98 protein-coding genes, 2 tRNA genes, 1 other RNA gene and 2 pseudogenes (1 of these 103 running past the window's edge) are annotated in these 115,343 nt (G+C 68.8%); 90 read left to right on the forward strand and 13 right to left on the reverse strand.

Going from position 1 to position 115,343, the window contains the following annotated elements; translation table 11 throughout:
* Positions 1-426 (reverse strand): hypothetical protein (locus tag VFE28_02725; GenBank protein HZM14894.1); only part of this gene is annotated, 426 nt, incomplete at its 3' end.
* A 288-nt stretch (positions 427-714) separates the two neighbouring features.
* On the opposite strand from VFE28_02725, the gene ligA reads away from it, so the two are divergent.
* The 37 genes and pseudogenes from ligA (at position 715) to VFE28_02910 (ending at position 45,946) form a co-directional block, all read left to right on the forward strand.
* Positions 715-2,715 carry an NAD-dependent DNA ligase LigA gene (ligA, locus tag VFE28_02730; protein HZM14895.1) on the forward strand — a complete coding sequence of 667 codons (2,001 nt, stop codon included), beginning with the start codon at positions 715-717 and terminating at the stop codon, positions 2,713-2,715.
* A complete protein-coding gene (locus VFE28_02735; GenBank protein HZM14896.1) occupies positions 2,712-5,006 on the forward strand; it encodes a helicase C-terminal domain-containing protein in 2,295 nt (764 codons plus the stop codon). Before ligA ends, VFE28_02735 begins: the two co-directional genes overlap by 4 nt.
* A gap of 1,092 nt (positions 5,007-6,098) precedes the next feature.
* Positions 6,099-6,710, forward strand: a complete 612-nt coding sequence (locus VFE28_02740; protein ID HZM14897.1) for a helicase C-terminal domain-containing protein — start codon at positions 6,099-6,101, stop codon at positions 6,708-6,710.
* An 80-nt stretch (positions 6,711-6,790) separates the two neighbouring features.
* Positions 6,791-8,215 (forward strand): FlgD immunoglobulin-like domain containing protein, encoded by a 1,425-nt coding sequence (locus VFE28_02745; protein ID HZM14898.1) that lies wholly within the window; start codon positions 6,791-6,793, stop codon positions 8,213-8,215.
* A gap of 336 nt (positions 8,216-8,551) precedes the next feature.
* Positions 8,552-10,780, forward strand: coding sequence for a hypothetical protein (locus VFE28_02750; protein HZM14899.1), 2,229 nt, complete (start codon positions 8,552-8,554; stop codon positions 10,778-10,780).
* A gap of 107 nt (positions 10,781-10,887) precedes the next feature.
* Positions 10,888-11,736 (forward strand): Sir2 family NAD-dependent protein deacetylase, encoded by an 849-nt coding sequence (locus tag VFE28_02755; GenBank protein HZM14900.1) that lies wholly within the window; start codon positions 10,888-10,890, stop codon positions 11,734-11,736.
* A 159-nt stretch (positions 11,737-11,895) separates the two neighbouring features.
* A complete protein-coding gene (gene hutH, locus VFE28_02760) occupies positions 11,896-13,449 on the forward strand; it encodes a histidine ammonia-lyase (protein ID HZM14901.1) in 1,554 nt (517 codons plus the stop codon).
* A gap of 176 nt (positions 13,450-13,625) precedes the next feature.
* Positions 13,626-15,281 (forward strand): urocanate hydratase, encoded by a 1,656-nt coding sequence (gene hutU / locus VFE28_02765; protein ID HZM14902.1) that lies wholly within the window; start codon positions 13,626-13,628, stop codon positions 15,279-15,281.
* A 76-nt stretch (positions 15,282-15,357) separates the two neighbouring features.
* Positions 15,358-16,623 (forward strand): imidazolonepropionase, encoded by a 1,266-nt coding sequence (hutI, locus tag VFE28_02770; GenBank protein HZM14903.1) that lies wholly within the window; start codon positions 15,358-15,360, stop codon positions 16,621-16,623.
* 16 nt (positions 16,624-16,639) lie between these two features.
* Positions 16,640-18,604, forward strand: a complete 1,965-nt coding sequence (locus VFE28_02775) for a hypothetical protein (protein ID HZM14904.1) — start codon at positions 16,640-16,642, stop codon at positions 18,602-18,604.
* A 100-nt stretch (positions 18,605-18,704) separates the two neighbouring features.
* Entirely contained in the window at positions 18,705-19,235 is a 531-nt protein-coding gene (locus tag VFE28_02780; GenBank protein ID HZM14905.1) for a hypothetical protein, read from the forward strand.
* Complete coding sequence (locus VFE28_02785; protein HZM14906.1) at positions 19,232-20,998, forward strand: TonB-dependent receptor; 1,767 nt, start codon at positions 19,232-19,234, stop codon at positions 20,996-20,998. The genes VFE28_02780 and VFE28_02785 overlap by 4 nt, the downstream gene beginning before the upstream one ends.
* 87 nt (positions 20,999-21,085) lie before the next feature.
* Positions 21,086-21,520: a helix-hairpin-helix domain-containing protein gene (locus tag VFE28_02790; protein HZM14907.1), complete on the forward strand. Its 435-nt coding sequence runs from the start codon at positions 21,086-21,088 to the stop codon at positions 21,518-21,520.
* Between the two features lie 297 nt (positions 21,521-21,817).
* On the forward strand, positions 21,818-23,524 hold the full coding sequence (gene pilB / locus VFE28_02795; protein ID HZM14908.1) for a type IV-A pilus assembly ATPase PilB: 1,707 nt from the start codon (positions 21,818-21,820) through the stop codon (positions 23,522-23,524).
* A gap of 22 nt (positions 23,525-23,546) precedes the next feature.
* Positions 23,547-24,632 carry a type IV pilus twitching motility protein PilT gene (locus VFE28_02800; protein HZM14909.1) on the forward strand — a complete coding sequence of 362 codons (1,086 nt, stop codon included), beginning with the start codon at positions 23,547-23,549 and terminating at the stop codon, positions 24,630-24,632.
* A gap of 22 nt (positions 24,633-24,654) precedes the next feature.
* Positions 24,655-25,869, forward strand: a complete 1,215-nt coding sequence (locus tag VFE28_02805) for a type II secretion system F family protein (GenBank protein ID HZM14910.1) — start codon at positions 24,655-24,657, stop codon at positions 25,867-25,869.
* A gap of 14 nt (positions 25,870-25,883) precedes the next feature.
* A complete protein-coding gene (locus VFE28_02810) occupies positions 25,884-27,233 on the forward strand; it encodes an ATP-binding protein (GenBank protein HZM14911.1) in 1,350 nt (449 codons plus the stop codon).
* Positions 27,223-28,632 carry a sigma-54 dependent transcriptional regulator gene (locus tag VFE28_02815; GenBank protein HZM14912.1) on the forward strand — a complete coding sequence of 470 codons (1,410 nt, stop codon included), beginning with the start codon at positions 27,223-27,225 and terminating at the stop codon, positions 28,630-28,632. The genes VFE28_02810 and VFE28_02815 overlap by 11 nt, the downstream gene beginning before the upstream one ends.
* Positions 28,633-28,916: 284 nt before the next feature.
* Positions 28,917-29,051, forward strand: a pseudogene (locus VFE28_02820) (prepilin-type N-terminal cleavage/methylation domain-containing protein).
* Positions 29,052-29,499: 448 nt separating this feature from the next.
* The gene (locus VFE28_02825; protein ID HZM14913.1) at positions 29,500-29,925 is read left to right on the forward strand and encodes a type II secretion system protein; all 426 of its coding nucleotides are present in this window, start codon (positions 29,500-29,502) and stop codon (positions 29,923-29,925) included.
* Between the two features lie 78 nt (positions 29,926-30,003).
* Complete coding sequence (locus VFE28_02830; GenBank protein ID HZM14914.1) at positions 30,004-30,981, forward strand: ABC transporter ATP-binding protein; 978 nt, start codon at positions 30,004-30,006, stop codon at positions 30,979-30,981.
* Positions 30,981-31,742, forward strand: coding sequence for an ABC transporter permease (locus VFE28_02835; GenBank protein HZM14915.1), 762 nt, complete (start codon positions 30,981-30,983; stop codon positions 31,740-31,742). Before VFE28_02830 ends, VFE28_02835 begins: the two co-directional genes overlap by 1 nt.
* Positions 31,739-32,413 carry a hypothetical protein gene (locus VFE28_02840; GenBank protein ID HZM14916.1) on the forward strand — a complete coding sequence of 225 codons (675 nt, stop codon included), beginning with the start codon at positions 31,739-31,741 and terminating at the stop codon, positions 32,411-32,413. The genes VFE28_02835 and VFE28_02840 overlap by 4 nt, the downstream gene beginning before the upstream one ends.
* Positions 32,410-33,180, forward strand: coding sequence for a prepilin peptidase (locus VFE28_02845; GenBank protein ID HZM14917.1), 771 nt, complete (start codon positions 32,410-32,412; stop codon positions 33,178-33,180). Before VFE28_02840 ends, VFE28_02845 begins: the two co-directional genes overlap by 4 nt.
* A 510-nt stretch (positions 33,181-33,690) precedes the next feature.
* Positions 33,691-34,749: a type IV pilus assembly protein PilM gene (gene pilM / locus VFE28_02850; GenBank protein HZM14918.1), complete on the forward strand. Its 1,059-nt coding sequence runs from the start codon at positions 33,691-33,693 to the stop codon at positions 34,747-34,749.
* Between the two features lie 4 nt (positions 34,750-34,753).
* Positions 34,754-35,374 (forward strand): PilN domain-containing protein, encoded by a 621-nt coding sequence (locus tag VFE28_02855; protein ID HZM14919.1) that lies wholly within the window; start codon positions 34,754-34,756, stop codon positions 35,372-35,374.
* An 18-nt stretch (positions 35,375-35,392) separates the two neighbouring features.
* Complete coding sequence (gene pilO, locus VFE28_02860) at positions 35,393-36,148, forward strand: type 4a pilus biogenesis protein PilO (protein ID HZM14920.1); 756 nt, start codon at positions 35,393-35,395, stop codon at positions 36,146-36,148.
* Positions 36,149-36,150: 2 nt separating this feature from the next.
* On the forward strand, positions 36,151-36,747 hold the full coding sequence (locus VFE28_02865; GenBank protein HZM14921.1) for a hypothetical protein: 597 nt from the start codon (positions 36,151-36,153) through the stop codon (positions 36,745-36,747).
* Positions 36,748-36,752: 5 nt separating this feature from the next.
* Complete coding sequence (locus VFE28_02870; protein ID HZM14922.1) at positions 36,753-38,720, forward strand: AMIN domain-containing protein; 1,968 nt, start codon at positions 36,753-36,755, stop codon at positions 38,718-38,720.
* Between the two features lie 212 nt (positions 38,721-38,932).
* Complete coding sequence (gene aroC, locus VFE28_02875) at positions 38,933-40,114, forward strand: chorismate synthase (GenBank protein ID HZM14923.1); 1,182 nt, start codon at positions 38,933-38,935, stop codon at positions 40,112-40,114.
* The gene (locus tag VFE28_02880; protein HZM14924.1) at positions 40,096-40,617 is read left to right on the forward strand and encodes a shikimate kinase; all 522 of its coding nucleotides are present in this window, start codon (positions 40,096-40,098) and stop codon (positions 40,615-40,617) included. The genes aroC and VFE28_02880 overlap by 19 nt, the downstream gene beginning before the upstream one ends.
* 3 nt (positions 40,618-40,620) lie before the next feature.
* A pseudogene (rsmD, locus tag VFE28_02885) lies at positions 40,621-41,091 on the forward strand (16S rRNA (guanine(966)-N(2))-methyltransferase RsmD).
* A 73-nt stretch (positions 41,092-41,164) separates the two neighbouring features.
* The gene (coaD, locus tag VFE28_02890; protein ID HZM14925.1) at positions 41,165-41,695 is read left to right on the forward strand and encodes a pantetheine-phosphate adenylyltransferase; all 531 of its coding nucleotides are present in this window, start codon (positions 41,165-41,167) and stop codon (positions 41,693-41,695) included.
* Positions 41,692-42,900, forward strand: coding sequence for a pyridoxal phosphate-dependent aminotransferase (locus tag VFE28_02895; GenBank protein HZM14926.1), 1,209 nt, complete (start codon positions 41,692-41,694; stop codon positions 42,898-42,900). The genes coaD and VFE28_02895 overlap by 4 nt, the downstream gene beginning before the upstream one ends.
* Before the next feature lie 55 nt (positions 42,901-42,955).
* On the forward strand, positions 42,956-43,981 hold the full coding sequence (gene obgE, locus VFE28_02900; protein ID HZM14927.1) for a GTPase ObgE: 1,026 nt from the start codon (positions 42,956-42,958) through the stop codon (positions 43,979-43,981).
* Complete coding sequence (gene dprA, locus VFE28_02905; protein HZM14928.1) at positions 43,978-45,033, forward strand: DNA-processing protein DprA; 1,056 nt, start codon at positions 43,978-43,980, stop codon at positions 45,031-45,033. Before obgE ends, dprA begins: the two co-directional genes overlap by 4 nt.
* Positions 45,034-45,055: 22 nt before the next feature.
* Entirely contained in the window at positions 45,056-45,946 is an 891-nt protein-coding gene (locus VFE28_02910) for a lysophospholipid acyltransferase family protein (protein ID HZM14929.1), read from the forward strand.
* 54 nt (positions 45,947-46,000) lie between these two features.
* Here VFE28_02910 and VFE28_02915 read toward each other — a convergent pair whose 3' ends face one another.
* Positions 46,001-46,693 (reverse strand): hypothetical protein, encoded by a 693-nt coding sequence (locus VFE28_02915; GenBank protein ID HZM14930.1) that lies wholly within the window; start codon positions 46,691-46,693, stop codon positions 46,001-46,003.
* 88 nt (positions 46,694-46,781) lie between these two features.
* Between VFE28_02915 and VFE28_02920 the strand changes: the two genes are divergently transcribed.
* From VFE28_02920 to VFE28_02950, 7 genes are all read left to right on the forward strand, one after another.
* Positions 46,782-48,170 carry a hypothetical protein gene (locus tag VFE28_02920; GenBank protein ID HZM14931.1) on the forward strand — a complete coding sequence of 463 codons (1,389 nt, stop codon included), beginning with the start codon at positions 46,782-46,784 and terminating at the stop codon, positions 48,168-48,170.
* Between the two features lie 175 nt (positions 48,171-48,345).
* Complete coding sequence (locus tag VFE28_02925; protein HZM14932.1) at positions 48,346-48,984, forward strand: NlpC/P60 family protein; 639 nt, start codon at positions 48,346-48,348, stop codon at positions 48,982-48,984.
* Between the two features lie 72 nt (positions 48,985-49,056).
* The gene (locus VFE28_02930) at positions 49,057-50,151 is read left to right on the forward strand and encodes an AAA family ATPase (GenBank protein ID HZM14933.1); all 1,095 of its coding nucleotides are present in this window, start codon (positions 49,057-49,059) and stop codon (positions 50,149-50,151) included.
* A 64-nt stretch (positions 50,152-50,215) separates the two neighbouring features.
* Positions 50,216-51,118: a hypothetical protein gene (locus VFE28_02935; GenBank protein ID HZM14934.1), complete on the forward strand. Its 903-nt coding sequence runs from the start codon at positions 50,216-50,218 to the stop codon at positions 51,116-51,118.
* Positions 51,111-51,476, forward strand: coding sequence for a hypothetical protein (locus tag VFE28_02940; protein ID HZM14935.1), 366 nt, complete (start codon positions 51,111-51,113; stop codon positions 51,474-51,476). The genes VFE28_02935 and VFE28_02940 overlap by 8 nt, the downstream gene beginning before the upstream one ends.
* 535 nt (positions 51,477-52,011) lie before the next feature.
* Positions 52,012-56,634 (forward strand): C25 family cysteine peptidase, encoded by a 4,623-nt coding sequence (locus tag VFE28_02945; GenBank protein HZM14936.1) that lies wholly within the window; start codon positions 52,012-52,014, stop codon positions 56,632-56,634.
* 261 nt (positions 56,635-56,895) lie between these two features.
* Positions 56,896-57,978, forward strand: a complete 1,083-nt coding sequence (locus VFE28_02950) for a right-handed parallel beta-helix repeat-containing protein (protein ID HZM14937.1) — start codon at positions 56,896-56,898, stop codon at positions 57,976-57,978.
* 93 nt (positions 57,979-58,071) lie between these two features.
* On the opposite strand, the gene VFE28_02955 is transcribed toward VFE28_02950, so the two are convergent.
* The gene (locus VFE28_02955) at positions 58,072-58,350 is read right to left on the reverse strand and encodes an HU family DNA-binding protein (protein ID HZM14938.1); all 279 of its coding nucleotides are present in this window, start codon (positions 58,348-58,350) and stop codon (positions 58,072-58,074) included.
* Between the two features lie 514 nt (positions 58,351-58,864).
* Between VFE28_02955 and VFE28_02960 the strand changes: the two genes are divergently transcribed.
* From VFE28_02960 to VFE28_03050, 19 genes are all read left to right on the forward strand, one after another.
* The gene (locus tag VFE28_02960; protein ID HZM14939.1) at positions 58,865-60,526 is read left to right on the forward strand and encodes a glycosyltransferase family 39 protein; all 1,662 of its coding nucleotides are present in this window, start codon (positions 58,865-58,867) and stop codon (positions 60,524-60,526) included.
* A gap of 88 nt (positions 60,527-60,614) precedes the next feature.
* Complete coding sequence (locus VFE28_02965; GenBank protein HZM14940.1) at positions 60,615-62,444, forward strand: hypothetical protein; 1,830 nt, start codon at positions 60,615-60,617, stop codon at positions 62,442-62,444.
* Positions 62,445-62,535: 91 nt separating this feature from the next.
* Positions 62,536-63,753 (forward strand): zf-HC2 domain-containing protein, encoded by a 1,218-nt coding sequence (locus tag VFE28_02970; protein ID HZM14941.1) that lies wholly within the window; start codon positions 62,536-62,538, stop codon positions 63,751-63,753.
* Positions 63,754-64,041: 288 nt separating this feature from the next.
* Complete coding sequence (locus VFE28_02975) at positions 64,042-64,356, forward strand: SpoVG family protein (protein HZM14942.1); 315 nt, start codon at positions 64,042-64,044, stop codon at positions 64,354-64,356.
* Positions 64,357-64,480: 124 nt separating this feature from the next.
* The gene (locus VFE28_02980) at positions 64,481-65,299 is read left to right on the forward strand and encodes a rhomboid family intramembrane serine protease (protein HZM14943.1); all 819 of its coding nucleotides are present in this window, start codon (positions 64,481-64,483) and stop codon (positions 65,297-65,299) included.
* A 172-nt stretch (positions 65,300-65,471) separates the two neighbouring features.
* Positions 65,472-65,645, forward strand: coding sequence for an AtpZ/AtpI family protein (locus VFE28_02985; GenBank protein ID HZM14944.1), 174 nt, complete (start codon positions 65,472-65,474; stop codon positions 65,643-65,645).
* A gap of 100 nt (positions 65,646-65,745) precedes the next feature.
* On the forward strand, positions 65,746-66,027 hold the full coding sequence (locus tag VFE28_02990) for a hypothetical protein (protein HZM14945.1): 282 nt from the start codon (positions 65,746-65,748) through the stop codon (positions 66,025-66,027).
* A gap of 3 nt (positions 66,028-66,030) precedes the next feature.
* A complete protein-coding gene (atpB, locus tag VFE28_02995) occupies positions 66,031-66,780 on the forward strand; it encodes a F0F1 ATP synthase subunit A (protein ID HZM14946.1) in 750 nt (249 codons plus the stop codon).
* Between the two features lie 30 nt (positions 66,781-66,810).
* Positions 66,811-67,032, forward strand: a complete 222-nt coding sequence (gene atpE, locus VFE28_03000) for an ATP synthase F0 subunit C (GenBank protein HZM14947.1) — start codon at positions 66,811-66,813, stop codon at positions 67,030-67,032.
* A 65-nt stretch (positions 67,033-67,097) separates the two neighbouring features.
* Positions 67,098-67,778 carry a F0F1 ATP synthase subunit B gene (gene atpF, locus VFE28_03005; GenBank protein HZM14948.1) on the forward strand — a complete coding sequence of 227 codons (681 nt, stop codon included), beginning with the start codon at positions 67,098-67,100 and terminating at the stop codon, positions 67,776-67,778.
* Between the two features lie 16 nt (positions 67,779-67,794).
* Positions 67,795-68,349, forward strand: coding sequence for an ATP synthase F1 subunit delta (gene atpH, locus VFE28_03010; protein ID HZM14949.1), 555 nt, complete (start codon positions 67,795-67,797; stop codon positions 68,347-68,349).
* On the forward strand, positions 68,339-69,871 hold the full coding sequence (atpA, locus tag VFE28_03015; protein HZM14950.1) for a F0F1 ATP synthase subunit alpha: 1,533 nt from the start codon (positions 68,339-68,341) through the stop codon (positions 69,869-69,871). Before atpH ends, atpA begins: the two co-directional genes overlap by 11 nt.
* Positions 69,872-69,886: 15 nt before the next feature.
* A complete protein-coding gene (gene atpG, locus VFE28_03020; GenBank protein HZM14951.1) occupies positions 69,887-70,759 on the forward strand; it encodes an ATP synthase F1 subunit gamma in 873 nt (290 codons plus the stop codon).
* A 40-nt stretch (positions 70,760-70,799) separates the two neighbouring features.
* A complete protein-coding gene (gene atpD / locus VFE28_03025) occupies positions 70,800-72,209 on the forward strand; it encodes a F0F1 ATP synthase subunit beta (protein HZM14952.1) in 1,410 nt (469 codons plus the stop codon).
* A gap of 75 nt (positions 72,210-72,284) precedes the next feature.
* Positions 72,285-72,671, forward strand: coding sequence for an ATP synthase F1 subunit epsilon (gene atpC, locus VFE28_03030; GenBank protein ID HZM14953.1), 387 nt, complete (start codon positions 72,285-72,287; stop codon positions 72,669-72,671).
* Between the two features lie 78 nt (positions 72,672-72,749).
* Positions 72,750-73,406 (forward strand): hypothetical protein, encoded by a 657-nt coding sequence (locus tag VFE28_03035; protein HZM14954.1) that lies wholly within the window; start codon positions 72,750-72,752, stop codon positions 73,404-73,406.
* Positions 73,407-73,550: 144 nt separating this feature from the next.
* The gene (locus VFE28_03040) at positions 73,551-75,128 is read left to right on the forward strand and encodes a magnesium chelatase (protein ID HZM14955.1); all 1,578 of its coding nucleotides are present in this window, start codon (positions 73,551-73,553) and stop codon (positions 75,126-75,128) included.
* Positions 75,129-75,227: 99 nt separating this feature from the next.
* A complete protein-coding gene (locus tag VFE28_03045) occupies positions 75,228-76,328 on the forward strand; it encodes a VWA domain-containing protein (protein ID HZM14956.1) in 1,101 nt (366 codons plus the stop codon).
* Complete coding sequence (locus tag VFE28_03050) at positions 76,325-78,484, forward strand: protein kinase (GenBank protein ID HZM14957.1); 2,160 nt, start codon at positions 76,325-76,327, stop codon at positions 78,482-78,484. The genes VFE28_03045 and VFE28_03050 overlap by 4 nt, the downstream gene beginning before the upstream one ends.
* A 103-nt stretch (positions 78,485-78,587) precedes the next feature.
* On the opposite strand, the gene VFE28_03055 is transcribed toward VFE28_03050, so the two are convergent.
* The 3 genes from VFE28_03055 to VFE28_03065 form a co-directional block, all read right to left on the reverse strand.
* The gene (locus VFE28_03055; GenBank protein ID HZM14958.1) at positions 78,588-79,784 is read right to left on the reverse strand and encodes an MFS transporter; all 1,197 of its coding nucleotides are present in this window, start codon (positions 79,782-79,784) and stop codon (positions 78,588-78,590) included.
* Between the two features lie 95 nt (positions 79,785-79,879).
* The gene (locus VFE28_03060) at positions 79,880-80,407 is read right to left on the reverse strand and encodes a molybdenum cofactor biosynthesis protein B (GenBank protein ID HZM14959.1); all 528 of its coding nucleotides are present in this window, start codon (positions 80,405-80,407) and stop codon (positions 79,880-79,882) included.
* 226 nt (positions 80,408-80,633) lie between these two features.
* Positions 80,634-81,155: a DUF4446 family protein gene (locus tag VFE28_03065; protein HZM14960.1), complete on the reverse strand. Its 522-nt coding sequence runs from the start codon at positions 81,153-81,155 to the stop codon at positions 80,634-80,636.
* Positions 81,156-81,754: 599 nt separating this feature from the next.
* Here VFE28_03065 and VFE28_03070 point away from each other — a divergent pair.
* Positions 81,755-83,083, forward strand: coding sequence for a CCA tRNA nucleotidyltransferase (locus VFE28_03070; GenBank protein HZM14961.1), 1,329 nt, complete (start codon positions 81,755-81,757; stop codon positions 83,081-83,083).
* A gap of 101 nt (positions 83,084-83,184) precedes the next feature.
* Positions 83,185-83,261, forward strand: a tRNA-Val gene (locus tag VFE28_03075).
* A 265-nt stretch (positions 83,262-83,526) separates the two neighbouring features.
* Here VFE28_03075 and VFE28_03080 read toward each other — a convergent pair.
* Both VFE28_03080 and thrS read right to left on the reverse strand, forming a co-directional pair.
* Positions 83,527-84,588, reverse strand: coding sequence for an isoaspartyl peptidase/L-asparaginase (locus VFE28_03080; GenBank protein HZM14962.1), 1,062 nt, complete (start codon positions 84,586-84,588; stop codon positions 83,527-83,529).
* Positions 84,585-86,429 carry a threonine--tRNA ligase gene (gene thrS / locus VFE28_03085; protein ID HZM14963.1) on the reverse strand — a complete coding sequence of 615 codons (1,845 nt, stop codon included), beginning with the start codon at positions 86,427-86,429 and terminating at the stop codon, positions 84,585-84,587. The genes VFE28_03080 and thrS overlap by 4 nt, the downstream gene beginning before the upstream one ends.
* Positions 86,430-86,771: 342 nt before the next feature.
* On the opposite strand from thrS, the gene infC reads away from it, so the two are divergent.
* The 22 genes from infC (at position 86,772) to cutA (ending at position 104,882) form a co-directional block, all read left to right on the forward strand.
* Entirely contained in the window at positions 86,772-87,332 is a 561-nt protein-coding gene (gene infC / locus VFE28_03090) for a translation initiation factor IF-3 (protein ID HZM14964.1), read from the forward strand.
* Positions 87,333-87,344: 12 nt separating this feature from the next.
* Positions 87,345-87,539, forward strand: coding sequence for a 50S ribosomal protein L35 (rpmI, locus tag VFE28_03095; protein HZM14965.1), 195 nt, complete (start codon positions 87,345-87,347; stop codon positions 87,537-87,539).
* Positions 87,540-87,567: 28 nt separating this feature from the next.
* Positions 87,568-87,924, forward strand: a complete 357-nt coding sequence (gene rplT, locus VFE28_03100) for a 50S ribosomal protein L20 (protein ID HZM14966.1) — start codon at positions 87,568-87,570, stop codon at positions 87,922-87,924.
* Between the two features lie 37 nt (positions 87,925-87,961).
* Positions 87,962-88,954 (forward strand): phenylalanine--tRNA ligase subunit alpha, encoded by a 993-nt coding sequence (gene pheS, locus VFE28_03105; GenBank protein HZM14967.1) that lies wholly within the window; start codon positions 87,962-87,964, stop codon positions 88,952-88,954.
* 8 nt (positions 88,955-88,962) lie between these two features.
* Entirely contained in the window at positions 88,963-91,365 is a 2,403-nt protein-coding gene (pheT, locus tag VFE28_03110) for a phenylalanine--tRNA ligase subunit beta (GenBank protein ID HZM14968.1), read from the forward strand.
* A gap of 30 nt (positions 91,366-91,395) precedes the next feature.
* On the forward strand, positions 91,396-91,695 hold the full coding sequence (zapB, locus tag VFE28_03115) for a cell division protein ZapB (GenBank protein ID HZM14969.1): 300 nt from the start codon (positions 91,396-91,398) through the stop codon (positions 91,693-91,695).
* A 26-nt stretch (positions 91,696-91,721) separates the two neighbouring features.
* The gene (locus VFE28_03120) at positions 91,722-92,006 is read left to right on the forward strand and encodes a cell division protein ZapA (protein HZM14970.1); all 285 of its coding nucleotides are present in this window, start codon (positions 91,722-91,724) and stop codon (positions 92,004-92,006) included.
* Positions 92,007-92,090: 84 nt separating this feature from the next.
* Positions 92,091-92,267: non-coding RNA, 6S RNA (ssrS, locus tag VFE28_03125), on the forward strand.
* Positions 92,268-92,327: 60 nt separating this feature from the next.
* Positions 92,328-93,194: a bifunctional methylenetetrahydrofolate dehydrogenase/methenyltetrahydrofolate cyclohydrolase FolD gene (gene folD, locus VFE28_03130; GenBank protein ID HZM14971.1), complete on the forward strand. Its 867-nt coding sequence runs from the start codon at positions 92,328-92,330 to the stop codon at positions 93,192-93,194.
* Positions 93,195-93,196: 2 nt separating this feature from the next.
* Positions 93,197-94,426, forward strand: coding sequence for an exodeoxyribonuclease VII large subunit (xseA, locus tag VFE28_03135; GenBank protein ID HZM14972.1), 1,230 nt, complete (start codon positions 93,197-93,199; stop codon positions 94,424-94,426).
* A 4-nt stretch (positions 94,427-94,430) separates the two neighbouring features.
* Positions 94,431-94,673: an exodeoxyribonuclease VII small subunit gene (gene xseB / locus VFE28_03140; protein HZM14973.1), complete on the forward strand. Its 243-nt coding sequence runs from the start codon at positions 94,431-94,433 to the stop codon at positions 94,671-94,673.
* Positions 94,670-95,545, forward strand: coding sequence for a farnesyl diphosphate synthase (locus VFE28_03145; protein ID HZM14974.1), 876 nt, complete (start codon positions 94,670-94,672; stop codon positions 95,543-95,545). The genes xseB and VFE28_03145 overlap by 4 nt, the downstream gene beginning before the upstream one ends.
* 110 nt (positions 95,546-95,655) lie before the next feature.
* Complete coding sequence (gene dxs / locus VFE28_03150) at positions 95,656-97,575, forward strand: 1-deoxy-D-xylulose-5-phosphate synthase (protein ID HZM14975.1); 1,920 nt, start codon at positions 95,656-95,658, stop codon at positions 97,573-97,575.
* 9 nt (positions 97,576-97,584) lie between these two features.
* On the forward strand, positions 97,585-98,472 hold the full coding sequence (locus VFE28_03155) for an NAD(+)/NADH kinase (protein HZM14976.1): 888 nt from the start codon (positions 97,585-97,587) through the stop codon (positions 98,470-98,472).
* Positions 98,473-98,569: 97 nt separating this feature from the next.
* Positions 98,570-100,051 carry an anthranilate synthase component I gene (trpE, locus tag VFE28_03160; protein HZM14977.1) on the forward strand — a complete coding sequence of 494 codons (1,482 nt, stop codon included), beginning with the start codon at positions 98,570-98,572 and terminating at the stop codon, positions 100,049-100,051.
* Positions 100,048-100,689 carry an aminodeoxychorismate/anthranilate synthase component II gene (locus VFE28_03165; GenBank protein HZM14978.1) on the forward strand — a complete coding sequence of 214 codons (642 nt, stop codon included), beginning with the start codon at positions 100,048-100,050 and terminating at the stop codon, positions 100,687-100,689. The genes trpE and VFE28_03165 overlap by 4 nt, the downstream gene beginning before the upstream one ends.
* Position 100,690: 1 nt before the next feature.
* Positions 100,691-101,707 (forward strand): anthranilate phosphoribosyltransferase, encoded by a 1,017-nt coding sequence (gene trpD, locus VFE28_03170; GenBank protein ID HZM14979.1) that lies wholly within the window; start codon positions 100,691-100,693, stop codon positions 101,705-101,707.
* 9 nt (positions 101,708-101,716) lie between these two features.
* Positions 101,717-102,520: an indole-3-glycerol phosphate synthase TrpC gene (locus tag VFE28_03175; protein ID HZM14980.1), complete on the forward strand. Its 804-nt coding sequence runs from the start codon at positions 101,717-101,719 to the stop codon at positions 102,518-102,520.
* Positions 102,517-103,152 carry a phosphoribosylanthranilate isomerase gene (locus VFE28_03180; GenBank protein HZM14981.1) on the forward strand — a complete coding sequence of 212 codons (636 nt, stop codon included), beginning with the start codon at positions 102,517-102,519 and terminating at the stop codon, positions 103,150-103,152. The genes VFE28_03175 and VFE28_03180 overlap by 4 nt, the downstream gene beginning before the upstream one ends.
* Complete coding sequence (gene trpB, locus VFE28_03185; protein ID HZM14982.1) at positions 103,149-104,351, forward strand: tryptophan synthase subunit beta; 1,203 nt, start codon at positions 103,149-103,151, stop codon at positions 104,349-104,351. The genes VFE28_03180 and trpB overlap by 4 nt, the downstream gene beginning before the upstream one ends.
* A gap of 55 nt (positions 104,352-104,406) precedes the next feature.
* Positions 104,407-104,483, forward strand: a tRNA-Arg gene (locus VFE28_03190).
* Positions 104,484-104,537: 54 nt separating this feature from the next.
* Positions 104,538-104,882: a divalent-cation tolerance protein CutA gene (cutA, locus tag VFE28_03195; protein ID HZM14983.1), complete on the forward strand. Its 345-nt coding sequence runs from the start codon at positions 104,538-104,540 to the stop codon at positions 104,880-104,882.
* Here the strand turns inward: cutA and VFE28_03200 are convergent.
* From VFE28_03200 to VFE28_03210, 3 genes are read right to left on the reverse strand one after another with little or no spacing between them, the layout of a single operon-like run.
* On the reverse strand, positions 104,863-106,407 hold the full coding sequence (locus tag VFE28_03200) for a right-handed parallel beta-helix repeat-containing protein (protein ID HZM14984.1): 1,545 nt from the start codon (positions 106,405-106,407) through the stop codon (positions 104,863-104,865). The two genes, cutA and VFE28_03200, sit on opposite strands and share 20 nt — an antisense overlap.
* A 34-nt stretch (positions 106,408-106,441) precedes the next feature.
* Complete coding sequence (locus VFE28_03205; protein ID HZM14985.1) at positions 106,442-107,281, reverse strand: ferritin-like domain-containing protein; 840 nt, start codon at positions 107,279-107,281, stop codon at positions 106,442-106,444.
* Between the two features lie 6 nt (positions 107,282-107,287).
* Positions 107,288-109,354, reverse strand: coding sequence for a GreA/GreB family elongation factor (locus tag VFE28_03210; GenBank protein HZM14986.1), 2,067 nt, complete (start codon positions 109,352-109,354; stop codon positions 107,288-107,290).
* Positions 109,355-109,417: 63 nt separating this feature from the next.
* Here VFE28_03210 and VFE28_03215 point away from each other — a divergent pair, with 63 nt between their 5' ends.
* Positions 109,418-111,382, forward strand: a complete 1,965-nt coding sequence (locus VFE28_03215; protein ID HZM14987.1) for a tetratricopeptide repeat protein — start codon at positions 109,418-109,420, stop codon at positions 111,380-111,382.
* On the opposite strand, the gene VFE28_03220 is transcribed toward VFE28_03215, so the two are convergent.
* Together VFE28_03220 and VFE28_03225 are read right to left on the reverse strand one after the other, a co-directional pair.
* A complete protein-coding gene (locus VFE28_03220; GenBank protein ID HZM14988.1) occupies positions 111,366-112,601 on the reverse strand; it encodes a citrate synthase in 1,236 nt (411 codons plus the stop codon). The two genes, VFE28_03215 and VFE28_03220, sit on opposite strands and share 17 nt — an antisense overlap.
* Positions 112,523-113,848: a M20/M25/M40 family metallo-hydrolase gene (locus tag VFE28_03225; protein HZM14989.1), complete on the reverse strand. Its 1,326-nt coding sequence runs from the start codon at positions 113,846-113,848 to the stop codon at positions 112,523-112,525. The genes VFE28_03220 and VFE28_03225 overlap by 79 nt, the downstream gene beginning before the upstream one ends.
* Positions 113,849-113,980: 132 nt before the next feature.
* Here VFE28_03225 and VFE28_03230 point away from each other — a divergent pair, with 132 nt between their 5' ends.
* Complete coding sequence (locus tag VFE28_03230; GenBank protein HZM14990.1) at positions 113,981-114,565, forward strand: GNAT family N-acetyltransferase; 585 nt, start codon at positions 113,981-113,983, stop codon at positions 114,563-114,565.
* 25 nt (positions 114,566-114,590) lie between these two features.
* Positions 114,591-115,343, forward strand: partial view of a sigma 54-interacting transcriptional regulator gene (locus VFE28_03235; GenBank protein HZM14991.1) — the 5' end (the start) only. Its footprint extends 1,218 nt past the window's final position; 753 of the gene's 1,971 nt are visible here — the first part of the coding sequence; it begins with the start codon at positions 114,591-114,593; its stop codon lies off the right edge, out of view.

The following is a 115,343-nucleotide window of genomic DNA, read 5'->3' on the forward strand; positions in this document are numbered from 1 at the left end:
GACGAGCGGGCAGCCGACGCTGGGAGGGAAGTCGCTGGCGCCGGTGACCTGCAATAGCGGATCGCTGGCGTTCAGCAGCGCGAGCAACTGGAAGGAGAGCACCACGACCGGGCCGAAGACACCGCTCGCGGTGCAATCCGGGAAGGAAATCGTACACCCCGAGCCAGTGAATGGATTCCCCGACAACGTCGCTCCCGCAGGGAACGGGGTGAGGTTGGCTGCGAGCACGTCCACCGGCAGTCCGGCGATCGCGAACTGCAGCTCCGTGAAGCCGTGGTTCGATGGATCGTAGGCCATGACGTACGCGAAGGCCGGCTGGAACGGCGCCATCGGAAAGCACGACTGCCGATCGACATAGAGAATGACTTCGGCGCGTGCTGCCGGTACGAGCAGGCCCATGACGAGAAGGATCCGTAGCGAGAACATGAAGAGCACCTCCTGCAGTCAGGAGAGGGCGAGGGAAAGCGTAGTCCTCCAAGCTGCCGAGAGGCAAGCCTGCCCGGTCCTACCGGAACTCGCCGCGCAGCGCTACTCTCCGGGGAGCCCCACCGGGCGAGGGGAGCGCAGGGTCGCGCCTCGATGCGCCGGCGCAGAGGCCGGATCCCGTGTCCTCATGGGCCTTGGTGGAACGGCCAGCGATCCACGAACAGGGATGGGCCGTCGGCGCACGGCGTGGCTTCCGATCCACACCACACCGATCACGGCGGAGTGAGCATGAGCGCTTCGGTGGCCAAGCGTATCGAGGAGCTACGGCGCCAGATCGAGCGCCACGACCAGCTTTACTACGAGGAGGCGGCGCCGGAGATCGGGGACGCGGAGTACGACGCGCTGGTGCAGGAGCTGGCGGCGCTGGAAGCACAGCATCCGCAGTACCGCCGCTCGGATTCGCCGACGGCCCGCGTCGGCGGCGCCACGGATCGGAACTTCCCGACCGTGGCGCATCAGGTGCCCATGCTCTCCCTGGACAATACCTACGACGACAGTGAGCTCGCCGCCTTCCACACCCGGGTCGTGGAGCTCTTGGGTGGTGCCGAACCCGCTTACGTCGTCGAGCCCAAGCTGGACGGCGTCGCCGTGAGCTTGCACTACAAGGGCGGACGCTATGTCCGCGCCGTCACCCGCGGTGACGGCCGGAGTGGCGATGAGGTGACGCGCAACGTGGCCACGCTGAAGACCTTGCCGCAACGCGTGCAGGCCCCCTGGCCGGAGTTCGAGGTGCGCGGCGAGATCTTCATGCCCACGGAGGCGTTCCGACGCTTCAACGCCGAGCGCGAAAAGGCCGGAGAGAAGACCTTGGCCAACCCGAGGAACACCACGGCGGGCTCGCTCAAGCTCCTCGATCCCGAGCAGGTGGCGGCGCGGCCGCTCACCCTCTGTGTCTACCAGTTGGTGGAAGCGGAGCGGCTCGGGTTGGCCACGCACTGGAAGACGCTGCAGGCGCTGCGGCGCGCGCGCTTCCCGGTGAACGAGCACAACCGCCACTGTCGAGACTTCGCGGCGGTGAACGAAGCCATCGCCTCCTTGCGGGCGCAGCGGGAGGACCTTCCTTATGAGATCGACGGCGCCGTGATCAAGGTCGATTCCCTGGCGCAGCAGCGCGAGCTCGGGGTGACGGCGAAAGCGCCGCGCTGGGGCATCGCCTTCAAGTTCGGCTCGGCGCAGGTACGGACGAAGCTGCGGGACATCACGGTGCAGGTGGGGAGAACGGGCAGCGTCACACCGGTGGCGGAGCTCGAACCGGTCTGGCTCGGAGGCATCACCATCGGCCGGGCGACGCTGCACAATCGGGATGAGCTCGAGCGTCTCGACGTCCGCATCGGCGATACCGTGCTGGTGGAGCGCGGGGGCGACGTGATCCCCAAGGTCGTAGGCGTGCTGCGCGAGCTGCGGACGGGGAAGGAGAAGCGCTACCGCTTCCCGAAGAAGTGCCCTTCCTGCGGGGCCGATTTGGTGGAGAACCCCGACGAGGTGGCGGTGCGCTGCGAGAACCCGAGCTGTCCGCAGCAGCTCGAGCGCCGCCTGCAGCACTTCGCTTCCCGCAATGCCATGGACATTGCCGGCCTGGGCGAGCAGAACGTGAAGCTCCTGGTGGAGAAGGGCCTCGTCCGGAGCTTCGGCGATCTCTACCGGCTGCGCCTCGAGGACCTGCTCCCTCTGGAGCGCTTCGCGGAGAAGTCGGCGCAGCAGCTCCTGGACGCCATCGCGGCGAGCAAGAAGCGCCCCTGGCGCACCAAGCTCCACGCTCTCGGCATCCGGCACGTCGGCATCGCCGGAGCGGCGGTGCTGGCGGCGCGCTATCCCGACGTGGAGTCGCTGCGCCGGGCGAGCCTCGAGGAGTTGCAGGAGCTGGAGGACGTGGGACCGCGGGTGGCGGCGAGCATCGCTGCCTTCCTGCACGGGGAGACGACTCGGGCGCTGATCGATGATCTCGTCGATCTCGGCGTGCTCCGGCCCGAACCAGCGAAGCGAAGCGGGCCACAACCCTTCGCCGGCCTCACCTTCGTCCTCACCGGGACGCTCGAAAAGATGACGCGACCGCAGGCGCAGGCGGCGATCGAAGCGCGCGGCGGGCGCGTCAGCGGCTCGGTGAGCAAGAAGACACAGTACGTGGTGGTCGGCGCCGATCCGGGCAGCAAGGCCGACAAAGCGCAAGAGCTCGGCATCCCGCAGCTCGACGAGGCGCAGTTCCTCGCCTACCTCGAAGGGACACCGTGATCGCCGAGGTGCTGCCGGAGATCGAGGCCGCATGTCGGCCCGGCGCGGATCCACGTCTGCTCCGGCTCGCCATGGAGATTCTGCCGGCGGAAGCCGTCGAGGCCAGGCGCCGTCTCGGAACGGCACTCACCGCGGTGGTTTTGCAGCGTCTGCAGCGCCGCCCGGCGCCGCCGCCGGCTCGGGGACCGTTGCGCCAAGCCGCGCTGCAAGCGCCACACCCTCTCCTCGACCGTTGCTACGAGCACCTGTCTTCGGCGCCTCGGCAGGGCGTCTTCGAAGCGCGCGCGGGACAGCTCGAGATGGCGCATGCGGTCCTCGAGGCGCTGGAGAAGCAGGAGGTGCTCGTCGTCGAGGCGGGCACGGGCAGTGGCAAATCGCTGGCCTACGCCTTGGCGGCGATCGTGCACACCGTGCGCTCCGGACGCCGGGTCGTCATCGCCACGCACACACGGACGCTCCAGGAGCAGCTCGTCCAGCGCGAGCTCCCTTGGTTGTGGGCGAGTCTCGATTTGGACGCAGTGCCACGCTCCGACGGCGGGCACGGCTTGGGATTCGCGAAGTTGCTCGGACGGGGGAATTACGTTTGTGTCACCGCTCTCGATCGCTGGGTGCAAGCCTGGCGAGAGCGCGGCGGTAGCCTGGAATTGTTGCGCCTACTTCTCGCGCTCCTCCGCCGTGACGACGGCAGCCTGGACGAGATCCTGCCGGGCTGCGCGCCGGAGCACCTGGAGGCGGTGCGCAGCCGGCGTGAGACCTGCGCCGGACGCGCTTGCCGGGGTGACCCACCGTGCCCGGTATACGCGGCGCGTGAGCGAGCGCGAGCCGCCGATCTCGTCGTCGTCAACCACGCCTTGCTCTGCGAGGACGGGCGGCTCGAGGGCACGCTCCTCGGAGACTGCGGTGGTTTGGTCGTGGACGAGGCCCACGCCTTGGAAGGCGTGGCGACCGAGGCGCTCGCCGTTCGCTTGCACGCCGGTCGCGGCGAGACTCTTGTCGTCGCCGCACGCCGGCTGGAGGCGGAACGTCGGGCCACACCAGGGACCTCGGCGGCCCTCGAAGAGCTCGTCGTGCGTCTCGGCGAGCGTTGCCAGACGGTGCGGCGGCAGCTCCTCCTGCTCTTGGAAACGCTCGATGCGGCGCTGCCTCGCGCCGCCCGGGTGCGCCCGCGCCAGCGCTACCGCGATGCCGACGAAGTCTTCGGCCGGGTGCAGACCGAGGTCACGGCGCTGCGCGAGGCCTTGGATGTAGGGCTCGATGTAGCAGCCCAAGCCGAGAGCGAGTGCCTCGCGGCAGCGGTGACGGCGCCGGGGGCGGGCCTGGCCGAGCTCGCCGGCGTCGTGCTCTCCTTGCTGCAGGAAGCATCGCAGGCGTTGGAATGCGTCCTTCGAGCTGCCGACGACGACTGGGTCTACCATCTCGACTTCAGCGGCACCGACTCCGCGCTCACCGCCATCGTCGCCACGCCGCTCGAGGTGGGAGCGGCGCTGCAGCAGCTTCTCTCGGCGCCAGAGCGCGCCGTCATCTACACCTCGGCCACTCTCTTCGTGGAAGGGGATGCGGCGTTCGTGCGACGCCGCCTGGGACTCGCCTCGACGGTGCGGCAGCTCACCGTCGAATCTCCCTTCGAGTACGCGGCGCAATGCACGGTGGTGCACACGGCGAGCCTCGGAGATTATCGGGATCCGGAATTCGTGCCGACCATGGCGGCGTTGGTGGAGAACCTGCACCGCGAGACCCAGCGGCGCATGCTCGTCCTCCTCACCTCGCACTCTATGTTGCGGGCACTGCACGCCGAGCTCGTCCAGCGCCTCGGCGGCAAAGCACCGCTCCTCGCCCAGGGGATCACGGCCGAGCGCGCCACCCTCGCCGACCGTCTCACGGCCACGCCTGCGGCGATTCTCCTGGGCACCGCGAGCTTCTGGGAGGGCGTCGATTTCCCCGGCGAAGCGCTGGAGGTTCTGGTGCTCGCCAAGCTTCCCTTCGCCCCACCGGACGAGCCGCTGGTGGAGGCCCGCTGCGAACGCCTGCGGGCGCGAGGCGAGGACCCCTTCGCCGATTTCCTCCTGCCCGAAGCGGTCCTGCGCTTCCGTCAAGGCTTCGGGCGCCTCATCCGCACGCGGCAGGACCGGGGCGCCGTGCTCCTCCTCGACGGCCGCCTCGAGAGCCGGGCCTACGGCGAGACCTTTGTGGCGTCGCTCCCGGTCCGCACCCAGAGCTTCGACACGCCGGAGACGATGCTCGCGCACGTGCGCACCTGGCTCGATCGTGGAATGGAAAACCAAATCGGATAGGTTCACTGCGCACGGCGGCAACGCCCTCGTGGCGCCGCTCGCGCTCCACGATTTGAACGGCGAAACAATCCTCTTTAACGGCGCGGACTACGGGACCAATGCGTCGCGTGCGGAGCGTCTCATCCGTCGTCTTCGCCTAGTAGGGCAGCCTCCCCCACGGCCGAGAGGGGAGGGAGGCTGCGCTTGACGACGGGTCACACTAGAATCAGCGATACATGGCTTTCACGTCACCCCATTTCACCGGCAACGTCGGCGTGGCGCAGTGGGCAGGGAGGATACGCGTACCATGAACGTGCTCGACTGTGCACCCGCCGCCAAAGCAAGCTGCACCAGCCGACTCCGCCTCGGTAACACAAACGTAATAGAAGGAATCTCCATCTCGCGTAGCGTCCAACGTCAGGGTGAAGGAATCCGTGCAAAGCCAATCCCCAACACTCCAGGCGCATTCGAGATGGAGAGTCGTCGCCGTCGCTGTCCCTCTGCAGACCTCTGGATACGGCGCCTCGGGCGTGGGAATCAATTCCTCGCCGGCACATATCGTGTCTTGCCAGGACGCAACGGTGTAGACAGTATGTTCATAGCAGTCGTAGCTCGAGTCTTCTGTGGCCCAGATGCCTTCCCATTCAGGTGGCACGGGAACGATTGCGCGCAGCGTCTCGAGGATTGCTCGAGTGTCGTTGGCTTGCCCTGCCTGCGCCCAGGCAGAAAGAAGCAGTACGACAAGGGTCGATGGTCGTAGCCAGGATTTCATAGCGTTCCTCCAATCCCGTGGAGGGCTCCAAACGCCTTTGGGAATGGTCCCCACACCAAGTACAAGCGACGCATCCCGAAGTTGCTTTCAACGCTCTTTTTCGCCCCGTCGGTCTGCCAGGCCGCAACGGTCTCAAGCTGGATGGACTCTGGCGCATCGCCCGATGGTGCCAAGGGCCCCCATGAAGGGAGCAACGGGTTTCCCCGCAGTGACTTATCAGGAGATTTTAGAGCGGATCCTCAGCGATGACTTCGACACGGTTCCACCTGCTACACGGCAGCGTCGAAGCTCGATGGCCCAGGTCAAAGTACATTTACCTCGGGGTCAGTGGGGAGGAAGCCTTGGACGCGCTGCCCGACACACTGGAGGCTCTTGTCTCGAGCGCCAAGTCAGGCCTGGTAGTCGTCCTGAGCGGGGCCGGGATCTCGGCAGAGAGTGGCATCCCCACCTTCCGGGGGCCCGAGGGATTTTGGACCGTGGGTTCTTCCACCTACGCGCCACAGGAAATGGCAACGCAGGCGTTTTTCCACCGTCATCCCGACGTCTGGGCCTGGTACGTCTACCGGCGGAGTTTGTGCGCGGCAGTCGATTTCCCCGGCGAAGCGCTGGAAATCCTGGTGCTCGCCAAGCTTCCCTTCGCCCCACCGGACGAGCCGCTGGTCGAGGCCCGCTGCGAACGCCTACGTGCTCGCGGCGAGGATCCCTTCGGCGATTTCCTCTTGCCCGAAGCGGTCCTGCGCTTCCGTCAAGGCTTCGGGCGCCTCATCCGCACGCGGCAGGACCGGGGAGCCGTGCTCCTCCTCGACGGCCGCCTCGAGAGCCGGGCCTACGGCGAGACTTTCGTGGCCTCGCTTCCCGTCCGCACCCGGAGCTTCGAGACGCCGGAATCCATGCTGGCCCACGTCCGCCAGTGGTTTGCAAGCAGCCTGAAACACGGAAGCCAGTCGTTTTGATTTCTTGACGATTGGGCCCGCATACGGCTACACTGCCGGCCCTGAGAGCGCGAACAACAGTGCTTACATCGGAGGGACGTATGTCTTGCGTCTCCAGGGGTACAGCGTTCGCGGTCGTAGCCGTCTCGGTTCTGACGAGCGCCCTCGCCTCCGCCCAAACCTGCATCGACACCTGCAACTGCGCCCGTAGCGCCAGCATCGCCGCCTGCGATGCGGACTATCAGACCTGCGTCGCCAACGCTGGTGGGGATCCGGACCAGCTGGCCTTGTGTGCCGCCCAGAATGCCGACTGCCTCGCCGCGGCCGACGCCGACTTCATTGCTTGCGCCCGCCCTTGCCCTGTGGGCAACGACCCTTGCGGCAACTGCCACCTCAACTTTGGCTTCGAGACGACTCGCTGCAACGACCAATATGTGGCCTGCCTGCAGTCGGGCGGCGCCCCCGCTACCTGCAGCGCCCTATTCGAGGCGTGCCAGGCCGCCGCCGGGCAGAGATTCCACGACTGCCTCCTGAGCGTGTGCGTGCACGAGCCGACCTGTAGCTGTGAATCCGCTCCGTGCGTGAGCATCGCAGCGGCTCCCGTCCTGCGCGGCTGTCCGGCAGCGACTCTGAACGTCACCGGCACCGTGACGAACTGTTCGCCCGTGTCCGCGGACATCGACATCTTCGTCGGTGGCGTACACGTGGCCTCGCACTCGGGTGTCGCTCCGGGTGCCGTGGTTTCCGGTAGCCGCGAGGTCACCAACGACTGCCAGGTGACCTCGTACAGCATCCGTGCGGAGGCGCGGACGGCGGGATGCTCTGAGGCGTTCGTGGCCACGTCGACCCTGTCCATCCAGTGCCAATGTTCCGACGACTGCCTGACCGGACGCGCCGACATCACCTCGCTCTGGCCGCCGAGCAGTCAGTTCGTGAACGTGCACGTCGACGCCCTCGATGCCGGCGGCAATCCAGTGGCGGTGAATCTCACTGGCGTCAGCAGCGATGAGCCGAGCTCCGTCCACTGTCCCGACGCCCTCCTCAGCTTTGCGGACGCGTCGCTCCGCGCGGCACGCGACCCGCAACGCAACGGGCGCGTCTATCGGCTCTCCTTCGTCGCTCGAGAACCGCAATCCGCCCAGTGCAGCGGCGTCGTGTCCGTGTGCGTGCCGGTGACTCGAAAGGGCACTTGTATCGACGATGGCCAGCTCTACGATCCGCAGGGATGCGCGAGCAAGCCATTGCCTGTCGCCACAGCGGAACCAGTGCTCGTGCGCAGCGGAACCGACGGCGGCGTCGAGATCCTGGTGGCGGAATCCAAGGGCGAGGGTGTCCGGGTCGACATCTACGACGTCGGGGGGCGCCGGGTGGCGCAGCTCGACGATCTCGTCCCCCAGAGCGGCGCACGACGGATCCTCTGGGACGGGCGCGATCTCCGGGGCCGTCAGGTTGCGAGTGGCGTCTATCTCGTCCGCGTCCATCTGGACGGCACGGTGTATTCCGCGAAGACCGTTCTCCTGCGCTAACCTGGCGCGGTGCGATGGTCGGGTGCGCACTACGCGACTGCGTCGGGCGCGATGGCTCAGGACATCCTCCGGGATCGACGAAGGAGGTGCCTTCGACGAGAATTGCTAACGAACTCTGACCCCAAGCAAAACGAATAGTGCCGGTTTGGCCGATGGCTCTGTTGGGGCTTGTCCTCGTGGCCACGGGCCCCAGGGCATTCCCTGACTTGGTCTCGACTGCAACCCAAAGCATGGCATTGCCGGATTCGATGTGGGTCCGTGGCCGTGCTGCCATCGTTTGCAGTGTCAGTGGTCCAGAATGATCACCTCACCCGACATCCCCTCCAAGGAGTGGCCATGTCTTCACGCACCGTGATTCTCACCGTCGCTCTGCTGGCGTCCGTCGCGTGTGCCCGGGCCGCGGCGTCCGGGTTCTTCGTACCCACGGCAGGTCCGCTCGGACGGAATGCCGTGGACATTGCCTTGTCGCCCAACGGTGACCTATTCGCCACGACTGACGATCGGTCCGTGAGCCGTCTCATCTCCGCGTCGTCGCGCTGGACCAATCTGCCCGCTCTTCCAGCACCGGTGTCGGCGGTCGAGGTCGCGCCCGACGGCCAGGTCTGGGCCTTCGGCGCCGGCGACCAGTTCGTATCGAGCGACCATGGCCAAACATGGACGCGCCCTGGATCGCTGCCGGCGATCCTGCAAGTCGCGTTCGATGCGACCGGACGAGTATTCGCGGCCACGGGATCGGGATTGTATCGGTCGGCGGATGGTGGCAGGACGTGGACACTCCTCGGGCTCCCTCAGGCCACGATCGAAGCCGTCGAGGTGGCGGCGAACGGTACGGTTTGGGCGGCCGTCGCCTCTGGCCTCTACCACTCCGGCGACGCGGGGGCGACGTGGGCGCAGATGGCGGCGCTGCCGCTACCGGCGACGGCGCTCGCGGCGCACCCGGAGGGTGGAGCCTATGTCGGTCTGGCAAGCCTCGGGTATCCAACCTGCCAATGGGGTGGCCTGTACCGGGCACACGAGAACGGCGAACTGAGTTTGTTGGGATTTGCCACACAGCGCGTCAACGACATCCTGGTTGGCGACGATGCAAGCACCACGGTTTCTGTGGACACCAGTTGCCATTACGCCATGTCGTGCCCCGGATGCGGCTTCCCGGGAGTGCCGAGCTGCGTCGCCCAGGGGATCTACCAGAGCGCCGACGGTGGGGTCACGTGGTCGCAGCGCCAGCTCTCGACCGAGTCCATCCCGCGCGAGCTCGTGTTGCGTCACGACGGCACTCTGTTCACCGTCACCGTAGGCTTCGGCTGCGACATCTGCGGAACCATTTCCCGGGGCATCTTGATCTCCGCGGATGGGGGAACAGGCTGGTCGGCGCTCCCGGTCGGGCCCGGGAAGAGCACTGCCTCTGCCATCTGGGTCGACACCCCGCCGGGCACGCCGACCATCTTCGCCGCTGGCCCTCATTCGGTGTACGCTTCCACCAACCACGGGATGGATTGGCTGCTTCTGGCGGACGTGACACCGACCATCTGTGCTCAGATTCTCGGAGCCAGCGTGTTCGCCCGCGACGCTTCCGGCATCGTCTTCGCCTTCGACGGTTGGAATAGGGCGTTCGCCGTCGGGCCAGGAGGCGTGCGGAGCGGCAGCGCGCCCTCCTGCGGATATGATGCTCTCCACGCCGCCACGGTGGTCACCGCAAACGGCTCCCTTCTCGTGGCGTGTCTCGATGGGGTTCATGCTGCACCGGCTGCGGCGGCAGGTGTCTTCGATTGGTCAGCCGGCGTCGGGCCGCGGGACCTGCACTTTCTCGAGGCCGGTCCGTCGCTGCGCGTGGTTGGTTCCGGTTCACCATACGACTCCGGGACCTACCTCTCCGACGATGGCGGCTTCGGATGGACGCAGATCGCTACGGTCGGCGACGGGCCGCTCGTTTTCGCGCCGGATGGACACATGCTCTACGTCGCAACCCAAGCGGCTGGATCGGAGGTGCGGGTCGTTCGCCTGGTGGATGCGGGCGGAACATGGATCGAGTCGCCGATGCCGGCCTTCGGACCGGGCGTCTGGTGGGTTCAGGACCTTCTTCTCGACCCGACGGGAACCCTCTATGCGCTGTCGGACACCGGCGTGGGCGGCCACGTGCTTCGGCTGCAGGCCGACCGGTGGGAAGACCTGGGGGAGATCCCGGACGCCCGTTCGTTCAGCATCGCCGACGACGGGTACCTTTACATCGGAACGTACAACGGCGTCTGGCGCAGCTCCGGCTCGCTCGGACAGGTGACCGCGATCTGGCCTGGCACGGAAGGCCTGACCTCGGTGCGCGCGTTCCCGAACCCCTTCGGTGCGCGGGCCTCGATCACGTTCGCTCTGGGGCGGCCGGATCGCGTGCACCTCACCGTCTACGATGTCCGCGGCCGGCTCGTGAGCGTGCTCCTGCGCGGGTCCAGCCTGGAGCGAGGTCCACAAGAAGCCATCTGGGACCCACCCGCCGGTCTTCCGAATGGCGTGTACAGCTACTGCCTGCGCACGTCGCTGGGGGAGCACTCGGGCCGGCTCTTGCTGTTGCGGTGAGCGGTTCCTGAGCGGAGCAACCGGCCGACCCGTTCCGAATCCCAGCGGATCGTCGTGCGCCGAAGGCGATTTCGCGGTGCTCTCGATCGGTCGATACGGAGGATGCCTTGGATTCGGCGCCCCGCAGCTTGGAGACCCTGGTCGCTAAGGCGCCGGCGGGTCCGGTGGTGGTGCTGACGGGCGCTGGCATTTCCGCCGAGAGCGGCATCCCCACGTTCCGTGGTCCCGAGGGTTTCTGGACCGTCGGCTCTCGGGAATACGCGCCACAGGAGATCGCGACGCGCCTGTTCTTCCAGGACCACCCCGAGGAGGTCTGGGCCTGGTACCTGTACCGGCGAAACCTCTGCGCGGCGGCAGAGCCGAATGCGGCGCACCACGCCTTGGTGGAGCTGGAGGAATCCTTGCAGGATCGTTTCGCGCTCGTGACGCAGAACGTCGACGGGTTGCACCGACGCGCCGGAAGCAGCCCGGAACGCACGCTCGAAATCCACGGCAACTTGCACTGGATGCGCTGCGCCTCCTCCTGCGGCCCCGACCTCTGGCCCGTGCCGTTGTCCTTCCAACCCTGCGGACGCTCCGACAGACTCGGTGCCCGCGAGCGGGAGGCGCTGCGCTGCCAGCGCTGCGGCGGTTGGGCGCGGCCGCACGTGCTCTGGTTCGACGAGATCTACGACGAAACTCTCTATCGCCGTGCCCTCGAGACGGCGCGTCGGGCGGCATTCCTTCTCGTCATCGGCACCTCGGGGGCGACGTCGCTGCCGCTCCGGATGGGCGAGATCGCCGCCGACCGGCGAATCCCGATCCTGGACTTGAATCTGGAGCCGAATCCCTTCGCGGCTTGGGCCGCCGAACACGGCCTGCATCTGCCCGCCGCGGCGGCCGCCTCGCTCCCGGGCCTGGTGCAGCGATTGCTGGCAACGCTCCCTCCCGGCCCGCCGCGGCAGCCGCTGACATAGCGGCGCGGGGGCCAGCCTGGCACTGACCGTTCGCGCCGGCCCCTCAACTGCTCCCTGGGGAAACGGCGGCGTTGACGGCGGCGACGCCGTGGACGGAAGCGGCGCCGTTGACGGCGGTGGCGCCAAAGGGCACGATGCGCGCCGGAGGGCGGAGCAACGATGCCAGAGGCGCGGGCGACGCGAATGGTGAAGGTGGACGGCGAGCACCTGGAGCTCGCCGATGTGCGCGCCGTGGCCGCAGGGGCGACGGCGGTGCTCGCGCCGGCGGCGCGGGAACGCTGTGAACGAGCCGCCGAGACGCTGCAACGTGCCGTCGCCGGCGGCGAGGCGCTCTATGGCATCAACACCGGCTTCGGCCCCTTCGCTCGTACCCGCGTCCCCGATGGTGACATCGAGGCCCTGCAGGTCAACCTGATCCGCAGTCATGCGGCCGGCTTCGGCGAACCACTGCCAGTGCCGGTGGTGCGCGCCATGCTGGTGCTGCGCGCCCATTCCCTCACCCGGGGCTATTCCGGCGTCGGGCCGGCGCTGCCCGAAGCGTTGCTCGCTCTCCTCGCGCACAACCTCATCCCCGTCGTCCCGTCCCAGGGTTCCGTGGGAGCGAGCGGCGATCTCATGCCCCTCGCCCACATCGGTCTCGCACTCCTCGGCGAGGGCGAAGTCTTCCACGCCGGCACTCGCAAGCAGGCAGCGGCGGCATTGCAGCAGGAGGGCCTGCGGCCCCATCGCTTCGCCATGAAGGAAGGCCTGGCGCTTGTCAACGGCACGCAGATGATGACGGCTGGCGGGATCCTCGCGAGCAGTGAAGCCCAGCTCGTGCTGCACGCGGCGCAAGTGGGGGCAGCCATGTCGGTGGAGGCCATGCTCGGCAGCGTCGCCGCCTTCGACGCCGGCGTGCAGGCGCTGCGCGGTCACGCCGGACAGATCGCCGTCGGCGCCAACTTGCGCGCCTTGCTGCAGGGGAGCGCCATCGTCGCCAGTCACGCCGACTGCGCCCGGGTGCAGGATGCCTACTCGCTGCGCTGCACGCCGCAGGTTCTCGGCGCCTCCCAGGACGTCCTGCGCTGGGTGGAAGGGGTGTTGCAGATCGAGGCCGATGCGGTGACCGACAACCCTCTCGTCTTCCCCGAGGATGGGCGCGTGATCTCGGGCGGCAACTTCCACGGCCAGCCGCTCGCGCTCGCTCTCGACGCCCTCGGCGTCGCCGTGGCCGAGGTCGCCAGCCTCTCCGAACGCCGGTTGCACCGTCTGCTCCACGATCACGACGTGGAAGCCCTGCCACGCTGCTTGACCCCGCGCCCGGGACTGCAGTCGGGCCTGATGATGCTGCAGTATTTGGCGGCGGCTCTCGTGTCCGAGAACCGGACGGCGTTGCACCCGGCAGCGGCGGACAACGTGGTCACGGGCGGCGGTGTGGAGGACCACAACAGCATGGGGAGCATCGCCGCGGTGCGCTTGCCGCGTCTGTTGCACAACGCCCGCGGCGCCATCGCGGCAGAGCTCATCGCCGCGGCCCAGGCGCTCGAGTTCCATGCGCCGCTCGCTCCGGGTCCGGCGACTGCCGCGGCGTTGCAGGCCGTGCGCCGCTTTGTGCCGCGCCTCGAAGAGGACCGCAGTCTCGCCCCGGACATCGCGGCGCTGGCGGCGACCTCGGCGCTCGAGAACGTCGTCGCAGCGGCCGTGTCGGCCATGAAGGAGCCGCTGGCGCCTTGAGTTTGCCTGGGAACGGTGCGCGGGTTGGATGCGACAGGCTCCACTGGGCGAGGGACGCGACGGGCTGGATGTGACGGATTGACTGGTAGATGCGCTCGTGGTCGAAGGTGCAGCATGAAGTGGGAGGTGGCAAGGTGACCGACGTCCGCAGCGTGCCCTTCGACCTCGATCGCGCTCTGGCGGAGAAGCGGCTGCGGGCGCCGCGGGGGACGACGCTGGTCTGCAAGGGCTGGCTGCAGGAAGCGGCGCTCCGGATGTTCTGCAACAACCTCGATCCCGAGGTGGCCGAGCGCCCGCAAGACCTCGTCGTCTACGGCGGCATCGGCAAGGCGGCGCGCAACTGGGATTGCGCCCAGGCCATCGTGCGGGAGCTGCGCCGGCTGGAAGCGGACGAGACCTTGATCGTGCAGTCGGGCAAACCCGTCGCCGTCTTCCGCACCCATCCCGATGCGCCGCGCGTGCTGCTCGCCAACTCGAACCTGGTGCCGCGCTGGGCCACCTGGGAGCACTTCCACGAGCTCGATCGCCGCGGCCTCTTCATGTACGGCCAGATGACCGCGGGGAGCTGGATCTACATCGGCACGCAAGGCATTCTGCAGGGAACCTACGAGACCTTCGCGGCCTGCGCGCGGCAGCACTTCGACGGCAGTCTTCAAGGACGCATCGTCCTCACCGGCGGCCTGGGCGGCATGGGGGGGGCGCAGCCGCTCGCGGTGACGATGAACGGCGGCGTCTGCCTGGCGGTGGAGGTCGATCCGGCACGGATCGCCCGGCGTCTCGAGACCCGCTACTGTCAGGTGCAGGAAACGACGGTGGAAGGGGCCTTGGCCCGGGCCGAGCACGCCCGCGCCAGCGGCGAAGCGCTCTCCATCGCGCTCCAGGGCAATTGCGCCGAGGTCTTGCCCGCTCTCGTGCAGCGCGGCTTCCGCCCCGACATCGTCACCGATCAGACCTCGGCACACGACGAGCTGCACGGTTACGTGCCGCAGGGCCTCGAGGTGCAGGCAGCAGCGTCCTTGCGCCAGCGCGATGCGGCCGAATACATTCGCCGCAGCCTCGCCTCCATGGCGACGCACTGCCGCGCGCTGCTCGACTTCCAGGCCGCCGGCAGCGTCGTCTTCGACTACGGCAACAACTTGCGCGGTCAAGCGCAGAAGGCCGGCGTCGCCGAAGCTTTCGCTTATCCCGGCTTCGTCCCAGCTTACGTGCGCCCGCTCTTCTGCTCGGGCAAGGGTCCATTCCGCTGGGTGGCACTTTCGGGCGATCCTGCCGACATCGCCCGCACCGATCAGCTGGTGCTGGAGCTCTTCCCGGAGGACGAATCCCTCTGCCGGTGGATTCGCCTGGCCTCGGCGCAAGTGGCGGGACAAGGCTTGCCGGCGCGCATCGCCTGGCTCGGCTACGGCCAGCGCGCGCGCTTCGGTCTGGCGCTCAACGATCTCGTCGCCCGCGGCGAGCTGCGCGCTCCCATCGTCATCGGGCGCGATCACCTGGATTCGGGCTCGGTGGCGAGCCCCTACCGTGAGACCGAAGCAATGCGCGACGGCAGCGACGCCGTCGCCGATTGGCCGCTGCTCAACGCCTTGCTCAACGCGGTGAGCGGCGCCACTTGGGTCTCGGTGCATCAAGGCGGCGGCGTCGGCATGGGACTCTCTGTGCACGCCGGAATGGTCATCGTCGCCGACGGCACTCCGCAAGCGGGAGAGCGATTGCGCCGAGTGCTCGATTGTGACCCGGGCATGGGAATTGCTCGACACGCCGACGCCGGTTACCCCGAGGCCTTGAGCGCGGCACACCGGCACGGTTTGCGTCTGCCCATGCTCGGAGACTGAAGCACGGCATGCACACGCGCCCGCCACCGCGTCGACAGCGGCTGTCCACGGCGGGGCCGTGCTCTCGGAGGGCGGCGTGACAGCGGTCGATTTCCTCCTCTTCAACTGCAGCGAGATCGTCTCGCCCATCGGCGAGGGCATGCCGCTGCGTCGCGGCGACCTCGGGCGGCTGCGCCGGGTGGAGAACGCGGCGCTGGTCGCCCGTTCCGGGGCCATCGTGCACTGGGGGCCGGAGCACGAGGTGCTGCACCGCATCGAGAAGCTGCCCGGCTGCGTCGAAGTGGATGCGCAGCAGCGCAGCGTCATCCCGGCCTTCGTGGACCCCCACACCCACGCCGTCTTCGGCTGCGCCCGCGCCGCCGAGTACGCCGCACGCATCGCCGGCACGAGCTACCAGGAGATCGCCGCCGCCGGTGGCGGCATCCATTCGAGCGTCCGCGACGTGCGCGCCCGCAGTGAGGACGAGCTGCTGGCGCTGCTCGTGGAGCGCTTGCGCCGCATGCTGGCCCACGGCACCACGACGGTGGAGATCAAGAGCGGCTATGGCTTGACCCTGGAGGACGAGCTCAAGCTGCTGCGAGTGATCCGCCGCGCCGGGGAGCAAGTTCCCGTACGCGTCGTTCCCACCTTTCTCGGTGCGCACGAGGTGCCCGAGGAGTTCCGGGCCCGGCGCGTGGAGTACGTACGCCTCCTCGTCCACGAGATGCTGCCTCAGGCGGCGCGCCTCGCCGAGTTCAACGACGTCTTCTGCGAACCCTCGGTGTTCACGCTCGAGGAGAGCGCCACGATCCTGGAAGCAGGAGCGCGACTGGGGTTGGCCCCCAAGCTGCACGCGGACGAGTTGGAGCCGTATGGCGGCACCGAGTTGGCCTGCCGTCTGGGCGCGGTGTCGGCGGATCACCTGCTGCGGGTGTCGCCGCCGGGAATCCAAGCGCTCGGGAGCAGCGCCACTGTGGCCGTGCTCCTACCCGGGACGAGCTTCGGGTTGGCGCTCGGAGCCTACGCCCCGGCCCGTGCCTTGGTGGAAGCCGGCGCCGTGGTGGCCTTGGCCACGGACTTCAATCCCGGCTCCAGCCACTGTCCGAGCATGCAAGCGATCTGGTCGCTCGCGTGCTCGCTGTTGCGTTTGACGCCGGCGGAGGCCCTCGTGGCCTGCACTTTGAATGCAGCTGTGGCGATCCGTCGGGGCGGCCAACTGGGGAGCCTGGAGCCGGGGCGGCGTTGCGATTTGGTGGTGACCCACGGCAAAGACTACCGCGAGGTGCCCTATCAGTTCGGGGTCAACAACGCCGCCCTCGTAGTCAGTGAGGGTCGCGTGGTCTGGAGCGACGGCTCGGTCTAAAGAGCGGGGGTCAAGTGTGAAAAAGGCCACCGGTTTCCAGCGGCGCGCCCGCGACTTCGCGCAGCGCGAGAACTGGGATGCCGCCCTCGCCGAGCTGCGCCAGGCGATCGCCGCCGACGCCTCGAACCCGATGCTCCACAATCAGATGGGGGACTTGTGCCTGCGCAAGGAGGAAGTGCCGCAGGCATGTGAGCATTTCGAGAAGGCCATCGATCTCTACGCCGCGCTCGGCCTGTACGCCAATGCCGTGGCTCTGTGCCGCAAGGTGATGCGGCTGGCGCCATCGCGCCTGGAGGTGCGCTACCGTCTGGCGCGCCTGCGGCACGAGCAGGGGTTGCAGACCGAAACGACCGCGGCGCTCGCCGACTACCTGGAGCTCCTGCAGGGGCGACGGGAAGGCGACACCCGCATCCTGGAGGAGCGCTGCCGCGAGATCGCCGAGCAGTTCCCGGAAGCAGCCCCCATCGGCAAAATCCTGGAGAAGCTCGAAGAAGCCCGAGCCTTCGCCTGCGCCTTCGAGATCGTGCAGCGCTTCGCCCAACGAGCCGCTGACGCGGGCGATGACGAGGCGGCCCGTCGCTACACGACCAAGATGCGTTCGCTCCGGGTGCTGGTGGAGAAGCGCGGTGGGGTGCTGCCAGGGAAACCCGAGGCACCGGCGGCGCCGGAGCGCCGCGGGGAAACCGCCGCCGCGCCGCGAGCCGCGGCGGAGAGCGGGGCACTCCAGATCGAGGACATCCGCGGCACCATCGCGCGCACCGTCTTCGGCGCCGAGCTGCCGCCCGTGCCCCCGCCGGAAACCGAAGCACCTTCGGCTTCGCGTGTCGAGCCCGGCGACGACCTGCCCGAGATCGCCGCCTCCGGGAAGGGGAGCGAGGCGCAGACGCCGGAGCCGGATCCGGATGCGGTGGCAAGCCGGGCCTACGCGGCGATGGAAGAGGACGAGGCGGAGAGCGCCGTCTTTGCACCGGAAATCGATGCTGATTCCGGGGACGAGGACCAGAGGAGCGTGATCGATCGCGGCGAGGCGGCCTTCGCTCTGGGCGCACCGGTTTCGCCTCCCGATCTGGAGGCGATCGGCAGAGAAGCGGGAGAAGGAATCGGCCCCGAGGCTGCGAGCGGCGGTGCGGCGGAAGAAACCGGCGGGATCGAGTACGAGCTGCCGGAAACCTCGTTCGCTGAGCTCGCCGGTCTCTTCGGCGGAGGCGACGAGCCCACACGCGCCGCGAAGACGGAGTTCACCGACGCACCCGCGGCAGCCGACTTCGCGCCGTCTCCCGCGACTCCGGAATGGACCCAAGACGAGCACCCGGCGGCTTCGGTTCCACCTCCTTCCTTCGGCGCCACCACCTTCGCTCTCGGCTCGGCATCGGCAACGCCGGAGCCCGACGCATCGGACTGGCTGCCCGAACCTCCTGCCGCGACCACCGAGCCGACCCCCTTCGAGCTCCCCGAGCCCGAGCTCGGACCGCCGTCATCCCACACGCCGCAGGAGCTGCGCGAGACCGTCTGGGTTCCCGACGACACCTCCGGTTTCGCGGCGCAGCATCCCCATGAAGGAGGATCGACCCACGAGCTGTCCGAGGTCATCGACACCTTCCGCAAGCAGATGGCTCTCGCGCTCGGCGACGACGCGGCGGCGCGCTACGACCTCGGCGTGGCCTACTACGAGATGGGCCTGTACGACGAGGCCCTGGCCGAATTCGAGGCGGCGCAGGGAAGTGCGGCGTTGCGCGAGCGCAGCCTCGAGATGATGGCGGCATGCATGGCGATGCAGGGCCGTCACGGCGAGATCCTCGAGCTCCTGGCCCCGGTGCTGCACACGCAGGACGATCCGCGGCTCGGCTTGGGTCTTCGCTTCAGCATGGGTGTCGCTTGCGAAGCCCTCGGCCGTCGCGGCGAAGCACGCCGGTACTTCGAAGCGGTGGCGCAGGTCGACAGCTCCTACCGCGATGTGCGCGCCCGCCTGCAGCGCATCTGAGGCATTCGCACCTCCCCGGCTCCTCACGCATCTTCCCACCCTCCCTGGTCGGCGCTATCCTGCCTGGTGCGACGATCTTCGTCCTCGACCCGGGAGTGCGATGGACACACGCGAGCTGATCCACACGGCGCTCCTGGTCTCGGTCTGCGTCGCTCTCGGCTATCTGGTGGCGGTGGTGCCGAACGTGGAGTTGATCAGCGTCGCCATCTTCACCGCGGGTACCTTGAAGGGAGTGCGACGGGGCGCCTTGATCGGAGCTCTCGCCGAAGGGATCTATGCCGGCGTCAACCCCTACGGCGTTTCTCCGTTGCCGCTCCTTCTCTCCCAGATCCTTGGCATGTCGGTGCTCGGGGCGGCGGGGGGCGTCTTCGCCCGCCATCCCGCGCAGGTGCCGGCGGCGCTGCAGGCCGTTCTCGCTGGCGCTTGTGGCTTGGTGCTCACGCTCTTCTACGATGTCCTCACCAACTCGGCGGGCTATCTCCTGGTGCGCGAGACGACGCCCTATCTCGCCTACATGATCGCCGGTCTCAGCTTCCCGTTTCCCCTGGCCCACGCGTTGGGTAACACCATCAGCTTCGCTCTCGTCGTCCCCGGGGTGCGGCGCGCCACCCGGCGCTGGAGCCCGGCATGAGGGGAAGTGGCCCGGGCGTCCTCCTCCTGCGCTGCATCGGCGTCGGTCTCCTGCTCGTGCTGGGCGCCGTGCCGCTTCGAGCGCAGGTGGCACCGCTCTCCACGCCCGACGCCGGAGCAGACGAAACCCTGGAGCGCGAGACGCTCCTCGCCTTCGAACCACTCTCCCTGGAGGACGTGCTGCGTCACCTGGTGGGTGTCGCCATGTCGCGCCGTGGGGCCGTGGGCTCGCTCGAATACACCCACGTCCTCGGGGCGTTGCCCGGGCGCGTCCAGCTCAGCCTGGATGGTATCGATCTGGCGGAACCCGAGCTGGCTTTCCCGCGTCTCTACGCCATCCCGCTCGCGGCGATCGAGCGCATCCAGGTGTTCCGTAGCACCGATCCGGTGCGGATCGAAGTGTGGACGCGGCGCCACACCACCGAGACCGCGGCCACCGAGATCGACCTCGGCCGCGGCGACTTCGAAACGCGCGTTCGACGGCTGCAGCTGCTGCTACCGCCGCGCTGGTGGTGGGTGGGCATGCGCTACGACGAGCTGCTACGGGGCCGGCAGGACTTCCGGCCCACGCCGACCACAGCGGCGCCGGCCTCGATCGGCGATTACGACGGCCGTGGCCGCTCGCTCATCTTCGGCTTCGAGCGCCAGGGCGGCGAGCGCTTGCGGGTGCTGCTGGCCGACGACTTCGACAACGCCCACGGCAGCTACGAAAGCGTCGACGAAATCACCGGAGCCAGTCGCGTTCTGGGCTCGCTGCGCTGGTGGCGGCCGCTGCGCGGTTGGCAGCTGGTGGCGGACGTGACGCAGCAAGCCTGGGAGCGGTCGCGTGGTTTCAGCACCGGTGTGCAGCAGATCACCGAGACCTACGGGCGCGTGGCGGTGGACCTGGAGCACGACGCGCCGGCGGGCCTCGGTGGGGCGCTCCGCCTGCGCGCTGCGGATGTGGACGGCGACCGCGAAGGCGTGGCGCCAGGCCCGGAGAGACGACGTTTCCAGCGCTACGATGGGGAGCTGCACCTCCACTGGCGAGGGACGTTCGCCTGGAACGGCTGGGTGAGCGTGCACCATCGCACCGACCTCAGCACGGAGTGGAGCGCCCGTCTGCACGGCGAGTGGAGCCGCGGTCCCTGGGCGCTCCACGCGCAAGGAGGCCGGGGGGTGAGCTTCGCCGGCTGGGGTGAATCCCTTGCCCCCGGAGACGACGGGGCGCGGCCCGGCATCTTCGCCGCCGGCGGCGTGCGCCGCCAGGGTGAACGCCTCACCCTCTCCCTCACGGGAGCGGCGAAGAGATTCGACCGCAACGGCACCGCGACGGCGCTCCTCTTTCCGCTCCTTGGTTCCGGCCCTACCCATCTGGCCGGAGGTTGCGCCGCCTTGGAGCTCCGGCTGGGCTCGAGCGCCTATCCTGGGGCCTTGCAGGGCCAACTCGCCTGGACGCCGGAAGTGGAAGGCGAGCGCGGCGGCCTGCCGGAGCTGCAAGCAGAAGTCGGCGGACGCGTCGCCGCGGTGCAGCTCTTCCACGGGGATCTGCAGGTGGCGCTTCGGGCTCGCTGGCGCCTCGAGGCGCGCCGCGACTTCACCAGCAGCGTCTCGCTGGCGCCCTACGCCGCCGGGGACGTGCGCCTCGATTTCCGCTTGCTCCAGCGCATGCTGGTCTACTGGGACGTGCAGAACGTCGCCGACACCGCGGTGGAAACCCATCCCGGTGTTCTCCTCCCCGGTCGTACTTCCCTCATCGGCGTGCGCGTGGATCTGTTCGACTGACCGCGTCGACGTGCGCGTGGATCGTTGCGCATCGTTTCGCATCGTTTCTCTTCCCCCGCCGCATCCTCCTGGATCGGAGTTTCAGCGATGTCGTCGCGACAGCGCGGGGCGCTGTGGTTCGTGGCGCTCTGCCTCGGCGGGCGCCTCCTCGATCTCTTCGACCTCCCCTTCGAAGCCCGGCCGCCGTCGGCTCCTCCTCCGGACACGCTGGCGGTCACGGCCACAATGGGCGATACGGTGGCGGCGCCTTCAGGCGCCGGTGAACCCGGCGCGGTAGCCGACACCGGGACGACACCCGCAACCAACACCGCGGCCGCCCGAACGCCGGAGCCCATCGCCATCAACCGGGCCAGCGCCGAGGAGCTGCAACGTTTGCCGCGCGTCGGCCCGGTGCTGGCGGCCCGCATCGTCGCCTACCGGCGCGAGCACGGTTCCTTCCGTGCAGCAGCGGACCTGCAGGGTGTTCCTGGCATCGGCCCGCGCACGGCAGCACGACTGGCACCGCTCCTGCGCTTCGATTGACGCTCTCGCATGCAGGTCGTGTGTCTTTGCCGGCCCCGCGATGCCGCGTCATGCCGCGTCATGCCGCGTCGTGCCAAGGGGCGGCAGGCGCTGCCGGGGCGAGCGGCAGGGAAACGGACCGTCCGCCTCGCCGTTTGCATGCTTCGCCCGGAAAGACACGCCTCGAGAGTCCCGCAGGGCCGTGGAAGCGCGCGCGGCGCAATCACATGCCGCCGCGGGTCGCGGGCATGTCGATTGCAGCGCGCCGGCGGCGAAACTGCAACGCCACGGCCCTCCAGATTCCGAGCGGGGAGACGCATGCAACTCGACGCGAAGATTGCGACCCAGCTCCTCGAGTCCTCCCGCATCAGCCGCGCGCAACTCTCCGAGGCAGAGAAGGCGAGCGCCCGTGAAAAGGCTTCCCTCGGCGCCACGCTGGTGCGGATGGGGGTCCTGACGGAGCCGGAGTACGAGCAGTTCCTCTCGCGCCACTACGGCGTCCCCTCGGTCCGCCTCGAGGAGGTCAAGATCCCTGCCGACGTGGTCTCCCTCGTCCCCTCCGAGGTGGCCAGCAAGTTCCAGGTGATTCCCATCGCCCGCATCGGGCGGCAGTTGACCCTGGCGATGGCGAACCCGCAGAACATCTTCATCATCGACGATGTCAAGTTCATCACCGGCCTCGACGTCAAGGCCGTGGTCTGCGCCGAGGGGTCGATCAAGAAAGCCATCGATCGCTACTACGACCAGGCAGACGCCCTGGCTTCGGTGATCAAGGAAATGGACGGCGAAGTGGAGGTCCTGGAGGAGGAGCAGGACCAGGACCTGGGGCTCGCTGCCGCCATGGACGAGAACGCCCCGGTGGTCAAGCTGGTGAACTCGCTGCTCACCGAGGCCCTGCGCCGCGGCGCCTCGGATATCCACGTCGAGCCCTACGAGGCCAAGCTACGCGTGCGCTTCCGCGTCGACGGCGTCCTCCACGACGTCATGACCCCGCCGATGCGCCTCCGATCGGCCATCGTCTCGCGCCTGAAGATCATGTCCGAGCTCGACATCGCCGAACGCCGGGTGCCGCAAGACGGCCGCATCAAGATCAAGATCAAGGGCAAGAAGGTGGACGTCCGCGTCTCCACGGCGCCGACGGTGCACGGCGAAAAAGTCGTGATGCGCATCCTGGATGCCTCGAATCTGCAGCTCGACTTGAAGAAGCTGGGCTTCGACCCTCTGGGGTTGCAGAACCTGCTGCGGGCCATCTCCCTTCCCTACGGCATGGTGCTGGTCACCGGGCCCACCGGGAGCGGCAAGACCACGACACTGTACTCGGCGCTGTCGCGTCTCAACACCGACGACACCAACATCATGACCGCCGAGGACCCGGTGGAATACAACATCGAGGGCATCAACCAGGTGCAGGTGAACGAAGAAATCGGGCTCAACTTCTCCACCGCTCTCAAGGCCTTCCTGCGCCAGGATCCGAACATCATCATGGTGGGCGAGGTCCGCGACCTCGACACCGCCTCCATCGCGGTGAAGGCGGCGCTCACCGGCCACCTGGTGCTCTCCACCGTGCACACCAACGACAGCGCCAGCACGGTGAACCGTCTGGTGGACATGGGTATCGAACCCTTTCTCGTCGCCAGCTCGCTCAACCTCATCCTGGCGCAGCGCCTGGCGCGGCGTATCTGCAAGCACTGCAAGAGCGAAGTGGGCATGGCCTCGGAAGAAGTACTGCACGAGCTGGGGTGGGACCCGAAGCGCGGCAGTTTCAAGATGTACAAGGGCAAGGGCTGTCCGGAGTGCAACATGACTGGCTACGCCGGCCGTCTCGGTCTCTACGAGGTGCTGCACTGCTCGCCGGGGATGCGCGAGAAGATCCTGGAACGGGCCTCGTCCGCCGAACTCAAGCGCAAGGCCATCCAGGAAGGCATGGTGACCCTGCGTCTCCATGCCATCAGCAAGGTCCAGGACGGGATCACCACCGTCGAGGAGGTCTTGAAAGAGACCGCCCGCGACGACTTGGAGAGCTAGGCGTGAACGCGAGGGGAATGCCGTGATCAATCTCCGAGAGCTGCTCGAGAAAATGATCCAGTTGAAGGCGAGTGACCTGCACCTCACCGCCGGTCTGTCGCCACAGTTCCGCGTCGACGGCGCTATCGGCGGCAGCGATTACGCCGTGCTCACGCCGGACGAGTGCACCCGTCTCGCCTACAGCGTCCTCAACGAAGAGCAAAAACGCCGCTTCGAGAACGACCGGGAGCTGGATCTCTCCTTCGGCGTCTCCGGCCTGTCGCGCTTCCGTTGCAACATCTTCCTCCAGCGCGGTGTGGTCACCATGGCGGTGCGCCAGATCCCCTACCAGATCCTGGGCTACAAGCAGCTCGGCGTGCCCCAGGTGGTCGCCGATCTGGCGATGCGGCCGAAGGGCATGGTCCTGGTCACGGGTCCCACGGGCAGCGGCAAGTCCACCACCCTGGCCAGCCTCATCGACCGGATCAATAGCGAGAGGCGCGCTCACATCGTCACCATCGAGGATCCCATCGAATACGTGCACGAGCACAAGCGCTGCATCGTCAACCAGCGGGAAGTGCGCGCCGACACCCACAGCTTCGAGGCGGCCCTGAAGCACGTGCTGCGGCAGGATCCCGACGTCATCCTCATCGGCGAAATGCGCGACCGGGAAACCATGGGGGCGGCGCTCACCATCGCCGAGACCGGTCACCTGGCCCTGGCGACGCTGCACACCAACAGCACCTTCGAATCGGTCAACCGCATCGTCGATTCCTTCCCGGCAGAACAGCAGCCCCAGGTGCGGGCGCAGTTGGCTTTCGTCCTCGAAGGCGTCGTCACCCAGCAGTTGGTGCCGCGGGCCACCGGCCGCGGCCGGGTGCTGGTGGCGGAGGTGATGATCTGCACCCCCGCCATCAAGGCCGTGATCCGGGAGGGCAAGATCCACCAGATCTACGGACTCATGCAGGCGGGTATGAAGTACGGCATGCAGACCATGAACCAGGCGCTGCAGCAGGCGGTCATCAACCGCTTGATCAGCGCAGCGGAGGCGCTGGCGTGCAGCCCGGAGCAGCAGGAGCTCCGCCAGATGCTGAGCGCGACCACGGGACTGCCCGTTGGTTCCAAGTAGTCGTTAGAACGAGGAGTGCGCGATGTCGACGACGTTTGTGTGGAAAGGCCGCACCCCAGCCGGGGAGATCCTCAGCGGGGAGCTGGCGGCGGAGAACAAGCAGGAACTCATCAACCAGCTGCGTCGGCGGCGCATCCTCATCACCTCGGTGGCGCCGAAGACGGCAGCGAACAAAGAGATCCGCCTGCGCAAGCCGCGGGTCACCACCAAGGAGCTCAGCGTCTTCACCCGCCAGTTCGCCACCATGATCAACGCCGGACTGCCGCTGGTGCAGTGCCTGAACATCCTGGCGCAGCAGGCGGACAATCCGTTCTTCAAGAGGAAGATCACGGAGGTCATGACCGACGTGGAGACCGGCATGACCCTGGCGGAAGCGATGGCTAAGCATCCCAATATCTTTTCCCGCCTGTACGCGAACATGGTGGAGGCCGGCGAGTCCGGCGGCGTGCTGGACAACATCTTCGCGCGCCTGGCGGTGTACCTGGAGAAGGCCGAGGCCCTGAAGCGCAAGGTGAAGGGTGCCATGACCTATCCGGCCATCGTCTGCTTCGTCGCCGTGGGGGCCACGACCTTCATGCTCCTCTTCATCATCCCCACCTTCGCGAAGATGTTCTCGGACTTCGGCGGCGAGCTGCCGACGCCCACGAAGATCGTGCTCGGTCTCTCGCACTTCATGCGCAGCTGGTGGTGGCTGATGGCGGGAGCGGTGGTCGGCGCCGTCCTGGGGGTCAAGTCCTACTACAAGAAGCCACAGGGCCGGCGCACCTTGGACCGGCTGATGCTTCGCTCTCCGGTGCTGGGCAACGTCATCCGCAAGGCCTCCGTGGCCCGCTTCACCCGCACTCTGGGGACGTTGATCAGCTCCGGCGTACCCATCCTGGAGGGTCTGGAGATCACGGCGCGCACCGCGGGCAACGCCGTGGTGGAAGAGGCCATCCTCAAGACGCGGGGCAGCATCAGCGAGGGCAACACCATCTCGGAGCCCTTGAAGAGCTGCGATGTATTCCCGCCCATGGTGACCCAGATGGTGGCGGTGGGCGAGGAGACCGGGGCCCTGGACGAGATGCTGAGCAAGATCGCCGACTTCTACGAGGCCGAGGTGGACGCCGCTGTCGAAGCCATGACCGCGGTGATCGAGCCGGCCATGATCATCATCATGGGCGTCCTCGTGGGCGGCATGCTCGTGGCCATGTATCTGCCGATGTTCAAGCTGGTGTCGGTGATTTCCGGGTCCTAGCAGGGAGACCTCGGGTGGTGTGGTTGGGTGGAGCGACGGTGCTGGCCTGCGGCGCGGCCTTGCTGGCGGCGTTGCAGGGCCACGCTCTGGCGGCGGCGCTGGCGACCTGCGTCAGCCTGTGCGGCGCGGCGCTGGTGATCGTGCGCTACGAGGCGGCGCGACGGGCGTTGTTGCAGCACCAGAACGACACAGAATCCGTACTGCGCTGTCTTTCCAGCGGCCTCCTCACCGTGGACTTGCAGGAACGCCTGCTGCACTGGAACCCGGCCGCCGAGCGCATCCTGGGACTGCAGTCCGGCGAGCTTCGCGGCGGCACCTTGAGTCAGGTTTTCGCCGAGCGCGCCCCGCTGCTCTACGAGCGGCTGCGCCGCACGTTGCAGGATGGCTCCGAGATCCATCGCTACGAGTTCCAGCTCACGCAGCCGGACGGACCGCCACGCCCCATCGGCCTGTCGACCTCGGCGCTGCACACGCCGGTAGGAGAGCGCAGCGGCATCCTCGCCAACTTCCAGGACCTCTCGGAAGTGCGGCGCATGCAGGAGCGCGTGCGCCGCGCCGATCGGCTGGCGGCGGTGGGGCAGCTGGCGGCGAGCATCGCCCACGAGGTGCGCAACCCGCTGGCAGCCATCGCCAACAGCGTCGACATGCTGCGCGACGAGCTGCCGGTGCAGGGACAGCAGCGCAAGCTCATGGATCTGGTGGTGAAGGAGAGCGAGCGTCTCAACCGCATCCTCGACGACTTCCTGGAGTACGCCAGCTCCCGGCCCCTGGACGTGCAGGTGGTGCCTGCCACCACCGCTTTGGAGGATGTGGTGACGCTGCTGCGGCACCATCCGGACATCGGCGCGGAGATCCGCATCGAGCTGCAGGACCGCACCGAGGGCGCGACGCTGCTCTGCATCGACGCGGAGCAGATGAAGCAGGTGTACGTGAACCTGGCGCTCAATGCCTTCGAGGCCATGCAACACCAGGGCACCCTCACCATCCTGGTGGAGTCCGCCGGTGGCGACGACGATGACGCTCCCAGCGTGCGCCTGCGCTTCCTGGACACCGGGCCCGGCATCGACCCACAGCAGGCGGACTTCATCTTCGAGCCCTTCCACACCACCAAGCCCGAAGGCACCGGTCTCGGGCTGTCCATCGCCAGCAAGATCGTCGAGAGCCACGGGGGCCGGCTGGAAGGAGCCAATCGCGCCGGCGGCGGCGCCGAGTTCACCATCGAGCTCCCGGCGGTAACGGGAGCGCGAGCGCCGGCGCCGGGGACGCCGGCGGCATTGCCGGGCCGCGAGCCCCGGCAGAAACCCAAGTCGTCCGAGGCGAGTGCATGGAGTCAGGTCACGGAGGAGAGCAGGAATGTCCGGTGAGAAGATCCTGATCGTCGATGACGAGCAGAGCATGTGCCAGTACCTGACGATCATGCTCCAGAAGGAGGGCTACGAAGTCGTCGGGGTCCTGCGCGGCGTGGACGCATTGCGCGAGGCCAAGGCCCGCAAGTTCGACCTGGTGATCACGGACATCAAGATGCGCGAGATGGACGGCATCCAGGTCCTCGCCGGTCTGAAGGCCATCGACCCGGAGCTCCCGGTCATCATCATGACGGCGTACGCCTCGCAGAAGAGCGCCATCGACGCGGTCAACAAGGGAGCCTTCCACTACCTGATCAAGCACGCCAAGAACGACGAGATCAAGATGGTGGTGCGCAACGCCATCGAGATGCGGCGGGTGCGCCGCGAGGTACCTGCTTCGGGGCGTCCTGGAGTGCGCAAGGAGAGCATGAGCGATCCGCGCATGATCATCGGCAAGGGGCCAGCCATGCAGCGCGTCTTTCAGCTGGTGGAGAAGGTGGCGATCACGGACAGCACCATCCTCATCCACGGCGAGAGCGGCACCGGCAAGGAGCTGATCGCCCGGGCCATCCACTTCCGCTCCACCCGGGCCTCCGGTCCCTTCGTGAGCATCAACTGCGGTGCCCTGCCGGAGAGCCTGCTCGAGTCCGAGCTCTTCGGCCACGTGAAGGGCAGCTTCACCGGCGCCATCAAGGACAAGGAAGGCCTGTTCAAGGTGGCCACCGCCGGCACCTTCCTCCTCGACGAGATCGGCGAGACCACCCCGGCCATCCAGGTGAAGTTGCTACGCGTGCTGCAGGAGAAGGAGATCATCCCGGTGGGTGGTACCAGCCCGATCAAGATCGACGTGCGCGTGATCGCCGCCACCAACCGCGAGCTGGATGAGGAGGTGGAGCACGGCCGCTTCCGCGCCGACCTCTACTACCGGCTCAACGTCATTCCAGTGAAGCTGCCGTCCCTGCGCGAGCGCCGCGAGGACATCCCGCTCCTGGTCTACCACTTCCTGCGCAAGAGCCGGCCGAACTACGCCGACGTCACCCAGGCCATCAGCAAAGAGGCGCTGCAATTCCTGGTGGACTACGACTGGCCGGGCAACGTCCGGGAGCTGGAAAACATCATCGAGCGCTCCGTGATCCTCCAGGCGGGGGAGGTGCTGCAGGTGGATGACCTGCCGGAGGTGGTGCGCATCAACCGCCGTCCGGGGGCCTCCCGACGGCTCTTCGAGGGGACCAACGTCACCCTGGAAGAGCTGGAGAGGGAATACCTGGTCACCGTGCTCAACGAGACCGGCTGGCAGAAGAAGAAGGCCAGCTCGATCCTGGGGATCAACGCTTCCACGCTCTACCGCAAGATCCAGCGCTACGGCCTGGACAAGGAAAGGGCGCGAGAAGACAAGGAAAAGGAACATGAGGAGTGAGAGCGGCATTGCTTTCGCAAGCTGCAGCCTGTGTCGGTCTGGTTCGGAAGTGCGGGGGATACGAACGGTCGCGATGCGTTGCGTCTGGACGGTCCGCACCCCTGGCATGGGCCATGCTGACGCGAGCGGCAGGCGAGGGCCGCTCCGGTTCCAGCCGGCCGCGGTGCGCACCGACATGGAGTTCGGTGGCAGTCGTGGACGTGACTGGGTTCGTCAGGGGAAGGGCACTTCCCCGCGTCTGGTGCGGACGATCTAAATCCGCGTTCTCCTGGAGGAAACTCGACATGCGTTCCAACAAGGGTTTCACCCTCATCGAACTCATGATCGTCGTCGTGATCATCGGGATCCTGGCGGCAATCGCGATTCCCAACTTCATTTCGATGCAGGCGCGCGCCAAGGAAGCGAGCGTGAAATCCAACGCGCACACGGTGCAGCTGGCCGCTGAAGACTTCGCGGTCCAGAACAACGGTGTGTACGCGACGGACGACACGACCGCCCTTCCGAGCGGCGACGTCATCAGCGACCTGCTGCCCGATCCGGATGGCGACGGCACGCCGAACCTGGTGAATCCGTTCGACTCGGCGGACAACTCGGTCCTGTGGACCGGCGCCGCCACGCTCGACGGCGAGGTCGGCTACGACACCACCGCCGATCCTGGTGTGCAGTACACGATCGACGCGATGGGCCGCAACGCCACCGTCGTCATCACCCTGTCCAACGGAATCTGATCCGGAACGCATCGTACGCGGTGCACGTGGGGCGGGGCGGCGAGGCACCGCCCCACGTTTTGCTTCTGGCAACGCTGTGCCCGGGGCGGACCGGGCCGAAGCTCCAGTACTCGGGTGTCCGTACGGGGAGGCAGCATCCATGCGCGGGCGAGCCGGCTTCACGCTCATCGAACTCATGTTCGTGGTCGTGATCATTTCCACTCTCATGGCCATCGCCTACCCAGCGTTTTACCGCATGCGGGAGCGCGCCAAGGAAGCCGGGGTCAAGTCAAACGCCCACACCGTGCAGCTGGCGGCCGAGGATTTCGCGGCGCAGAACTCCGGCATCTACGCCGTCGACGATACCTCCGCGCTGCCCACCGGCGACACCCTCGCCGACCTCGTGGTGCCGTCCGTCTCCAACCCCTTCGACAACACCGACGCGACACCGGTAACCTGGACCGGACCGGCCGATGCGGAGGGGCGCGTAGGTTACGACAGCTCCCTCGATCCTGGGGTGGGCTACGTCATCGACGGGCAGGGCGAAGGGGGCATCGTGATCTTCACCCTCACCAACGGACTCTGAGCGGCCGGTTTTCCTGACTTCCGCGCGCCCAGCGGCGCTGCATTCTCCAGGGCACACTGCTTGCGTGTTCTCCCCCGTATGCTGCTGCGCCTCGAGAACATCCACAAGTCCTTCGCCACGGGCTTCCTCATGCAGCGCCGCCAGGTGCTGCGGGGCCTCGAGCTGGCCGTCCAGGCGGGGGAAGCGTATGCACTCCTGGGGGCCAACGGCGCCGGGAAATCGACCACGCTGCGCGTCCTCCTCGGATTGGCGCGGCCCGATCTCGGCAACGGCACGCTGTTCGGCAAGCCCCTCGGGGAGCGCGCCGCGCGCCGCCAGCTGGGCTACTTGCCCGAGAACCCGAGCTTCCACGAGCAATTGACCGCGGTGGAGTTCCTGCGTTGTTGTGGCGGCCTCCTCGGGCTGCGCGGAACAGCGCTCGTGCAGCGCATCGACGCCCTCCTCGAGCGGGTCGAGCTGCAAGGGGCGCGTGGGACGCGGCTGCGCAAGCTGTCCAAGGGCATGCTGCAGCGCCTCGGTCTCGCGCAAGCGCTCCTCGGCGATCCGGAGCTCCTCGTGCTCGACGAGCCCATGTCCGGACTCGACCCACCGGGGCGGAAACTGGTGCGCGACCTCATCCTGGAACAGCGGCAGGCAGGAAAGACGGTGCTCTTTTCCACCCACATCCTGGCAGACGTCGAGACGGTGTGCACCCGTGCCGGCATCCTGCGCGACGGGCGCTTGGAGACCGAGCTCCGCCTCGAGGATCTGAGCCGACTGCGGGCGGAGAGCGTCGAGCTCACCCTTTCCGGCCTGGAGGAGCGCGACGTGCGCCGGCTGGGTCTGCTGGCGCGGAGTGCGCTGCGGGCCGGGAGCCACGTGATCTTCACGGTCGGACCGGGGGAGGTGCAGGAGCTCGTGCATGCCGCCCTGGAAGCGGGAGGCAGGGTCGAATCCCTGGTGCCGCGGCGCGTCTCGCTGGAAGACATCTATCTGGAGGTTTCGCGCCGGGCCGAAGCGCCGGCGGCGGCTCCGCTGCCATCGCCCCAGTCGGTGCGATCGGGAGGCGAGCCCTGATGCTGGAGAGGGTGGGCACGGTCGCGCGCTGGACCCTGATCGAGCTGCTGCGGGAACGGGTGCTCTATGTGGTGCTCCTCTTCACTGCTGTCCTCGTCGGCAGCTCCACGGTGCTGACGCCGCTGGCGCCGGGGGCGCAGAAGAAAGTCGTCGTCGATCTCGGGCTCGCCGCCATCGACACCCTGGGGATCCTGGTCATCCTGCTCTCCGGGACCTCGCTGGTACGGCGCGAGATGGACCGCCGCAGCTTGGACGTCCTCCTCACCAAGCCGCTCACGCGCCTCGAGTACCTGGCGGGCAAGTGGCTGGGCCTGGTGGGCACGCTCGGGGTGCTCACCGTGGCGATGACTGCGATTTTGGCGCTCGGCCTCGAGGTCTGCGGTTTCGGCTGGCACGCGCGCTACTTCACCGCCATCCTGGGTTCCGCTCTGTCCATGCTGGTCATGGCGAGCATCGCCGTGCTCTTCTCCACCTTCACCTCCCCGACGCTGGGATCGATCTTCACCCTCGCTCTCTTCGTGGGCGGGAACCTGAGCACCGGGATGCTGCGCGCCGTCCAGGCCGCCGGCGGCAACCGGCTCCTCGAATGGATCAGCCTGGGGCTCCCCAGTCTGGGTCTGTTCAACTTGCGCGGCGCCGCCGTGCACGGCACCGGCGTGCCCAGGGATCAATTCGTCGTCGCCGGTTGCTACGCCGCGCTCTACGTGATGACGGCGCTGGTGCTTGCAGCCCACATCTTCCGGCGACGGGACTTCCGATGAAGGCCGCGCTGCCGTACCTCTTCCTGGCGCTCCTCGTCATCGCCACCGTGCTGGCTGGGCGCACTGGCCAGGACTTCCTGCGCCGCCAACCGCGGCCCGTGGTGGCGGCGCTGCCTGCCATTCCCTTCCTCGAGGTCGTCTCCCTGGGTTACCGGGAAGCGGCGGCGGATCTGGCCTGGATGCAGGCGGTGCAGTACTACGGCCAGCACCGCCAGGGGGGGAACGATCTCTCCGAGTTCGGACACTACTTGCAGGCGGTGAACACGCTCGACCCGCATTACGAGCATGCCTATGTCCTCGGCTCGGTGGTGCTGGCCACCGACGGCAACAATCTCCCCGCCGCTCTCGAAGTGTTACGGCGTGGGGCCCAGCAGAACCCAGACTCCGGGGCGCTGCCCTTCGAGATGGGATTCCTGAGCTACGTGGTCGGCGACGACTCCGATGCGGCGTTGCGTTACTTCCGGCTGGCGAGCCAGGACCCGCGGCAGCAGGAGCGGGCACAGCGCTTCCAGGCTTTCCTCTCCCGCAAGCTGGGACGCCTGGAGACGGCCTACCTGCTGTGGAAGGATTTGTCCGAGCACACGGACAATGCTTCGCTCCGCATCGTCGCGCAGGAAAGCGTGCGCAGGCTGGAAGCGGAGATGCGCCAGCGCGGGCAGGTGCCGCCGTGAATCCCGTGATCGTCGCTGCCGCGGTCCTGGGTCTCGTGTGCGGCAGCTTCCTCAACGTCCTCATCCACCGCCTGCCGCGTGACGAGTCGCCCTGGCGCGGCCGCTCACGCTGCCCGCAGTGCCGGCGCACGGTGCGCTGGTTCGAGAACGTGCCGGTGCTGTCCTTTCTCTTCCTGCGTGGCCGCTGCGCCGGTTGCCACCAGCGCATCTCTTGGCGCTACCCGCTGGTGGAGATCGCCTCGGCGGCACTGGCGTGGGGCTGCGCCGCCCACTTCGACGGCCTCGGTGCAGCCGGCGCGTACTATCTCTTCCTCGCCGCCTTGCTCGCCATCGCGTGCATCGACTGGCAGCACATGATCATTCCTGACGAGCTCTCCCTTGGGGTGTTGCTCGTCGGCTTGGTGCTGGCGCCCACGGTGCTGCCTCTCGGTCTGCTGCAGGCGTTGCTCGGCGTCGGCGCCGGGGCCGGCTTCATCTGGCTGGTGGCGGCGGCGTACAAGGCGACCCGGGGCGTGGAAGGCATGGGCTTCGGCGACGTCAAGCTGGCCGGCATGATCGGCGCCTTCCTCGGACCGTTCCATGTGCTCTTCACCATTTTCCTGGCGGCGCTCCTCGGCTCGCTCTATGGCGCCGTTCTCCTCTCCCGGGGCGGCACACGTAAGAGCATGCTCGCCTTCGGCACCTTCCTCGCGGCCAGCGCCGCGCTCTCGCTCTTCGTCGGGGACCACCTCGCCGGCTGGTACCTCGCTCTCGGCCGCCGCCACTAGAACGTTTCAACCCCTTCTCCAGGCCTCGTCGTCGCCCGTCGTCGCGGCGGACGCTCCTCGGCGCGCCTCCAGGCGCGCCGCGTCGCTCGACACGACGGCCTGTTCGGGCCTCCATGCCCTCACGACGGGCACGTGTCGAGAGAGGAGCGCGCAGGAGAGCGCGCGACGAGCGTCCGCTGCAACGGACCTGGCGGGGCCGTCCGCAGCGAACGAGCTCGCGTGGAGCCCGGGCCGCGTCGCGTTCTGCCGTCACGACGAGGCACGACGAGGCCCGTTCGGCGCGAAGTCTGCGAGGACGACGCGGTGCAAGGAGGCGTGTGGAAGGTGGTGCGATGCACGAGGAGGAAGGCGTAACCCTCACGCCCCCCTGGCACAACGCTTGCGGTGCGCACCGCAGCGAATCCGAACTTCCGGCATGCCCATGGGGCCAACGGCCCGGCGCCGTCGGGAATCGGAAGAATGCACGATGCACGTGGTGTCGCTGCAATGCGGCGACGCGCGGAGGCCAGCATGCGAATCTCGTTTGCACGCGCGCGTAAGAGCTCCATCGGTCTCGACATCGGCTCGAGCCTGGTGAAGATCGTGGAACTCGACTTCAGCCGTTCGCAGCCGGGGCTGAGCAAGCTCGGCGTGGTGCCCCTGCCCCCGGAGGCGATCGTCGACGGCGAGGTCATGGACCGCCTGCTGGTGGTCGACGCCATCCGCGAGTGTGCCGCGCAAGCGGGCGTCCGCGGCGGTGAAGTGGTCACCGCGGTGAGCGGGCGGGCCCTCATCGTCAAGAAAGTCCTCATGGACAAGATGGACCAGGCGGATGCACGCGAAGCCATCTTCTGGGAAGCCGAGCAGCACGTCCCCTTCGACATCGAAGACGTCAGCCTGGACTTTCAAATCCTCGACGAGGGTGGTGCGGGCAACCAGATGCAAGTGCTCCTCGTGGCGGCAAAGAAGGAGCTCATCCACCAACACGCCGATCTGGTGCGCGAGGCCGGTCTGGAGCCGCGCATCATCGATCTCGACGCGTTCGCGGTGCAGAACTGCTACGAGAGCAACTATGGACCCGAGCCGCGCAAGGTCGTCGGGCTGGTGAACATCGGCGCCGAGGTGACCAACCTCAACATCGTGCAAGGCGGCGCGCCGCAGTTCACCCGCGACCTCTCGGTGGGGCGCTCGCGCTTCGTCGAGGAGGTGCAGCGCGAGTTCAACATCGGCCAGGACGAGGCCTCGCGCCTGCTCACGCAGGCGCGTCCCGACGGCGTGTCGGAAGACACCATGCGCACGGTCGTCGCCCGGGCGGCGGAAGAGCTCTCCGGTGGTCTGGAGCGCTCCTTCTCCTACCTGAAGAGCGCCGAGGGCGGCGCCCAACTGGACACGGTGTTCCTCTCCGGCGGCGGCTCCCAGATGCCCTTGCTCCGCCAGCACCTGGCCGAGCGCCACCAAGTGCCGGTGGAGGTCCTCGACCCGTTGCGGAGCGTCGCCTTCGAGCCGGAATTGTTCTCCGAACAGCCCCCGGAGGAGCTCGCTCCGCTCCTGGCCGTGGGCGTCGGATTGGCCCTGCGCAGGGTGGAGTAGAGCCGTGATCCGGATCAACTTGCTTCCCCGGGAAGAACGTCCGAAGCGTCGGACGCTGCCGACCATCCAGATCCCGCGCCTGGGCACCGTCGCCCCCTTCGCGGCGCTGGGTGTGATCGCACTTGCCGTCGTCACCGCGGCGACGGTGCAGAGCCGCCAGCTTGCCAAGCTGCAGGGTGACGTCGCCGCGGCCCGCGCCGAGACAGAGCGCTACAAGCCGCAGCTGGAAAAGATCCGCGACATCACCCAGAAGCGCGAAGAGGTGCGTACCCGCCTGGACATCATCGCCCGGCTGGACCGCGATCGCTACTACCGCGTGCAGCTGCTGGACGAGGTCAGCCAGGCGCTACCGGACAACATGTGGCTGTCGGAGCTCTCGGAGCTCGGCGACCGGCGCTTCAAGCTCGATGGTGTCACCTTCTCCAACTTCATCGTGGCGCGATTCATGGAGGATCTGGAGAGCGCGGAGCACTGGCAGGAAGTGGATCTGGACGTGACCCAGAAGGGCGAAATGGAGGACCTCGAGGTCGTGAAGTTCAGCCTCGTCTCCAACGCCCAGCCCACGCCGGTGCTGCCCACGGCCCTCGAGGCCCCGAGCCCGCAGCTCTCCAGCGCGCAACCCTAAACCGGGGATGGAGTAACGATGTCGCTACGGGATCCACGCACCCAGAAGATCGCGATCTGCTCGGCCGTCAGCGTCGCCGTCCTTTGGGGCTTCTTCGTCGCCGACTTCCTGCCCTTCGGGTATCGACGTCGCGCCGCCGAGGTGACCCGGTTGCGCGGCGAGTACGAGAGCGTGGCGGCGGAGCTGGAGAAGGCGCGGCGCACCGTCGCCACCTTGCCGCAGCTGGAGCGCGAACACGCCGAGCTGCAACGGCGCTGGGAAGAGGCGCAGCAGTTGCTGCCCACGGACAAGGAGATGGCGCGGCTGCTCATGCAGATCACCCAGGCCGGCGAGGAAGTGGGGGTCGAGTTCGAGTTGTTCAAGCCCGGGTCGCCGCGGCCGCAGGAGTTCTTCAACGAGAACCCGGTGGAAATGCAAGTGGCCTGCGGCTACCACCAGCTCGGCGTGTTTCTGTCGCGGCTGGCGAACCTGTCGCGCTTGGTCAATGTGTCTGAGCTCCACCTCAAGGGCCACGATTCGAAGACGCGCGAGCAGCTGAAGAGCACGGGGCGCGAGGACGAGACCCTGATCGCCACTTTCATGGCGACGGCGTACTCGCTCCGCGACATGAGCGCCGAACCGGTGGCGGCGGCGCCGGCGACGGGCGGACGCAACGGCAAGGCCGTGACGCCCACGGAAGACGCGGCGCCGAAGGCGGCGCGCAAGGGACGCCCTACTCGCGCCGTGGGTCCGGCGAAGAACGCCGCGGCCGCCGCCTCGAAGAGGGGGAAGTAGCCATGCTGCGCACTCGCTCGTCTCGACTGATTTGGCCCCTCGTGGCGTGGCTCTGCGTCGCTCCCGCGGGCGCCGCGAGCGCGAAAAAGAAGGCAGCGGCTCCGGAGAAGGCACCGGCCCCCGAGGCCGTGACCCCGGCGGCTTCGGCCCCCGTGGCCACGGGCTCGGCGTCCACGGGCTCGCCGGCAGAGGCCACGCCGGCAGCGGCCCTGGCGGCAGCGGCGAAGTCGCCGGCAGACCTCCTGCTTCCTGCCGAGGACACGGCGCCGCAGGCACTGCGGGAGAAACAGTTCTTCTATGGCTCTTTCGGCATGCGCGATCCCTTCCGCTCCCTCGTGGGCGGGGACTTCGAGCCGGCGGAGCAGGAGCTCGTGGATCTGCACACGGTGCAGCTGGTCGGGATGTTGTGGGAAGACGAGGAATACGTCGCCATCGTCCAGGACGCCCAGGGTTTCGGCTACGCCCTGAGCCCGGGCGACCCCGTGCGTAACGGTGTCGTGGTCTCGGTCACTCGGCACGAACTTGTCGGACGACTCAACGTCTTCGGCATGGTGGATCGAGTGAACCTTCGTTTACAGCGTGAACGTGACGAGGAGTGAGGAACATGATGACGCGTGAGCACGCAATGCGGGTCGGGCTCGCGGCTGCCCTGTCACTGCTGGTGACCATGGCCGGGGCCGCACAGACCCTCAAGGAGGTCGAGGTCCGCGGCGTGGGAGACGGAACCCGCATCGTCCTGGACGTGGACGGCGAGGTCACTCACAAGTCCTTCATGCTGACGAACCCGGAGCGCATCGTCCTGGATCTGCTGGGCGCATCGAACAGCGTCCGCGTGGGCTCCCGCAGCCTGCCGGCAGGCCCGGTGAAGGACGTGCGCATCTCGCAGTACGCCCGCGATCCCCAGGCAGTGACGCGCCTAGTCTGCGACCTGCGGCAGCCGTCGCAGTTCGAGGTCACCCGGGTGGGCAACAAACTGGTGCTGGCGGTGAGCCCCACCGGAGCTCCGGCGCCCGTGGGTGCCGTGGCAGCTCGCCAGGTGCCGGCCTCGGAGCCGGCCCCGGCAGAGAAGGCCGTAGCGGAGAAGTCCCCGTCGACCGCGCCTGCACCGGCGGCCCGCTCGGCGCCGGCGCCGGCAGCGGAAATCACCGTGGCCGCGCCGTCGAGCCCGGCCCCGGTGGAGGACGCAGCGCCGAGTCCGGGCGCCACCGCTCCAACCCAGAACGCCGCGGCTCCGGAGGCGGCGCCGGCACCCGGCACCGCCACCCACGGCGAGGTGACGCCGCGCCTGGCGGCGGCCTACCGCCGCGCGGGCGTGCAGGTACCGGAAGACCGGCAAGCGCCGGAGCTGATTCAGGCGCCGGTGACGGTGCACGAGAGCAGCGGCCGCCGCATCAACCTGGACCTGCAGGGCGCTGACATCCGCACCGTGCTGCGCACCCTCTCCGATTACGCCGGCAAGAACATCATCGCCGGCAAGGACGTGGAGGGCCAGGTCAACGCGCGCATCAAGGACGCCCCCTGGCAGGACGCCCTGGCGGCCATCCTCAAGGCGCATGGTTACGGCTACGTCGAGGAAAACGGCATCATCCGCGTCGGCGAGATGGCGAAGATCCGCAACGAGGAGCTGGAAGAGGTGGCGGCGGCCCGCAAGCGCGAGGAACTGCTGCCCATCGTCACCGAGGTGTTCAAGCTCGAGTTCGCCAATGCCGCCGAGCTCAAGGCGTCGCTGGCGGAAATGTTGACCAACCGCGGCAAGCTGCAGACCGACAGCCGCACCAACTCGCTCATCGTCAGCGACATCCGCTTGAACGTGGAGAAGATCGGCTCCATGGCGCGGGAGCTGGACGATCGCACCCAGCAGGTGGAGATCGTCTCCAAGCTGGTGGACGTCTCCGCCGATGACAGCAAGAACCTGGGGATCTCCTGGTCCCTCACCAACGTCAGCCTCGGCGACGTCACCGGCGGCGCCGCGGTCACGGCGCCCACGCCGGGTGCGGTGGGGGCGCTGCGCATCGGCACGGTGCAGTCCTGGGGACAGCTGGACATGTTGCTGGACGCCCTGGCCCGTTCCAAGCGCGCCAACATCGTCTCCAACCCCAACATCACCACGGTGAACAACCGGGAAGCCAAGATCCTGGTGGGTTCGAAGATCCCGCTCATCGTGGCCGACGAGGCCGGGAACGCCATCACCCAGCTCACCACGGTGGGCATCCAGATGCGCGTCACCCCGCACGTGAACTCGGACAAGACCATCACCCTGGACTTGCATCCCGAAGTGAGCGAACTGTCCTCCCAAGCGACGGTGCAGGGGGGCGTGATCATCAACACCAGCGAGGCCGACACGCGGGTCGTGGTGAACGACAGCGAGACCGCCATCATCGGCGGCCTCATGCGCGACGTCTCGTCGGAGGTGAAGACCGGGATCCCGGTGTTGCAGGACATCCCCGGTCTGGGGTGGCTCTTCCGCACCTCGAACAAGTCGACCGACAAGCGGGAGCTCATCATCTTCGTGACCCCCAGGCTGCTGGAATCGGCCTCCCTGGGCGGGCAGCAGTACCAGCAGAAACCCTGAGCGCACCACTTGCCGACTCTGCGCGTCGCGGCGCCCTGCGGGGCGCCGCGCGCGCTTTCCGCCCCGACGTTGGGGGCGCTGTGCGGCGCGCCGCCGGGGCGCGCTTGCGCCTGCGGCCCCCCCTTCTCTAGGCTGGAGCGGACGGCGCGCCGCGCCGTCGCGCACGTCGACCCCGTGCGCCGCTCTGGACGTGGTGGAGGCCCACGGTGGCGCTGCGTTTCCTGACTGCCGGCGAATCCCATGGCCCCGGGCTCACCGCCATCGTCGAGGGCTTGCCCTCTGGTCTGGCTCTCGATCCCGCGGCGGTGGAAGCCGAGCTGCGCCGGCGGCAGGGTGGTTACGGCCGCGGCGCGCGCATGCAGATCGAAGCGGATCGCGCCACCTTCACCGCCGGCGTGCGGCACGGCAAGACCCTCGGCAGCCCCTTGGCGCTGCACATCCCCAATCTGGATCACAAGCACTGGGAGAAGATCATGGCGCCCTTCGGTGTGGCGCCGGTACCACCACAGCGCGAGGTCACCGCGCCACGCCCGGGGCATGCGGATCTCGCCGGCGGCACCAAGCACCGGGCCCGCGATCTGCGCGACGTGCTCGAACGCGCCAGCGCCCGGGAAACGGCGGCCCGCGTCGCCGTCGGCGCCGTCGCTCGGCAATTCCTCGCCGTCTTCGGTGTGCGCATCGTCGGGCACACCCGCTCTCTCGGCGGGATCACGGTGGAAGCACGGGTGCCGGAGGAGGTGCCCTACGACGCGGTGCAGCCACGGGCGGCGGCCAACGATCTCGCCGTGCTCGATCCGGAGATGCACGCCCGCATGGTCGCGGCCATCGACGCCGCCAAGGCGGACGGCGACACCTTGGGCGGCGTGGTCGAAGTGCTGGCGCTGGGAGTGCCCGCTGGGCTCGGCAGCCACGTGCACTGGGACCGGCGGCTCGACGCGCGACTCGGACAAGCGTTGCTCTCCATCCCGGCGGTGAAAGGAGTGGAGATCGGTCCGGCGTTCGCGAACGCCGCGCTGCGTGGCTCCCAGGTGCACGATTCCGTGGCACCGGCGGCGGCCGGCGGGCTGCAGCGGCAGAGCAACCGCGCCGGCGGTTGCGAAGGCGGAGTGAGCAACGGCGAGCCTCTGGTCTTGCGCGCGGCGATGAAGCCGCTTTCCACCTTGATGCGGGCGCTGCCCACGGTGGATCTGCGCACCGGCAAGCCCGCGCGGGCGGCGGTGGAGCGCAGCGATGTCTGCGCCGTCCCCGCCTGCGGCGTGGTGGCCGAGGCGGTGGTCGCCATCGTTCTCGCCCAGGCGTGGCTGGAAAAATTCTCCGGCGATTGCTTGGACGACGTGCTGGCGGCGTGGCGTCATTACGTGCAAGAGGTCGCCCGGTGGCTGCCATCGTCCTGATCGGTTTCATGGGCAGTGGCAAGAGCACACTCGGGCAGAAGCTCGCCACCGCTCTCGGTGTCGATTTCGTCGATCTCGACCAGCGTCTCGAAGCGGAGCAAGGCTGCAGCATCCGCCATCTGCTGGCGCGGCACGGCGAGGCGGGCTTCCGCGCCCTGGAGCTGCGAGCGCTGCACGACTTGCTCACCAGCGGCGGTGCGGATCGGGTCATCGCCACCGGCGGCGGCGTGGTGGAGAGCCAGGCGGCGCGACCCCTGCTCCGCCGTCTCGGGCGGGTGGTCTGGTTGCGGGCGAATCCGGAAGCGTGCGTGGCGCGACTCGGCACCGCCCGGGGAGAGCGGCCGCTCCTGGACGACGAGAGCAGCTGGCGCGCCCGCTACCAACGCCGCGAGCCGCTCTACCGCGACCTTGCGGAGCTGGTGGTGGAGACGCACCCGGCAGCCCTCGAAGCCAGTCTGGAGGCGGTTCTGCACGGCCTCGGCCTCGCTCCACCGGGTGCCTGACGCATGCTGCGCATCACCGCAGGACGCTTCCGGGGCCGCCGCCTCCACGGTCCCCGGGGAGACTGGCTGCGGCCCACCGCGGACCGGGTCAAGCAGTCCATCTATAATGTGCTGCAGGACCTCGTCCCCGGCGCCCGGGTCCTGGATCTCTGTGCCGGCACCGGGAACTTGGGGTTGGAAGCCTGGTCCCGTGGCGCCGCCCTAGTGGTGCTGGTGGAGCGGGAGCCCCGCGCCCTGGCGCTGATCGAGCGCAACCTACGTGCCCTTGAGCCGAGCGGGCAGGTGCTGGTGGTGCGGGACGACGCCGTCCGTTTTCTCGGCGCGGCGCCCCCGGGCCGCTTCGATCTGGTACTGGCGGATCCGCCCTACGACGCCGGGATGGAGGAGGCGCTGCTGCGCGCCTTGGGGCCGTCGCAGCCGCCTTGGTTCGTGCTGCAGCATGGGCGCGCCTGGAAGCTGCGGCAACCACCGGCGGGGTATCGCAGCTTCCGGGCGCAGCGCTTCGGCGACACGCTGGTGGAGTATCTGGTACGGGAGGAGACGGCCGATGGCGGATCCCAGGGTGGCTCTGTACCCGGGGACGTTCGATCCCCTCACGAACGGTCACATGGACATCGTGATCCGGGCGAGCGGTCTCTTCGACCGGGTCATCGTGGCGGTCGCGGAGTCGGCGAAGAAGGAGCCGATGCTGCCGCTGCAAGTGCGCTGCGACCTGGTGCGCGGCGCCTGCGCCGCACTGCCCCAGGTGAGCGTGCGGCCTTTCACGGGGCTGCTGGCGGCGGCCTACGGTGAGCTCGGCATCCACGTCGTCATCAAAGGGCTGCGCTCGATGACGGACTTCGAGTACGAGTTCCAGCAGGCACAGGCGAATCGGCGCCTGCACGCGCAGTTCGAGACCGTCTTCTTCATGCCCAGCGACCGGAACACCTGCATCTCCAGCTCGCTGGTGCGGGAGATCTATGCCCTTGGCGGGGACGTGCGGGATTTCGTGCCCGAGAACGTGGCCCGCCATCTGGAGGCGGCGCGCACCCCCATGGCCGGACGGGGCGGCGGGCAAAAGAGCAAGGGGACCCCATGAGCCCGGTGCGTTCCTTGCGTCTCTCCCGCATGGGCACGGCGGTACAGGAATCGGCGACGCTGCGCCAGGCGGCGCGGGTGGCCGCGCTGCGCGCCACCGGCCGGCGCCTCTACAACCTCACCGTCGGCGAGCCCGATTGCGACACCCCCGAAGACGTGCGCGTGGCAGCCCATCGCGCCATCGACAGCGGGCACACGCACTACACCGCTTCCGCCGGCTCGCCGGAGCTGCGCCAGGCCGTCGCCGCCTACTACAGCGCGCGGCGCGGGGTTTCGTGGCGACCGACGCAGGCCATCGTCTCCACCGGCGCCAAGCAGGTGTTGTGGAGCGCGCTCGCGGCGTGCATCGAGCCGGGCGACGAGGTCGTGCTGCTCTCGCCCTACTGGACCAGCTACCCGGCCTACGTGGCCATGCTGGGCGGCGTGTCGCGCGTGCTGCGGCCGCCTTACGAGCGCGACTTCAAGGCCTGCGGCGACGACCTGCGCGCCGTGCTCGGGCCGCGCACCCGGGCCTTCGTGTTCAACAGCCCGGTGAACCCCACGGGGGCGGTGTACAGTGCGGAAGAGCTGCGCGATCTCTTCGAGCCCCTGCGCGACACCGACGTCCTGGTGATTTCGGACGAGATCTACGAGAACATGGTGTTCGAGGGCGAGCACCTCTCGCCGGTGCAGGTGCTGCCGGAGCTGCAGGATCGCTTCGTACTGGTGAGCGGCGCCTCGAAGAGCTTCGCCATGACCGGCTGGCGCATCGGCTTCGGCCTCGGGCCGGAGCCGCTGGTGCGCGCCATGATCCAGTTGCAGAGCCACATCACCGGCAATCCCAGCAGCGTTTCCCAGCAAGCGGTGCTGGCGGCGCTGGCGCTCCCTCCCGCGACGTTGGAGCCCCTGCGCCAGCACTTCCGCAGCCGCCGCGATCTCTGCCTGCAGATCCTCGCGCAGCTGCCAGAGCTGCGCTTCGTCCGTCCCCAGGGGACGTTCTATGTCTTCCTGGACATCGAGCCGTTCCTCGGGGTTTGGGAAGGGGGCACGCGTCTCAGCGGGAGCGAGGAGCTCGCCGAATACCTGCTGGAGACGCACGGCATCGCCGTCGTTCCCGGCACCGCTTTCGACCACGCCGGTGGCATTCGGCTGTCCTCGACCTTGCCACTCCAAGACCTGCGGGAAGGCCTCGAACTCCTAGTGCAGGCACTCCGCGACCGGGCCTAGGACGCGCGGCTTCGGCTTTGTGAGTTTGGCCCGCGGCGTGCAGGAGGAGCGAAGCTTGCCGAGTTTCATCGACCGCGTCGAAATCGAGGTGCGCGCCGGCGACGGCGGCGACGGTTGCGTCAGCTTCCGGCGCGAGAAGTACGTGCCCCGGGGTGGCCCCGACGGCGGCGACGGTGGTGATGGGGGCAGCGTCGTCCTGGTGGGAGATCCGCACGTGGTGACCCTGCTCGATTACAACTATCGACGCCGATTCCAGGCCGAGCGCGGCAGCCATGGTCAGGGTGCCAACAAGCGCGGCCGCGACGGCGCCCCGCTGCGCCTGCGCGTCCCTCTCGGCACGGTGGTGCAATCGGCTCCCGGTGCGGTGCTCGGGGAAGTGGTGACGGCAGGAGAAGAGCTGGTCGCTGCCCGCGGCGGCCGTGGCGGGCGCGGCAACGCCGCCTTCAAGAGCGCCACCAATCAGGCGCCGCGGCGCGCCGACCCCGGGAGGAGCGGGGAAATGCAGCGCCTGATCCTGGAGCTCAAGCTCCTCGCCGACGTCGGTTTGGTGGGCAAGCCGAACGCGGGGAAGTCGACCTTGCTGGCGGCGCTGTCGGCAGCGACGCCGAAGATCGCCGATTATCCCTTCACCACGCTCTCTCCGGTTCTCGGCGTGGTGCGCGTGGACGACAACACCAGCTTCGTGCTCGCCGACATCCCCGGCCTGATCGAGGGGGCTCATGCAGGTCGTGGCCTGGGCCTCGAATTCCTTCGTCACCTGGAGCGCACCAGCGTCCTCGTCTTCGTTCTCGATGCGAGCGGCGAGCCGGCCGCGGATTTCCTCATGCTGCAGCGGGAGCTCGAAGCCTATGCGCTGCCGCTGGCGGGCAAACATCGTCTCGTAGCGCTCAACAAGATCGACCTCCTCGACGCCGCCGGCGTCGAAGCGGCGCGAGCGGCGTTGCCCGCCGGCGAAGAGGTGCTGCCGCTCTCGGCCCTCGGCCGCAGCGGTCTCGATGCGCTGGTGCGTGCCGTGGCGGAGCCTGTGGCCCGCGCGCGGCGTCTGGCCGCCACTCACCGCCCCGATCCTTCCACCGCGTGAGCGCTGCTTCCCTCTGGCCCGAGCCACGCGAGCTGCGCGCTCTCTGCCGGCTGCTGCCTTGGCAAGCGCCAGTGCCGCGCTTCCAGCGCCGGGAGCTGGCCGGCGTGCGCCGCCTGTCGGCGCTCGAACCGCCCGGGGTGGCGCCGGCCGCGGCGGCGTCGGCGCTGGAGGAAACGCTCCTCGCCTGGCGCGAACGGCGGCGCGGCAGCTTGTTGCTCTTCCACGCTGACGCCTATCCGCCCTGGCTGCGCGAGATCGCCAAACCGCCGCTGGCGCTCTTCGCCCAAGGGGACGTGGGCGTCCTGCTGCGCCCGGCCGTCGCCATGGTGGGAGCCCGCGCCGCCACCGAAGGCTACGCCGCCTGGACACGGGACAGCGCGGCGCTCCTCGCCCGCGCCGGCATCGTCATCGCCAGCGGCTTGGCGCGAGGCATCGACGCGGCGGCGCATCGAGGTGCTCTCGACGTTCGCGGCGCCACCTTCGCCGTGGTCGGATCGGGGTGCGATGTGTGCTATCCACCGGAGAACGCAGCGCTGCAAGCCGAGATCGAGAGCTCCGGCTGTGTGGTGAGCGAGCTCTTGCCAGGCACGCCGCCGCGGCCTTGGCATTTTCCTAGCCGCAATCGCATCCTCGCGGGGCTGGTGCGCGGCGTGGTGGTGGTGCAGGCGGAGTGGAAGAGCGGCGCTCTGATCACGGCGCGCTTCGCGCTGCAGGAGAACCGGGAAGTGATGGCGGTTCCCGGCGACGTGCAGGATCCGCGCAGCCGGGGGACCCATGATCTCCTGCGCCAGGGCGCCGCCCTGGTGGAAGGAGCCACCGACGTGCTGCGCGCCCTCGGCTGGCACGCGGCGACGGCCGCTGCCGAACCCAGCGGACCGCAGGCGGAGCAAGCAACGTTGCTCGCCGCCCTGGATCCGCCCGTTGGTCCCGAGGTGCTGCGCTCCCGACTCGGCTGGGACGCTGCTCGCCTGCAACGCACGCTCCTCGAGCTCGAGCTGCTCGGCCTCGCCGAACGCGACCGGCGCGGCCGTGTCCGCCGGGGAGCGGGCTGATAGACTGCGCCGGGAGGGCGGCGTGCGCGATGCTCTGGAGATGTTGGGTCTCCGCACTCTGGCGGTGCTGGCGAACGCGCCCCCGCCAGCGGCGGCGCTCGCCTGCGGTCGGGCTCTCGGCCGCTTCGCCTTCGCCCTCGGTGTCCGTCGCCGCGTCTGCTTGCAAAACCTGGAGCGCGCCTTCCCCGGCTCGGAGCAGCAGGTCCTGCGGCAGCAACTGGGACGCGCTGCGTACGAGCATCTCGGCATGCTCGCGGTCGAATTCCTGCGCTTGCCGCGCCTGCGCGCCGAGGAGCGCCGGAGTGCCATGGACCTCGTCGGTGCCGAGCATTTGCAAGCCGCCGTCGCTTCGGGCCGTGGCGCCATTCTCGCCACCGCGCACTACGGCAACTGGGAACTCCTCGGCGCCGGGATGGTGGCGCACGGCTTCCCGCTCACCCTGGTGGTGCAGCGCCTGCGCAATCCCCGCGCCGAGGCCCTGGTGGGGGCGGTGCGCACGGCGGTGGGCGAGCGCGCCATCGAGCGTGGCATGGGCCTCCGCCGCTTGCGCTCCGAGCTGGAAGCCAATCGCTTCGTCGCCGTCCTCACCGACCAGGACGCGCGGCGGCGCGGAGCCTTCGTGCCCTTCTTCGGTTCTCTCGCCTCGACACCGAAAGGCGCGGTGCAACTGGCATGGCGACTCGAGGTGCCGTTGCTGCCAGTGCTGGGTCACCGCCTTCCTGGCGGCCGGCACTGCTTGACCGTGCACCCCCCGCTGCCGCTGCGCCGTGACCTGCCCGAAGAGGAGGTCGTGCACCAAACCTTGCTGCGCTTCAACGCCCTCCTCGAGGCAGCCATCCGCGCGGCGCCGTCGCAGTACCTCTGGTTGCACCGGCGCTGGAAGACTCCCGCGCCCGTTGCCGCGCCGGCTTGATCTCGGCTTGCTCGAGGGTGTTTCGGTGTCCCAGCAGCCGCCGGCCTTGCCGGGTCAGGGGCGCCGGTTGCGCCAGACGGCGTGGGAGAAGGCCGCGAGGCCGAGGGCGAGGCCGAGGAGGAGCCACTCCCAGGGATAGCGTGACGGCAGAGCCGCCAGGGCACGGCCGCTCGGCGTGGTCACGAAGCTCCACAGGCAGAGGGCGCCACCGAGAGCCGCGGTGAGCAGGTGCAGACGCCCGAGGCGGAAAGGGCCGCGACGACTTTCGTGTCGCAGCACCATGCTTCCCACCACGACGAGGACGCACGACACGAGCAGCGGCGCCCACACCGGGCCGAGCCAGGGGACCGGCAGCAGGAAGAGCAGGTCCCAGTCGCTCCCGTGCCGTGGCCAGCCGAGGCTGCAGCGGAGCGTGGCGTAATAGGCCAGGTCCCAGATCCCGAAGAGAAAGCAGAAGGTCGCGGTGGCGGGGACGGCGCGCCGGTAGACGAGGCGCGCCGCCGCGATGAGGAGAAGGAGCGTCGCTGCTTCACGCACGCGCTCCAATCCCGCCAGGCTTCCGGGCAGCGGCAGGAGGGGGAAGCGCTCCCCCTGTGGATCGAGGAGGCTGCGGTAGGCCGTGACGATCGCCGCCTCGATGATGGCAAAAGCCACGGCCAGGAGTACCAAGCCGAGCCATGGAGGCTTGCCGCCTCCCTGACCCGGCTGGCCCGAGGCGCGGGGCGGGTTGACTGGACCGGGGGACACCTCTATTTTACTCCGGCTTCTCGGGTTGCATCGGCGCCACGGCCGCGAACGGAGCGGGCACGGCCCGGTGAGGAGGGGAACCGCGCCCATGTTGCCGTGCCGTCCCACCCTGGCGGGGCTCCTGCCGGTGCTCCTGTTCTGCTGCTTTGTCTTCGGGCCCAGCGGCTGTTACGAAGGCCTGCCGCCCACGCCTCAGATTCCAGAGGGCGGCCAACCGCCGGTGTTCCTGCCCCCGGACTTGCCGCTTGGCACCACCCCCCAGCGCGGTCTCCTCTATTTCTACGACGATTCGCAGTACACCGAGTACAAGAACGAGGGCGGGCGCAACCAGATCCCGCCGGAGACCGACGAGGCGCGCTTCGTGCGCCGTAACTCCGTTCTCAGCATCATCGGCGCCTCGCAGGCCCAGATCATCCGTCCCGACACCGTGGACGCCGTGCTGGGGTCGGTGTACTCCAACCCGCAGCTGTTCGGCTTCGAACCCGCCGGTGGCCGCACCCCGGGCTTCTACGAGGGCGAGCGGGTGAGCAATGCGACAGATTTCATGCCCGCTTGCATGGCCAACGGCAACTGCGCCGAATCTTTCTGGGTCTACAACCACAAGGAAAACAAGTGGCGCCGTCGCAGCTTCCTCGCCGGCACGACGACGGCGTCCACCAGCCAGGGTGGCTTCATCTGGATCGTCCGCGATACGGCCAAGGTGCGCGACAGCGATCGGCTCACGCACATCCCGGCGCAGTACGCTGCCGATGCGTTGTGGAGCGTCGTTCCCGGGCGCGGACTCTTCGTGCATGGCATGACGCTCACGGCGGAGCGCGACAACTTCCCCGAGGCGGGATCGCCGGAGCGGCAGAACAATCCTACTTTTGTCTGGCTCGCGCAGCTGAAGCTCGGGGCGCGGGATCCGAACCAACCGATCTACACCACCCTGGACCAGTGCATCGACGGCATGTGGGGGGACTTCGAGAGCTTCCCCCTGCAGCTGACCAGCACCGATCTCCAAGTCGGCGATCGCTATGTCACCTGGACCTACGTGAAGACCGACGCCGACGAGATCCGCCGCCGGGTCGAGGAGGGGAACGAGCTCGAGCAGCTGCGCTGCTCGGGATCCGGCGTGCCGCCCCTCGACGTCCCCCTGGACAGCACCGCTTTCCCGATCTTCTACTTCTCCCTGCTGGCGCGCTACGAGGTTTCGGTCGAATTCGTCTACGACGTCCTCGAGTGGCGTTCGGGCAGCACGGTGGTGGGGGAGTACGGGACGCCCGACGGCCTGGTGGACGTGGTCAAGCTGGCGGTGCGCATGTACGTGATGGCGCCGGAAGACGACCTGGCCCAGCAGGTCGATCTCTACCTCATGCGCGGCATCGGCCCGGTGGTACAGCAGACGGGAATCCTGGTCTTCGACGTGAGCCGTCTGCGCGAGGCCCAGGTGGACGGCGTCTACTACCCGCCCGAGACCTTCAAGTACGCCGACTGAGCCGGCGCGCAGCGCGGCGCATCCTTTCGAGTCGTTCCTGAGAACTCCATCGTAATCATCCACAAAACAACGTGATGGCTGTTCGCCGGCAAGTTCCTTGCAGGCCCATGCAGGGTGATGTTGCCTCGAGATGGATGCCCCTCGTAGGGTGGGACCCCGACGGGTGGAGGGGTGCATGGGTGGGTGGATCCGGGTCATGGCGACCCTGCTCCTGGTCTTCCTGGCCGGGTGCGGTCAGTCGATCACGGCGCGCGAGGCGCGGGCCCGGCTGGATCCGGCCCGACGCCTCGACACCCCGCCCTCCCGGGCTTCCGGCGTCCCCTCGTTGGTGGAGCTCGCCGCCAGCGCCGCCGCCCTCCCGCAACCGCAGCGGCAGATCGTCGAGTCCGCCCTCGCACACACCGGTATGCCCGCCGGCAAGTTGGATTGCTCGGCGCTCGCGGCGCGCATCTATGCCGTCGGCGGCATCGAGCTGCCGCGCACGGTGCGCGAACAGCTGGCCATGGGGGGCCAGGTGGGCGGCGACTTGGAACCCGGGGACCTGGTGTTCTTCGCCTTCCGCCGCCAGCCAGCGGACCATGTGGGAATCTTCACCGGCCAGGGTGCCTTCGTCCACATCTCCGCCTCGGCCCATCAGGTGCGGCTCGAATCCATGGCCAGCTTCTCCCCGTCCTACGTGGGCGCGCGGCGTTTCCGGCGCCGCGCCTCGCGCGCCACGGCGCCGCCAGGTTTGCTCCGGCGGCTGCGATCGCGGCAAAAGAGCTTGACAGGCTTTCGGAGGCGTCCATTAACTAGCGCCGAGTCAACCACCTGAGCGGGCCCCTTCGACCGGAGCCTGGGTGTGGGTCGAGAGGACGGGTAAGGGCTGGAGTCGAAAGGAGAACCGATGCGCATCCTCTCGGTGGTCAATCAGAAAGGCGGCTGCGGCAAGACGACCGTCTCGATCAACCTCGCCGCCGCGCTGGCCAAGCGCAAGAAGGACGTCCTTCTCGTCGACATGGACCCGCAGGGGCACGCCTCCTTGGGCCTCAACCTCGACCCCGAGGATTACGAGCGCAGCACCTACGACGTACTGATGCACGCCGAGTTCGAGTTCGATCAAGTCGTCATTCCCGTCGTGGAGCACCTCGACGTCTGCCCGGGCTCGGTGGTGCTGGCGGCGGTGGAGCAGGAGCTCAAGGACCGGCCCGGCAGGGAGCGCAGGCTCCTGGCCAAGCTGCAGAGCATGCGCCACCCCTACGAGTACGTGATCCTCGACTGTCCGCCGGCCATTGGCTTGCTGACCTTCAACGCGCTGACGGCGTCACAGGAAGCCATCATTCCGGTGGACCCGAGCTTCTTCTCCCTGCACGGGCTGCACAAAGTGCGGGAGACGATCGAGCTGTTGCGGGAGGAGATCGGGCACGAGGTGCAGATCCGCGTCCTCGCCAACAACTGCAACAGTCGCACCAACTTTTCCCGCGACATCCTCTACGAGATCCAGAACTTCCATGGCGACTCCATGCTCCGCACCGTGATCAGTCACACGGTGAAGCTCAAGGAAGCCGCCAGCCGGGGGCAGCCAGTCACCAAGTTCGATCCCGCCGGCCGGGCCACCAAGGAGTTCGCCGCCCTGGCCGAGGAGCTCCTGGCGCAGGAGCCCTTCCTCCGTGTCGGCGAGGTGGGCACGCGCGCACCGGCCTTCCAGGGGCCGCAGCCGCTCCCCGGGGGCGTACGCTTCGTCCTGGACGCGCCGCATGCCCGCGAGGTGCGGGTCACCGGCTCGTTCACCGACTGGTCCTTCGACGGCTTCCCCCTGCAGCGCAGCGAGGACGGCCTGTGGTCCGGCACCATCGCCGTCGGCGGTGGACAACACGAGTACCGCTTCATCATCGACGGCGTCTGGGTGAAGGACCCGAACAACGAAGCCAGCGTGATGAACGAGTTCGGGCAGGAGAACTCGGTCGTGAACGTGCCGGCCGACCTCGTGGCCCACGGCTGATCCACGCGCGGCGCTGGCCGGGGCGAGCGCTGCCCGGCACGCTTCGCCGAGGCGACGAGGAGTGGTGGCGGACGTGGACGGCGAGCGCGGGCCGCGGGCATCGCTCGGTGCGCACCGGCCCAGGCGACTGCGAGACATCTCGCATCTTTACCTCTCGACCGGCCGTGAACCGGTAACGGTGCAGCGACGCATGCTGCGCCTCGGTCTCGTCTCCCAAGCGCAGGGGTTGGTGAAGAGCGATGTGTGCGCCAACCTGGCGCTGCAGTTGACCCGGCTCGGGCAGCGCACGCTGGTTCTCGACCTGGATCCCGAGTTGCCCAACGCCGGTTTCCTCCTCGGCCTCGAACCACAAGCCTATGCGGCGCATCTGCGCGCCGCGGCGCCGCGGCTCGAGCGCGCCCTGCTCGGCTTGCGGGTGGTCGAAGGCCTCGCCGGTCGACCTCTGCTCGAACCCGCGCCGGGGCTGCGGGAGGAAATCGACGCCAGTGACTGCGTGCTGGTGAACTTCCCCGATCTGCAAGCCGGCGCCGCTTCTTTGCTGCCGCGGCTCGGCGGCTGGCTCGGCCAGGGACGCGAGACGACCATGGCGCAGGCGGCGTCGCAGAGCCGCATGTTCGGCGCCTGGCTCGAAACCGCACGCCGGCAGGGAGGAACCCCAGTGGCATCGCCAGGGCCGCCGCTCGATGCCTTGATCCTGGTGCATGCAGCCGCAGCTGAGGATGCGGTCGGCGCGCGCTTCCGCTCGCTCCTCTCCTGGCTCGGCCCGGGTCGAGTGCACTTGCTGCTCTGGGGCCAAGGAGGCATGGGAGGGGAGCCGCAGCCCTGGGCGAGGATCCAGCCGTACACGCCCTGCGGACGCGGGCCGCTCTCCGCCATGCTTCCCGAACATCCGGCGGCGCAGACCTATCAGGGGCTGGCGCAAGCGCTCCTCGCCGGCCTCAGCAGTCGAGGAGCCAGCCGTGCATGATGCCGAGAACCACGACGCCGTACCGCCTCTCGCCACCACGAGTGGACAGACGGAGCTCGAGGCCTTTCTGCACGAGACGCGGGAGATGCCGGCGTCGCGACTCTTCGCCCTCTGCGCCCGCCAGATCGCGGCGCTGGGAGCGGAGGTCGTGGTGGGCCCGCTGGGGGTGCAATTCCGCCATCGCGACACGCCGCTCTGCGAGCTGTCGCACTACGGTGAGATTTTCATCGCCCGCGTCGGCCCCGGTCTCGCGGTGGAATACCGGGTGCGCAGCGAGGAAGTGGCTCTCCTCGCCCTCGATCAGGCGCTGCGCACGTTCGTCCAGCTCGGTCCTCCGGGGCTCGCCGAGGGCGGTTGAGCTCGAGACCGGCGCCGGGCAGATTGCACACCGCCGCCGGCCCTCCCGTGCATCCCGCCTGCCGGTGGCCACGGGGGTTCTGGCGCTGCCATCGGGCCGAGCCGCGCAGGCACCGCGACTCTCCCACTGGCGGGCGTCGCATCGTTGCCGTACGTTCCTCGTCTGGGGGTGCGCTGCCGCGCCGTCGCCGCACGGCTTTGCATCGGCGCGGCGATGACGCCGTCCTGGGTGCGATGCAGACGCACCGCGGCACGGCGGGCGCCGGAGCGGAGGCCGTGGCGAGGGCGGGTGCGGAAGGGCGCGAAGCTTCGCGGAAGGTCTTCGCTTGACAACGCAATAGTTTGCACGAAAAAGAGTTGCACGATTCTTTCATTGCCCGCTCGGGGCGCGGTCTGGTACATTTCCAGGCGCGGCGGAGTGCGCCTCTCGAGGCCCCGCCGCCTCCCGGAGGTTTTGTCCGGCGCACTGCTCCTGAAACATCGCCGGCGCACGCAAGCGGCGATAGAGTCACGTTTCACAGCGCGGAGCACGTCGCATGACACCGTCGTCCTCGTCTCGTTCCGTCCTACGCGTCGGGTGGAAAGCTCGAGCGCGCTGCCTGGCGGCAGCGCTCGCAGCGCTCTCGCTCGGCGCCACGAGCGCGTCCGGCGCCGAGCGCCCGCTCACTTTCGGCGACCGCCTGCAGGCCATTCTGGCGCCGCAGCTCCGGGTCGTGGCAGCGCCCTCTGCCGCCAAGCCACCGACCGCACTCGCCACCAAGCCCGAGACGGGAATGCTCGTCGTTCCGGTGCTGCTGGCTCCGGGCGAAAAGCTGCTCGAGGCGCACGCCGACGTGCCGCTGCACGTTCTCGCCAACTGCAGCTACCATGGCTTCGCCATCGCCCACTTGGGAGTGGCGCGCGGCGATCTCCCCCGCCTGCAGGCGCACCCCACGACGCTCGTTACCAGCGTCGCGGCGGTGCCAGCGCTGCAGCTGCAGCGCGCCGCCCCAGAACGCGAGCTCGCCTGGAGGCAGGAGCTGGCGCGCCACGTGGTGAATCCGGAAGCTCTCGGCGCCTACGTGGAGAAGGCCGGGGCACCGGCGCCAGCGCCGACGGCCGACTTCGCTCCCAGCGACAAACCCAGCCTCGAGGGGAGCGGGGTGGAGATGCTCATCGTGACCCGCGAGAGTCTGGTCGCGGCCTTCCAGCTCCTCGCCGACGAGCGCACTGCCGCGGGAATCCCCACCGTGGTGCGCAGCCTGGAGTGGATCGAGGCCAGCTTCCCGCACGGCGCCGATCGGCAAGAGACCCTGCGGCTCTTCCTGCGCGACGCCTATGTCTACTGGGGCGTGCAGAGCCTGCTCCTCGGCGGCGATACCGACCTCATCCCGGCGCGCTACGCCGTCTCCACCTACATACAGCCGCCGGCTTCGGTGCCCACGGATCTCTACTACGCCTGCCTCGACGGGAACTGGAACGCCGATGGCGACGACCTCTGGGGGGAGGCCGAAGATCCCTTCGGCGGCGACCCGGGAGACGACGCCGATCTGTATCCGGAGTTCTACGTCGGTCGCTTGCCGGTGCACACGCCGGCGGAGGTGGCGAACTACCGGGCCAAGCTCGCCGCTTATCTGGATCCGGCGCACACCAACTACCAGGACAAGCTGCTCTTCTTGAGCGAGGTGCTGTGGCCGGTGGACTACACCCCTGGCGGCACCATCCTCAAGAATGGCGCCGACAATGCCGAGCGGCTCATCGCCCTCAACGATCTCGACACGGGCAACCCGCCCGAAGGGATCTGCCCCTCGCGCCTCACCAAGTTGTACGAGGTGCCCACGGGCTACAGCGGCGCCGGTCCGCTCAGCCGGCAGGCGGCGATCGATTCCATGAACGCCGGGTTCGGTCTGGTCACCCACATCGGCCACGGCTTCCGCTACACCATGTCTCTCGCCGACGCCTCGCTCACCAATCTGCAAGCGGCGGACCTCGTCAACGGCGAGCGGCCCTTCTTCTTGGTCATGCTCAACTGCACCGCCTCGGCCTTCGACTTTCCCTGCCTGGCGGAACAGTTCCTCCTCAACCCGCAGGGCGGCGCCGTGGGCGTGCTCGGGGCGGCGCGCGAAGCCTTCCCCGACGGCAGCCAGCTCTTTCTCGAAGCCTGGTTCCGCGGCCTCTTCGACAATGACCGCGTGAGCGTCGGCCAAGCGCTGCAGGAGGCCCGCCTCGAACTGCTCGCCGGCACCAGCACCGATGGCGTGCTGCGCTGGACCAACTTCATCACCGCCTACCTCGGCGATCCGACCCTGTCGCTGTGGCGCTGCGCGCCCCGGAACCCCGTGGTGACCCACGCCACCGGCCTCGTTCCCGGTCAGCAGCAGCTGGCGGTGCAGGTGAACACCGCGCCGGGCGCGGTGCCGGGAGCCATGGTCTGCCTGTGGAAGCCCGGGGACTTCTATGCCGTGGCGCGGACGAACGCGAGCGGTGTGGCGACGCTGGCCTTCCGCGCCGAGGCCCCGGGCAATGCCACTCTCACCGTGCAAGGAGCCGGAATCACCCCGTTCCAGGAGACCGTGCCCTTCGCCGCCGGTGTCGGTGCGATCCTACGGGCCACCGGGACGACGGTGGTGACCGACAGCGGCAGCGGCAGCCGCGGCAACGGCAACGGTGTCTTCGAAGCGGGGGAGAAAGCCTTCGTCGCGGTGGAAGTGCGCAACAGCGGCAGCGCCGCGGCGTCCAATGTGCAGGTGGCGCTCTCCACCAGCGATCCCTTCGTGATCATCCAGTCACCCTTCGTCACCATTCCGACCCTGCCGGCGGGGCAGACCACCTTCGCGCCGCCGATCACGGTGGAGCTCAAATACAATCTCCCCGACCGGCACCACTTGGAGCTGCGCGCGGATCTCACCATCCCCGGCAAGTCCTGGCATGACCAGATCGTCTTCGACTTGCTGCAGGTGCAGCCCAGGGTCGTGGGTCTGATCGTGGTCGATCCTGACGGCAACGGCACTCCCGGAGCCGGCGAGACCTACACCCTGCAGGTGCAGTTCAAGAACTACGGCTTCGCCCAGCTGGATGCCGCCACCGCGACGCTCACCTCCTCGGATCCGGATGTCAGCATCAGCGACGGCAGCGCCGTGGTCGGCAACGTCCTCCACCTGGGAACGGGAACGGGGGAGTTCCAGCTCACCGAATCCAACGTGTCGCAGCCGAATTCCCTGCACGTGGTGCTCACCAGCGGCACTCGCACCTGGCCCTTCGATGTGGAGACGCGGCGGCCCACACCTCCCGGTGCGGTCACTGCCGACGTCAGCCTCGGACCCGACCGGGTGGCGCTCGCCTGGGGCCCGAGCGCTGCCACCGATGTCATCGGCTACCACGTTTATCGCGCCCTTGCTGCCAGCGGACCGTGGACGCGGATGGACACCGATGTGGTCACCAGCGCCCGATACTTCGGCGCCGCCGGGCTGCAGGGCAGCACCAAGTACTGGTTCGCCGTGACCGCCGTGGACGGGAGTGGCAATGAGAGCGTGCGCACCAGCGCCGTGGCGGCCACCACCAACCCGCTGCAGAACACCGGCTGGCCCCGTTACCTGCAGCAGTGGACCAGCTGCACCGCCGTGGTGGCCAACGTGGACGCCGACGCCACCCCCGAGGTCTTTGTCGGCGCTGACCTCGTGTATGGCTGGCAACACAATGGCACCGAGATCGTGAACGGCGATGCGGATCCGAGCACCGACGGCGTCTTCAGCAGCCTGGGGCAGAGCTTCACCGCCGGTCTCGCCGCCGGGGATTTGACCGGCGACGGGCGTGACGAGATCGTCGCCTGCTCTTGGGACACGCATCAGATCTTCGTCTTCGCCGCCAACGGCTCCGTCCTGCCCGGGTGGCCTCGCTCCATGGCGGTGACCACCCACGGTCTCTGGGCGGCGCCGGTGCTCGCCGATCTCGATCTGAACGGCACCCCCGAGGTCATCGTGCTCGGCTTGGACAGCCGCCTCTACGTCTGGCGGGCCAACGGCACGGAGCTGCGCGATGGCGACAACAACGCCGCCACGCAGGGCGTCTTCTTCCTGATCCCCTCGTCGGCGACCTGGAGCCGCGGCGGCCCCGTGGTCGGCAATGTGCTCACCGCCGATGCGGCGCCGGAGATCGTCTTCGGCACCACGACGAACCGCATCTACATGCTGCGCGCCGACGGCTCCATCCCCGCGGGCTGGCCAGTGACCGTGGGCGACGACGTCAACGCCTCGCCCGCCCTCGGCGACGTGGACGGCGACGGTGATCTGGAAGTGGTGGTGCCGGCAGGCGATGGTTTCCTCTACGTGCTGCGCGGCGATGGCACCGCCCTCCCGGGCTGGCCGCGTCCTTTCGAGACGCACTGGAGCGCCCTCGCACCTTCGGTGGCGCTGCACGATTTCGATGCCGACGGCAAGCTCGAGATCGTGGTCGCGGGCTCGTCGGGAGCGGTGGAGGACGGCCAGCTCGCCATCTTCAACTGGCAGGGCAACTACTTGCCGGGCTGGCCGGTGGAAGTGCACACCGCTTCGGAATCCTCGCCGGTGCTCGGCGATCTGGATGGCGACGGCGTGGTGGAAATCGTCTTCGGCGGCGAAAACGGCCAGATCCTCGGCTTCGAGCCGAACGGCTCTATGGCGGCGGGATTCCCGATCCGCCTCGGCGCGGAGATGCGGAGCACGCCGACGATCACCGATCTGGATGGCGACGGCGACACCGACCTGGTGGTGGCCGGCTGGGATCAGCAGGTCTATGCCTTCGACTTCCCCGGCACCTATCAGCCCGGGCTGGTGCCGTGGGGGACGTTGCGCGCCAACCGCCAGCGCACCGGCGGTTACTACCCGGCGACCCCGACCGACGCCGAGCCGCTGCCGCCGCTGCGCACCCGCTTGCGCGGCAACGTACCGAACCCCTTCAATCCGCAGACGCGGATCCTCTTCGATCTCGCCGGTCCCGAGCGGCAGCACGTCCTGCTCTGCATCTACGACCCGAGCGGCCGCAAGGTGCGCACCCTGGTGGATGGCGCCCTCCCCGCCGGTCCCCACTTCTTCGACTGGGACGGCCGCGACGCAAACGGTCGCGCGGTAGCGAGCGGCGTCTACTTCACCCGCCTGGTGGCGGGCGCCTTGAGCTCGAGCCAGAAGATGGTGCTGTTGCGCTGAGGCTTCCTTGCGGGGCAGAGCCATCGGGCCACCCCACGGCCACGCGGATCGCTCGGGTCTTTCCACACACCTAGGAGCCGGCGCGCCTCCGGGGGGGGCTGTGCTGGCGACGCTTCCGGAGGCAACCCACCTCCCGTCCCACGACCCTTCGCCACGCCTCCGGCCTCCAGCCCAGCCCGGTTCCTTGCGACAGCCTGGAGCCTCTCCTATATTGAGTGTTGCAGTCTTCCTGATCTCGCCGCTCCCGAGGAGGCATCCCACATGTCGCGACTCTGGCTCGCGGGCGTTGTGTTTCTGACTCTGCCCGCCACGACGGGGGGGCGGACCCTGCAGGTTCCTGCGGACTACCCCACGGTCCGGCGCGCCGTCTACGAAGCCGCCGACGGCGACACGGTGCAGCTGGCGGCGGGGACGTTCGTGGACCGGTTCACCATCGGCGGCAACCCGCTCAACAACCCCAACCGGAACATCGTCCTCCGCGGCGTGAGCAGGGACGCGACGATCCTGGACGGGTCGTCGGCTACGGGGAACGTGGTCACCCTCATCGGCTGCCAGCGCAGCATGATCATCGAGGACATGACCATCACCGGCGGCACCTTCAACCGCGTCTCTGTGGAGAGCACCGGGGCGGCGGTGTACGTCAACGGCGGTCACCCCACCATCCAGCGGTGCAACTTGGTGGAGAACCACGGCAACGCCGCCGGCGGCGTGGACATCTACTTCTTCTCCCAGCCGCTCATCCGGGACTGCATCATCGCCTACAACACCGGCGGTGGCATCCTCATCGAAACCGACACCGGGGCCCCGGGGCCGGCAGCGGAGGTGCGTAACAACACCATCGTCCGCAATCAGGGGGGTGGCATCTCGGTCATCAAGGGCGCACGCGCTCTGGTGGAGAACTGCACCATCGCCTACAACAGCGCGGACGGCGTCAGCAGCGAGATCACCCAGGGCACCGGCACCGCGATGTGCTACGTCACCGTGCGGCGGAACATCATCACGCACAACGGCGGCGGCGGCATCGTGCGCGAACTGACCCTCGGCACCTGCTACACCCTGGAATGCAACGATGTCTGGGGCAATGCCGGCGTCACCGGCGGCGTGATGGGCAACTACCAGGGCTACAGCTCGGGGGACCCGTGCTTCTCCGGACGCGGTGCGGGCGACGTCTCCTTCGATCCGCTGTACCAGGATGTCGCCAACGACAACTTCCTCCTCTCCGGCGGCTCACCGCTCTACCAGCTCTGCGTCCCAGGCAGCTGCGGCGCCCTGGGGGCGGACACGGATTGCGCCGACCCGGTCCAGTCCGTGACCTGGAGCGAGGTCAAGGCGTTGTTTCGCTGAGCGGGAGCCTCGCGCCCAGGGCAGCCTGGTGGGAGAGAACGAAAAAGCCGGCACGACGGCGTGCCGGCTTTGCGGATCAGGCAAGGGCGCCGCTCAGAGCGACTCCTTCAGAACTGGGGCTGGCTTGAAGCCCACCGTCTTGCTCGCCTTGATCTTGATTTCCTCGCCAGTTTGAGGATTGCGACCCACGCGTGCCTTCCGCATACGGACGCTGAAGGTTCCGAAACCCGGATACGTGAACCGCTTGTCCTTGCGCACCGCTTTCGCGATGTTGTCGAAAACGGCGTCCACGACCTCGTTGATCGCAGCCTTGGAAAGCTCGCGATGAGCGATGTCTAGCACGACACGTTCGACCAGTTCAGCCTTTGTCAAACCACCACACCCCCTTTCCCGTCACGAGGCCAACCGGGCCTCCGCCAAAGGCAGCCCGAAGTGTAGGCAGCGCCGGAGGCAATGCAAGTTTTTTTTCGCCCGTGCCGCGGCACCGGCACCCATCTCGGCGCCGGAGGCCGTACCGGCGTGGGTTCGGCGCGGCGGCCGCGGCGGCCAAGCCCGGCCTGCGTCCGGCGCGCGGCGGCGCGCGGGGTCGCGCCCAGTGCCGCTCTCTGCGGCTCGCCCCGGCTGGCCTTGCGGTACGACGGACGGCGCCCGCGTGCCCCGTTCGACCGCGCCGGCGGCTCTCCCCCGGGATGCGGCGTCGCCGCCGCACCGCCGCGGCCGGCGCTCGCAGGCGTGCGTTGATGGAGAGTTCACTGGTCCACGCCGCGGTGCTGTGCTACGCTCCCCACGTCGCCGTCACGCCCACTGCATGCGCCCCGTGCCGATCTCCGGGCCTCTGGGGTCGCCACCGCCACACAGCTTTGAAAAAGCAGCAGCGACCCAAGCCATGCACCGACACACCCTCGCGGTTCTGATCCTTCTTGCCGCCGCCCTGACCTTTCGGCTTCTCTTCGTGGCCAGCAACGTGCACGATCTGGTGGACCGCGGCCCGCTCTACGACGACAGCTTCTACGCCTTCGGCGTCGCCCGGCACATCGCCGCCGGCCAAGGCTCCACCTTCGACCTCGAGCATCCGACCAACGGCTTCCAGCCTCTCTGGGTGGGGACGCTGGTGCCCCTGTACTGGCTGGCCGACGGCGACGTACCGATTCGGCTCGCCTTGGTGCTCTCCTCGTTGCTCGACGTCGCTACCGGCTGGCTCCTTTACCGCTTGCTCCGTCGCCGGCTGGAGTTCGCCCCGGCCTTCCTGGGAGTCGTGCTCTGGGCCTTCGCCCCGGCGGTGGTGCGGCAGGCGGTGAACGGGCTCGAGACCGCCCTCGCGCTCTGCTGCCTCGCTCTCGCCCTCCACTACTACTTGGGTCGCTTCCGGGAGGTCCCCGGCCCTCGACAGGCCGCGACGCTCGGGGGCTTGCTCGGCTTCGCCGTCCTGGCGCGGGTCGACGCGGTCGTCTTTGTCGTGGCGCTGGCGGTGGACGGATGGCGCCGCCGGGCGCCTTGGCGGCCGTGGGCCCGGGCGCTCGGGGTGCTGGTGCTCGTGGTGTTGCCGTGGTGCCTGGTGAGCCTCGCCGTGGTCGGACGGCTGACGCCGGAAAGCGGGGAGGCGACCCGTTTCCTCAGCATCGCCTACGCGGCCCACGACATTCCGGCCCTCGGGCCGGCGGGCGCCGGCGCCGTGCACGCGCCACTCTGGGCCCACAACCTCGGACGTTCCTTCTTGCTCCTCGGCACCTCGCCGGGCCTGCACGTGTTCACGCGCAGTCTCGAACGCCTCCTGGATTTGTGGGGTGCTTCGGAGGGGTTGAAGCTGGCTGCGGTCGTCGCCTTCCTGGCCGCCGCCGCCGTGGGCACCGTCCTTCTCTTGCGCCCCCGAGGCCGGAGCCTGAGGCGGGACTATGGCTTCCTCGGTGTCTACGGCGTGCTCCTGGTTCTCGCCTACAGCTGCGTCGTCTTCGGCCACATTTTCTTCAGCCGCTACTACTACCCGATCTTTTTCGTCTCCATCCTCTTGACCTGCGAAGTCGTGGATGTCCTCTTGCAGCACCTGCCGCCACGGTGCCGCCGCGCCGCAGCGGTCGCCGTGACCGCGACTTATCTGTTGCTGCTTCCCGTCATGACCTGGAACCGCATGCGGATGGGGGACTATCGCTTCGTCAACGTCGTGCGCTGGATCGAGAACGAGACGCCGCCGGCGGCCCGCTTCGGTATCTTCAACAGCGGCGCCATCGGCTACTTCTCCAGCCGGCGGGTTCTCAATCTCGACGGCAAAGTGAATCCGGAAGCCTTGGCCGCGCTACACCGCGGCGACTTGCGCACCTACGTGCTGGCGGAACACATCGACTACGTCGTCGATCACGGCTGGATCCTGGACCGTTTCCTCCGCCCCGGCGAGGCGCGCGGTGGCGTTCACTTCACCCGCGTCGCCGACGAGTCGGTCCTCGGCGTGCCCGGGTGGCGTGCCTACCGCGTCACCCCGCTTCCCGCCACCGCTGCCGCCCAGCGCGTCACCCCGCTTCCCGGCACCGCTGCCGGCCAGCGCGGACTTCCCTGAAGCCACCACCCGCAGGCTCGGAACCACGCTGGTACATGCCTTGCTGCCCCCGGGCTCACCGCCTCGACTGCGCCCGGGAGGACTCGCCATGCACCGTGCTCGCCACCGCCTCGGGCGCGGCAGCGCCGCCGCACTCCTGGCCGCGCTCGCCTGCTTCGCAGCCAGCAGCGTCGGGGCCCAAACCTTCCCGGCGGCGGAGCCACCGTCGGCGGCTCTACTCCGCGCCGGTCTGGAGGCACTCCATGCTGGAGCGCGCCTGGAAGCGGATTCGCTCCTCACCCGTTGCGCCGCGGACTATCCTACCGAACCTCTGGCGCCGCTCTTCCGCATGAAGCTCTGGTGGTGGGCGATCCTCGGCGGCGACGCCAGGGTGGAGCCGCGTCTGCTGGAGGATTTCGAACTCGTTTGCAATCTATCGCAGGCACGACTCGGTTGTGATCCCGCCGACGTGATCGCGCTCTACGCCCTCGGCGAGGCCCATTGCACTCTGGGGCGATTGCAAGGGATCCGTGGCCAGGGATGGGCGGCGGTGCGCAGCCACCGCCGCGGCACGCCTTTCCTGGAGCGAGCGGTCGACCTGGCTCCCGAGTGGTCGGCACCCCTCGCTTCGCTCGGCGTCTATCACTACTACTCGGCGCGCGCCCCCGCTTTCCTGCGCTTCCTCGGCCGCTTCCTCCAAGTCGAAGCCGACCGCGAGCGGGGCTTGCAGGAATTGTGGCGCGCCGCCACCACGCCGGGGTCGCAGCAGGAGGAAGCGACTTTCTTCTTGGTGCAAATCCTGGCGGGAGTGGAGGACGACGCGCTCGAGGCGCTGCCGCTCGCCATCGACTTGCACCAGCGTTTCCCGCGCAGCTTGCCCTTCGCGCTCGGTCTGGCGACCGTGCACCTGGGATTGGAACGTCCGGATCTGGCGGTCCGCGTCCTCGAACCTCTGGCCGCCGGGGAGGACGCGGTGGCGGCGCGTTTCTTCGTGGCGCGCACGCTGTGCACGAGCGGCCACTTCGCGGCGGCGCTCGAGCGACTCGAGGGCTTGAGCACCAAGGATCTGCGCTCGGTGCCGTGGCTCGCCGGGTGGCATGCGTATTACCGCGGCGTCGCCTGCGACCAGCTCGGTCGGGGCGCCGATGCCAAAGCGGCCTACCAGTGGGCGTGCGAGGCGCCAGAGGTGGCGGATTCGCAGACCTACGCCCGCCGGGAGCTGGCGCGGGCCGGGAACGTGTTGCTGCGTCATGTGCGCGGGGCCGAAGCGAGCTTGTCGTGGGACGAAGGCGTCGAGGCCAGCAGCCGGACATTGCGTGCCGCCCTCGAACAAGAAGGCGGCGATGCGGAGTGTCGGCGGCGAGCGACGCTGGCTCTCGGGGTGTTGACGCTACAGCAAGGTCAGCCGCGCCAGGCAGCGCAGATCTTGCAGCCGCTGCTCGCAGCGGACGAGGTGGAGGAAGCCTGGCTCGTGGTGCGTCCGCGGCTGCGCCTGCTGCAAGCTCTCCTGTGGAGCGAGCAACGCGAAGCGGCGCAGGAGCAAGCGGCGCTCCTGGTGCCGGCTCTCGGCAAATGGGGCAGCAACCGCTTGCTCGAGTTGCTGGTGCAGTCCTGCCTGCAGCCGGCGCCGGAATGGGGTGAAATGGCGCCGCCGCCAGCGCCGGCTCCGGGAGAGCAAACCGTGCTCTTCCGTCTCAAGGACATCGGATTCAGTCGTGTCGCTCTGCAGCGAGCTGGGGCGGAGCACTCCTCCGTCGTGCCCATGCGCTGGCAGGCGCCCTTCTGGGAGGTGGAAATCTCCTTGCCGCCGGGAGTGCACGCGTACCGCTTTCTCCTCGAGGGGGAACAGACGCTCCCGGATCCGGAGGCGGCGATGGCGGAACAGAGAACGGATGGATGGTGGAGTCTGCGTCCTGTCGAGCCCCTGCCGGACTCATGAGGGGCGCGGCCCAGCGGCGCGTTGACAGCAGCGGCACGGGATGCCATTCTTTGTCCCTCGCGATCCTCACATCAGCGCGACGGAGTGGCTCGTGCAAGGCCGTTGCCTCGATATCGCCAGCATCTCCCGCTACCTGCATCAACTCGCCGAACTGGAAGACGTGCTGCATGTGGAAGGGCACGTCAGCCGCTGCGCCCGCTGCCGCGACAAATTACAGCGCATGAAGCGGCACACCGAAGCGCTGTTCGACGATCACGCCAGTGACGAAGGTGCGGCTCCCCCGTGTTGTCCCTCGCTCCTCGCCTTGGATCACTTCCTGCGCGATGGCCTCAGCGAACGCCAGATGATCCGCATCCAGGAGCACCTGCGGGGCTGCGAGCACTGCCGGCACTGGGCGGTGGCGCGGCGCCCGGAAGCCGTGCGCCCCTGCGGGGCTACGACGGCGCTCCTGGCCACGCGGGCCCCCGATCTCGATCTGCGTGTCGCCACCTTCGGTGTCCGGGTCGCTGACGGCGCCGAGTGGCTCGATCTGAAGATCGCGCCGACGTTGGCAGAAAGACTCGACCTGCCCGAACCGGCGCCACCGCAACCCTACGTGGCCCATGCGCGACAGCTGCACGTCCGCCGTGAGCTCGGTGCCTGGACGCTGCGCGGTCGTGTCGATCTCTTCGGTCCCGAGGGCTTTCGCTTCAGCGCGCGTCTCGAAGGTGCGACGGAGAACTTGGTGCTGTGGACGCGCTCGCGACTCTTGCCGCCGGGGGCGCGCACGCCAGGAGCACCCGGCGTCGCCTGGTTGCTGGAGCCAGGGCACTACTTCCTCGGCCTCGGTGGTTTCGAAACGCCGCTTTTCGCCCTCTGCGTCGAGAGCGATTTCCTCGCCCCCGCGAGCCTGGCGGCGAGCGGTTACGACGCCTGCCGCTACGGTCGCTTTCGTTGGGCTCTGTCCTGCTTCACGCGCGCCATGAGCCAGAGTCCCGGAGAAGGCGTCTATGCCGAGCTGCATCACCGCACACGTCAGTTCGCCGATCGTTTCGGCCTCGCGGCAGCGGATGGCGATTGGCGCTGGCGCGAGGCCACGGTGCCTTCCCCGCCCCGGCCACCGTTGCGGCGCATCGACCTCGCGGCATGCACGCCGACGCCGGCGCGCATCGCCGGGCTCGTCGGCACCCTCGGCCGGTGGGCAGCGGAAGCGAGCGCCGAGGGCATCGGCCCGGGGACGGTGCTGGTGTCCAGACGGCGATTCCGCGCCGCTTTCGCCACTTTCCTGCCGCGGCTGCACCGCCTGCTCCCGACGCGGAGCGCTCCGTAGGATCCCCGATACAGACGCTCTAACTGCTTGCCACGCAACGATTGTTTGCATGGCCCGCGTTGCCGGGGAGCGGCTGTCGTGGGTTCGTGATGCTGGCCCAGTGCACGAGAGGCCTTTGCCTTTGCCTGGCGAACCCCTTAGATTGTCTGGGAGGAAGGTGGTACCTCGCAGGCATTCGTCCACCACGGGGGCTCCGGGCTTCGCACTGCGGATCGCGCTCGTCGCTCTCGCCTGTCCCTCCTGGTGGTTCGCATCGTTTGCGCAGCTGGGGGCACCAGGAGGTGGGCCATGAAAATCACCGACATCCGCGTCCTTCTCCGTGACGACGAAAAACTGAAGGCCTTCGTCTCGGTCACTTTCGACAACGCCTTCGCCGTTCGCGGCATGAAGATCATCGAAGGCGCCAAGGGCACGTTCCTGGCGATGCCCTCGCGCAAGACGCCGGAAAACGTCTATGTGGACGTCGCCTTCCCGATCAATCGCGAGACTCGGGCCTGGCTCGAAACGCACGTGATGCGTGCCTACGAGGATGCCGTGCGCGCCCGCGCCAACGGCCTGCCCGATCCGCTGCCTCCGATCCGACCCATCGAAGTGACCGGGTAGCACCGAGCTCCCGGCGCACGCGAGAACACGGGGGCCCGTGCAGGGCCCCCGCATACCGAGCCGACATTCCCTCTCGCACGGGCAATTTGCTACTTTCCGGGCCGTCGCTGCCTGGGAGGTCCGCGTGCGTCCCCGTCGCTTCGGTGGGGCCGAAGGCTTCGGCTTCAGTCTCGATCTCACCCCCGTGGTGCGGCGCTTGCTCGTCGCCAACTTCGGCGTCTGGTTGGTGCAGGTCGCCTTCGGTCTCTCCGGGAGCTCGCTGTTCGAGGACTGGTTCGCCTTGGATCCGGCTCGAGCGCTGCCATGGCGACCGTGGCAGCTCTTCACCTACATGTTCCTGCACAGCGCCCCGGGCCCGGGGCATGGGGGCAACCCCATGCACCTGCTCATCAACATGCTCATGCTGGCGGTGGTGGGAGGGCCGGTGGAGCGGCGCCTGGGGGGGCGGCGCTTCTGGCGCTACTACGCTCTCTGCGGACTGGCCGGCGGTGTCCTCACCCTGGTGCCCCCGTTTCGCGCCACCACCGTCGGGGCCTCCGGCGCGGTGCTGGGCGTGTTGGTGGCGTTCGGCCTCTTCTATCCCGATACGCCCATGTTCATCTTCTTCTTCTTTCCCCCCGTGCCGGCGAAGCTGGTGGTGCTGTTCCTGGCGCTGCTCAACTTGATGTCGGCGGCGACCGCCGGGCGCGACGGCATAGCCTACATGGCCCATGTCGGCGGCATGGCGGCGGGGTACTGCATGCTGCGCGGCGTCCCCTTCACCGGCCGCGTGCAGCGTTGGTGGCGCCGTCAAGGCGCTGCCAGTCGGGCGCGACGTCGCGAGGCGAGGCGCGATCAGCTCGACGCGATTCTGGACAAGATGCACCAACAGGGTAAGGAGAGCCTGTCGCAGGAGGAGTGGAAGATCCTCCTCGAAGCCAGCCGGCGCCGGCACGAGGAGTGAACCGGGCGGCGCCGCTTTCCCCCTTGCTTTTCGAGCGCATGGCCGCTAGCCTGGCGTGGTTTGTCGATGAGGCGCAACAGGACTCGAGACCCGTGGAGAGTGGCCTCGAGGGTCGTGAGGTGCGCGGCGGGGAACAGGAGGGGTTCCCATTGCTCCTGAACCTCGAAACTTCCTGCGCTACTCTCACCTCGGCGTGCAGTTCGTCATCATCACCATTGCTTTCGCCTTTGGAGGAGCCTGGCTCGACGAACGCCTCTCGGCCGGGGGCCTCGTGACGCTGGCGGGCATCTTCGCCGGAGCCGCGATTGGCTTCTACCTACTCTACCGAGAGATCCCGCGGAAGTAGGGCCCGGATTCCCCTCCGCCTTTCCTGCCTCACCCTGGCGCTGTGCGCCGCGGCCGCGTACCCTGCGTACCGGTTCGGTGGGCGGGAGAGTGTGCTGAGCATGCTGCTCGGGGCGGGGCTGAGCTGGATGACGATCACGCTCAGCTACGTGCTCCTGGCCTGGGTCTGGCGCCGGTCGCGGCAACTGCAGGTGGCCCTCGTGACCGCGGGCTTCTTGGTGCGGGTGGCTCTGCTCTTCGGGTTGTTGGCGTGGATCGCTCGCACCTTCGTCGTGAACCTGAACCAGCTGGTCCTCTGGCTCGTCGTCTTCTACTTCGTGCTCGTCGTCGTCGAGGCGCGGGAGCTGGCGGCGGCAGAACGACAGCGGTCCCGGGAGGCTTGAGGCGTGCCGCATGATCCGGATCGGATTCCAATCATCGAGCATCTGGCCGACACGCGGGACACCATTCTAGGCAGCAACCTGCCCCTCGGCATCACCCAGCACGTCCTCATGCTCTGGGTCGCGACTCTGCTCCTCATCATCGGTCTCAGTCTGGCGGCGCGGCAGAAGGGCGACGTGCCCCGGGGAGCGCGCAACTTCCTCGAACCCCTGGTGCTTTTCATCCGCAACGCCGTGCTTCTGCCCAACATGGGCGAGGAAGGCTTGCGCTACCTGCCGTTCCTGCTCACGCTCTTCTCTTTCATCTTGATGTGCAACCTCTTGGGACTGATTCCCGGTGGGGCCACGGCCACGGCGAACATCTCGGTCACCGCCACCCTCGCGGTGGTCAGCACCCTGGTCACCCACGCCGCCGGCATCCGTCAGAACGGCATCGGGCGCTATCTGAAGGGGATCGTCCCTGCGGTGCCCTTCTGGCTCTGGCCCCTCATGCTCGTGGTCGAGATCATCGGCATGCTCGCCAAGCCCTTCGCCCTGGCGATCCGACTCTGGGCCAACATGAACGCCGGACACATCGTGCTCCTCGTCATCATGGGCTTCATCTTCTTGTTCAAGAACTGGGGCGTGGTCGGGATCTCCCTCGCCGGCGGAGTGGCGCTCTCGATGCTGGAGCTGTTCGTGGCCCTGCTCCAGGCCTACGTCTTCACTTTCTTGACCGCAGTGTTCATGGGCCTGGCGCTCCACCCGGGGCACTAGGCGACCGCCACCTGAGAGGGAGGAATCGCGATGGATGGTCTCGGATTGCTGGGGGCAGGCATCGGCGCAGGGGTCGCGGTGATCGGCGCCGGCATCGGGATCGGCAAGATCGCCGCGAGCTCGGTGGAGAGCATCGCGCGCCAGCCGGAGGCGTCGGGCGAGATCCGCGGCAACATGATCCTGACCGCGGCGCTGATCGAAGGGGTGGCGCTCTTCGCTTGCGCCATCTGCTTCATGATCCAGAGCAAGTGAGCGATCGCGGCCCGCGTGCCGCCGCGCTCTCGCGGAGCGGCGGCGCCTGACCCGAGCCCGGAGGTGTGGACATCCGAACCCGACGCAAGCAGGCGCACGGCGCCGCTCTGGGGTTGGCGCTGCTCCTTCTCGCTGGCCTTGCCGTCCCGGCGCTGGCCCAGCATGGCCAGCCGGCGGATTCGCTGCCGGAGGCGCGAGGCGGCGCAGCAGCGTTTGCCGAGGCCGGGGGCGAGCACGCCGCGGCGCCGAGCATCATGAACGTGGACCCGGGTCTCATGATCTGGACCGTGATCACCTTCGTGATCCTCCTCGTGGTGCTGCGGTTCACCGCCTGGAAGCCCCTGATCGCCGCCCTGGAAGCGCGGGAGCAACGCATCCGCGAGGCCATCGCCCAAGCCGAGAAGGCACGGGAAGAAGGCGAGGGCCTGCTGGCGCGCTACCGCGCCCAGCTGCAGGCGGCGAAGGAGGAAGCGCAGCAGATCATCGAGGCGGGCAAGACGGCGGCCGAGCGGCTGCACCAGGAGATCCTCGACAAGGCCAGGGTGGAAGCGGAGGAGTCGGCGCAGCGGGCCCGGCGCGAGATGGATCTCGCCGTCGAGCAAGCGAAGAAGGAGCTGTGGGAGGAAGCGACGCGCTTATCGACGCTGCTGGCGGAGAAGATCCTCGAGCGTCACCTGGATGACAAGGATCACCGCCGGCTGGTGGAGCAGGTGCTGGAGGAATTGCGCGGGGCGCCGCGTTCCTGAAGCGGGAGGAGCGAGCATGCGAGTGCAACCGGTGGCGCAGGTCTACGCCGAGGCCTTGCTCTCCCTCGCCCGCCAGCGGGAGCAGATCGAGGCCGTCGGCACCGAGCTCGGCGAGCTCGCCGCCCTCGTGGCCAGCCATCCCGAGGTGGCGAACTTCCTGGAGACGCCGGTGCTGGAGCCGGAGGTGCAGAAGCAGGCCCTCGAGCAAGCCCTCGGCGGGCGCGTGCAGCGGCTGCTGGTGGACTTCCTCTCTCTCTTGATCGACAAGGGGAGGATCGGGGCCCTCGCGGCGATCGCCATCGCCTACCGCGACCTGGCAGACCAGGAGGCCGGGCGCACCCGCGTGCAGGCGGCCACGGCCAAACCCCTCCAGGCGGAGAGCGCCGAGAAGCTCGTCACGCTCCTGCAAGCGCGGCTGCAGCGGCAATGCATCCTGGAGACGAAGGTGCAGCCCGAGCTGCTGGGAGGGCTCGTGCTCAGCATCGGGGACACGATCTACGACGGCTCGTTGCGCGGCCGGCTGCAACGCCTCCGCCACGCCATGATGAGGAGCAGCGGCTATGAAAATTAGGTCGGAGGAGATCGCTTCCGTCATTCGCAAGCAGATCGAGGAATACCGCAGCCAGCTCGACGTGTCCGAGGTCGGCACCGTGCTCGAGGTGGGGGACGGCATTGCCCGCATCCACGGTCTCTCCAACGCCATGGCGGCGGAGATGCTGGAATTCGAAGGCGGCGTGCAGGGGCAGGTGCTCAACCTGGAGGAAGACTCCATCGGTGCCGCCATCTTCGGCGACCACCTGCAGATCCGCGAGGGGCAGAAGGTCCGCAGCACCGGGCGCATCCTCGAGGTGCCGGTGGGACAGGCGCTGGTGGGCCGCGTGGTCGACCCGCTCGGGGAACCGATCGACGGCAAGGGCCCGGTGAAGGCGGACCGCCGCCGCGCGGTGGAGATGATCGCCCCGGGCATCGCCGACCGGCAGCCGGTGAACACGCCGCTGCAGACCGGTCTCAAGGCCATCGACGCCATGACCCCCATCGGGCGCGGCCAGCGCGAGCTCCTGATCGGCGACCGCAAGACCGGCAAGACCGCCATCGCCATCGACACGATCATCAATCAGAAGCAGGAGAATGTGGTCTGTGTCTACGTCGCCATCGGCCAGAAGGAGTCCACCGTGGCCGGCGTTGTCGACACCCTCGCGCGCCACGGCGCCATGGACTACACCATCGTCGTCTGCGCCTCCGCCGCCGATCCGGCGCCGTTGCAGTACATCGCCCCCTACTCCGGCTGCGCCATGGCCGAAGAGTTCATGTACAACCAGCACCGGGACACGCTGGTGATCTACGACGACCTCACCAAGCAGGCGCAGGCCTACCGCCAGCTGGCGCTGCTGCTGCGCCGGCCGCCGGGGCGCGAGGCTTACCCCGGCGACATCTTCTACCTGCACAGCCGCCTGCTGGAGCGAGCGGTGAAGCTTTCCGACGACCTCGGCGCCGGTTCGCTCACGGCGCTCCCCATCATCGAGACCCAAGAAGGGGAAGTGTCGGCGTACATCCCCACCAACGTGATCTCCATCACCGACGGGCAGATCTACCTGGTGCCGGACCTCTTCTTCGCCGGCGTGCGCCCCGCCGTGGACGTGGGCATCTCGGTGTCCCGCGTCGGCGGCAAGGCGCAGGTGAAGGGGATGCGGCAGGTGGCCGGTTCGCTCCGACTCGATCTGGCGGCGTTCCGCGAGCTCGAGGCCTTCGCCCAGTTGGGCACCGAGCTCGATCCGGCCACCCAGGCCAAGCTCGACCGCGGGGCGCGCATGGTGGAGCTCCTCAAGCAGCGCCAGTACCAACCCATGCACGTGGTGGATCAAGTGCTCAGCATCTATGCCGGCACCAAGGGGCACCTGGACGCCATTCCGGTGGCCCAGGTGCGGGAGTTCGAGCGCCGCTTGCTGGAAGCCTTCCGCACCACGCACCAGGAGCAGCGGAAGCGCCTGGAGGCGGCCAAGGCCATCCCCCAGGAAGCGGTGGCGGAGCTGGACCAAACGATCGAGAAGCTGCGGACGGAATTCCTGGCGGCGCTGCAAGGCGCCGGGCGCTGAGGAACGGAGCAGTCGATGGCGAAGGCGAAGGCGATCCTCCGGCGCCGGCGGGTGGTGACGAACACGCGCAAGATCACCCGCACCATGGAGCTCGTCTCCACTGCCAAGTTCCGCCAGTCCTTCGTCCGCTTCGAAGGTTCCAGGCCCTACTACGAAACCATGCAGGAAGTGGTGAGGGAACTGTCGCGGGCGGATCTCGGGGTGGAGCACCCGCTCCTGGAGAAGCGCGAGCCGGCGCGCCGCGCCACCCTCCTGGTGTTGACCTCGAATCGCGGTCTGTGCGGCGGCTTCAATACCCATCTCTGCCGCACGGCGCGGGATTACGCCGCGGAGATAGCGGCGGCCGGGATGACGCTGGATCTGCACGTCGCCGGCAAGAAGGGGATCGGCTTCTTCAAGTTCCGCGGCGCCGCGATCGCCGCGGGCTACACCGCCTTCGGCGACAAGCCGCGCTACACCGACGTCGAGACACTGGCGGAAACACTCCTCGCCGCCTACACCAGCCAGCGCACCGATCGTGTCGCCGTGGTGTACCAGCGTTACGTTTCCGCCGCCGTCCAACGCCCGCAGCTGGACGTGCTGCTGCCCATGACGCCGCCGCCGGCGGCGCCGGCCGCGAGTGTCGCGGGTGGCGAGGTCCTCTTCTCCCCCGCGGCCGCCGAGCTGCTGCAGCGACTGCTGCCGGCGGTCTTCAAGACCACGCTCTACCAGTTGTTCCTCGAGACCGCGGTGGGGGAGCAGCGGGCGCGCATGGTGGCGATGAAGAATGCCACGGACAACGCGGAAACGATGATCAAGACGCTGACGCGGATGTACAACCGGGCGCGGCAGGGACAGATCACCAACGAGATCTCCGAGATCATGGGCGGGGTCGAGGCGCTCCAGTAGCGTCCGCCGCCTGCAACCCCAGGACGGGTGAGGCAAGACGATGGCGACAGGCAAGATCGTGCAAGTGATCGGGTCGACGCTGGACGCACAGTTCCCCGAGGCGGAGCTGCCGTCGATCTACAACGCGCTCCAGGCCGAGGTGGAGCGCCAAGGCCAGCGCAGCACGCTCTGGTGCGAGGTGCAGCAGCACCTGGGTGGGAGGAAAGTGCGCGCCGTGGCGCTGGGCTCCACCGATGGCCTGCGCCGCGGCATGCCCATCGTGGACATGGGGGGCCCCATCACCGTGCCGGTGGGGGAGACCACCTTGGGTCGCGTCTTCAACCTGGTGGGCGAGCCAGTGGACAAGAAGGGACCGGTGGAGGTGCGGGAGCGCCGGCCGATCCACCACGAGCCCCCGGAGTTCAGCGAGCTGGAGCCCAAGACCGAGATCTTCGAGACCGGGATCAAGGTCGTGGACCTGCTGGCGCCGTACGTGAAGGGCGGCAAGACCGGGCTTTTCGGCGGCGCCGGTGTCGGCAAGACCGTCATCATCCAAGAGCTCATCCACAACATCGCCCAGGTGCACGGCGGCTTCTCCGTCTTCGCTGGCGTCGGCGAGCGCACCCGCGAGGGCAACGACCTGTGGCTGGAAATGCAGGAATCCGGCGTCATCGATCGCACCGTGCTCGTCTTCGGCCAGATGAACGAACCGCCCGGGGCCAGGTTGCGCGTCGGCCTCTCGGCTCTCACGATGGCCGAGTACTTCCGCGACGAGAGCGGCGCCGACATCTTGCTCTTCATCGACAACATCTTCCGCTTCACCCAAGCGGGCTCGGAGGTCTCGGCGCTTCTCGGCCGCATGCCTTCCGCCGTGGGTTACCAGCCGACCCTGTCGACGGAAATGGGGGAACTCCAGGAACGCATCACCTCCACCCAACACGGTTCGGTGACCTCCATCCAGGCCATTTATGTCCCTGCCGACGACTACACCGATCCGGCCCCGGCGACAGCGTTCACGCACCTGGACTCCACCACCAACCTGTCGCGGGCCATCGCCGAGAAGGGGATCTATCCGGCGGTGGATCCCCTGGAATCGACCTCGCGCCTCATGGATCCTCACTACGTCGGGGACGAACATTACCAAGTGGCCCGGGAGGTGCAGCGCATTCTGCAGCGCTACAAGGACCTGCAGGACATCATCGCCATCCTCGGGATGGACGAGCTCTCGGAGGACGACAAATTGCTGGTGGCGCGGGCCCGCAAGATCGAGCGCTTCCTGTCCCAGCCCTTCCATGTCGCCGAGACCTTCACCGGCTTCAAGGGCATCTATGTGAAGCGGGAAGACGCCATCCGTTCGTTCAAGCAGGTGGCGGCAGGCGATCACGACCATCTGCCCGAGGGGGCTTTCATGTACGTCGGGACCATCGAGGACGCAGTGGAAAAGGCGAAGCAGATGGGTGCCAAGGTCTAGCGAACGAGCCCCAGTCGCGCCGGCCGCGGTCGCCGCGCCTGCGCCGGGCCGCGGCGCCTGTAGATGGAGCAGCACATGGCGGAACCATTGCGCGTGCGGGTCGTGACGCCGGAGAGCCCGGTGTTCGACGGCGTGGCCGATCTCGTCGTCGTCCCAGCGCACGATGGCGAGATGGGGATCCTGCCGCGGCACGTGCGCTTCCTCGGCGCGCTCGGTGTCGGCGAGCTGCGTTTGAGCCGCGGCGGCGAGCTGCAGCGCTTCTTCCTCGAGGGCGGCTTCGTCCAGGTGCGCCCCGGGTTCGTCACCGTGCTCTGCGACCGCGCCACGCCCCTCGATGGCCTGGATCCCGCCGCCTTGGAAGCGGCGGCGGCGCAGGCCCGCGCCGCCGGCGCCCCGAATGCGGCGGCGCTGCAGGAGCGGGCCGTCGTCGCGCGCCGGGTGGCAGCGAGACGTCGGGAATAGTCGGAGTAGGATCTCCACCTCGTCGTGCCAGGCGCCGGCGAACGTGGTGGCGTCAGGTGTCCAATCAAGGAGCTGGTGATGAAGTCGATGCTCTGCGCTTTTTCGTGCTTCTTGTGGGTCTTCTCGGCGGCTGCCGCCTGGGGACAGACCGGCGCCGCGCCGGACAGCGCCGCCGCGCCGCCGGACAGCGTGGTCGTTCCGCCGCCGGCAGCCACGCCGGCGCCTGCCGCGGCGGCGACGGCCCCCACCCAGCCGCCGCCCGCAGCCCCGGCAGCCACCGGTTCGAAGAGTCTGAAGGACCGGATCTACTTCGGTGGCCAGTTGACCCTTTCCTTCGGCGACCCCAGCAGCATCGGCATCGCCCCGATGGTGGGCTACAAGATCACCCCGAAGCTCTCCGCCGGCGCCAAGATCGGCTACGAGTACGTGCACTACGACGACTTCGACCAGTCGGCGCACAACTGGGGTGGCAGCGTCTTCGGACGCTATCGCCTCGTCCCGCAGCTCTATGCCCACGCCGAATTCCAGGCGATCAACTACGAGATCTTCACCAGCCGCACCACCTCCAGCAGGGAGACCGTGCCCTTCGTTCTCCTCGGCGGCGGTTTCATGAAGAGGATCGCTCCCAACACCTGGGGCTACGTCGAGGTGCTGGTCGACGTGCTGCAGGACGAGAACTCCCCCTACGACGACTGGGACCCAGTGGTGACCTTCGGCGTCGGCGTGGGCTTCTGAGTGCCGTGGCGGCTGCGCGCCGGCCCTCGCCAGCTGCCGCTTCTCGTCGTACCCTTTCTCGAAGGCCGGCGGGCGCCTGTCGCCGGCAGGCGCGCCACGACGTCGGGAGAGTCCCGATGCCGCCGGCGGCAGCGGAAGGCTCCGATGGCAGCGCAACCTACACTGCAGACGCTGGGTTCCCTCCGCTCTGCCGGGATCCGGCCGTTGCCGGTGAAGGAAGAGCTCCGGCGCAACCTCAGGCGCCGGAAGAGCGCCGGCGAGCCCGTCTTCACCGGCATCATCGGGTACGAGCACACCGTCATCCCGCAGCTCGAGAATGCCCTCTTCGCCAAGCACGATTTCCTCCTCCTCGGGCTGCGCGGCCAGGCGAAGACGCGACTGCTGCGGCAGCTGACCGAGCTGCTCGACGAGTGGGTTCCGGCGGTGGCGGGCTGCCAGATCAACGACGATCCCTATGCCCCCCTCTGCAAGCGCTGCCGGCGCCTGGCGGCCGAGGCCGGCGACGAACTGCCCCTCGCCTGGATGCACCGTGACGAGCGCTACCACGAAAAGCTGGCGACACCGGACGTGACCATCGCCGATCTGATCGGCGACATCGATCCCATCAAGGCAGCCCGCGATCGGCTCACCTTCGCCGACGAGGAAGTCATCCACTTCGGTATCGTGCCGCGCACGCACCGCGGCATCTTCGCCCTCAACGAGCTGCCGGACCTGCAACCGCGCATCCAGGTGGGCCTGCTCAACATCATGGAGGAGAAGGACTTCCAGATTCGCGGCTTCCCCGTGCGCTTGGGGATCGACGTCCTCATGGTGTTCGCCGCCAATCCCGAGGACTACACCAACCGGGGCAACATCATCACGCCCCTCAAGGATCGCATCGCCTCCCAGATCCTGACCCACTACCCGCAGAACTTGGCGGATGCCATCCGCATCACCGATCAGGAAGCCTGGACGGAGCGCGGCATCGCCTTCCAGGTGCCGGACTATTTCCGGGAGATCGTCGAGCAGGTGGCCTTCGAGGCGAGGCGTAGCGAGTTCGTCGACCAGTCGAGCGGGGTGTCGGCGCGGGTTTCCATCGCCGCCTACGAGAATCTGCTCTCCAATTTGGAGCGCCGCGCCTTGGCGACGGGAGAGGAGCCGGTGCGGCCGCGCATCCTGGATCTGCAGGCCATGGTGCCGGCGCTTTCCGGCAAGATCGAGCTGGTCTACGAAGGAGAGCAACAGGGTCCCGACGCGGTGGCGCGGCACCTCATCGGCCAAGCGGTGAAAACGGTCTTCGCCCGCCATTTCCCGCCGGTGGCCCGCGAGGGGGCGCGGCGGCGCACGGCTGGCGGTGGCGCGGAGGAACGCGGCTCGGCAGGGCGCGGCGGTCACGAGGGCGGGGCAGCGCGACGCCAGGCTCCGGAGGACGAGGCGGCGGCGAAGGAGCGGAGCACCGTCTACGACCGCATCGTCGGCTGGTTCTCCGGCGGCAAGCGCCTGGAGCTCTCCGATTCCATGCGCGAGGCCGAGTACGCCGCGGCGCTGCGTCAGGTGGACGGGCTCGAAGACGTGGCCGGGCGCTACCTGCGGCTCGCGGACGAGAGCGCCCTGCCGGGGGTCATGGAGTTCGTCCTCGAGGGCCTGTACCAGAACTCCTTCGTGGCCAAGGAAAGCGTCGAGCGCAGCACCTTCTACAGCGACATGCTGCTGCGTATGTTCGATGGGATGAGGCGCGGTTGAGCCCGCAGGCGCCGCCCTCCATCCAACGCCAAGGCGCGACCGAGCCTGGGAACTCCTGAGTCCGTCGGGTGCAGACGCTGCAGTAAGGGAGCGTGACCGGTGCGAGTGCATTACTTCGCCTGGGACGAGGCTCTCTGGCAGGACCTGCACCAGCACGTCGGCCTGCAGCGGTTGTTTCAGTACCTGGTGGTGCAGCAGGCCGGTGACGTGGAAGCGGCGCTGCAGATCCTGCGCGAGCTGCAGGCGGAAGGCCACCTCGATCCGAGTCTCGACCTCGAGCGCTTCGCCCAGCGCCTCGAAGAGCAGGAGCTGGTGCGCGACGCCGGCGGCCGCCTGGAGCTCACGCCGCGGGGGGAGCGCGATCTCCGCCGCGGCGCCCTCGAGCACATCTGGGGCCACATGCGTGGGCGCGGCAGCGGCCAGCATCCGGTGCCGCGGGAGGGCGCCGGCAGCGAGGCGCTGCCGGAGACGCAGCCATTCACCTTCGGCGATGACCTGGATCGCGTCGACTTCAAGGCGGCGCTCAAGAACGCCATGCGCCGTAGTGCCGGCGAGGAGCTGCAGCTGCAGGAAGGCGATCTGGAGGTGCACGAGACCGAGCTCCGCACCTCCTGCGCCTCGGTGCTGCTCCTCGACATCAGCCACAGCATGATCCTATACGGCGAGGACCGCATCACCCCGGCGAAGCGGGTGGCCCTCGCGCTCACCGAGCTCATCTTGACCCAATACCCCAAGGATTCCCTGGACCTCGTTCTCTTCGGCGACGAGGCACGCAGCGTCCCGCTCGCGGAGCTGCCCTACGTGCAGGTGGGGCCGTACCACACCAACACGCAAGCGGCGCTGCAGCTCGCCCGCCGCCTCCTCGGCCGGCGCAAGCACGCCAACAAGCAGGTCCTCCTGATCACCGACGGCAAGCCCAGCTGCATCCGTGAGGAAGGGGGCCTCTACAAGAACTCCTTCGGCCTGGATCCACGCATCGTGCATCGCACCTTGGACGAGGCCGTCATCCTGCGCCGGCAGCGCATCCCCATCACCACTTTCATGGTCGCCCGCGATCCGTACCTGCAGCGCTTCGTCGAGCGTCTCACCGAGCTCAACCATGGGCGCGCCTACCTCGCTTCGCTGCAGAACCTGGACGAGTACGTCCTGGTGGACTTCATCCGCCACCGCCGCCGCCGCCAGACCGGGCCTTGGGCATGACCACCTCCTCCATCCCTCCCCGGGTGATCTCGCACTATCGCTTGCTCGAACCCTTGGGACGCGGGGCCATGGGCGAAGTGTGGCTGGCGGAGGACACACAGCTGCCGCGGCAAGTGGCGGTGAAGTTGCTGCCGGCGCATCTGGCGGAAGAGGCCGAAGCGGTGCAGCGCATGCTGCGGGAAGCCCAGGCTGCCGCCAGCGTCGATCACCCTGCCGTGGTGACGGTGTATGAAGCGGGACTCGCCGCCGGTCAGCCGTACATCGTCATGCAGCGCCTGGAGGGTGAAACCCTGGCGCAACGGCTAGAGCGCGGCGTCATGCCCGTGGCCGACGCCGTGTCCCTGGCCACGCAGGTGGCCGACGCGCTGGCCGAGGTGCATGCCCTCGGCATCGTGCACCGCGATCTCAAACCCTCCAACATCATGCTCACCGCGCGGGGGGCCAAGATCCTCGATTTCGGCGTCGCCACCGTCCGCTCGCTGCCGGGCCTGACCACGCCGGGGGCTACGGTGGGCACGCCGCGCACCATGAGCCCGGAGCAGGTGCGGGGGGCGCCGCCGGACAACCGCGCCGATCTCTGGGCCCTCGGGGTCATCCTCTACCGGGCGCTCACTGGTGTGTGGCCCTTCGACGCCGCCGATCAGCAAGGCGTGCTGCAGCGCGTGTTGCAGCACGAGCCGGCGCGCCCCAGCACGCTGCGGCCCGAGATCGATCCCGATCTGGAGCACCTGGTGCTCAAGCTCCTGCGCAAGGAAGCCGCCCATCGTTACAGTCGCGCCGAGGAGCTGCTCGCGGACCTGGCCTGCTGCGGCAAGGGGCTGTCGTCGAGCGCGGCGGTGCGGGAGCCGCAGGCGCTGGCGGAGCCGGAAGCACGGCGCGCCCCGGGCTTGGCGGTGCTGCGCTTCGAGGTGTTGAGCGCCGATCCCGACGATGCCTACCTCGCCGCGGGGCTGGCGGAGGATCTCATCGTCGATCTGAGCCGCGTCGAGGGTTTGCACGTTCCCTCCCGCGCCGATGTCGCCCCGTACAGCGAGCGCAATGTGCCACCGCGCACCCTCGCCCGCGAGCTCGGCGTCGACTTCGTCCTCTTGGGCAGCGTCCGTCGGCATGGGAACCGAGCCCGCATCAGCGCCCAGCTCGTCCGCGCCAGCGACGGGCACGTGCTCTGGGGCGGTCGCTTCGATCGCACCCTCGAGGATCTCTTCGAAGTGCAAGCGGAGGTGTCGGCGGAGATCACCCAAGCACTCCAGCTCGCGCTGGCGCCGGAGGAGCGCGAGATGCTACGGCGGGCGCCGACACGGAACACCGAGGCCTACACGCTCTACTTGAAAGCGCGGGAGCTGGCCGATCGCTCCAAGGAGGAGAACCTGCGCGCCGCAGAGCTGCTGCGCCAGGCCCTCGACCTGGATCCCGGCTTCGCACTGGCCCACGCCGCGCTCGGGGAGTGCTTGGCGCTGCGCAGCCTGCGCTGGTGGGCCGGGATGGAGATGGCGGAACCGGCGCTGGCTTGCGCGCGGCGCGCCTTGGAGCTCGAACCGGGCTTGCCCGATGCGCATCGGGTCGAATCCATGGTGCTGCGCCTGCAAGGCAAGGTGCAGGAGATGCTGCAGGTGCTGGAGAAGGTGCTGGCGACGAACGAGGATGGTGAGACCCTGGAATGGGTGGGATGGTGCTACCTCACCCTCGGCCAGCCCGAAAGAGCCGTGCCGGTCCTGGAACGGCTCGTCGCCCGCCGTCCCGATCTCTACATGGGTGCTGTCTATCTGAGCAACGGCTACGACATGCAGGGGAAGACCGCCGAGTCGGAACGACTCGTGCGCCTGCTGCGCGAGCGGCTCCTCGACCTCGTGCGTCGAGCCCCCGATTCCGTGCATCCGCGCGCCATTTTGGCGGGGATCCTGGTGCGCCTGGGCGAGATCGAGGCGGGGCTGGCGCAGATCGACCGCGCCATCGCTCTCGCTCCCGACGACGGTCGCATTCGTTACAACGCTGCCTGCGCCTTGGCTCTGGCGGGACGCGAGGAGGTGGCTCTCGACCATCTCGAGGCGGCGGTGCGCCACATGCCGACCTACATCTCCGATTGGCCGCGCCGCGACCCCGATCTCGCCAGCCTGCACTCCCACCCGCGTTTCGTGCGTCTCTTTCCTGCCACCTGAGCCGCCGCCTCCGTCGCCTGCGCGTCTTTCTTGCGCCGCCGTCCTGCAAACCGGGCTCGCGGGTTCTGCGCCATCGACGAGAGGCGTGCGCCGGCGGGCAGCGTCAGTGCGACGGCAGCTCCCAACTCCTCCGGGCCCGGGGAGCGCGCGCCACGCCGTCGCTGGGCAGTCGCCAGGCGTTGAGGACGTTGAGCGCCAGCAGCGCTGCGCCGATGCCGAAGGCGGCGCGCATGCCAAAGCGGGCGGCGAGAGCGCCGCCGGCGAGCGGCCCCACCACGCCGCCGAGGAGTGTGGCGCTCGACCCGAAAGCCATCATGCCGGCCCGGCGGCGTTCGGGCGTGGCCTGGGCGATGACGGCGTAGAACGCCGGCAGCATGGCGGCGGCGAACAATCCCTGCAGGAGTCGGAACACCAAGAGCGTGTGCACGCTCCGGGCTGAGGCTTGCAGGAGAAAGACGACGGCAGCGCCGCCGCAGGCCAGCACGAGAGCACGACGGCGGCCGAAGCGATCACCGGCGCGGCCCCAGAAAGGCGCCGCCACGCCCATGGCCGCTCCGGTGCTCCCGAACAGGATTCCCGTGGTGCTGGAGAGCCGCGCCTCGGGCACACCCAGGGATTCGACGAAGAGGGCGAAGAACGGTTGCACCAGCAGCAAGGCGAACTGGGTACAGAAGAGTCCGAGGAGACTGACCGGCAGGGGATGGCGCCGGGCAAAGGCGGCGTTGCGCTTCAGGGACGAGGAACGCCGCCGCCTGCGGCGAGAGTGCGGCGCCGCAACCAGGCGCCACACGGCGAGCGCAGCCGAAAACTCCACGGCGGCGGTGACATAGAACAGGGCGCGGAAGCCGATGACGTCGGCGAGGACACCGCCGACGAGGGGACCGACGACGACTCCTGCCGCTTGCGCCGAGGAGAGCGTGCCGAGAGCGTAGCCCTGCTGCTCCCGCGGGGCAGTGGCGGAGACCAAGGCGATGGCGGCGGGGATGAATCCCGACACCGTGCCCTGTAGGAAGCGCAGCAGGAGCAGCTGGCCTGGGCTCCGGGCGAAGGACATGAGGAAGAGCGCCGCCGACAGGCCGACGAGGGAACGCACCACCATGAGCTTGCGGCCGACGCGATCGCCGACCCAACCCCAGACCGGTGTCATCAGCGCGGCGCAGAGGAACGGCCCCGAGAAAATCGCCCCGCTCCAGCGCTGCACACTTGCCGGGTCATCGACGCCATAGGAGCGAACGAGGAGCGGCAGGAAAGGCAGGATGAGCCCCATGCCGGCGACGACGAGGAGTTGCACTCCCCACATCACGAAAAGTGTCCGGCGCCAGTCTTGGGTCTCGGCGGTCTCCTCCGGCGGCGTCGAGTCCGGAGGCGCGCGTGCGGGCTCGGGAGGGCGCAAGTTCAGGAGGCACGCTCCGGTGGAGCGTCGCGGCGCAGTTCCCCGACCAGGTGGCCGAGTTCGGGGAGGATGAGCTTCTCCAGCGCCAGTCGTGCTGCGCCAGGTGAACCGGGGATGGAGAAGACCAGCTTGCCGCGCACGATGCCCGCGGAAGCCCGGGAGAGCATGGCGGCGCTGCGGATCTCCCCGTAAGAAAGGGCGCGGAAGAATTCGCCGAAGCCCGGGATCTCTCGTTCGTAGAGCCGCGACAACACGTCGTACGCCCGGTCACGGGGCGCGATGCCGGTGCCGCCGTTGACGATGAGGGCGTCGAAACCACCGGCGTCGAGGAGATCCTTCAGACCGCGCTTCAGAGGTTGGGCGTCCTCGCGCCAGATGCAGGAACCGACGACCCGGTGACCGGCGGCTTCCAGGGCGTCGCGGATCTGCGCCCCCGTGGTGTCGCTCGCCTCGTCGCGCGTATCCGAGCAGGTGACGACGAACACGTCCACCGCCGACGGCGCCGCGGCGCGATGTGCCTCGAGGCCCATGTCCTGCCTGCCTTTGCCCTGGACCGCGGCCGCGGCGCGAGCGGTCGCTGTTCGTAGGAACTGCATTGTAGGGGGGTGGCGCGATGCTCACAAGCTGGCGGTTCGCCGCACGGCGTGGCGTGCGTCGATACGCGCCGCCCGGCACGGGCGCCGACGGCACCGCCCGCGGCACGGCTGTGCGCCAGGTCATGCAAAAGGGAAACGGTTTGTCGCGGCGGCGGGGGCCTCAGACGCCGGCGACGACGGGCTCGTGCACCTCGCTGAGGCTCTCCTTGGCGATGTCGAGGACCTGAGCTTCTTCCTCGGAGATCACCATCTCGCACTTGCCGGAGCGGATGGGCTTGGCGTAGGCGCGCGAATCGTTGCGGCCGGCGATGCTCGTGATCATGACGCCATTGAAGTGTGCGTCCAGAAGGCAGAGCGAAAAGCTCTGCTGCCCCCGAATGTCGTCGAAGGCGTCGTAGCGCTTGAAGCCCACGCCTTGGATGGCGTTCATCGCCTGCGAGCGCAGACGGCGCACATAGGTGAGGGTCTCCTCGATGCGGCGCTTGTTGTTCTCCACGCCCTGGATCTGGGCCTGCAGGAGCGCATTCGTGTCGCTGGACTGGGCCGCCTGCAACAACGCCTCGTAGGGCTGGGCAAAGCGGTTGAGACGCCGGAGGAGCGCGCAGCCGAGTACGAGACCGGCGCAGCCGAGGACCGCGGCGAGGGCGCTCAGCACGGGGGCCACGTCGTTCAGCGTCTCCATCCCCATCCTCCGGTCCAGACGGAACTCATCGTTGCTCGCGCTCCCGCACGATGCGAGCGACATGCCAGGCTGGGAGATGGCGTCCGCCCGTGGCGATGGACGATTGCCCCGGCGCCTGAGGCGGTCCAGGCCCCGGCGTCGACCGGCCGCCGGCGGCGACGAAGGGTCAGGCTCGCCTCGTCGTCGCACGCTTCCGGGCTTCCCGCTGGGGGTGCCGCGTCAGACGGCCGGGACTGGGTTTCGGTCTGGCCAGAGGCGAGCCAGCTCGCACCTTCCTGCTCATGAAATGATCGGGCCCGTGGAGGCCTGGGGAGTCCGCAGCGGGCGACCCCCTGAAGGTGGGCCCGAGCCGTCTGGGACCCATCCACCGCAGGGCTCGGGCCAGGCAGGGGGTTCGAGGTTCTCTGCGCGCGGCTTTGTATGATCTCCACGACCTGCCGGTGCCCGGGGCAGCGACCCTTGCCGATCCGCCCAGCGCCCTCGATGGATGGTCGTCACCGGCGCGATCGACGGGCGTTGCGCCGCCACGATGGATTGCCGGTTGCGCCGCTACCCTAGGATTGGCGGTTGGGTTGTCACGACCGAACGGGAGGCCAGGAGTGTACGCAGCAGCCTTGGAGGTCGTGCGCCGGCTCCAGAAGGCCGGCTTCGAAACCTACTGGGTCGGTGGTTGCGTGCGCGACCGACTGCTCGGCCTTGACCCCGGCGATTACGACGTCGCGACCGCGGCCTTGCCAGCCGAGGCAGCCCCACTCTTCGACGCCAGCCGCGAGGTCGGGCGCAGCTTCAACGTCTTGCAGGTGCGGTGCAGCGACGTCTGGATCGAGGTGGCCACCTTCCGGAGCGAAGGCGACTACCGCGACGGCCGGCATCCGGAGCACATCGCGCCGGCGGATGCGCGCGCCGACGCTCTGCGCCGTGATTTCACCATCAATGCTCTCTTCCTGGATCCTCTCACCGATCGCATCCTGGATTTCGTCGGCGGCCAAGAGGATCTCCGCCGACGGCTGTTGCGCTGTGTCGGGGATCCGGAGGCGCGTCTGCGCGAGGATGCCCTCCGCCTCATGCGCGCCGTCCGTTTCGCTTGTCGCTTCGCCCTGGACCTGGAGCCCGAGACGCGGCGGGCGCTGGAGAACAACGCGGAGCGCCTGCGCCTAGTGGCGGCGGAACGGATCGGCGAGGAATTCCTGCAGATGCTGACAGGCCCGCAGCCCGAGCGCGCGATGACTTTGCTCTTGGAGACCGGACTTCTCGAGCGCTTCGCTCCCGAGCTCGTGCGTCTGCAGGGCTGTGAGCAATCGCCTCGCCATCACCCGGAAGGCGACGTGTGGGTGCATACGCTGCGCATGTTGTCGCTCATGGCCGAGTCGGTCCCGCCCGACGGCGACCGGGCGCTCGCGCTCGGCGTCCTGCTCCACGACGCCGGCAAGCCGGACTCGCGGCGCCTGCGCGGTGAGAGCGTCACCTTCTATGGGCATGAGAGGCGAGGTCAGGAGATTGCCTCGGCACTCATGCAACGGTTGGCGATTCCCTCACGCACCCAGGAGACGGTGTCGATGCTCGTGGGCCAGCATCTGCGCTTCCTCGACGTGGAGCAGATGCGAAAGAGCACGCTGCGACGCTTCGTTCTCCAGGAGGGCTTCGACCGTCTCCTCGCATTGCACCGTCTCGATGCCCTTTCCTCCCGCGGCGATCTGTCTTCCTGGGAGTTCTGCCGGCGCGAGTTGCAGGCCATTGCCGAGGAAGGCATCCCGGTGCGGCCGCTGCTCTCGGGCCATGAGCTGCAGGCGCTCGGTTACCTGCCCGGGCCACGACTCGGTGAGATCCTGCGCGCTCTGGTCGATGCACAGCTGGAGGGGATCGTGCGGGACGGCCCAGGCGCGCAGGCCTGGGTGCGCGCGCAGTACCCGCCCGAGCGCGACCGCTGACGGCTCGAAGCCGGACCGACGCCTTGGCAGAACTCAGCGGGCGGCGCGCTCGCACCGCTCTCTTGACAACCCTGCCCCCGACAGGGAACCTATGGCTCGAGGGGCGATTAGCTCAGTTGGCTAGAGCGCTTGCTCGACACGCAAGAGGTCAGAGGTTCAAATCCTCTATCGCCCACCAGATCCTGGCGGCCCGCGGACCCACGCGGGCCGTCGCTTTTACTCGCTCGCTGTCGAATCAATCTACGAGCACGATCTTGCGCCCCTGGACGCCGGAATCCGTCGCCAGCCGTACCACGTAGACACCCGCTGAGAGCTTTCCGAGCGGACTCGTTACGAGGTCAATTTCGGGCCGTCCGCCCTCAGGTGCGGCGACTCGAAACGGTGCGAACTCGGAGCGCAGCGCGAGGAGCTGCACGCGAGTCCCCATGGGAACCGAAGCCTCTTCACTTGGCCCGTGTCTGCAGGCCTCGATCGGGACCCGCGAGGCCGAAGGCCATGGGGCGATTCGCAGCGACGCCCCAGCCGTCGCGACCGAGTGCGATGACACCCAGGTCGCTGCTCGCTGGAAAGGCGCGGACCGCGCGCTCGACGGCAGCGCGAGCTGACGTGCCCTGGGACAAGCTCGTGTACACGCTGCGTGCCATGGCCTGGCGGATGATGTCCTCGCCTTGCCCCGTGCAGGCCACGGCGCCATCCGGGCCGGCGAACAAACCCGCACCATAGACGGGGACATCGCCGACCCGGCCGTACAGAGTGATCGACGTCCCGCCGGTGGAGAGGGTCGCGGCGTACTGTCCCTTGGCGTCGCGCGTCACCGTACCGACGGTATCGCCTTCGTGCGTCAGGTCGCGCAGTGCCTCGGGCAGCGGGTTCGGGAAGTTCCAGTGCGCCGGCCAGTCGAACTCGCCGCTCCCCGGACGTCCCAGGGCTTCCCGTACTTGCGCCAGTCGCTTGGCGTATTTGGCCTCCGCCTCGGGGCAGGTGGGCACGACGTCTTCGAAGCCCATGCGGTGGGCGAAACGTGTCGCACCCTCGCCGGCGAGCAGCAGGTGTGGTGTGTCGAGAACGGCCCGCACCACACGAATGGGATTGCGCACGCGTTCGATGACAGCAACGGCGGCGAAGCGCCCCTCGCTCGTCATCAGGGAGGCGTCCATCTGAATCGTCTTGCCGTCGAGGCGGATGTTGGCGCCCGTGCCGGCGTTGTAGCGCGGATCGTCCTCCATCTCGACGGTGCCGGCGATGGCCGCATCGAGAGCCGGGGCGCCGGCGCGCAAGGCCGCCATCGCCGAGTCCGCCGCGGCCTGTGCCCCGTCGCCGCGCTCGGGCGGCGTGCCGACGCCGGCGTGGGTCAAGGCCAGCGGGCCGGTGAAGCGACCGCCCTCCAGCACGGTGAGCCCCTGGGCTGGTTCGGCCCCGGCTGCAAGCCCCGGGACGCATGCGGCGACCACAAGGAGAAACCTGGCGGCAACGAGGGCCGCTCGGAGAGTGCGTGCGAGTGTCATGTCGACTCCCTTCCGGACCAGACCGGGACCGCGACATCGGGGAAATTGTCCATGAGACGCTGGCGCCGCAGGGCGCGCAGCCCTTCCAGGGCCGCGTTCCACGCCACGAACGGCTGGGGCTGCTTGTGGCCATGGCGGCGCCAGGTGACAGCGTCGGCCTCCATCTCTTTCTGGCCGACGATGAACAGGTTCGGAATCTTCTGCGTCTCGGCGCTGCGGATCTTCTTCCCGAAGCTCTCCGTGCCGTCGTCGAGGCGGACGCGGAACAGGTCGTCGTGGAGCAAGCGCTGCAGGCGGCGGCCGAAATCGAGGAACGCCTCGCCCACCGAGACCGGAATGATCGCCACCTGCACCGGGGCCATCCAGGTAGGGAAGGCGCCCCCCAGATGCTCGAGGAGGAAAGCCACGAAGCGCTCGTGCGTCCCGAGCGGGGCGCGATGGATGATCCACGGCCGTTGCCGCGAACCGTCGGCAGCCACGTATTCGAGCTGGAAGCGCTCGCCGCCGACGAAGTCCAGCTGTCCGGTGCTGGCGGTTTCCTCCCGCCCGATGACGTTGGTCACCTGGTAATCCACCTTGGGTCCATAGAAAGCCGCTTCCCCCACGTGTTCCTGGTAGGGGAGGTCCAGCTCGCGCAGCACCTGGCGCACCATCTCTTCGGCGGCCACCCAGCGGTCCTCGGCGCTGACGAACTTCTCTTGGTCCGGCGAGTGCAGGGAGAGGCGCATCCAGAAGTCCTCGAGGCGGAACATCTGATAGTAATGGCGATGCATCTCGATGACGGCGCGGAACTCGTCGTGCACCTGCTCGCGGGTGCAGTAGATGTGCGCGTCGTTCATGCTCATGCCACGCACGCGCAGCAGGCCCGCCAGCTGCCCGCTCTTCTCGTAGCGATACACGTCGCCGTACTCCGCCAGGCGGAGCGGTAGCTCGCGGTAGCTGCGCGGCCGCACTCCGAAGATGGTGTGGTGGTGCGGGCAGTTCATGGGCTTGAGATAAAAGGACTCCCCGTCGTCCAGCTGCATGGGCGGGAACATGGAGGCGGCGTAGTACGGCAAGTGGCCGCTGATCTCGTAGAGCCGCCCCTTGGCCAGATGCGGCGTGGCCACGCGCTGGTAGCCGGCGCGGAACTCCGTCTCCCGCGCCAGGGCCTCCAGCTCGTCGCGCAACACCGTGCCGTGCGGCAGCCACAAGGGCAGGCCGCGCCCGACGTCCTCGCTGAGCATGAAGATCTCCAGCTCCGCCCCGAGCTTGCGGTGGTCGCGCTCCCGCGCCAGCTCGCGCCGGCGGAGGAAATCGTCGAGCTCCTCCTTGGTGATGAAGGCGAGGCCGTAGATCCGCGTCATCATCGGGTTCTTCTCGCTGCCCCGCCAGTAGGCCCCGGCCACGCTGTCGAGCTTGAAGGTTTGCGGCGGGATGTCGCGGGTGGATTCCACGTGCGGTCCCTCGCACATGTCCACGAAGGCGCCGCTGCGGTAGAAGCTGAAGCGTTGCACTCCCTGACGGTCGTGCAGGTCCCGGGCGTACTCCACCTTGAACGGCTGTCCCTGCGCTTCCAGCAAGCGCACCGCCGCGGCGAAATCGTGCTCCTCGCGCTCGAAGCGCGCGCCGCCGGCGAGGAGCTTGCGCATGCGGCGCTCGAGCTCACCCAGCTCCGCTTCCTCCAACGGTTCGTGGAAGAGGAAGTCGTAGTAGAAGCCCGTGTCCACCGGCGGCCCGAAGCCGAGCTGGGTGCCGGGGCGTGACTCCAGAACGGCCTGGGCGAGCACGTGGGCCAAACTGTGTCGGCGGCGGTAGAGCGGGTCGTTCTTGCGTTCCGGATCGGCGTCGAGTCGCGCCACAGGACCTCCTCCCAGCACGGGGGCCCATCCTAACCCGACGGTCCGGAGGGGCTCAACGTCGCCGCCTGGGAGGAGCCAGCGGCAGCCGGGGGTTGACAGCCCTGGGGTCCCCAAGGTATTCGTCACAGTTCGAAAACCGGGCAAGTGAAGGTGTCACCTTCCACCCGGCGGCGCGTGCAGCTGCCTGCCGGGTTCCTCGCGCGACAGGCCGTGGCCTGGCGCCAGGTTGGGTGGCACCTCGCCACCCTTCACTTTTTTTCGGGCCGGCGAGAGCGCCGCGCCCCCGAGGGGAGGTCGATGATCCGAGAGCGCGAAGCTCCCCGCCGGGACCGGGGGCCACGCGTGAACGAGCGCATCGGCGTGCGAGAGGTGCGGGTCGTCCTCGAAGACGGCACGCAGCTCGGGGTCCTGCCGACGCGCGATGCTCTGACGAAAGCGAGAGAGCTGAATCTCGACCTCGTGGAGGTCTCGCCCACGTCCAGGCCACCCGTATGTCGCATCATGGACTTCGGGAAGTACAAGTACGAGCAGGCCAAGAAGGCCAAGGTCGCTCGCAAACGTCAGCATCAAGTCGTGGTGAAAGAGATCAAGATGCGGCCCAAGATCGAAACCCACGACTACGATTTCAAGAAGCGCCACATCGAGGAGTTCCTCTCCCACGGCGACAAGGTAAAGGTCACCTTGATGTTCCGCGGACGGGAAATGGCCCACACCGACCTGGGGCGCAATCTCCTCGACCAGTTGGCGACCGAGCTGGCGGAGCTCGGCAAGGTCGAGGCGCCGCCGCGGCAGGAGGGCCGGAACATGGTCCTGCTCCTCACCCCCGTCGCCGCCAAGGGCAAGGCGTCCAAGCGCGTCGCCAGCGAGGTGGCGCATGCCGACTCGGAAGCCGAGCAGGGCTGAGGAGGATCTGCGGTGCCGAAAATGAAGACCCATCGCGGTCTCGCCAAGCGGGTGCGCCGCACGGCGAGCGGCCGCTTGAAACGCAAGAAGGCCTATCACAGCCACTTGCTCGCCTCGAAGTCGCGCAAGCAGAAGCGACGGCTGCGCGGCTCGTCGCTCATCGCGCCGGAGGAAGAGAAGCGGCTGAAGGCACTTCTCAACGACTAGCGTCCCTGGTTTCTACGGGAGTGCAGACATGCCACGTGCGACCAACAATGTCGCGGCGCGGGCGCGCCACCACAAGCTCCTCAAGCAGGCCGAAGGCTACTACGGCGCCAAGAGCCGGTTGTACCGCATCGCCAAGGAGGCGGTGGAGCGCGGGCTCAACTACGCCTACCGCGATCGCCGGGCGCGGAAGCGCGACTTCCGCCAGCTGTGGATCATGCGCATCAACGCTGCTGCCCGCCAGCACGGTCTTTCCTACAGCACCTTCATGGGGCTCCTGCGGCAGTCGAACATCGAGGTCAACCGCAAAGTCCTGGCCGAGATGGCCGTGAACGACGCCGAGGCCTTCGAGAAGCTGGTCGAGACCGCCAAGCAGGCCCAGAGCTGAGACCGTGAGCACTGGGCCCGAGTCCCTGGGCGAGCGGATCGTCGCGGCCCGTGCGGCAGCGCTGGCCGAGAGCGCCGCGGCCTCGACGGCCGAGGCGCTGGAGGCGTGGCGCGTGCGCTGGCTCGGCCGCCGCGGCACGGTGGCGGCGCTCTTCGCAGCCCTTCCCGAAGCCGCCGCCGCCGAGCGGCGCGAGCTCGGCCAGCGGCTCAATGCGCTCAAGAACGAGTTGCAGGGGCTCTACGATGCAGCGGCGTCCGCAGCGGCTCCAGCCGTCGCCGCCGCCGCCGTGGATGTCACGCTCCCAGGCCGCCGCCGCTGGGTCGGCCGGCCCCACGTCCTCTCCCAGGTCCTGGACGAGATGCTGGCCATCTTCACCGGCCTGGGTTTCGCCGTGGCCATGGGCCCGGAGGTGGAGCTCGAGGCCTACAACTTCGACTTCCTCAACTTCCCGCCCAACCACCCGGCGCGGGACCTGCAGGACACCTTCTACGTCAACGATCGGGTGCTGCTGCGCACCCAGACTTCGCCCATGCAGGTGCGCATCATGCGCTCTCAGCCGCCGCCGGTGCGCGTCGTCGTCCCCGGCCGCGTCTACCGCAACGAGCAGATCGATGCCACTCACGCCGCCGAGTTCCATCAGGTCGAGGGTCTGTACGTGGACCAGCGGGTTTCCATGGTGGATTTGAAGGCCACCATCGCTCACTTCACCCGCCTGCTCTTCGGCACCGACACCGCCATCCGCTTCAAGCCGCACTACTTTCCCTTCACCGAGCCCAGCGTGGACGTGGACATGACCTGCTTCGCCTGCGGCGGCAAGGGCTGCAAGCTCTGCGGCAACGCCGGCTGGATCGAGATCATGGGCGCCGGCATGGTGCATCCCAACGTCTTCCGTGCCGCTGGCTACGACCCGGAGCAGGTCACGGGCTTCGCCTTCGGCATGGGGGTGGACCGCATCGCCATGCTGCGCCACGGCATCGATGACCTGCGGTTGTTGCTGGAGAACGACGTGCGCTTCCTGGCGCAGTTCTGAGGAGTCCCATGCGCGTCCCCCTGGACTGGTTGCGCGATTACGTCCGCTTCGACGTCGAGCCTCACGTGCTCGCCCATGACCTCACCATGCTGGGCACGAAGATCGAGAGCGTGGATCTCGGCACGCCGGGGTTCGCGGGCGTCTTCGTCGGCAAGGTGCTGGAGTGCCGCAAACATCCGAACGCCGACAAGCTGACCTTGTGTCAGGTCGCGGTGGGGGACGAGGAACTCTCCATCGTCTGCGGCGCCCCCAACGTGCGCCCCGGTCTCACCGTGGCGGTGGCGCGCCCGGGGGCGCGTCTGGCCGGCGATCTACGCATCCGCAAGTCCAAGATCCGCGGCGAGACCTCGGAAGGCATGATCTGCTCCGCCCGGGAGCTCGGGCTCGGCGAGGATCGGGACGGCATTCTCGAGCTCGATGCAGCCCTGGCAAGCGGCGCGACGTTCACCGCTGGGGCGCGGGGCGCCGTCCTCGAGGCGGAGATCACTCCCAACCGGCCGGATTGCCTGGCACTCCTCGGGGTGGCACGGGAGGTGGCGGCGCTGTACGAGCAGCCCCTGCGCCTGCCGCCGGTGTGGGCGGAGCCGGCGCGGCGGCGCGAGCGCGCGCCGCTCCGCGTCGAGATCGAGGCGCCCGAGGATTGCGGCCGCTACTTCGGCCGCGCTCTCCGCGGCGTCCAGATCGCGGCGTCGCCGCCCTGGCTGCAGGAGCGTATCGCCGCCCTCGGGCTCGAGCCGATCAACAACGTCGTCGACGTCACCAACTACGTTCTCTTCGAAACCGGCCAGCCCATCCATGCCTTCGACCTGGCGGCGTTGCGCGGCGGCCGTCTGCTGGTGCGTCGTGGCCGCGCCGGGGAAACGCTGCAGACCCTCGACGGTGTCGAGCGGCGCCTCGAAGACATCCTCGTCATCGCCGATGGCGAAGGCCCGGTGGCCCTCGCCGGCATCATGGGCGGACTCGGCAGCGCCGTGCGCGCTTCGACCGCGGATCTCTTCCTCGAGGCGGCTTACTTCCGCCCCGATCTGGTGCGCAGCGGCCGCCGCCGGCTCGGCCTCGACACCGATGCGTCCTACCGCTTCGAGCGCCAGACCGACATCGAGGCGGTGCGCTGGGTGATGGATCGGGTCACCCATCTCTTGCTCGAGGTGGCGGGGGGCGAGGTGCGGGAAGCGAGCGAAGACATCTACCCGCGCCAGCCGGCGCCGCGGCGTTTGCGCCTGCGCGCCGAACGGGCGAGCCTGGTGGTGGGCGTGACCTTGGAAGCGGAGCGGAGCGCGGCGCTGTTGCGCCGCTTGCACCTGGACGCCGTGGCGCGCGGCGGCAGCGTCGATGTCCAGGTGCCCTCCTTCCGGCGCGACCTGCACGAGGAGATCGACCTCGTGGAAGAGGTGGCGCGCATGCACGGCTACGACAACATCCCGAGCGATGCCCTGCCGCCGGCGGCTCTGCAGCCCCGCCCGCATCGGCGGCAAACGCTGCTGGCGCGCCTGCGCCAGCTCGTCGTCGGTCTCGGCTACTTCGAGGTGCGCACCAGCGCCTTCATGGAACGCCGCGATCCTGAACGGCTCGGTCTCGGCGCCGGCGACGTGCGCCGCCGTGCGGTTTGCCTGCGCAATCCCATCGTCCCCACCCTGGACACGATGCGCACCACCATGCTTCCCGGCATGCTGCGCGTGCTGCGGCACAACCTGAATCGCGAGGCGAGCAGCCTGCGTTTGGCGGCGGTGGATCGCGTTTTTCTCGACCTGCCCGGCGATGTCGACGGCCTGCCCCAAGAGCCCGAGCGCTTGTTGCTGCTCGCCTGCGGTGCCAGTCACCCGGAGAGCTGGGGCGAGGCAGCGCGGCCGTGCGATGTCTTCGATCTCAAGGGCGATGCGGAGGCCCTGCTGGAGCATCTCGGCGTTGACACGGTCTGGAGCCGTGGCTATACTGAGCCGTTCCTTGATGATGGCGTAAGTTTTTTGATTTCAGGTAGTTACGGCGTCATCGGTGGAGGCGGCGGGGTGCGTGCGGAGGTGCTGCAGAGCTTCGACGTGGAGATCCCGGTGTTCGTCCTGGAGCTCGACGTCGCGGCGCTGGAACAGCACCTGCCTGCCCGCCGTGCGTTCCGTGGCATTCCGCGCTTCCCGGCGGTGAAACGGGATCTCTCTCTGGTGCTGCCGCGTCACGTCGCCTACGAGGACGTGCGGCGTGTGGCGGTGGAGGCCGGGGGAGCGTGGCTCGAATCGGTACACTGCTTCGATGTCTTCGAGGATCGGTCCTTGGGCGAGGGCGTGCGCAGCGTGGGTTTGCGGCTGCGCTTCCGCTCTCCCGAACGCACGCTCCTCGACGACATGGTGGAGCCGTGGATGGATGGTATCGTGCGGCGCCTGGAGGCGAGCCTCGGGGTGCGCTTGCGCACCCTCTGAAGGCACCCGGGCTGGGGAGGAGATGAAGCGGTGGAGCACTTGGAGAGTCTGGCGCGGCTCGAGGAGCGGATCCAGAAGGCGGCGGAAATCATCGCGACCTTGCGGCAAGACAACAAGCGTCTGGAGCAGGAAGCGTCCCAGCTGCTGGAGAGCCAGCGCAATCTGGAACGTCGCGCCGACGAGATGAGCGCGGAGAAGCAAGAGCTCGTCAACGAGGGCCGGCTGCTGCGGGAGCGGGAGAAGGAGTGGGCGCGCTACGAGCGCGACCGCGACGAGATCCGCACCCGCATCGACTCGATGCTGGCCAAGTTCGAGGAGCTCGAGATCTGATTCCGGGCCCCCACGGGGGAGCGTGCATGGAACGTGTGAAGACCACGCGGGTGGAGATCTTCGGGAGCGAATATCACATCCGCGCCGACGTCGATGCCGATTACGTCAAGACCGTGGCCAGCTACGTGGACGCGAAGATGAGCGAGATCGCTCAGAATCAGAGTCTGGTGTCGTCCACGAAGGTGGCGATCCTGGCGGCGATCAACATCGCCGACGAGCTGTTCAAGGAACGGCGCCAGAACGAGCAGACGGTGCACGACGTCACGGCGAAGGCGGATGCGCTGGCCGAGGTGCTGGCCCGTTCCTTGTGAGCCGTTCTCGTACTGCGATCGCGAGGTCCGACGAGGACGTGCTTGCTCCGCCGCCGGGCGCTTGGCTATACTCGCCTCGAGAAGAATTCCCTGCTCAGCAGGTGGGTCGATCGATTTTTTGAGCCAACACCTCGATGACGGGAACCAGAAGCGTCGCAGGATGTCCTGGCCCGGAAGGGTTGCGACTGCACGCGGCGTGACGGTGCCCACCTGGCGAGCCAGGTTCAAAGAGGCCTCGATCCACGGCGCGGCGGGGAGTTCTTCTTCTCAGGGCCCGCTGCACCAGCGCCGTCGATGGGTTCCGGCGCGAGGAGCAGGGCCATGACCGCGCGCATTCTCGACGGCCGCAAGCTGGCCGACACCCTGCTGCAAGAGTTGCGTGCCGAGATCGCGAGCGCCCAGGCGCCGCGGCCTCCCGGTCTGGCGGCGGTGCTGGTCGGCGACGATCCGGCCTCGCAGGTCTACGTGCGCAACAAGCTCAAGGCGTGCGAAATCTGCGGCATCCGCTCCTTCTTCAGTCCCCTCCCGGCGACGGCGAGCGCCCCCGAGGTGTCCGCGCTCCTCGACCGCTTGAACGCCGATCCCGCCGTGGACGGGATCTTGCTGCAGCTGCCCTTGCCCCGCGGCCTCGATTCCCGCGCGCTCTTGCAGCGTCTCGATCCCGCCAAGGACGTGGACGGACTGCATCCGCTGAACCTGGGCAAGCTCGTCGCCGACGACGACAGCGGCTTCCACCCTTGCACGCCTGCCGGTGTGGTGGAGCTCCTGAGCCGCAACGACATCCCCCTGGAGGGACGCCGCACCGTGATCGTCGGCCGCAGTAGCCTGGTGGGGAAGCCGCTGGCACTTCTCCTGCTGCGTCGCGCCGTGGTGGGCAACGCCACGGTCACCGTGGTGCACACGAAGAGCCGCGAGGTGCCGGCGCTGGTGGCGGAAGCCGAACTCTTGGTCGCCGCCGCCGGCAGCCCCGGCTTCGTGCGCGGCGAGTGGCTGCGGCCGGGCGCCGTCGTCGTCGACGTGGGCATCCACCGCACCGCGTCGCGACAGCTGGTGGGGGACGTGGACTTCGAGTCCGCCGCCGCCGTGGCCGGTGCGATCACCCCGGTGCCCGGCGGCGTCGGTCCGATGACGGTGGCGATGCTGATGCGCAACACCACGCTCTCCTGGCGCCGGCGCTGGAGTCGTTGAGCATGCAACCCGATCTCTTTGCCGCCACACCACGGGTCTACACCGTGAGCGAAATCAACGCTCAGGTGAAACGCCTGCTGGAAGAGGCCTTCGGCGAAATCGAAGTGGAAGGGGAGATCTCCAACGCCCGGCAGCAGGCGTCGGGACACTGGTACTTCACCTTGAAAGATGCGGCGGCGCAGCTCGGCTGCGTGCTCTTCCGCAGCGACGCCGCGAACCTGCGCTTCGACCCCGAGCACGGCTTGCACGTCCGGGCCCGCGGGCGTCTCGGTCTCTATGCACCGCAGGGAAAGTTCCAGATGCAGGTGCGCAGCCTGTGGCCGGTGGGGCAGGGAGCGCTGGAACTCGCCTTCCGGCAGCTGAAAGAGAAGCTGCAGCGCGAGGGTCTCTTCGACCTGGAGCGCAAGAAGCCATTGCCGCGCCTGCCGCGCCGCGTCGCCTTGGTCACCTCGCCTTCCGGCGCCGCCGTGCGCGACATGGTGGCGACGTTGTCGGCGCGCTGGCCCCTGCTGCGCATCTTCGTCGTCCCCGTGGCGGTGCAAGGTGACGAGGCCCCGAGCGAGATCGTCCGCGCCCTCGCTTTCCTCAACCGCACTGCCGCTGCCGACGTGATCATCGTCGGCCGCGGCGGCGGCAGCTTGGAAGACCTGCAGGCCTTCAACCACGAGGGTGTGGCGCGGGCCATCGCCAGCTCGCGCCTGCCCGTGGTCGCCGCCGTCGGCCACGAGAGCGACACCACCATCGCCGACTTCGTTGCCGATGTCCGCGCCGCCACCCCGACCGCGGCGGCGGCGTTGGTGGTGCCGCACCGTGACGAGGTGCAGCGGCACCTGGAGCTGCGGCTGCGGCGGTTGGCCCTGGGCTTGCGCAAGCGCAGCGAGGTCGAGCGCCTGCGCCTGCAGCGCTGCTTGCGGAGCTACGGGCTGCGGCGGCCGCGGCTCCTGCTCGCCGAGGCGGCGCAGGGCCTGGACGGGCGGCAGGAGCGCCTGCAACGCGGTTTCGCCGTGCTGCTCGAGCGGCGGAACGGAGCCCTCGCCTTGGTGCAGGCGCGCTTGCAGGCCTTGAGCCCCCAGGGCGTCCTGCAGCGGGGCTACAGTTATTGTGTCGACGCCGACAGCGGCGCCGTGGTGCCGCGAGCGGCGCAGACGCACCCGCAGCAGCGGCTGCGCCTGCACTTCGCCGACGGCACCGCCGCGGCGCGCGTCGAAGGCCCGGGCAGGGAGCGGACCTAAAGCCATGAGCACACCGGAGAAGCCGGATTTCGAAGCCGCCATGGAAAGGCTGGAGCGCATCGTGCAGGAGCTCGAATCTTCCCAGGTGGGGCTCGATCGCGCCATCGCCCTCTTCGAGGAAGGCCTCGAGCTCGGCTCCCGTTGCACCGCCTTGCTGGAGCAAGCGCAAGCCCGGGTGGAGAAGCTCCTGGAACGGCATGACGGCAGCGCCGAGACCCGCCCGTTCGAAGGGACGGAAGGGCCGTGAACGCCTTGGAAGAGGATCTCGACCGGGTGCGGGCGCGGGTGGAGGCCCGACTCGACACGCTCCTCCAAGGCGGACCCGAGCGTCTCCTCGCCGCCATGCGGTATGCCGCCCTCGGCGGCGGCAAGCGCCTGCGTCCGGCGCTGGTGCTGTGGTCGTACGACCTGTTCTGCGAGCGGGAAGACGAGCCCGTCCTCGACCTGGCCTGTGCTTTCGAGCTCGTGCACACCTATTCGCTGGTGCACGACGATTTGCCCTGCATGGACGACGACAGCTTGCGTCGCGGCCGGCCCACCTGCCACGTGCAGTTCGACGAGGCCACCGCGGTGCTGGCTGGCGACGCCTTGCTCAACCTGGCCTACGAAGTGATCCTGAGCGCACCGTGGCGCGAGGCAAAGCGCGGCCTCGACTGTGGGCGTACCCTCGCTGCCGCCGCCGGCCACCGCGAGCTGGTGGGCGGCCAGATGCTCGACCTGGAAGGCCAGGGCAAGCCGCCCCGGGCAGAGCTGCTGGAAGCCATCCACGCCGCGAAGACGGCGGCGCTGTTGCGAGCTGCCTGCGTCTGCGGCGGCATCGCCGCCGGAGCGAACGTCGCCGAGCGCGCGGCTCTCGCCGACGTGGGCTCGCACCTGGGCCTGGCGTTCCAGATCGTGGACGACGTGCTGGACGTGGTAGGGGCGATGGCGACGCTCGGGAAGACGGCGGGGAAGGACGCTGCCGCCGGCAAGATCACCTACCCGGCGCTCTATGGCGTCGAGGCCTCCCGTGCCGCGGCGGCGCGGCACATCGAAGCGGCGCGGGCGTTGCTGCGGCAATGGCCGCGAAGCGCGCGCCTACAGGCTCTCGCCAGCTGGATCGGCGCCCGCCTGCACTGACTCCCGGCGCTTGACCCGATCGCGCAGGGCACGGATAATACGGCGTTTGCTCGTGCCGTCGGGGCCTCGAGGGGTCGCGGCGGCGGCCCACCCTCCGAAGAGGCTCCTGCTTGTCTGCACGCATCCTAGAGCGCATCGACAGCCCCCGGGATCTCAAGGCGCTCTCCTTCGAGCAACTGGAGAAACTGGCGGCGGAGATCCGCCAGGAGATCGTCTCGGTGGTGAGCGTCCAGGGCGGCCATTTGGGCGCCAGTCTCGGCGCCGTGGAGCTCACCCTCGCCATCCACTCCGTCTTCGATGCCCCGGAAGACCTCATCGTCTGGGACGTCGGACATCAGGCTTACGGCCACAAGCTCCTCACCGGCCGCCGGCAGCGCTTCCACACCTTGCGCCAGGAGGGCGGTCTCTCCGGCTTTCCAGTGCGCAGCGAAAGTCCCTTCGACACCTTCGGTGTCGCCCACGCGTCCACCGCTCTCGGTGCCGCCCTCGGCATGGCGGTAGCGCGCGATCTGCGCAAAGAGAGTCGTCGCATCGTCGCCGTGGTCGGCGACGGCGGCATGACCGGTGGCGTCGCCTACGAAGCCATCAACAACATCGGCCACCTGGGCACGGATCTGCTCGTCGTCCTCAACGACAACGAGATGTCCATCTCCAAGAACGTCGGCGCCCTCTCCAAGTACCTCACCCGCGTCACCACCAGCCGGGTGTACTCCAAGTTCGAAGCCGAGCTCTGGGAGCTGCTGGGCAAGATGCCGCAGGGCGACAAGGCTCGCCTGCTGGCCAGCCGCATGAAGGAGGGCATGAAGAACCTGGTGGCGCCGGGAATGCTCTTCGAGGAACTGGGGCTGCGCTACTTCGGTCCCTTCGACGGCCACGACCTGCGGGTGCTGGTGGACGCGTTGCAGCATGTGAAGAAGCTCAAGGGACCGGTGTTGCTCCACGCCGTCACCGTCAAGGGCAAGGGCTACGCCTTCGCCGAGGAGAAGCAGGAAGTCTTCCATGGTCTGGGCAGCTTCGACAAGGTGACCGGGGCGATCAAGCCGGCGCAGCCCGGCCCGCCGCCCTGGACCCGTGTGTTCGGCGAGGCCATGGTAGAGCTCGGCGCGCGCGAGCCGCGCCTGGTGGCGATCACCGCCGCCATGCCGAGCGGCACGGGAACGAAGCTCTTCGGGGAGAAGTATCCGGAGCGCTTCTTCGACGTCGGTATCGCCGAGCAAGCGGCGGTGCTCCTCGCCTGCGGCCTGGCGACGCAGGGCATGAAGCCCGTCGCCGCGATCTACTCCACCTTCTTGCAGCGCGCCTACGATCAAGTGATCCACGACACGGCGCTGCAGAAGCTCCCGGTCGTTTTCGTCCTCGACCGCGCCGGCCTGGTGGGGGACGACGGCCCGACCCACAACGGCGTCTTCGACATCGCCTACCTGCGCAGCATCCCGAACCTGGTGCTCATGGCGCCGGCCGACGCCGACGAGCTGCGCCACATGCTGTACACGGCGCTGCACCACGATCTCGGCCCGGTGGCCTTGCGCTTCCCCCGGGGCAACGCCCCCGGCGCCCCCACGGCCGGGCGTTTCGAGCTCCTGCCCCTCGGCAAGGCGCAGGTGCTGCGGGCCGGCGAGGACGTGGCCCTGGTGGGTTACGGCACCAGCGTCGACTGGTGCGTGCGCGCCGCGGCCCTGCTGGAAGCGGACGGCGTGCTGCCCACGGTGGTGAACGCCCGCTTCGCCAAGCCCCTCGATGCCGAGGTGCTCTGCCGCCTGGTACAGCAGCATCGTCTGGTCCTGGTCGCCGAAGAGCATCAGCTGCAGGGGGGCTTCGGCACCGCCGTGCTCGAGCTCTGCGAGGAGCACGGCTTGTCGCCGGCGCCGGTGCGCCGGCTCGGCATCCCGGATCGTTTCATCGAGCATGCCCCCCGCGAACGCCAGCTCGAGCTCCTCGGCTTGACGCCGGCAGCGATCGCGGCGCGGGTGCGCGCCGAGCTCGGCGTGCCCGCGAGCCGACCGGGCGTGGCAGGAACACGCCGCCCGTGAGGGGGGAGCGTGGATCTCGCCTTCGTCGTCAACCCGAAGAAGAGCAGCACCCCCCAGGTTTTGGCACGCCTGCGCCGCAGCGTGCCCGAAGCGGCGCACCGGCTGCTCCTCTGGGCCCCGGCTGCGGCGGAGCTGCGCCGCCGTTCTGATTGCCACGAGAGCTTGAGCGGTTACGAGCTGGTGGAAGACATCCACGCCGGCGAAGTGGTGCTGGCGCTCGGTGGCGATGGCACCCTTCTCGCCGCGGTGCGCCTCCTGGGCGCCGAGCTGCGCCCGGTGCTCGGGATCAATCTGGGCAGCCTCGGTTTCCTCACCGACACGCCGGAGGAGCACGCCGAAGCTGCCGTGGCCCGCCTCCTCGCCGGTCGCTACCGTCTCGAACCACGCATGCTCCTCGAGGTCGAGCACTGCGGCGCCACGAGCGGCGAGCTCCGCGCCAGCGCCCTCAACGACGTGGTCCTGCACGCGCCCTCGGCCCGCGTCCTCGAAGTGGGATTGCGCGCCGCCGGCGTGGATCTGGGCAGCACGCTCGCCGATGGCATGATCGTGGCCACGCCCTCGGGCAGCACGGCGTACAGTCTCTCCGCCGGTGGTCCCATCGTCTCGCCGCGCCTGCGCGCCCTGATCGTCACCCCCATCAACGCCCATACGCTGTCACTCCGTCCTCTGGTGGTGGACGCCGGGGAGACGGTGGAGATCGTCTTGCGGCAGGGCATCGACGCCAGCGCGGAGATCAGCGTCGATGGGCACCGTTGCTGGTCGTTGCAGAGCGGCGAGCACATCGCCGTGCGCGCGGCGCCACAGGATCTGCAACTCGTCGTCACCCAGGAACAGGGTTTCTATCGCGCCTTGTACGGCAAGCTCGGTTGGGGTCGCGGGCGCGCACCCAAGCCCTGAGTGCAGCGGTCCGGGCGCAACGGTCGCCGCCGCTGGCCGCCCCTGCACGAGGGTGCTATCATCCGCCTTCGTGCCATCCATGTGGAGGCTTCGCCGGTTGCACGCGTTCACGCCGACGCTCGAGGAATTCCGTTTCCACGCCCGCGAAGGCAACGTCGTTCCCGTCTATCGCGAGATCCTGGGGGATCTGGAGACGCCGGTCTCCGCCTTCATGAAGCTCGACGATGGCAGCCACTCCTTCCTGCTGGAAAGCGTGGAGGGTGGCGAGAAGTGGGGCCGCTACTCCTTCATCGGCATCGAGCCGAGCGCGGTGGTACGCATCGAGGGGCCGCGCTTGCTGCTGGAGCGCCAGGGCAAGCGGGAGCAGCGGCGCGTCGCCGATCCCATCAGCGGCATGGAAGAGTTGTTGCGCGCCTATCGGCCGGTGCCGGTGCCCGGGTTGCCGCGCTTCGCCGGCGGCGCCGTGGGCTACCTGTCCTATGATTGTGCGCGCTACCTCGAGACCAGCTTGCCCTGGCCCGCCTGGCGCCAGGGCGACCTCCCGGACGCCCAGTTCCTCTGCACCGGGCCGCTCCTCGTCTTCGACAACCTGGCGCACACGATCAAGGTCGTGGTGAATGCGATGGTGGGGAAGGACGCCGCCGCCAGCTACAAGCAGGCGACGCGGCAGATCGACGCCATCGTGGCGCGCTTGCGCGGTGCCGCCCCGGGGCGCGACGGCGGCCGCACCGCGGGCCGCAAACCGGTGTTCACCAGCGACACCAAGCCTGCCGAGTTCGAGCGCGCGGTGCGCCGGGCGCAGGAGCACATCCTGGCCGGCGATCTCTTCCAAGTCGTGCTTTCCCATGAGCTCTCCACCCGGTTGCACGGCGATCCCTTCGCCGTCTACCGCGCCCTGCGGCAGATGAACCCGAGCCCCTACATGTACTTCCTGCGCTTCGGCAGCGACGTGATCCTGGGCGCCAGCCCCGAGGCGCTGGTGCGCAAGGAGGACGACGTGCTCGAGCTGCGGCCCATCGCCGGCACGCGCCCCCGCGGCGCCACCCGCGTCGAAGACTTGCGGCTCGAGGAAGAACTGCGCGACAGCGACAAAGAACGGGCCGAGCACATCATGCTGGTGGATCTGGGGCGCAACGACCTGGGACGGGTGTCGCAGTATGGCAGCGTCGTGGCCGACGAGCTCATGATCGTGGAACGCTACTCCCACGTGATGCACCTGGTGTCGGGAGTGCGCGGTCTGGCCCGAGACGGCATCAGCTGTTTCGACGTGCTGCGCGCCTGCTTCCCGGCGGGCACCGTCTCGGGGGCGCCGAAGGTGCGGGCCATGCAGCGCATCCACGAGCTGGAGAAGCGCCGGCGTGGCGTCTATGGCGGCGGCGTCGGTTACTTCGGTTACGATGGCAACATGGATCTGTGTCTCGCCATCCGCACCGTGCTCTGCCGTGACGGCCAGGCCAGCATCGGCGCCGGCGCCGGGATCGTGGCCCACTCCAACCCGCGGGCCGAGTACGAGGAAACCCGCAGCAAGGCGCAGGTCCTCCTCGCTGCCATCGAGATGGCGGAGCTGGGGCTGGAATGAGCGCGATCCGGAGCCAGAAGAAGAAAAAGAAGAAGACCGCAGCGCCGCGGCCGCGGCGCCGCTCTCCCCTCGTGGTCCTGGACAACTACGATTCCTTCACCTGGAACCTGGTCCAGTACTTGGGCGCCTTGGGCGCCGAGATCGAAGTGCACCGCAACGACGCTCTCAGCGTCGGGCGGCTCCTCGAGCTTCGGCCCCGCGGTCTGGTGGTGTCGCCGGGACCGGGGCGGCCCGAGGACGCTGGGATCGCCGTCCAAGCCATCCGCCGCTTGCACGGTCAGGTACCGATCCTGGGCGTTTGCCTGGGGCATCAGGCCATCGCCACCGCTTTCGGCGGCCGCGTCGTCCGCGCCGGGCAAGTGATGCACGGCAAGACCTCGCGCATCATCCACGATGGACGGGGCATCTTCCGCGGCCTGGAGAATCCTTTCGTGGCCACGCGCTACCACTCCCTGGTGGTGGAGCGGGAGAGCTTGCCGGCGGCGCTCGAGGTCACCTGCGCCACCTCCGATGCGGTGATCATGGGGCTCAAGGTGCAAGGCGCCGAGACCTGGGGAGTGCAGTTCCACCCGGAGTCCATCCTCACGCGGCAGGGCAAGGACCTGCTGCGCAACTTCCTCGACCTCTGCGTGATCTGAATTGCTCCAACCAGCGTTGCAGAAGCTCCTGGACGGCGAGAGCCTCGGTGAAGCCGAGGCGGAACAGGTCATGGGCTGCATCATGGCTGGAAAGGCGGCGGAGGCACAGATCGGCGCGCTCCTCGTCTTGCTGCGCCAGCGCGGCGAGACCGCGGCGGAGATCGTCGGCTTCGCCCGGGCCATGCGCGCCGCGGCGCTGCGCGTCGCGCCGCCGCCGGGTGTGGTACTCGACACCTGCGGCACCGGGGGTGACGGCGTCGGCACCTTCAACATTTCCACGCTGGCGGCGCTCGTCGCCGCCGCCGCCGGCCTCACGGTCGCCAAGCACGGCAATCGCTCCGCCTCGGGCCGTGTCGGCAGCGCCGATCTGCTCGAGGCCTTGGGCCTGCGGCTCGACCTGCCGCTGGCGGCGGTGGAGGATTGCCTCGGTCGCACGGGCTTCGCCTTTCTCTTCGCGCCGTCACACCATCCGGCGATGCGCCACGCTGCCGGACCGCGCCATGCTCTCGGCGTGCGCACCATCTTCAACCTCCTGGGTCCGCTGACCAATCCCGCCGGCGCCACGCACCAGCTCCTTGGTCTCTATGACGGCGCCCTGGCGCCGACGCTGGCGGAAGTGCTGCACCGGCTCGGCGGCGAGCGTGCCCTGGTGGTGCACGGCCACGACGGCATGGACGAGATCTCCCCCACGGGGCCGACGGCGGTGCTGGAGCAACGGGGAACGACGCGGGCGCGGCACACCTGGCAACCCGAGGATTTCGGCTTGCCACGCCATCCGCTGGCGGCGCTGCAGGTGGGCACGCTCGCCGAGCACGTGGCGCGAGCGCGCGCCGTCCTGGAGGGCGAAGCAGGACCCTGCCTGGATGCGGTGGCGCTCAACGCCGGGGCCGCGCTCTATCTCGGCGGCGCGGTGCGCGACCCGGGAAGCGGGGTGCAGGCGGCGCGCCGACTGTTGCAGGAGGGCGCGGTGCGGCGGAAGCTGGAAGAAATCGTGCTCTTCGGCCGTACGGTGCCCTGAGGAGCAGGCATGCCTCTCGAGAGGATCGTCCTCCAAGTGCAGCGCCGCCTCGCCGAACGCCGAGAGAAGCGGCCGCTGGTGCAGGTGGAGCGCGCCGCGGCCCGAGCGGCACCGGCACGTGGTTTCGCCCGGGCGCTGCGCGCCGCCCCCGGCGGCATGGCCCTCATCGCCGAGCTCAAGAAAGCCTCGCCGTCCGCCGGGGTGCTGCGCCGCGACTTCGAGGTGGCGGCGCTGGCGGCGGCCCTCGCCGGTGCCGGTGCCGATGCCCTCTCGGTCCTCACCGAAGTCGATCACTTCCAGGGAGCCTTGGCGTTTCTCGCCGTCGCCGGCGCTCCCGGATTGCCGCGGCTGCAGAAGGACTTCATCGTCGACGAGTACCAGGTGTGGGAAGGGCGGGCCGCCGGCGCCGACGCGGTGCTCCTCATCGCCGCGCTCCTGGAGCCGCAGCGCAGTCGAGCCTTGGCGCAGCTGGCCCTCGACCTGGGAATGGACGTGCTCTTCGAGGCGCACACCGGGCCCGAGGTGGAGCGCGTGGCGGCGGCAGCGGCGCAGGCCCCAGAACGCATCCTGGTGGGGATCAACAACCGCGATCTCCACACCTTCACGGTCTCCTTGCAGCGGAGCTTGGAGAGTTTGCCGCAGCTGGCACCGGGTCTCTTCGCCGTGAGCGAGAGCGGCATCCAGACCGCCGCCCATGTCCAGCGCTTGCGCGTTGCGGGCGCCCGCGCCATCCTGGTGGGGGAGCTCCTGATGCGTGCCACCGATCCAGCGGCGGCGGCGCGGGATCTCTTGCGGGAGGTGCGTCGGGGGTGAGCGAGCGAGTGCGCATCAAGATTTGCGGCCTCACCCGGCCTGCCGACGCCCTGGAAGCGGTGCGACTCGGCGCCGATTTCCTCGGCTTCGTCTTCGCCCCCGCGAGCCCGCGCTGCCTCGAGGTGGGAACGGCCGCCGCTTGGCTCCCCGGTCTCGACACCGGACTCGCCAAGCGCGTCGGTGTCTTCCAGGATCAGGCCGCATCCAGAGTGAACGAGGTGGTGCATCGCCTGCGGCTCGATCTGGTGCAGTTGCACGGCCACGAGCCGCGGGATTTTCCGCGCGCCCTGGATGTCCCCGCCATCGTCGTCCGCCGTGGCGGGGGCGGCAGCGCCGTGCCGCTACCGCCCAACGTCTTCGCTGCGCTCCTCGACGCCGAAGATGGGTCCGGGCGCAGCGGCGGTCTCGGCTTGCGCCTCGAAGACGCGGTGCTGCGGCGACTGCTGGCGAGCCTGCCCGCCTCGGCGCGCGTCTTTCTCTCCGGCGGTTTCACGGCAGAAAACGTCGGCGCCGTCGTCGCCATCCATCATCCCTTCTGCGTCGACGTGTCGAGCGGCGTGGAGCGCGCCCCAGGCCTCAAGGACCCGGTGCGGCTGCGGAACTTCTTCGCTGCCCTGGGCAGGCCGGTATGAGCGAGGCACCGGCAGCGCTGCCCACTCCCGGCGGTTGGTTCGGTCCCTACGGGGGCCGCTTCGTGGCCGAGACCTTGGTGGGGCCGCTCGCGTCGCTGGAGCAAGCCTACGAGGAGGCCCGCGCCGATCCCGCCTTCGCCGCCGAGCTCGAGGCGCTGCGCCGCGATTTCATCGGCCGGCCGACGCCGCTCTACTTCGCCTCCCGGCTCTCGGAGCGCGTCGGCGCCCGCATCTATTTGAAGCGCGAGGATCTGGCCCACACCGGCGCCCACAAGATCAACAACACGGTCGGCCAGTGTCTGCTCGCCCGGCGCATGGGCAAACGCCGCGTCATCGCCGAGACCGGTGCCGGACAGCACGGTGTCGCCACCGCCACCGCGGCGGCGCTGCTGGGACTGGAGTGCGATGTCTACATGGGCCGGGTGGACATGGAGCGCCAGGCGCTCAACGTGCAGCGCATGCAGCTCCTCGGTGCCCGCGTCCTGCCGGTGGACGCCGGCAGCCGCACGCTCAAGGACGCCATCAGCGCCGCCATGCGCGACTGGGTGGCGCACGTGGAGGAGACGCACTACGCCCTCGGCTCCGTGCTCGGCCCGCATCCCTATCCCATGCTCGTTCGCGACTTCCAGAGCATCATCGGTCGCGAAGCCCGGCGCCAGATCCTGGAGCACGAGGGAAAGCTGCCGGACTGGTTGGTGGCTTGCGTGGGCGGCGGCTCGAATGCCATGGGACTTTTCTTCGAGTTCCTCGCCGAGCCCTCGGTGCGTCTGGTGGGGATCGAAGCCGGCGGCATCGACCTCGAGCCCGGCCGCCATGCGGCGCGCTTCGCCGGCGGTAGCGTCGGCGTGCTGCAGGGAACGAAGAGCTACTTGCTGCAGGACGCGCGCGGCAACACTCTGGGCACCCACTCCCTCGCCGCCGGGCTGGACTACTGCAGCGTGGGGCCGGAGCACGCCTACTACCACGATCGAGGGCGCATCCGTTACGACTGGGTGAGTGACGCCGAAGCGCTGGCGGGCTTCGAGGCCCTGACGCGACTCGAGGGCATCGTCCCGGCCCTGGAGAGCTCCCATGCCCTCGGCTGGCTGCTGCTCGAGCGGCGCTGCATCGAGCCCCACTCCCTCGTGGTGCTCAACCTCTCCGGGCGGGGGGATAAGGATCTCCACACCGTGCTTCAGGCCCGGGGTGGACCCTCTTAGCTGAGGCCTTGTGGGGGTCGGCGCCGCGGTTGTACCTTCCACCTCGGAATCAGGTGCGCCCGTAGCTCAGCTGGATAGAGCACCAGCCTCCGGAGCTGGGTGTCGGAGGTTCGAATCCTCTCGGGCGTACCACTCTCGACCGCCCGGCCTCGAGGCCGGGCGGTTTGTGCATCGGGAGCGTGCAGTGTGCGGTCAGCCCGCGGCGCCTTCGTGCAGGTGCTGGTGGCCGTGCCCTCGGCACGGCTCGCCGCGCGTCTGTCCCGCAGTCTCCTGCAGCAGCGGCTTTGCGCTTGTGCGCAGACCCTCGGTCCGGTGACGAGCCGCTACCGGTGGCGCGGCCGGCTGGAGCAAGCGCGGGAGTGGCTCCTCCTCCTCAAGACGCGTCGCGTGCTCCTGGCAGCCGTGGAGCGCGAGATCCGCCGCCAGCATCCCTACGAGGTGCCGGAGATCCTCGCCCTGCCGGTGCAAAGCGGCAGCGCCCCGTATCTGGAATGGCTGCAACGCGAGTGCGCTAGCGATACAGGGACTTGACGGTGCTCCAGGTAGCAGCTTGCACGGCCGAGCCCTCGCAGCCCACCGGGGCGGCGCCGAGTCTGCCGCAACCCGCCACGCCCGTGAGCGGCGAGGTGGAGGCGAGACGCACGTCGTAGACCTGGTGCGCCGGATCGAAGGCGCAGAACTGCGGATCCACCGCCAGGTTGCCGCCCAGATCGCGGCCGCAGACGGAGGTGTCGGAGTTGCCGAACACGTCGCTGCAGCGCCGCTCGAGATCGCCGGCGCAGACGAGCGTGGGGCTGCCGCTGTTGAAAGCCACGATGCTCTGCTCCAGCACGCCGGAAGCCTCGAGCAGATAGAGGGCGCCGGCCCCCGAGGCGGTGTTGGCCACCAGGGTGGAACGGGTGATGCGCACCGAGCCGCCCGGATCGATGGCGATGGCGCCGCCGCCCTGGGCGCTGTTTCCCGCCACCAGCACCGAATCGAGCGAGACATGGGAGGCGCTGGCGTAGATGCCGCCGCCCTTGAGCGGGGAGCGGTTGTCCTGCACCGTGCAGCCGACCAGCTCGACGTGGGAGTTGCGGATGGCGGCGACACCGCCACCGCTGTCGACTCCCTCGTTCGCGGCGATTTGGCAGCGCACGGCGCGCACCTGGCTGCGGTCGGTGAACAGGCCACCCACGGGGAAGGCAAGGCCCGTACTGCTGTTGCCCCGCAGCACGACCCGCTCCAGCAGCAGGGAAGTGACGCGCACCGCACCCAGCCCCGAAGGTCCGACGTCGGTGCTGTTGTCGCTGCTCTCGCAGTCGCGCAGCTCGAAGGGGCCCTCCTCGAGCCAGATGCCGGCGATGCCGCCGTCGATGTCGTTGTGGTGCACGCGCACGCGATCCAGCCGGCCGGAAGCGCCGGAAAGAAGGAAGCTGGCGGGGGCGAAGAGCTCCGGACCCCAGCGCCAGCCGACACCGCATCCCGTCACCTCCACGTCCTCGAACTGGACGTAGTCCTGGGCGCGGATCCCGACCCAGTTGTTCACGAAGCGGCAGCGCACCAGCTCGGTGGAGCGAAAGCTCCACAGACCGGCGCCGTTGCCGACGAACTCGCAGTCCACGATCCGCGTCGAGCCGGGGTTGGGGGCGAAGACCAGGACGCCGTACAGATTGTTCTCGAAGAGACAGCGCCGCATTTCGACGCTGCCGCCCCAGACCCAGTAGCCGGCGCCATTGGGGACGGGGACGCCGTTCCGCAGCACCAGGTCCTCGATGAGGACATGGCTGCGCACGCTGCGCAGCGCGCTGCCCGTGTTGCCATCCTGGCCGGCGCGAACCGAGGCGTCGAGGATGGCGCGTCCGCCGCCGCGGGTGCGGATGCAGAGGTCCTTGTCGACGATGAGCGGATTCTCCTCGTACACCTGCGGCGCCAGCTCCAAGGTATCGCCGCTCGCGGCCGAGTCGATGGCCGCCTGCACGGTGGGGAATTCGTGGGTGGGGACGTACAAGGTTCCCGCCGTGGCCAGAGGGGTCCAGGCGGTGCAGAGAAGGAAGAGGGCGATCCGGCAGCGCATGGCAACCCCCGCGGCCGGGACAAGCTGATCGATGCTACGGCAGTGGGGGATGCAGGGCAACCTGAGATCGCTGCAAGCGCGGATCGCGCAAATAAGTGGCGGTGAGACGTCGGCGCCGTGGCTGGAAAGGTGTCAGGACGCGCCCGAGGAGGCTCGTGCCCAGGAGCTGGTAGCGCCGCAAGCGGGGCAGGGAAGCGAGAGGCGCTTCCAGGACCCCCATCCGCAGCAAACGCAGCTCTGCCACCGCGCGCACGTGGCGGGCGAAAGCCGGCAGCTGCCGCCACACGGGATGCTGGCTCTGTTCGTGCCGCCCGGCGGCGGCGGCGAGACGCTGGAGCGCGGCGAGGCTGAGCAGCGACAGCCCGAGAAGATGCCGGCGGGTGCGCGGGTCGCGCGCCGCTTCCAGGGTGCGCGCCTCGCCGAAGGCGACGTGGCTTTCCTCCTGGCGTGCGGCCCGCTCCAGCAAACGGCGGATCCTGGGCTCCGGCACGGTGTCGATGAGCGCATAGAAGACGGCCAGCACCGCGCCCTCGCCGAGAGCCATCTCGAGACAGACATGTTCCTCCCAGCGGCTCCCCATGAGATCCGTAGCAAGGAAGCGGACCCAGCGATGCGCCGGCTGCGGCGGCGTTTCCAGCAGCGCCAGGATGCGGCACATGAGATCCACGTGGGCCAGCTCCTGGGCGCACTGCACCGCCAGGAAGCGGGCGCTGTCCAGGTCCGGCGCGTGGTGGATCCAGTGCCCGACCTGAATGCCGGTGATCTCGCCGTAGAGGAACTGGCTGAAGACCCAGCCCAGGGTCTCCCGGTCCTCGGGCAAGGTGAAGAGAGCGCCGCCGAAGTCGTAGCGGATCTCGTCGCGTTGGAGGAGCATGCCCACTTAGCGCCACACCTCGATGTGCTCGACGACGAAGTCCTGGTCGCCGAAGCGGACCGCCTCGCCAGGGCGCTTGCCGAGCAGCGCCGCGACCGCGGGCGCCAGATAGGAGACGATCCCATGAGCGGGATCGGAATCCCAAGGCCCGAGGATGGTGAGCACCACCGGGCTGCCGTTGCGCCTCGAGGGCGCGAGCTTCACCCGCGTGCCCACCCGGATGGCGCTCGGATCGATGCCCGCCGGTTCCAGGGCCCGGGCGCGACGCAACTCTTCGTGCAACATCCGGGCCCGCGCCGACAGCATCTCCTGGCGCTCCCGCGCCGCTTTGTACTCGAAGTTTTCCCGCAGATCGCCGTGCGCCGCGGCCTTGCGGATCTCCTCGGTGTTGTGCGGGAGGTCGACGCGGACGAGCTGGTCGAAGGCGGCGCGTTGGCGGTCCAGCGCCTCACTGGTGTTGTACAGCGCTTCCTCCGCCGCTTCGCGCAGCTCCGGGAAGCGCGACCACGCCTGGCTGCGGAGCTCTTGTTTGCGGTGCTCTTCCAGCCCCACGTCCCGTTCCAGGAGCGCCAGCAGCTGCGCCGACTGCTCCGCGTCCAGGCCGGCGAGGGCGAGGTCGGCGACGCCACCGGGGTCGAAGCACTCCTTGAGCGCCGGGCGCTGACCTTTGAACGCCGCGTCGGTACAAGCCTCCAGGAGCCGGCGGAGCAGACGCCAGTCCGCCCGCGGCGACAGTTCGGGGCGTTGGGGCAGCTCGCGACACAACCAGAGGAAGAAGCGCGGCGAGCGTGCCGGTCGCGCCAGCGTCTCGCTCACCAACCGCTCCAGCGCTGCCGGGTCCGGGGCACCTCGCCTCGCCTCGTAGAGCCAGGCGAGGGTGCGCCCGTCCATTTCGTTGCCCAGGCAGTCGAGGTACAGCTGCGGCCAGTCCGGACGCAGGTCGCGCAGGCGTTCCAGCGCCCGCTCGCGGCAACGGCGTTCGCGCACGCCGCTCACCACCGCCGCGGCGTCGTCACGCCGCAACAGCGCGGCAATCCTCGCCGGGGTGTCCGACGCTTCGCCTCCGTCACCGAGATCTTCGAGCACCAGGAGGGTCTCGAGAGCGAGCGGCGGTTCGAGCGCGCCCTCCAGGCTGCGCCGCAGTCCTTGGGCGAGCAAGCGCCTCAAGCTCTCGGAGCGCCCCGCCTGCGTCCTTGCCATCTCCAGCCGTTCGAGCGGCGCGGCGGCGGCGAAGGCGGCGGCGAGATCTTCGTCCGCCGCGGCCGCGCTCTGGCTCCAGCTGCACAGCGGCCGCGTCCCCGCGCTCACCGTCAGCCGGCGATCGGCGCGCGCACGCTTCCACCAGGTGTTCCAGCTTTCCTGCGGCACCACGTCGCGCAAGTGCTCGCGCAGCGTCGCGAGCGGCACCGGGCTGCCGAAGCTGGCGAAGAAACCTTGCAGGAGCTCGCCCGGCGCGGTGGCTGCTTGCTCTTGCAGTGCCGGCAGGCCCTGGAGCTTCTGCACCAGGAAATGCTCTTCACCCAGCCCTTGCAGGAGGTGCTCCGCCTCGGCGCGGCGGAAGGAAAGGAGGTTGCCGGCGAAATCGACGCGCAGCGTTCCGAGCGCCAGGTTGAGTTCACGGACGCGGCCACAGCCGCGGGTCGGCAGGAATACTGGTCGGCCCACGTCGTAAGCGAGCCAAGCCAGGACCTGCTGCAGGGCGCCGAGCGGTTCGGCGCCATCCTGGAGGCGGAAGTGCTGCAGCAAGAGTTCGAGGTTGGGGGAGCCGCGGTGCCGGCGGCGCAAGGCGTCCAGAACCGCGGCCCGGAGCGCAGGGCTCTCGGGCCACAGGCGCAGGAGCTCCTGCAGCGCCTCCATCTCCGCGGCGCCCGCCTCCTGGGGCAGGGCCTCCAGGAAGAGCTGCAGCAGGAGTTCGGCGCGCTCCTGCTGCTGGCGCTCCAGCATGGCGCGGAGTACGGGGAAGAAGAAATCGCGATCCCCGGGCGCCGTCTCGAGCCGCGACAGCCAGCGGTCTTCGACGGCGTCGAAGCGCTCCTCGTCGAGGAGCGCGCGGATCTCCGGATCGAGCTTCATTGCGGCTCAGTGTAGTATGCAGCGCGGGCGCGAGCAATGCGGGCAGACGGAGGCGTGGCGCGCGTGGCGGCACCGAACAGCGGGCGCGGCCGAGGGCTCGTCCTCGGTGTCTTCGCGGTGGCGCTCGCCCTCCGGGCACTCTACCTGTTCGACATCCGCGACAATCCTTTCTACGACTCTCCCATCATCGACGCGCAGTACTACCGCGATCTCGGCTGGGCGCTCTCCCGCGGTGAAGGCACCGGGCATGCTCCCTTCATGATGCCGCCGCTCTACCCACTGCTCCTGGCCGCGCTCTTCCGTGTCACCGGCCCCGACCTGCAGGGGGCGCATCTGCTGCAGATCGTGCTCGGCGCCACGACGGCAGCGCTCACCGCCCTGCTCGGTCTCCGTCTCGGCGGTGTCGGTGTCGGTGCGGTGGCCGGTGCGCTCGCCGCCACCAACCGTGCCGCCCTCTACCTGGAAGGAGATCTGCTGGCGACACCGCTCGCGATGTGCCTGGATCTGCTCTTCCTGCTCTTGCTCTTGCGCTTCCTCGAGCGCGGGCGTCGGCGCGAGCTCGTCGGCGCCGGCATCGCGGCAGGGCTCGCGGCGCTCGCCGTGCCCACGGTGCTGGCGAGCCTCGCCGTCCTCGCCGCTTGGCTGCTCTGGCGTCGACGAGTCGGAGCCGCGGCAGTGCTGGTGGCGGCGACGCTGCTGCCGATCCTGCCGGTGACGGTGCACAACGCCCACGCCAGCGGCGCGCTGGTGTGGATCAGCGCCAACGGTGGCATCAACTTCTACCTCGGCAACAATCCGGAGATGCGCCGCACCGCCGCGCTCCGCCCCGGTCCGGAATACCGGAGGTTCAACGATCTGCCGCTCCGCGCCGCGGGCATCGTGCACCCGGCGCAGCGCGACCGCTGGTTCTACAGCCAAGGGTTGCGCTTCTGCGCCGGGCAGCCGCTCTTGGCCTTGCGGCAGACCGGGGAGAAGGTCTTGCAGCTCCTGCACACCCACGAAGGCATGCGCGATTTCGACCGCCAATACTTCGCGGCGCACTACTCCCGCTTCCTGCGCTTGCCCGGCTGGAGTTTCGCCTGGCTGCTCGCCGCCGCCGTGGTCGGCATGGTCTGGGCCCGGCGCGGCACGGCGGCGGAGACGGCGCTCCTGCTCTTCCTCGCCTCCTATGCACTCGCCATCGTCGCCTTCTTCGTCACCGCGCGTTACCGGGCGCCGCTGCTCCCGGTGCTCTCCGTCTTCGCCGCCAGCGGCGCGCTCTGGCTGGTCGAGGTCCTGTGGCGCCGCGCCTGGCGCCCAGCCGCGGTGGCGCTCGCCGTCGCCGCCGGGGTGGGGACGTTTTCCTCGCTGGATGGGTTGGGGGCGAGCGGCGTCGATACCGTGGAAGCGCAGTACCGGGTGGGGACCGCGTACCAGCAGAAGGGGGACTGCGAGCGGGCGCTGCAGTGCTACGCCGCGGTGCGGCGCTTGCAGCCGGATCACGCTTTGGCGGCGGCGCACGCGGCGCAATGCGAGCAGCGCGCCGGTCGTCTGCAGGCGGCGGTGGATCTCTACGAGGGGATCCTGCAGCAGCACCCGGATTACGTCGAGCCGATGGTGAACCTGGCGAATCTGGCTTGGGCACACCATGATTCGCTGAGCGCGGTGCACTACTTCGAACTCGCCGTGGCGACCGATCCCCTCTTCGCCCAGGCCCACGGCTACTACGGGCTCTTCCTCCTAGCGCAGGGTGCGGCGCCCGCGGCGGTGCGCTCTCTCTCCCGCGCCCTGGAACTGGATCCGAGCTGGGAGTCGTTGCGGCTGGAGCTGGCGCGGGCTTGCGTCGCCAGCGGGCAGAGTCAGCGCGCCTTGCGCGAGCTCGACACGGTGCTGGAGGTGATGCGCCCCACCGCGACCCTCGAGCTCGTGCGCGGCGAGGCGCTGCAGAATCTCGGTCGCCGGGAGGAAGCGCGTGCCGCCTGGGAGCGCGGCCGTAGGCTCGACCCGACGAATGCGGAGCTGCAACAGCGGCTCAGGCCCGGTCCTTGAGCGGCACGAAGTCGCGCGGCGCCGGGCCATGGTAGAGCTGCCGCGGCCGCACGATCTCGATCTCCGGATCCAGGAGCATCTCTTCCCACTGGGCCAGCCAACCCACGGTGCGCGGGATGGCGAAGAGCACCGGGAACATGGCGCTCGGGAAGCCCAGGGCGCGGTAGACGAGACCGGAGTAGAAATCCACGTTCGGGTAGAGCTTGCGGCGGACGAAGTACTCGTCTTGCAGGGCGATCTTCTCCAGCTCCAGCGCCACGTCCAGGAGCGGGTCGCGCCGGGTGGCGGCGCACACCTGCGGGGCCAGGGCCTGGATGATGCGGGCGCGCGGATCGTAGGAGCGATAGACGGGGTGACCGAAGCCCACCAGGCGCGACTCGCCGCTCTTCACCCGGCGGACGAAACCCGCCACTCGCTCCACCCGGCCGATCTCCAGGAACTGGCGCAGCACTGCCTCGTTGGCGCCGCCATGCCGCGGCCCGTAGAGGGCACCCATGGCGGCGGCCACGGCAGTGAAGGGATCAGCGTGCGCGCTGCCGACGGTGCGCATGGCGCTGGTGCTGCAGGTCTGCTCGTGGTCGGCGTGCAGGATGAAGAGCACCTCCAAGGCGCGCTCGAGGACTGGATCGGCGCGGTACTGGGTCTCGGTCATCTTGAACATCATGCTCAAGAAGTTCCCGGTGTAGGTGAGGTCGTTGTCCGGGTAGACGTAGGGAAGACCCATGGTGTGCCGGTAGCAGAAGGCAGCGATGGTGGAAACCTTGGCGATGAGGCGGAAAGCCTGGGAGCGCCGCGAGGCGGGATCGAGGATATCCCGAGCCCCGGGATAGAAGGTGGACAGGGCTCCCACGGTGGAGAGCAGCATGCCCATGGGGTGGGCGTCGTAACGGAAGCCAGCCATGAACTTCTTCACGTTCTCGTGCAGGATGGTGTGGGTGGTGATGTTCAGGCTCCACGCGGCCAGCTGCGCCGCCGTGGGCAGCGTTCCCTCCAGGAGCAGGTATGCCGTCTCCATGAAACTGGCCTGCGCCGCCAGTTGTTCGATCGGATAGCCGCGGTAGAGGAGCACGCCGCGCTCGCCGTCGATGGTGGTGATGCGGCTCTCGCAGGCGGCGGTGTTGACGAAGCCGGGATCGTAGCTCAGGAGGCCCAGGTCCTGGTCGTCGGTGCGGATCTGCCGCAAGTCGGCGGCGCGGATGCTGCGGTGCTGGATGGGGATCTCGTAGGTCCTGCCGGTGCGATTGTCGACGACGGTGAGCGTCTCCCGGGCCACGCGGTTCCTCCGGAGGCAAAGTTGGCGGCAGGATAGCGGCTCGCTCCGGCGGGGGCAATCGCCGCCGCCTCGAGGGTGAGGAAGCGTTGCAGGAGCGCGCGCACCCGCGTGTACCCTGCCCACACGAAATGCGCCGGCGTATCCCCCGGGCCGTGCAGGTGGCGAATGCCCCAGGCGCCAGGCTCGACGGTGAGCAACGTCAGCGCCGGCACACCGGCGCCGAGCAGCTCCCCGGCGTCGGTCCAGAGCGGCAGGGGCAGGTGACGCAGGCGGCTTCCGGCGGCACGCTCGAGCTGGCCGTGCACCGCCGCGCTGGCCGCTTCGATTCCGTGGCGGCGCAACTCGTAGCGGGACACCACGGCTTCGCTGCCGGCGCCGATGGCTTCGAGGTTGATGCAGGCGTCGATGCGCTCGGCGGCGAAGCGCGGTGCCAGCGCGGCGCTACCCTGGGCACCGTTCTCTTCGCCAGCGAACCAGACGCAGGTGAGTCGCGTGTGTTCGAGAGGCTGCCGTGCAGTGGCCGCGGCCAGCTCGACGAGGAGCGCACAGGCGGCGGCGTTGTCCACCGTGCCCCGGCTCGGTTGCCGCAGGCCGCCCAAGGCGAGCACTGCCGCCGCGGCGGCGAACGCCAAGGCCGTGAGCACTCCCAGCGGGCGCAAGGCGCGCCGCCGTCGCCGCAGCACCAGCAGTGCCGTGGCCGCCCCGCCGAGGGCGGCGCCGCCGAGAACGATGCCGCGCCCCACATGATCGAGGAGCTCGGTCTTGCTGTCGTAGTGCGCGCTGAGGAGAACGTGGCGGAGCGGCGCGCCACGCGGCTCGACTTGGGTGACGAGAACTGCTTCCGTGGTCGCCGGCAGGAGCCGATCCAGATCGCCCGCACCGGCCAGGAGCGCGGCGGCGAGGGCCAAGCCTGCCGCCGCCAGCCAGCGGCGCGAAGGTCGGAAGGCGGCGCGGCCGAGGAGGAAAGCGACGCAGAGGAGCGCCAGCGCGGCGGCGTCGGCGCGGGCAGGGTGGCAAGCGAAGGGAAGGGTCGCGGGTTCGAGCCCAGCAGCGCGCAGCGCCGTCTCGAGACCGGCCTGCGCCTGCTGCAAACCGGGCGTGCCGTTCTGGCGCGGGAAATCCAAGCGCGCCAGCAGCGACTCCGCCGCGGCAGTTTCGCTCGCGCTCTCGGCGCTCGTGATCGAGGTACTCATTCCGGGCTCCTGGAAACCGCGCTGCTTCTTTCTTCTAGCATTCCTGCCAGGACGACTCCACACTATGCAACCGTCCGAGGCATGCCTCTTGCTGCCTGGAGACGTCTCCACACTTCCTTGGGAGGACGGGCGATGGGACCCGGGGATTTCCTGCGCACACACTTCCGCGTCTACCGCCTGTGGATCCTCGAACGCGCGCTCGGCCCGGAGGCCGTGCCGGAGCCCACCGCGCCCGCCGGGGTCGAGATCCGCTTCCTCGATCGGCATGCGCGGCGCGATTGGATCTGCCAGCATGCGGGCAACGAGGCCGACTGGCCGCAGTTCCGCACCGCTCTCTTGCACGATCACGATCTCGTCGTGGCCATGCAGGGAGGCCAGCCGGTGGGCTGGGCCTGGCTCGGCTACGGGCGCGTGTTCCTGCCGCCTTTGGGTCGCGAGATCTGCCTGCCCGAGGGGACTGCATATCTCTACGAGGCCTATGTGCGGCCGCTCGTGCGTGGTCACGGCATCGGCACGGCACTGGTGGGAGCACGCTGCGCCCAGGCAGCGCGCCTCGGCTACGCCCGGCTGCTGACCCATGTGCTCGCCGGCAACGTTCCCTCGCTGCGCGCCCTCGAGCACCATGGTTTCGTGAACAGCGGGCGTACCCACTTCCTCCGCGCCTTGCTGTTGCGGGTGTGGATGCGCTCGCCGCTTCCGGTGTCACGCGCCGCCTAGGACCTCTTTCCGCTACCATGCGGGGATGGACTCGGTCGATAGCCCACAGGATCCTCTGCTCGAGCTCGCCCGGCAGCTGCTGCCGCTCGGGACCTGGCGCGAGGTGGCGCGCGATGGCTTGCTGTGCATCGCCGGCATCCAAGGCATGGCGGCGGGTGCGGTGCTCTGGCGTGCCGACGAGGGTCCCCTGCACTTGCTGAGCCATTTCGGCCTCGGCGCCGGACGGCTGCGCGGCCGCTTCCGCCTGCCGGCGGAGGCACAAGGCTTCCTGCTCGAAACCGGCCCGCTGACGTTGGAGGCGGCACGCCGTCGCCCGGCGGGACGGGGCCTCTTGCGGGCCTTGCATCCGCTGGATGCGCAGCTCGGCGAAGCCTGGCTCTTCCCCCTGCACGCCGAAGGCAAGCTGCGCGGGCTCCTCTGCGTCGGCCCCTCGCTCGTGACCCAAGAGCTGGTGGCGCCGGACGCCATCGGCGGCTGCAATGACATGGCCGAACTGCTGCGCCTGCGTCTCCTCGGCTGCGCTTCTGACAGCGGCGTACCGCTGGCGGAGGAGCGGCCGGCGCCGGCGGATTCTCGCCCTCTCGCCAGCAGTGGCCGCGGCGTGGCCTCGCGCCTCCGGCACCTCCGGTCGCGCTACCCGGACGCCGCCGCCATGGTGGGAGAGAGTGCGGCCATGCTCGCCCACCTCGAGGAGATCGTCTCGCTGGCGGACACGGATTACACCGTTCTCGTCGAGGGTGAAACGGGGACGGGGAAGGAACTGGCGGCGCACCTGCTG

The organism is Candidatus Krumholzibacteriia bacterium (genome assembly GCA_035649275.1).
In the GTDB taxonomy this organism is placed as follows: Bacteria; Krumholzibacteriota; Krumholzibacteriia.

Coding starts and splice junctions, on each gene's coding strand:
- ligA (HZM14895.1), top strand. CDS start 715: ATGAGCGCTTCGGTGGCCAAGCGTATCGAGGAGCTACGGCGCCAGATC.
- VFE28_02745 (HZM14898.1), top strand. CDS start 6,791: ATGTCTTGCGTCTCCAGGGGTACAGCGTTCGCGGTCGTAGCCGTCTCG.
- VFE28_02750 (HZM14899.1), top strand. CDS start 8,552: ATGTCTTCACGCACCGTGATTCTCACCGTCGCTCTGCTGGCGTCCGTC.
- hutH (HZM14901.1), top strand. CDS start 11,896: ATGCCAGAGGCGCGGGCGACGCGAATGGTGAAGGTGGACGGCGAGCAC.
- VFE28_02780 (HZM14905.1), top strand. CDS start 18,705: ATGGACACACGCGAGCTGATCCACACGGCGCTCCTGGTCTCGGTCTGC.
- VFE28_02785 (HZM14906.1), top strand. CDS start 19,232: ATGAGGGGAAGTGGCCCGGGCGTCCTCCTCCTGCGCTGCATCGGCGTC.
- VFE28_02790 (HZM14907.1), top strand. CDS start 21,086: ATGTCGTCGCGACAGCGCGGGGCGCTGTGGTTCGTGGCGCTCTGCCTC.
- pilB (HZM14908.1), top strand. CDS start 21,818: ATGCAACTCGACGCGAAGATTGCGACCCAGCTCCTCGAGTCCTCCCGC.
- VFE28_02805 (HZM14910.1), top strand. CDS start 24,655: ATGTCGACGACGTTTGTGTGGAAAGGCCGCACCCCAGCCGGGGAGATC.
- VFE28_02815 (HZM14912.1), top strand. CDS start 27,223: ATGTCCGGTGAGAAGATCCTGATCGTCGATGACGAGCAGAGCATGTGC.
- VFE28_02825 (HZM14913.1), top strand. CDS start 29,500: ATGCGCGGGCGAGCCGGCTTCACGCTCATCGAACTCATGTTCGTGGTC.
- VFE28_02830 (HZM14914.1), top strand. CDS start 30,004: ATGCTGCTGCGCCTCGAGAACATCCACAAGTCCTTCGCCACGGGCTTC.
- VFE28_02835 (HZM14915.1), top strand. CDS start 30,981: ATGCTGGAGAGGGTGGGCACGGTCGCGCGCTGGACCCTGATCGAGCTG.
- VFE28_02840 (HZM14916.1), top strand. CDS start 31,739: ATGAAGGCCGCGCTGCCGTACCTCTTCCTGGCGCTCCTCGTCATCGCC.
- pilM (HZM14918.1), top strand. CDS start 33,691: ATGCGAATCTCGTTTGCACGCGCGCGTAAGAGCTCCATCGGTCTCGAC.
- pilO (HZM14920.1), top strand. CDS start 35,393: ATGTCGCTACGGGATCCACGCACCCAGAAGATCGCGATCTGCTCGGCC.
- VFE28_02865 (HZM14921.1), top strand. CDS start 36,151: ATGCTGCGCACTCGCTCGTCTCGACTGATTTGGCCCCTCGTGGCGTGG.
- VFE28_02870 (HZM14922.1), top strand. CDS start 36,753: ATGATGACGCGTGAGCACGCAATGCGGGTCGGGCTCGCGGCTGCCCTG.
- coaD (HZM14925.1), top strand. CDS start 41,165: ATGGCGGATCCCAGGGTGGCTCTGTACCCGGGGACGTTCGATCCCCTC.
- VFE28_02895 (HZM14926.1), top strand. CDS start 41,692: ATGAGCCCGGTGCGTTCCTTGCGTCTCTCCCGCATGGGCACGGCGGTA.
- VFE28_02920 (HZM14931.1), top strand. CDS start 46,782: ATGTTGCCGTGCCGTCCCACCCTGGCGGGGCTCCTGCCGGTGCTCCTG.
- VFE28_02925 (HZM14932.1), top strand. CDS start 48,346: ATGGGTGGGTGGATCCGGGTCATGGCGACCCTGCTCCTGGTCTTCCTG.
- VFE28_02930 (HZM14933.1), top strand. CDS start 49,057: ATGCGCATCCTCTCGGTGGTCAATCAGAAAGGCGGCTGCGGCAAGACG.
- VFE28_02945 (HZM14936.1), top strand. CDS start 52,012: ATGACACCGTCGTCCTCGTCTCGTTCCGTCCTACGCGTCGGGTGGAAA.
- VFE28_02950 (HZM14937.1), top strand. CDS start 56,896: ATGTCGCGACTCTGGCTCGCGGGCGTTGTGTTTCTGACTCTGCCCGCC.
- VFE28_02960 (HZM14939.1), top strand. CDS start 58,865: ATGCACCGACACACCCTCGCGGTTCTGATCCTTCTTGCCGCCGCCCTG.
- VFE28_02965 (HZM14940.1), top strand. CDS start 60,615: ATGCACCGTGCTCGCCACCGCCTCGGGCGCGGCAGCGCCGCCGCACTC.
- VFE28_02975 (HZM14942.1), top strand. CDS start 64,042: ATGAAAATCACCGACATCCGCGTCCTTCTCCGTGACGACGAAAAACTG.
- VFE28_02990 (HZM14945.1), top strand. CDS start 65,746: ATGCTGCTCGGGGCGGGGCTGAGCTGGATGACGATCACGCTCAGCTAC.
- atpE (HZM14947.1), top strand. CDS start 66,811: ATGGATGGTCTCGGATTGCTGGGGGCAGGCATCGGCGCAGGGGTCGCG.
- atpH (HZM14949.1), top strand. CDS start 67,795: ATGCGAGTGCAACCGGTGGCGCAGGTCTACGCCGAGGCCTTGCTCTCC.
- atpA (HZM14950.1), top strand. CDS start 68,339: ATGAAAATTAGGTCGGAGGAGATCGCTTCCGTCATTCGCAAGCAGATC.
- atpG (HZM14951.1), top strand. CDS start 69,887: ATGGCGAAGGCGAAGGCGATCCTCCGGCGCCGGCGGGTGGTGACGAAC.
- atpD (HZM14952.1), top strand. CDS start 70,800: ATGGCGACAGGCAAGATCGTGCAAGTGATCGGGTCGACGCTGGACGCA.
- atpC (HZM14953.1), top strand. CDS start 72,285: ATGGCGGAACCATTGCGCGTGCGGGTCGTGACGCCGGAGAGCCCGGTG.
- VFE28_03035 (HZM14954.1), top strand. CDS start 72,750: ATGAAGTCGATGCTCTGCGCTTTTTCGTGCTTCTTGTGGGTCTTCTCG.
- VFE28_03040 (HZM14955.1), top strand. CDS start 73,551: ATGGCAGCGCAACCTACACTGCAGACGCTGGGTTCCCTCCGCTCTGCC.
- VFE28_03050 (HZM14957.1), top strand. CDS start 76,325: ATGACCACCTCCTCCATCCCTCCCCGGGTGATCTCGCACTATCGCTTG.
- VFE28_03055 (HZM14958.1), bottom strand. CDS start 79,784: ATGTGGGGAGTGCAACTCCTCGTCGTCGCCGGCATGGGGCTCATCCTG.
- VFE28_03060 (HZM14959.1), bottom strand. CDS start 80,407: ATGGGCCTCGAGGCACATCGCGCCGCGGCGCCGTCGGCGGTGGACGTG.
- VFE28_03065 (HZM14960.1), bottom strand. CDS start 81,155: ATGGAGACGCTGAACGACGTGGCCCCCGTGCTGAGCGCCCTCGCCGCG.
- VFE28_03080 (HZM14962.1), bottom strand. CDS start 84,588: ATGACACTCGCACGCACTCTCCGAGCGGCCCTCGTTGCCGCCAGGTTT.
- rplT (HZM14966.1), top strand. CDS start 87,568: ATGCCACGTGCGACCAACAATGTCGCGGCGCGGGCGCGCCACCACAAG.
- pheT (HZM14968.1), top strand. CDS start 88,963: ATGCGCGTCCCCCTGGACTGGTTGCGCGATTACGTCCGCTTCGACGTC.
- VFE28_03120 (HZM14970.1), top strand. CDS start 91,722: ATGGAACGTGTGAAGACCACGCGGGTGGAGATCTTCGGGAGCGAATAT.
- folD (HZM14971.1), top strand. CDS start 92,328: ATGACCGCGCGCATTCTCGACGGCCGCAAGCTGGCCGACACCCTGCTG.
- xseA (HZM14972.1), top strand. CDS start 93,197: ATGCAACCCGATCTCTTTGCCGCCACACCACGGGTCTACACCGTGAGC.
- xseB (HZM14973.1), top strand. CDS start 94,431: ATGAGCACACCGGAGAAGCCGGATTTCGAAGCCGCCATGGAAAGGCTG.
- VFE28_03165 (HZM14978.1), top strand. CDS start 100,048: ATGAGCGCGATCCGGAGCCAGAAGAAGAAAAAGAAGAAGACCGCAGCG.
- VFE28_03175 (HZM14980.1), top strand. CDS start 101,717: ATGCCTCTCGAGAGGATCGTCCTCCAAGTGCAGCGCCGCCTCGCCGAA.
- trpB (HZM14982.1), top strand. CDS start 103,149: ATGAGCGAGGCACCGGCAGCGCTGCCCACTCCCGGCGGTTGGTTCGGT.
- VFE28_03200 (HZM14984.1), bottom strand. CDS start 106,407: ATGCGCTGCCGGATCGCCCTCTTCCTTCTCTGCACCGCCTGGACCCCT.
- VFE28_03205 (HZM14985.1), bottom strand. CDS start 107,281: ATGCTCCTCCAACGCGACGAGATCCGCTACGACTTCGGCGGCGCTCTC.
- VFE28_03210 (HZM14986.1), bottom strand. CDS start 109,354: ATGAAGCTCGATCCGGAGATCCGCGCGCTCCTCGACGAGGAGCGCTTC.
- VFE28_03225 (HZM14989.1), bottom strand. CDS start 113,848: ATGAGTACCTCGATCACGAGCGCCGAGAGCGCGAGCGAAACTGCCGCG.
- VFE28_03230 (HZM14990.1), top strand. CDS start 113,981: ATGGGACCCGGGGATTTCCTGCGCACACACTTCCGCGTCTACCGCCTG.